Below are 113,608 nucleotides of genomic sequence, written 5' to 3' on the forward strand. Positions count from 1 at the left end.
GAAACGATTGCGATCACTTTGCACGAAGAAGCGTTTTATACGCTGGACGTACCTGCGGTGCTGGAATATGTAAGCGCGCAAAGGCGCAGACGGCATAAATATAGTCAACCAACTTAACTTTTACTACGGCGTTGCCGCCTTGTATTAAAAATGTGTTGATTGACTATAGAACAGGCATAGGTTGAACACCGAAAGGCCGTCTGAAAACATAAAGCGCGGCGGCTGTTTCTGCGCCGCCCTCTAAACAAACCGTTAAACAAGGAGAAAACCCATGAGCATCAAACTGCCTTTAGATAAAAACCAACTGCTCGAAGTGTACCGCCGCATGAAAACGATACGCGAATTTGAAGAGCGGCTGCATATCGACTTCTCGCGCGGCGACATACCCGGTTTCGTGCATCTGTATGCCGGCGAAGAGGCCACCGGCGTGGGCGTGATTTTCCACCTGAACGATAAAGACCGCATCGCCAGCACCCACCGCGGCCACGGCCACTGCATCGCCAAAGGCGTGGATGTGATCGGCATGATGAAAGAAATCTACGGCAAGCGCGACGGAGTGTGCCGCGGCAAAGGCGGCTCGATGCACATTGCCGATCTGTCGAAAGGCATGATGGGTGCCAACGGCATTGTCGGTGCCGGAGCGCCTTTGGCCTGCGGAGCCGCGTTGGCGGCCAAATACACCGGCAGCGGCGGTGTGGCCGTTACCTTTTGCGGCGACGGCGCGGCCAATCAGGGCACGGTGCTGGAAAGCCTGAACTTGGCGGCTATTTGGAATCTGCCGGTGATTTTCGTAGTGGAGAACAACGGCTACGCCGAATCCACATCGCGCGACTACGGCACCGCCGCCAACAGCTTTGCCGACCGCGGCGTCGGTTTCGGCATTCCCGGCGTAGTGGTGGACGGCAACGACTTTTTCGCCGTGTATGAAGCCACCGGAGAAGTCATCCGCCGCGCCCGCAACGGCGGTGGCCCCGCGCTGCTGGAATGCAAAACCAACCGTTTCTTCGGCCACTTTGAAGGCGACGCGCAAACCTACCGCCCCAAAGGTGAAGTGGACAACCTGCGCGCCAACCACGACTGCCTGAAAATCTTCCGCCGCCGCGTAACCGAAGCAGGCGTACTTACTGATGCCGAGCTGGATGCCGTCGATAAAGAAGTGCATGAGCTAATCGAACGTTCGGTGCAGGAAGCCAAAGCCGCACCCGCACCGAATGCGGAAGATTTGCTGACAGATGTTTATGTAAGCTATTGAAAACGATAAAAACAGGAGAAACAGATTATGTCCCGCCAATTAACCATGAAATCAGCGATTAACGAAGCTATCGACCAAGAAATGAGCCGCGACCCCGCCGTGATTATGATGGGTGAAGACATCGTCGGCGGCGCGGGTGCTAGCGGCGAACGCGACGCTTGGGGCGGCGTGCTCGGCCTATCCAAAGGGCTGTATGCCAAATACGGCGACCGCCTCATCGACACGCCGCTTTCCGAAGCCGCTTATGTCGGTGCAGCCATCGGCGCCGCTACCTGCGGCCTGCGGCCGATTGCCGAACTGATGTTTATCGACTTTATGGGCGTGTGCTTCGACCAAATTCTCAACCAAGCCGCCAAGTTCCGCTATATGTTCGGCGGCAAAGCCGAAACGCCCGTCGTGATCCGCGCCATGGTCGGCGGCGGTTTCAGCGCGGCGGCGCAGCACAGCCAGATGCTCACGCCCATCTTTACCCATGTGCCAGGTTTGAAAGTCGTGTGTCCGTCCAACCCCTATGATGCAAAAGGGCTGCTGGTGCAGTCTATCCGCGACAACGACCCCGTGATTTTCTGCGAACACAAAAGCCTGTATGCCGTCAAAGGCGACGTGCCGGAAGAGCTGTATGCCATTCCCTTCGGCCAAGCCAACATCGTGCGCGAAGGCAAAGATGTAACCTTAGTTGCTTACGGCATGATGGTTCAGCGCAGTATCGACGCCGCCAAAACGCTGGAAAAAGAAGGCATCGAGGCAGAAGTTATCGACCTGCGCACCCTTTCGCCGCTCGATATCGACACCGTGTTGAAATCGGTGGAAAAAACCGGCCGCTTAGTGGTGGTGGACGAAGCCAGCCCCCGTTGCAATATCGCCACCGACATTTCCGCCCAAGTGTGCCAGAAAATATTCGGCGCACTCAAAGCAGGCATCGAAATGGTGTCGCCGCCGCACACGCCCGTGCCGTTTTCCAACGTGCTGGAAAAACTCTACCTTCCTAGCGGCAAGCAAATCGCCGAAGCCGCCCGCAAAACCTTGGGTAAGGTTGAGGCCGTCTGAAAGCGAGCTTGCGGGTTTCGCCAAAGCGAATGCAGTAAGTCGGCCAAAACACCATCGGCAAACTGCCCCCGAACAAAAGGCGGGCAAAACCCCCGCCTTTTAAAACCATAACAGCCTTCTCTGAAACGTTTTCAGACGGCATCCACAATAAACAAAGGAGACAACCATGAGCAACATCAAACCCGTCATCATCCCCAAATGGGGGTTAACCATGGAAGAAGGCACCATCAACGAATGGCTGATTGAAGTCGGCACGTCCGTGAGCGTCGGCATGGAAATACTCAGCATCGACACCGACAAACTCACCAACGCCGTTGAAGCCGCCGATTCGGGCATACTGCGGCGTATCCTCCACGGCGCAGGCGAAACCCTGCCGGTTAAAACCCTGATCGGCATCCTCGCCGAAGCCGACACGCCCGAAGCCGACATCGATGCCTTTATCGCCAACTGGACACCGCCGTCTGCCGACGAAGTGGACGAATAAGGCTTTCAGACGGCCTGAGACCGTTTACCCACCCCGCCGGAGCTTCGCCCATGCCGCTGATTCCGCCCTGTGTGTTTTACCCCGAACACCGCTTCGATCTTTCCGCCCGCAGCTGGGCCGACAACGAACGCGCTTTGTTGGCGGCCGTCGGCGGGCCGTCTGAAAGCATGGCGCTGATACACGAAGGCGGCGACGGCATCGTTGTGCCGCGCAGTTATCAACAAGGCCGTCCGAACTTTCAGACGGCCTGTGAAATCCTGTCCGGCGAGGGCTTGGCCGTACATGTGCGCCTGTCGGGCGGCGGCGTGGTGCCGCAGGCCGCAGGGGTGATCAACCTGCATTTGGGCTACACCGCCGATACGCCCAATCCTTTACCCGCGGCTCAAGCGCATTATCAAGCTTTGTGCGGGTTGCTCTCGGAATTGCTGCGCCACTTCGGCATCACCGCCACCGCCCAAGCCGTACAGGGTTCGTTTTGCGACGGGCGTTTCAACCTTGCCGTTAACGGCCGCAAAATTGCCGGAACCGCCCAATATTGGCAGCGCGACAAAAGTGCGGAAAACCGCTACCGCGTGCTTTCGCATGCCGTTATTCTCGCCGCCGACCCGCATGTGCTCACCGAGCGCGCCAACCGTTTTGAAGCAGCCATCGGCAGCACCGTGCGCTACCGTGCCGATAAAACCGTGTCGGTTTGCGGTTTATCCGGTGCAAATGCTGCCGAAGTAGCCGACCGGTTGCGCCGTTTGCTCAGGCCGTCTGAAAACAGCCGGTGCGGTTGACCATGTTCAGGCAAATTTTGTTCTGATTTTGGAATACCCCAGCGCACACAAAAACAGTGCCGCTTGCAACAAAATAATCACCGGCCCGGTGGCGGCATCGAGATGGTAGCTCAATATCGTGCCGGCCAAACCGGTCATCACGGAGCACACTACCACGATAATCATCATGCGGTCGAAACGGTGGGTCAGCAGCGAAGCGGTAATGCCGGGAGAAATCAGCATGGCGATGACCAGCACCACGCCCGCAACCTGTATCGCGCTGATAATAGTTAACGCCAGCAGAATCAGCAGCCCGTAGTGGAGCAGCTGCGGCGGCAAACCGACAATCCGCGCCTGCACGGGGTCGAAGCAGTAGAGCATCAAATCCCTTCTCTTCAACATCACCACCGCAAAAACGAGGGCGCAGATAATCAGCGTGCGGATCAGCTCTTCATAGCTCACGCCGAGAATGTTGCCGAACAAAATATGCGTGAGGTGTTGGTCGGTTTCCACTTTGGTAAACAGCACCAAGCCGAAAGCAAACATGCCCGAAAACACGATGCCCATCACCGTATCTTCTTTCAGACGGCTGTTGTTTTTCAGATAGCCCACACCCACGGCGCAGGCCAGCCCGGAAACGAATGCGCCCGCCACCAAAGGGATGCCGGTTACAAAGGCAACGATGATGCCGGGCAATACGGCATGGGAAATGGCATCGCCCATCAGCGACCAGCCTTTCAGCACCAGATAGCACGATAAGATGCCGCACACCACCGACACAATCAGCGCGGTCAGCAGCGCGTATTGCATAAACGGAAAACTCAGCGGTTCGACAAACCAGTTGATGATGTCAGCCATGGCCGGTTTCTCCTTGCAACGCTGCAGTTTGTTTCTGTTTCAACAAGCCGTATTTGGGCGCGAAGATAAAGGCCAGCAGAAACAGCGCCGTTTGCAGGCAAACGATAATGCCGCCGGTGGCTCCGTCGAGAAAATAGCTGGCATACGCGCCGATGCCGCCGGTCAAAAAGCCCAACGCCACGGCAATACCTACGAGCTTGCTGAATTTGTCGGTAAGCAGATAGGCGGTGGCACCCGGCGTAATCACCATGGCGATTACCAACACCGCACCCACGGTTTGCAGGGCGGCCACCACGCAGGCACTGAGCAGGGTGAAAAAGAGGATTTTATAACGCAGCGGCGACAAACCCACGGCCACCGCCTGAGTTTCGTCGAAAAACACCAGCAGCAGGTTTTTCCAAAACAGCAATAAAAAAGCCAAGCACACCGCCATAATGATGCCTACTTGAAAAACGTCTTCGTCGGCAATGCCCAAAATATTGCCCAACACGATTTCCTCTACATTCACGGCAGTAGGGTTGATGGAAACGATAAACAGGCCGAGGGCGAAAAAGGTGGTGAAAATAAAGCCGATGATGGCATCTTCTTTCAATTTGCTTACCGCTTTAATCCACAAAATCGCCAATGCCGCCAAGATGCCCGAAATAAAAGCGCCCACCGAATAAGGCAGCGAGAGCGAATAAGTGATGGCCACGCCCGGCACCACCGAGTGCGACAAGGCATCGCCGATTAACGACCAGCCTTTGAGCATCAGATAAGCCGACAAAAACGCACATATCCCGCCCACGGCGGCACTGATCACAACGGCTTTCACCATATATTCGTAAGCGAGCGGCTCCAGTAACACATCCAGCATAATCAACGCTCCCCGCCGTTTTCCGTTTGCTCCTGCACGGTTTCTTCCTCACAGTTGCAGCCGCATTTTGCGATGGATGCGGGCGGGTCGATTTTGGTTTCGCCGTAAAACACCGCGGGCCGTTCGTCGTCGGTCAGCACCGTAACGGCGCGTTTGTCTTCATCGTCGTGCAAATCGCTGCCGGCCAGTTTGAAGTGGCGCAGCACGCCGCCGAATGCGACTTCGAGATTGTGCTGGTTGAACGTGGATTCGGTAGAACCGGCCGCCAATACGGTGCGGTTGATCATCACCACGCGGTCGCAAAAGTCGGGCACAACGCCCAGATTGTGTGTGGAGACCAAAATCAGACGGCCTTCCGCGCGCAACTGGCCGAGAAGATCCATAATCATGTTTTCGGTTTTCACGTCCACGCCTGTAAACGGCTCGTCCAGCAGAATCACCTTGCTGTCTTGCGCCAACGCGCGGGCGAGAAAGACGCGTTTTTTCTGGCCGCCGGAAAGCTCGCCGATTTGCCGTTCGGCAAGATGGGCGATATCGACGCGTTCCATGGCCGTCTGAACTTTCTGTTTGTCGGTTTTACTCGGAATACGCAGAAAATTCATGTAGCCGTAACGCCCCTGCATCACCACATCGTAAACCGAAACGGGAAACTGCCAGTCCACTTCTTCGCTTTGCGGCACATAAGAAACCAGATTGCTTTTCAAAGCCTGCGCGATGGGCAGCCCGCACAGGCGGATATCGCCCTTGCGCGGCTTGAGCAAACCCATCAGGCTTTTAAACAATGTGGACTTGCCGCTGCCGTTCACACCGACCAGCGCACAGGTCATGCCGCCTTCCAAATCCAGCGAAAAATCATAAATGGCCGTGTGGCCGTTGTTGTAGCGCACGGTAACATCTTCGACACGAATCGAAGCAGCAGCGGGGGACATCATTATTTTCCAAATCCTTTAACAATCGTCGATACCGTTGTATTCAGCAGGTCGGTATAAGTCGGCACCGGGCCGTTTTTGGCGGAAAGCGAATCCACATACAATACGCCGCCGTATTTGGCACCGGTTTCTTTCGCCACCTGTTTCATCGGCTTGGGCGAAATGGTGCTTTCGCTGAACACCACCGGAATTTTGTTTTGGCGCACCACGTCGATTACTTTGCGCACCTGTTGCGGCGTGCCTTGTTGTTCGGCATTAATCGGCCACAGGTAAACTTCTTTGAAGCCGTAGTCTTTCGCCAGATAGCTGAACGCACCTTCGCTGCTTACCAAGAACCGCTGGTTTTGCGGCACCTGCATCAATTTGGCACGCAAAGGCTTGTCGAGCTGTTTGATTTTGCTGCTGTATGCCGCCGCATTTTTGGTATAAACCGCCGCGTTTTTCGGGTCGTATTTCACCAGCGCGTTTTTAATGTTTTCGATGTACACCAAAGCATTGCTGGTCGACATCCACGCGTGCGGGTTGGGCATGCCTTTGTAAGGGCCTTCGTGAATCGACATCGGGGTGATGCCTTTGGTAACCACCACCGCCGGTTTGTTTTTCACATTTTGGAAGAAGCGTTCAAACCAGCGTTCGAGATTCATGCCGTTCCACAGCACCAAATCGGCCGACTGCGCTTTGGCAATATCTTGCGGTGTGGGTTGGTAATCGTGAATTTCCGCTCCCGGCTTGGTAATCGATTCCACTGTTGCCGCATCGCCGGCCACGTTTTGGGCGATGTCCTGAATCACGGTAAAAGTGGTAACCACTTTAAATTTTGAGTAAGCGGGCGATGCCGAAAAAGCGGCCAAAACCAAACATGCAGTGGTTAAAAAACGGCGCATGATACATTCTCCTGATATAGATATGACATAAATTAAAGTGAAGCGGCAGCTGTGTTTGCCGGTTGGCTATACTATCAATAATGAGAACTATTTTCAATAATAGTATAGGATATAAGGATACCCGATTGAGAAAGGCTATTGCAAGACTAATGAAGCCTTTGCAAAATTCCCGTCTGCGGCTTGCTGCTTTGAATTAAAAAAGAGCGGATTGACTGTAAGTTATATTCCCATACCGCTTGAGGCCCTTAGATTCTAATTTCAAGTGCAACACTCAGGTAGTAGTGGTTGGAACAGATTCAAGAATAAAACACTTGGCGTTTCATAGCCAAGTGTTTTTCTTGGCCGGTGGTTCAGCTCATCCTGAACCCTGCGTATTTCCCGCTCACTAATGTTGCGGAAATCCGTTTGTTTGGGGAAGTATTGGCGGATGAGTCCGTTGGTGTTTTCATTCAGCGCCTTTTCCCAAGAACGGTAAGGGCGGCAGAAATAAGTTTCCGCTGCCAATGCTTTGGCTATCCGGGTGTGGCGGTAGAATTCCTTGCCGTTATCCATGGTGATGGTGTGCACCCTGTCTTTATGCGCCCTCAGCGCCCGAATGACGGCATTGGCCGTATCTTGGGCTTTGAAGTTCTTCAATTTGCAGATAATGGTGTAGCGGGTAACCCGTTCGACCAGTGTCAATAATGCGCTTTTCTGATCTTTGCCGACGATGGTGTCGGCTTCCCAGTCGCCTATACGGGATTTTTCGTCGACGATGGCGGGTCGGTTTTCAATGCCTATGCGGTCGGGTACTTTGCCTCTGCTCCATGTGCTGCCGTAGCGTTTACGGTAGGATTTGCTGCATATTCTGAGATGCTGCCACAAAGTGCCGCCGTTGCTTTTGTCGTCGCGCAGATAGTTATAGACGGTGCTGTGGTGGAGTGTGATTTGGTGGTGTTTGTGCAAATAGGCGCACACTTGCTCGGGGCTGAGTTTGCGGCGGATGAGGGTAGCGATGTGTTGGATCAGCTGCGAATGGAGCTTATAGGGCTTTCTTTTGCGCTGCTTGGTAAGCCGGCTTTGCTGTTGGGCTTTTTTGGCACTGTATTGCTGCCCTTGCGGGCAGTGCCGTTTGATTTCGCGGCTGATGGTGCTTTTATGGCGGTTAAGCCGTTTGGCGATTTCGCTGATGCTGTGGTGGCGGGACAGGTATTGGATGTGGTATCGTTCGTCTTGGGTCAGTTGTGTGTAGCTCATATGCAATCTTTCTTGCAGGAAAGGCCGTATGCTACCGCATACTGGCCTTTTTCTGTTGTGGAAAGTTGCACTTCAAATTTGAATCCGCTGCCGTCTGAAAAACACCCGCATGCTTTTTCAGACGGCCTTAAACCTTTGAGCAGCTTCGCCGTTTTTTTATAGTGAACCCACTTCACTTTTACTGCGAACGTTGCCGTGTTTTCGCTCCAAGAGAACGCTGGTGTAAGCCGTTTGCACACTCCGCGGTTTGCTGCTTTGAATTAAAAATTAAGTGAATTAACGAGACGCAAGGTCTCTGATGGAGAACGCCCGCAACAATAAGTGCTTAAGCCGTTATTCTCCATACCGAAAAAAGCGCGCAGGGTTATAATCCTTTTATTTGAATATACAAAGGAACCCGCCATGCAATTCTCAGCCTTCGGCCAAAAATTCACCCGCAACAGCGGTATTCTGCAATTAATGGACGACTTGGGCAAAGCGCTCAACAGCGACCGCCCCGTGAATATGCTTGGCGGCGGCAATCCCGCGCGTATCGAAGCCGTTAACCAAACCTATCGGGAAATACTGCAAACGCTGGTGGATAACGACGCTGCCGTGGAGAGCGTGGGCAATTATTCCACACCGCAAGGCGATGCCAAATTGATTGATGCGTTGGTCGGCTTTTTCAACTGCGAATACGGCTGGGGCATCAGCGCAGACAATATCGTGCTGACCAACGGTTCGCAAAACGCCTTTTTCTATTTGTTCAACCTGTTCGGCGGCCGTTTTAACGACAACGGCGACGAAACCGACAAAACCATCCTGCTGCCGCTCGCACCCGAATACATCGGTTATGCCGACGCACATGTAGACGGCAAACATTTTACCGCCGTGCCGCCGCGCATCGAAGCAGTCGAACACGAGGGCGAAAGCGGATTTTTCAAATACCGCGTCGATTTCGATGCGCTGGAAAACCTGCCCGAACTGAAAGCAGGCAAAATCGGTGCCATCTGCTGCTCGCGCCCCACCAACCCCACCGGCAACGTGTTAACCGACAACGAAATGGCCCGCTTGGACGCACTGGCCCAAGCACACGGCATTCCCTTGATTATCGACAACGCCTACGGCATGCCTTTTCCCAACATTATTTACAGCAAAGCCACGCTGACTTGGCACGACAACATTATTCTCTGTTTCAGTTTATCCAAAATCGGCCTGCCCGGCGTGCGCACCGGCATCATCGTTGCCCACCCCGAAGTGGTGAAGGCCGTGAGCGCGTTGAATGCGATTGTGAACCTTGCCCCCACACGCTTCGGTGCCGCCATCGCCACGCCTCTGATTCAAGACGGCCGTCTGAAAAACCTGTCCGACAATGTCGTGCAACCGTTTTACCGCAAGCAGGCCGCCCTTGCCGTGTCGCTGCTGAAAAAAGAACTGGACGGCTATCCGATGAAAATCCACAAACCCGAAGGCGCGATTTTCTTATGGATTTGGTTTGAGGGCCTGCCCGTTTCTTCGCATGAACTCTACGAACGCCTGAAAGCCGCCGGCACGCTGATTATTCCGAGCGAACTGTTTTTCGTGGGTATGGACACCGAAAACTACCGCCACGCCCACGAATGTATCCGCATGAGCATCGCGCAAGCCGAAGAAACCCTGCGCAAAGGCATCGCCGCCATCGGCGAAACCGTGCGTGCGGTTTATGACGAAGCGCGTTGAGATTTTGCAATGCAGCTTTAACGGATATTGAGAAGCATGAATCAGGCCGTCTGAAAACCCGTTGCAAGGTTTTCAGACGGCCTGATTCATCTTCCCCAAAACCTACCAATTTACCCGCACGGAGCGTCCGCCCAACAGGGTTTCCAGCTTGTCGAAGAGTTCCGCGCTCGGCGTTACCGTCCATTTGGGCGGAATCTTCAAATCGCCGCAGGCAGCGGCGTTGGCGTAGGAAAGGCTGATGGGGATATGGCCGGTATCGGGGCGGCGGTGGGTGTTCAGCAGCTGTGCCAAAGCGGGGATGTCGTGTTCGGGTTTCAGGCTCAGGCTCAGGCTGCGGGCGTAGCGTTCGCGGGCGGTTTGCAGCGTCATCACTTGGTTGGCAACGATGCGCAAGGTGTCGCCGCCGGTGTAGTCGTCGCGGCTGACTTTGCATTCCATAATCAGCACTTGGTCGGCTTTCAGACGGCCTGCGCTTTCTTCGAGCACGTTGCCGGTAATCATCACTTCCACTTGCCCGCTTTGGTCTTCGAGGGTGGCGAAGGCGATTTTGCCGCGTTTGCCCATCATGGTGCGCACGGCGGTGGTGAAGCCGGCCACGCGCACGTTGTCTTGCGGTTTCAGACGGCTCAGGCGGGTGGGGGCGATTTGGCGCACTTCTTGGGCGTAGGGGCCGAAGGGGTGGCCGGATAGGTAGAAGCCGATAACGGTTTTTTCTTCGGCGAGCTTTTCCGATTCGCTCCATGCGGGTGCGGCTTGCAGCTCGATGGCGGCGATGGCATCTTCCATCATGTCGAATAGCCCGCCCTGATTGGCGTTGGCGGCTTTTTGGTCGGCGTTGTTCATGGCCAGGTCGATGTTGGCGAGCAACATGGCGCGGTTGGGCTCGATGCTGTCGAACGCGCCGCCGCGTATCAGGGCTTCGAGGGTGCGGCGGTTCATGTGTTCTTTGCCGACGCGTTCGCAGAAATCGAGCAGCCCGGTGAATTTGCCGCCCTGTTTGCGTGCTTCCATGATGGAGGCTACCGCGCCTTCGCCGGTGCCTTTGATGGCACCGAGGGCATAGCGGATTTGTTTGCGGTTGTTGGGGGTAAACAGGTAATCCGATTCGTTGATGTCGGGCGGCAGAAATTCGATGCCGTTGGCGCGTGCGTCGTCGTAGAAGTGTTTGAGCTGGTCGGTGTTGTCCAACTCGCTCGACATGGTGGCGGCCATGAATTCGGCGGGATAATGCGCTTTCAGCCATGCGGTTTGGTAGGAAATCAGCGCGTAGGCGGCGGCGTGCGATTTGTTGAAGCCGTAGCCGGCGAATTTTTCCATGTAGTCGAAAATTTCGTCGGCTTTTTTGCGGGAAATATTTTTTTCTTCCGCGCCTTTGGCGAAGATTTCGCGGTGTTTCACCATTTCTTCGGGTTTTTTCTTACCCATGGCGCGGCGCAGCAAGTCCGCACCGCCGAGCGAGTAGCCGCCGATCACCTGCGCGGCCTGCATCACCTGCTCTTGGTAAACCATGATGCCGTAAGTCGGCTCCAACACCGGTTCGAGCAGCGGGTGGATGTATTCGAAATCCTGCCCTTTCATGCGGGCGACGAAATCGGGAATGTTGTCCATCGGGCCGGGGCGGTAGAGCGATACGAAGGCGATCAACTCTTCAAATTTGGTGGTGTTCGCCGTTTTCAGCATTTTTTTCATGCCGGTCGATTCAAACTGGAAAACGGCGGTGGTGTTGGCATCGCGGAAAATTTTGTAGGCGGCTTGGTCGTCGAGCGGAATGGTGTTTACGTCGATTTCTTCGCCGACGGTGTTTTTAATGTTTTCCTGCGCCATTTCGATAATGGTGAGGTTGCGCAAGCCCAAGAAGTCGAATTTCACCAAGCCCACGTCTTCCACGTCGCCTTTGTCGTACATCGACACGGGCGAGGCGGATTCGTCGGCCTGATACACGGGGCTGAAGTCGGAAATTTTGCCCGGCGCAATCAACACGCCGCCTGCGTGCATGCCCAAGCCGCGCGTGAGGTCTTCCAGCTTTTGCGCCAGCGTCATCAACTCTTCCGCGCCTTCTTCTTCGATCAGCTGGCGGATTTCCGGCTCCATTTCCATCGCTTTGTCCAAGCTCACTGGGCGGTTGGCTTCGAGCGGAATCAGTTTCGACAAGCGGTCGCACAGGCCGAACGGCAGTTCCAGCACGCGGCCCACGTCGCGGATAACGGCTTTGGACGACATGGTGCCGAAGGTAACAATCTGGCTCACGGCATCGGCACCGTATTTTTCGCGCACATATTCAATCACGCGGCCGCGGTTGCTTTGGCAGAAGTCGATATCGAAGTCGGGCATGGAAACGCGCTCGGGGTTTAAGAACCGCTCGAATAGCAGTGCGTATTTCAGCGGGTCGAGGTCGGTGATTTTCAGCGCGTAGGCCACCAGCGAGCCTGCACCCGAACCGCGCCCCGGCCCCACCGGGCAGCCGTTGTTTTTCGCCCAGTTGATGAAGTCTTGTACGATGAGGAAGTAGCCCGGAAAGCCCATTTGGATGATGATGCCCAATTCAAAATCCAAGCGCGCTTGATATTCGGGCATTTTTTCGGCGCGTTCCGCTTCGTCGGGGTAAAGCTGCACCATGCGCTCTTGCAAACCTTCGTTGGAAAGTTGGGTCAGATAATCGTCGAGCGACATGCCGTCGGGCGTGGGGAACAGCGGCAAAAAGTTTTTGCCCAGCGTGAGCGTGAGGTTGCAGCGTTTGGCGATTTCCACCGTGTTTTGCAGGGCTTCGGGCAGGTCGGCGAACCGCTCGGCCATCACGTCGGGCGATACGAAAAACTGGCTCGGCGTAAATTCTTGCGGGCGTTTTTTATCTGCCAGCACCCAGCCGCCGGCAATGCACACCCGCGCTTCGTGGGCTTGGAAATCTTCACGGTTGAGAAACTGGGTCGGATGGGTGGCGACTACCGGCAGATCCAATGCCGCCGCGATTTCCAAGCTGCCGGATACGGAAGCCTCCCATTGCGGGCGTTCGGGCAGGCGTTGCAGTTCGAGGTAAAAGGCATTGGGAAACCACGCCGCGTATTTTTGCGCCGCCGCTTTGGCCGCATCGGCATGGCCGTTCATCAGGTTTGCGCCCACTTCGCCGTAGTGTGCGCCCGATAAGCAGATAAGGCCGCTGTTGTCGCCCTCGGCCAGCCATGCCTGCCGCAGCTCGGCATGATCGACGTTGCGGTCTTTGCCCACATAGGCGGCGGTAAGCAGTTCGCTCAGGCGCAGGTAGCCGCTGTCGTTTTTTACAATCAACATGGCGCGGAAAGGTTTGTCGGGCGCAGCGGGGTTTTCAATCCACACGTCCGCCGAAGCCACCGGCTTGATGCCTGCGCCGCGGCAGGCTTTATAGAATTTCACCAAGCCGAACATGTTCATCAAATCGCTCACGCCCAGCGCGGGCAGGCCGTCTGAAACGGCTTTTTTCACGGCATCTTTGATGCGTACCGTGCCGTCGGTAATCGAAAATTCGGTGTGCAGGCGCAGGGGGATGTAGATGGGGCTTGTCATGGCGGGAAAATGTGCGGCGGAAATAAAGGCGTATTGTAGCAGGGTTTGGGGCAAGAATTAGGCCGTCTGAAAAACGGCAAACGGTTTTCAGACGGCCTGTTACGCTGGTGTGAAGAGCTTAGATTACAGCAGCGGTGTTGGTGTTGTCATCGTTGTAAACGGTGGCGTTGGTGTTTGAGTACACAGCTTTTTCTGCTGTTACACCTACCGAGCCGACTGCTGTGGGCGCAGGCACAATGCTGTCGAGCGCGCTGTCTAACGAAGTGTTGGTTTCCAGTAAATCGGTTGCGTTTACATCGTTCCACAAACCCTGTGCGGCATAGGAGACGTCGGAGAAATAGAAGTAAGCAACTGATTCGCCGGCTTGAGATTGGCCTTCAATGGTCAAGGTATCGCCGGTTTCTTTGAGTGTGAGCACCCAATTGCCGTTTTCTTCTTTCAAATCGACATCTTTGAAAGCGACGCCGCCGAGCTTAACGATATTGTTGCCTTCGGTATCGCGGATAACATCGTGTCCGTAACCTTTGGTGAAGAAATAAGTATCATCACCTGCCTGGCCTCTCATCAAGTCGTTGCCGGTACCGCCGTCGATGTAATCGTTACCGATTCCGCCGAAGATGTTGTCGCGGTCGGCACCACCGTAGAGTTTGTCGTCGCCGATGCCGCCGTCGATGGTGTCTTCGCCGGCATTACCATAGATGGTGTCGTCGCCGCGGCCGCCGTTCAAGCGGTTGTAGTTGTCGTTACCGGTAATCACGTTGTCGTCGTTGTTGCCGGTGCCGTTGATGCGGGCATCGCCTACCAATGTGATGTTCTCAACATTGCGCGAAGCAGTGTAGCTTACGCTGCTGTAAATGGTATCGTTGCCTTGTCCGGCTTCTTCGATCACGGTGTCGTTTGCGTTATCGACATAGTACACGTCGTCGCCTGCTTGGCCGCGCATCACGTCTTTGCCTTCGCCGCCGTCTAGCACGTCGTTACCCGCGCCGCCGAAGATGTTGTCGCGGTCGGCACCACCGTAGAGTTTGTCGTCGCCGAGACCGCCGTCGATGGTGTCTTCACCGGCCTGGCCGTAGATGGTGTCGTTACCGCGGCCGCCGTTCAGTCGGTTGTAGTTGTCGTTACCGATAATCACGTTGTCGTCGTTGTTGCCGGTGCCGTTGATGCGGTCTTTACCGGTTAAGGTAATGTTTTCGACATTGCGCGAAGCGGTGTAGCTTACGCTGCTGTAAATAGTGTCGTTGCCTTCACCGGCAGCTTCGATTACGGTGTCGTTTACGTTGTCAACGTAGTAGATATCGTCGCCCGCTTGGCCGCGCATCACGTCTTTGCCTTCGCCGCCGTCTAGCACGTCGTTACCCGCGCCGCCGAAGATGTTGTCGCGGTCGGCACCGCCGTAGAGGAAGTCGTTACCTTCACCGCCGTCGATGGTGTCTTCGCCTGCTTGGCCGTAGATAATATCGTTGCCGCGGCCGCCGTTCAGACGGTTGTAGTTGCCGTTACCGGTAATCACGTTGTCGTCGTTGTTGCCGGTGCCGTTGATGCGGGCATCGCCTACCAACGTGATGTTTTCGACATTGCGCGGAGCGGTATAGCTGACGCTGCTGTAAATGGTGTCGTCAGTACCTTGGCCGGCTTCTTCGATTACGGTGTCGTTTACGTTGTCAACGTAGTATGTATCGTCGCCTGCTTGACCGCGCATCACGTCTTTGCCTTCGCCGCCGTCGAGCACGTCATCGCCCGCACCGCCGAAGATGTTGTCGCGGTCGGCACCGCCGTAAAGTTTGTCGTTACCTTCGCCGCCGTCGATGGTGTCTTCACCGGCCTGACCGTAGATGCTGTCGTTGCCGCGACCGCCGTTCAGACGGTTGTAGTTGTCGTTACCGGTAATCACGTTGTCTTCGTTGTTGCCGGTGCCGTTGATGCGGGCATTGCCGGTTAGGGTAAGGTTTTCGACATTGCGCGGGGTGGTGTAGCTGATGCTGCTGTAAACGGTGTCGGTGCCTTCGCCGGCTTTTTCAATCACGGTGTCGCCTGCACCTTTGATGTAGAAGCTGTCGTTGCCCTGACCGCCGTACATGGTGTCCATGCCGGACTGGCCGTGAATGGTGTCGTTACCGGCCATACCGTAAATAACGGTTTTGCCGGTGCTGCCGTACAGCACATCGTCTTTGGAAGTACCTTGTACAACCACAGTTTCACCGGCACTACGGGTTGAAGTGTTGGTGTTTTCGCTCATTTCACTCTCCTTTAATATAACACTGCGTTTAACTACGGGGGGTAAACAGTTTGTTTATATTGATGAACTTAGCTTAAAAGCGTGTTCATTTATTAATGATGTTATACCCTTTGGTAACAATAATGAATAGCTTGTATGTAAATAACCTTATAAATTGTGTGTAAAAAATCTTTAAATATTATTTATACGTGTTAATTGAAAATGATAATTTAATTTTATTTTTTATAGTTTTATGATTTTATTAAATAAATATTAATTTTTATTTTTATTTATTTTTTAAAATATACAGAATAAATATGCATGCAAATTTATTTTTTTATGTTTTTTTGTTCCGGTTTCAATTATTTTTTTACATTTGTGAAGTTGGTTTTGCTAAATAAAATATTCAAATGGTTTTAATTTCTGCTTTTTTATTTATAGTAGATATTTTTTGAGAAGAAAGTCTCGGGCCGGTTGTATAGAAAACAGGTGGAAAGAGAGGCAATGGCGGTGGTGTATATTCAATCTGAGATCTTTGCAAAACCCTTAGATGTGGATGCAGCTCAAGGCGTAGCAGCACGGCGAGAGCAAACGAGCGGGCAGCACACAACGCAGAAATGCGCTACAGATGGGGTTTTGCAAAGGTCTCAATCTGCTTATTTTTGATACGAGGCAGCCATGATGCGGCAAGTTAAGTTCGTTTGCGACAGAGATTTGCGGGAAGGGTGTAGAAATAGAGTATAGGAAGGTGCCGGTGTCTGAAAAAATTTTAGGCCGTCTGAAAAACATTTTTCAGACGGCCTCACTCGTTTTGTTATTTGTCTGCTTTGCTGAGCGTGAAACCGGTAAAGCCGAACATCAGGGTAAGCAGCAGGCACAGATAGCAGAAGAAAGCATAGGGCAGATAATCGAGAACGGGCACGCCCAAAACATTGCTGATGAATACGCCGCACACGCTCCAAGGAACGAGCGGATTGATCACGGTGCCGGCATCTTCGACCGTGCGCGCAATATTGCGCGGATGCAGGCCGAGCCGTTCGTAAACGGGCTTGAAGGTGTTTCCGGCCAGCAGCAGGCTGAGATATTGTTCGCCGATCAACACGTTTACGCCCAAAGAAGTGGCGGCCACGGAAAAGGTGGCTCTGCCGGCATTAACGAGCAAGTGGCTGATTGCCGACAGCAATGCAGGCAAGATACCTAAAGTGTTGAGCAAGCCTCCGAGGCTGAGGGCGAGAATAACGATGGTTTGGGTGAAAAACATGCTGTTGATGCCGCCGCGCGAAACCAATTTGCCCACTTCGCCCAAATCCGAGCCTTCGGCAGGCTTGTAGCCGCCGAAGAAGTAACCCCCCAGCTCGCCGATGCCGGGGCTGCTGTGGATGTAGGTAATCATGAGCGACACGATGATGGTGGTAATGATGGCGTAAATAGCGTTGACTTTTTTCAGCACCAAAGCCAGCAATACCGCGAAAGGCAGCAGGGCGTAGCCGTGAATCAGGCCGGTGTTTTCAAGGTGGGTGCGGAAGGTTTGTACGCCGGATAAGTCGGCTTGGGCGATATCGCCGGAGAGCATCCACAGAATAGCGGCGGTGAGAATCCAAGCCGGCACGGTGGTGAACATCATATTGCGGATGTGCTCGAATAAATCGATGCCGACGATAGAGGCGGCAATACTGGTGGTGTCGGAAAGCGGTGACATTTTGTCGCCGAAAAATGCGCCGGATACCACCGCACCCGCAACAATGGCGGGGTTCGCTCCGAATGCGCTGCCCATGCCGATAAAGGCAACGCCCAGCGTGGCGCAGGTGGTTAAGCTGCTGCCGATGGAAATACCGACAATCGAAGTCAGCACAAATACGGAAAGATAAAAGATGCTCGGCGAAATCAAGTCGAAGCCGTAATACATCAATGTGGGAATCGACCCCGACATCATCATGGCCGATACCAAAAGACCAATGAAGAAAAACAGATAAATGGCACCGATGCCCGACATTACGCCCGAAGCCATGCCTTCCTGCATATCTTTAAACGACAAACCTTTCCATTTGCCCATCGCCAAAAGCCCGCACAATACCAATATCACAGACAAATGCGGCACCCATTCGAAACCGATCATGGTTACGCCCATGGTGGCGATAATCAAGGCGCAGACCGGCAAGGCCTCGCGCGGGCTTATATTTAATAGAGGTTTTTTCATTCAAACTTTCTCCTGTCGGTGCTTTTTTCACATAAAAAAGCACCTTCGATCAGTATATTGCAGAAGGTTATCGGGCGGATGCAAAGCCGTTTCGGTTTTTCAGACGGCCTGCAATAAGAAGAGGGTATCGGATCAAGCCGCAATTATCTTAATCAGTTCGTTGCAAAGACACATGTGAGTTGAAATGCTTGCAGACTCACCCGCGTGCATATAGCAAAATGAACTTATTCTTGATACCCGGCGGCAAGGCCGTCGCAGACATAAAGTTTATTTGCCTATCGGTTTTGCAGCATACTGCTAACGGCACGCACCGAAATACAATCGCTTGCGCCGTAAACGCATCTGCTTGTCGGATTGGGTAACAATTTAACAAATGTGCCGAAAATAGGGAAGATGCGGGCACATTTTCTTAGCATGAACTAACCAACCGTTAGATAAGCGGCTGCAATTCAAACGCTATGGTTAATCCGTTTAACTTTGACGACGGCGTTGCCGCACCTTAGCTCAAAGAGAACGGTGGCGTAAGCCGTTAATGCGGCAACAGAATCGGTTCCGTACTGTTTGCACTGTCTGCATCTTATTGCAACTTGTATTAAAAATAAGCTGATTGACTATATCGGTTTGCCTTTAAAGCCTGAAGTGAAATCTTATGTAAAAAATGCCGTATAAATAGAATGCGGCCGGCCGATGAAACACACGAAAGCTGCTGAATATATTAAAGAAAATTAATAAAAATTTAGAAATGTGCTAATCTTCATTTTATCTGCTTCATACATCTTATCAAAAAACATCAATAAATTATGCTAAATTAAGCTCAAAACGTTTTAAACAATTAAAACAGGAAAGACAAAATGTTGAAGCCCGTTGCATTGTTTGCCGCCTTGTTGGCCGCCGCATTGCCTGTTTCCGCAGAAACACTCCACTACAATGTTGTTGAATTCTCCGAGAGTGCCAGTATCGAAGTGCTGCGCGATACGGCAATCGCCCGCTTGAGTGTGCATGAAGAAGGCAAGAATCAGGAAGAAGTCAGCGCCAATTTTATCAAAAAGCTCAATCATGTTACCCGTAAGGCAACATCGAATGAGTTCAAAACCGAATTGCTGCACCGCAGTGCTTCTCCCCGCTACGAATTTTCCGATAAGGGTAAGCAAACCCAAACAGGTTGGGAAGAGCAGGCCGTATTGCAGGTGGAAAGTAAAAATTTTGAAGCCGTTAACAAGCTGATTGCCGAAACGCGCAGCGAGGCCAATCTGGACAGCCTGACTTTCAGGGTGTCGAAACAAAGCCGTGAAGATACGGTGGACGAAGTCAGCAAGGCTGCGCTGAAGCGTTTCAGAGACCGTGCCGATTCGTTAACCAAAAATATGGGATTCCGCAATTACAAAATCGTGCGTTTGGATTTCGGACAAATCGGCAACAGCTCTGTGAGCAGCGCACCCGCGCAAGTGATGCGGGCTAAAGCCATGTCTGCCGAAGCTGCGCCGGCGGTGCCGGAGCAGACCGCACCGGGAACAGAAGAAATCAGCATTACCGTGCGCGGTACGATTCAAATGTAACGGTGTTTGTTTTTGGTTTTTTTAGGGCGTGTCGCCGTAATGCTTTCCGACGATACGCTTAAGATTCAGACGGCCTTTCCGAAAGAGTAGGAAGGCCGTCTGAAAAACAATCTCAGGTGCCATCAACACATTTAGGAGCAGGTATGAAATCAACATTTGCCTTACGCAGCGGTGCTTTGCTGTGTGCAGCCGTATTGGCCGTTTCGGGGTGTACTTCTGTGGCGGATATCGCCGGTTACGACAGCGCAACCTTAAATGAAGGTGCGGCAAAAAACTACGCCCAAGTGATGAATCAGGCGCGTAGCCAGCGTGCTTTGGATACGTCTTCCAAAACGGCCAAGCGTGTTCATGCGGTATTCAACCGCTTGAAACCCCATGCGGAACGGGCGAACCAAACCGGCGTTCCCTTCAAATGGGAAATGAGCGTGATCCGCTCCAACGAGCTGAATGCTTGGGCAATGCCGGGCGGCAAAATGGCTATGTACACCGGTTTGGTTGAGCGTTTGAAACTGAACGACGATGAAATCGCTGCCGTGGTCGGCCATGAAATGACCCATGCCTTGTTGGAACACAGCAAGAAAGCCATCGGCCAGCAGGTTTTAACCAATATTGCCGTTGGTGTGGGCGGTTCGGTGTTGGCAGCCAAAACAGGGGTAAGCAACGATACGGTTAATCTTTCCTCTGCCTTGTTGAGCGAATACGGCGTGAATATGCCGTTTTCACGCAGCCAAGAGCGTGAAGCCGATGCCGGCGGCGTGCGTTTGATGGCGGAAGCGGGCTACAACCCGCAAGCGGCGATTACGGTATGGGAAAAAATGGAAAAAGTAGGCGGCCACAGCCACGGTGCTTTGGCAACTTTGGCCTCGACCCATCCGTCTAATAAAGACCGTATGGAAGCCATCCGCAAAATGTTGCCTGAAGTGATGCCGATTTACGAGCGCAATAAACGCAGCCGCTAAGGCGCACTATCGGAACGCGTGCTTATTTAGTCAATCAACTTAAAAATAGTACATTCGTCATACTCGGGCTTGACTCAAGTATGGCGGAACGGTTGTTAAGTAAGTGATCTGATATACAAGTGAAATTTTTCTCTGTAATTTTTTCTCTGTAATGTTGCAGGGGCGGATATATCATCCGCCCCTGCGATTTTTTATTCAGCAAATAGTTTAGCCATACATAAAACCGGCAAGCCGTCTGAAAGATACTGTTCAGACGGCTTGCCGGTTTTACAGCGGGCAACTTATTTTCATCATGCGTTACCGCACGTTGCCGGAAAGATTACCAAATACGGTTGCCGACGGATTCGAGCAATGCCGAAGTTTCCGAACGCAGGCTGCGGCTGAGTAACTTTCTGAAGTTGTCTTCTTGTGTGTAATCCACCAGTACCGGTGCTTTGATCACATCGCGCGACACGCTGTATATGCTGCCGTAGTCGTCAATCAGGCCGATTTTTTTCGCTTCGTTGCCTGTGTAGATTCTGCCGCTGAATACATCGGGATTTTCTTTGTCTTTCAGACGGCTGCCCCTGCCCAGCTTCACGGCTTTGATAAATTCTTGATGGATGTCGGCCAGCATATTTTCCCAAATGCGGGTTTGCTCGGGGGTTTCAGGCGTAAAAGGATCGCCCATGCCTTTGTTGCTGCCGGCTGTTTTCAAACGGCGTTTCACACCTATTTTGTCCATCAGGCCGGTGAGGTCGAAGCCGCCCCCGATCACGCCGATACTGCCCACAATGCTGGTGGGGTCGGCATAAATTTTATCGGCCGCCGAAGCGATGTAGTAGCAGCCGGAAGCACACACATCTTCTGTTACCACATAAAGCGGAATGTTTTTGTGCTCCTCTTTCAGGCGGCGGATTTCGTTAAAGGCGATATTGGATACTACGGGCGACCCGCCGGGGCTGTTGGCCCGGATAATGATGCCTTTTACGCCCGAATTGCCATAAGCGGCTTCGAGGCTGTCTCTCAGCATGGCTACTTGGTCTTCGTCGTAATTGCCGCCGATTGCACCGTTGAGTGAAATCACGGCGGTATGTTCGCTGGATTTGGCGGCCATGAGCTGGTGTGTGCCGTCTGAATCGCTGCAAGAGTGCACGGCAACCGATAAGATCATCAATGTCCAAACAGAACGCCAGATATTGCGCCAAAAGCGGTTGCGGCGTTGTTCTTGATAAGAGGCCATTAAGGCATCACGCATCACTTTATGTTCCCAATTTGCGCCGGTTGCGGCGGGGGAGGTGTGCTCTGAGGGTGTTTGGCCTTCTTGAGGTATGCGGTATTGCATGTTGACAACTTCCTAAAATAAACCGGCTGCTATTTTAGTTTAATTGAGGCCGTCTGAAAACTTGACTTTCAGACGGCCTCAATTAAGGTATTACTTTGTCGGATATCAACTCAACTATTTCGATGTGCTGTGAATGTTGCGGATAGAAACATTGTGTAGGCCTTTTTTCTCAGGATAATGAGAAGAAGTCTTGTGGAGCGGAGAAGGAGAGGAGATTTGCAAATTTTCATATATAGGTACAGGCCAAGACAACGTAGCTTTTTCTCCGGTGTGGATACTCGGAAGAGTATTATCGAAAATTTCAGGAAAGTTAACCGTGCTGTAAAAATTACCATTAATCTGAGTGATGTTTATGTGGTACATCCGATAGGCGTGAAACAATTTCGGATCAGGTGGCGTTGGTCGTTTCCAAAATTCGGCTAGACACCCCTGAAATGTTATGCCTGGAATATCGTAATTTGCACGCCCCAACACTTTTACCGGCATATTGTGAATTAATGCGGAAATGCCGCTGGTACTATTCAGCGTGACCATGCCGATACCGTGTCGTAAAAATACGGGCAGAGGGGTATCATGAACATAAAAAACACGACCTTCCAGTTTGGGGTGTTGGCGGATAAATTGATCAATAGTTTTTCGGTAATCTGTAAACCCTCTGTCCATGGGATGATGCTTGACAATCAGATTGATATCCTTAGGTGCATGTGTTGCGAAAGAAGCTAATACATGTAACAAAAAATTGCGAACGGAAGAAAAATCGCTGTGTACGCGTACTTGACTATCGTTAAATACCTGTAGTGGCAGAATATAAAATTTTCCGTACTTTCCATCCTTGACCTCTTCGCTGAATTTACGGTCTTTGAATGCATAGGCTGCACGTTTTATACCTGAAATCATCCAAGAACGGATGTAGTTTGAAATACTGCTGCAACGGTGGTGGATGTAGTGCGGATAAAGTTTGCGTTTACTTCCCGAAGCCCAATAATAGCGAACAGCACATCTAGCCATAGGCATAAATCCGCCTTTTACAGCAGGTGGTGCCTGATAAGTTTGTTGGGTAAAACTGGCTAATTTATTCTCAAAGAAAGATGCTTCGCGAGGTAGAGTGGAAAAAGCATTAACACCGTTTTGCTCTAAGGTAACGTAGAAAGGGCGAAAATAACCTTCTTCAAAAACCCAAAAGCTAAGTCCGAACTTATCTGCTACTTGTTTGGCGGTAACATGATAAGGACGCGTGTCACCAAAGCATACTACGGCATCGATTTGATTTTCAGATATGAATCCAGCTAAAAAGTTAGGAAATGCTTGATAGGTATCCCGATAGGCAAATGTATTGTGGATATTTTGAGGGTAATAAACTTCATCACCGTGATTAAAATTGAGTTTAAACACAGTTTTATGGTGAGCCAAACGCAGCCAATCTCCAAAGTTTTTAAAGAAAGGTCCAATAGGGCCTTGCAATAATAAAATTCGCTGGTTTCGGAAAATCAAATTTTCCAAATTGCTTTTGGTGTGGATGATTCCCATAATGACAGTTTATAATTTTTATATAATAAATATAACTATAACATTTGTTTTATTTTAATAGTGAATAAATTTGCTTCAATTTTCCCCATTGCTTGCTAATAATGTGCTGGGGCAGCAAATCACTGTGTTGTAATTTTGTTTTCTGTTTAGTCAAAATGTTGATGGCCGTTGTAACGTCGGTGCGGTATTTAGTTTCGGGATTGATATAGTCAGGGTAATGTATCAATGTGCCCGCAATCAGTTCCCATAATGCTAACTTCCGCGTGCGGCGAGGAAGGTTCAGATAATCGTGAGTCAATCCCCAGCCAGCATAAAACGGTAGTCCGTAACAATGTACGGCTTTACCCCGCAATAAGGCTTCAAATCCGGACAGGGAAGTCATGGTATGCACTTCGCCGGCATACTTTAAGCAAGTGATGATGTCGCACTCGGTAACGGTTTGGTCGGCATAGCGTGATGCTTCTTCCGGCGGAATGGCGCCGACACGGTTGCCGCTCACAACATCGGGGTGGGGTTTGTAGATGATGTAGGCATCGGGATTCAGCCCGCGTACTTTTTTCAATAAACCCAAGTTAGTGCGGATTTCGGGTGAGCCGTAGCGGATGGAAGCATCGTCTTCTACCTGACCGGGAACCAGCAGCACTTTGCGGGAAGTGTCGGGAATGTTGAGCCGGCCTTTACCGACGTTATATTTGCTGATTTTAGACTCGGTTAATACACGTTGCAGATAGGAGGCCGTCTGAAAATCTTTTTGGGAAAAGGTTTGATTTTGCAGGATATGTTCCAAACGCGAAAGGGTGTTCGGGTTGAAATAGATACCCATATCGTCGGTAACCAGCGACAGGGGCGGCACGAGATTGGAGCCTAAACCGACGGAACGGACAAAGCCGTCTTCCATACGCAGCAGGGGCAGGTTGTGTTGGCGGGCGAAAGCGGTCACATCTTCATTGTCTGCACCCCATGCCAAAATTTTCGCATCGGCGGGCAATGTGAGTGATTTGAGTTTGCCGAACGATGAAATGAAATGCGGTCGGCAGGAGGGTACGTTTAAAAAGGGTTTGACTACCGCACGTTTCCAAAAAGTCATGCCGAGGCAGTAAAGATTGCCGCGGAGTTTCTCGTTTAGGCGGCGGGCCGAAGCTAGATAGTCGATAACGTCGAACAATGTACCGGTATCGCCGGTATTCGGATTGACATAGCGGCTGTACTGGAGATAGGCGGCGGCAAAAAGCCGGATCATGTTGCGGTTTGCCCGCCGGTTTTGCGCATACAGTTCGTGTACGGCGGGATGGCGGTCGTCGGAAATGCCCCAGCCTGCATACCAGGGCAGGCCGAAGGTTACGACGGGTTTTTCCATCATCATGGCTTCAAAACCCATTTGCGAAGTTACGCAATAAACTTTGTCTGCCTGCTCCAATAATGAAATGGGATTGATGTCTTCCGCCAGCACACGGACGTTGCCGGTCTGCAGGGAAATATCGGTTAAATAACCGCGCTTTTTACCGCTTAGTACGTCGGGGTGGGTTTTTACCCAGATTTCCGCATCGGGGTTTTCGGACAAGGCCGTCTGAAACATATGCTTGAAGGTGTTTTCATCGGCACTGCCGTATTTGACGGCCATATCGCCCGCGGTTTGATCAATCACCAAGACGGTCTTTTTTTCAGACGGCCTTCGGGGATTCGGATTGGCGGGATATTCTGGTGCGTGGTTGTATTTGGACAGTTTGTTGTCAAGAATAAGCTTGATGGCTTTTTCTGCATCGTCCAATATTTCAGACGGCATGGTATCTGCATTGAGAATCAGCTGTTCCAAACGCGAAGGGCGGGTGGTGTCGTAATAAATACCGGTATCGTCGAAGACTACGGAATAGGGCGGCCAGCCTTCTACGCCCAAGCCCAGTGAACGCAGAAAGCCGTCTTCCAAAGCGATAAAAGGAAGGTGGTGTTTGGCGGCGTAGTCACGGGCTTTTTTGTTGGTGGGCAGTAAGCCCCAATCCACTATGCACTCTGCCTTCGCCTTGTCTTTGGTGACGGCAAGTTCGGGCAAAAAGGCTGTAAGATAGGGCAGCTTGCGCACGCCTTGGGCGCGGATGCCTTTAGTGAAAATAAACGCTGTGTTCACTTTGCAATATCCGTTTGAAACGCTGATCAAAATTATTCATAGCCGTTGGGGTTGAGGGATTGCCAACGCCAGGCATCAGACATCATTGCGCTTAAATCGCGTTGTGCCTGCCAGCCGATTTCCCGGGTGGTATGGGAAGGGTCGGCAAAGCAGACGGCAATATCACCGGGGCGGCGGGGATTAATTTGATAAGGTACGTTTAAACCGGAAGCTTGTTCGAAAGCATGGAGAACTTCTAATACGGAATAGCCGTTACCTGTGCCCAAGTTAAAGATATGGATACCCGGGCAGTTGTTTTTAGCTTCCATAGCTTTCAGATGGCCTTCTGCTAAATCTACAACATGGATATAGTCACGTACGCCCGTGCCGTCTGAAGTTGGATAATCGTTGCCGAAAATGGATAAATAAGGCAGTTTGCCGGCAGCCACTTGGCAGATGTAAGGCAGCAGATTATTGGGGATGCCGTTGGGCTGTTCGCCGATAAGCCCGCTTTCATGAGCACCTATGGGATTGAAATAACGCAAAAGTACCATACTCCAGCGGGGATCTGATTTCTGGATATCAGAAAGAATACGCTCAACCATATATTTGGAAGTGCCGTAAGGGTTTGTGGTATCTCCGGTAGGCATATCTTCAGTAATCGGTGTGCGTAAAGGGTCGCCGTAAACAGTGGCTGAAGAGCTGAATACCATGTTGAAAATGCCTGCCGAGGCCATTTCTTCAGTAAGAATCAGGCTGCCGACGACATTGTTTTCATAATACTTGAGCGGATTTGTGTTGCTTTCGCCTACTGATTTCAGGCCGGCAAAGTGCATGACGGTATTTATGCCGTGTGCTGCAAAAATTTCACGCAGCAGTTTGCGGTCGCGGATATCTCCTTCATAAAAAGTAACGTTTTGTCCTGAAATACGTTTGAGCCGCGGTAGAATTTTTGCTGATGAATTGCACAGGTTATCCAAAATAACAACTTCGTAATGTGCTTTTAATAGTGATAAGGCTGTATGTGAGCCTATAAAGCCCGTTCCCCCTGTAATCAGTATTGTCATAATGTGTTTCCCATTTTTAGTTTGAAAATTACGAAGACCCCAACGATTTGATGGTTTTTAATATTCGGTAAGTTTGTTTTTGCAGTACAAAACATCTTCGGGGTTAACCCTTAAGCTTTGTGGTGCAGTAAATTGCCGAGCACCGCTGTATTGATGTGAAACATAAGGCATAAGCTTGTTTTTTATGCATTCCAAATGCCAGCTTCTCCATGATTCCCAATAATTCAGACGGCCTGCCGATATGCCTTGGGCGTTGTAGCCGGTATCCGGAGCGGTCATCAGCGAATCGGAGCGGTGTGCGCCGAATGTTAATGGTTTGTTGACCGACAATACGGCGCGTTTCCCGAAAGCCAGTTTGATGCGCTCTAAAAATTCACTATCCGCTCCAGTGCGCACCCAATCCCATGAACCTATGCGGGAAATGACGGCTTCTTTGCGGAAAAGCGGTGAGGCCGGATTGAGACGGGTTAAAGGGTAGATGAGTCTTGCATAATAACGGCCGTCATCCTGAATGCGTACCCAGCGGGAGGTGGTACAGACCAGATTCGGATTATCCAGCAGAGGCTGTATTTGATACTCGATTTTTCGCGGATGAGCCCAGTCGTCGGAATCTTGGCAGGTAACAAACTCGCCTTCGGCATATTGAAGGCCAATGTTTTTTGCGGCAAACGTGCCGATGTTGAGAGGCAGTTTGAGATAGCGTACACGCGAATCTTTCTGCATCCAGCCGATGATGACTTCGCTTGTCGCATCGCTGCTTGCGTCGTCAATGACAATAATTTCCAAATTCCGGTAGGTTTGTTTCAATAAGGATTCTATAGCTGCATTGATTCTTTTTTCGTTTTGGTAGGCGGTTACCAAAATGCTGACCAGCGGGCCGGTTGCCGTGTGCTGGCAGGGGCAATCCAGATTCATTACGTTTGGAGGGATGTTATCATTCTTCAGGTATACGGGCTCTAAACTGTAATGGTTCAGGTATTGGTTTGTATCGGCCAATTGTTTTTGCGTTGTTGCGGCTGTGTTGGCTGCCAGCAGATACAGCTCGGGATGATGGGCTGCTTGTCCTTCTCGAATAGCTGAGGAAGTAAATTTTTCAGCCTGCTCGTGTTTGCCGGTACGGGCAAGCAGGTACGGGTATAATTTTGATGCCGAAGGATTGCCGGCCCGCTCCAAGAGGGTCAAAGCATGGGCGGGCAGGAAAGGAGCGAAAATACCGGCATAAATATGGCTGCTTTTTGTGCCGGAATTGCTTTGGTTGATGAAAACTTGAGCCAATTCTTCCGCCTCTTTAATACGGCCGCACCCGGCCATCGAAGCAATGTAAGCGGCTTGTGCCAAACGGTTTTTAACCGGATACGGCTGTCGGGTTGCGTGTCGGTGCATACCCAGCTTGTGATGCACGTAACACAACCATTCCGGTTGGTGTTTATACCGCTCTGCGTGTGACGATATTTTCAGAAAATCTTTTGTCTGAATTAAATATCGCAAATAAATGTACAGCAAACCATTCAGCATTGCTTTTACCTTGCCAGTTTGTATGGTGCTTCAAGCATCTGTGCCCGATAAATCGCGGCTGTACACTTTATCTAAAACGTCATTCAGGTCGTCGGTGATCCGATTGGCGACAATGATATCTGCCTGTTGTTTGAATTCTGCTAAATCGTGCATGACCGGCGAATGGAAAAAATGACTCTCTTGCAGTACGGGTTCGTAAACAATGACATGGATACCTTTGGCTTTTAAACGCTTCATGATGCCTTGAATCGAAGAAGCTCGGAAATTATCGGATCCGGATTTCATTACCAAGCGGTAGATGCCAACCGTTTGAGGTTTTCTGCGCAGAATGTCTTCTGCGATAAAGTCTTTTCGAGTACTATTGGCTGAAACAATCGCTTGAATCATGTTTTGAGGTACATTTTGATAGTTGGCGAGTAACTGCTTGGTATCTTTGGGCAGGCAGTAGCCTCCGTAGCCGAAACTCGGATTGTTGTAATGTTTGCCGATACGGGAATCCAAGCATACGCCGTCAATGATTTTCTGGGTATCCAAGCCGTGTATTGCTGCGTAAGTATCTAATTCATTGAAGTAAGCAACACGCATGGCCAGGTAGGTGTTAGCAAACAATTTAATGGCCTCTGCTTCTGTGTTGTTGGTTAACAGTATGGGTGCATCCGGTTTCAATGAGGCGTCACGTAACAGTTCGGCAAATTTTTTTGCTTTTTCAGAGTGCTCGCCAACAATAATCCGGCTTGGATGAAGGTTGTCGTATAAGGCTTTGCCTTCCCTTAAGAATTCGGGTGAAAAAATAATGTTTTCTACATTCAATTCCTGTTTTAACCGCTCTGTAAATCCGACCGGTACGGTAGATTTTATGATGATGATTGCATTTTGATTGATGGAAACAGCATCGCGCACCACCGATTCTACTGACGCGGTATTGAAATAATTGCTGACAGGGTCGTAATCGGTAGGGGTGGAAATGATGATGTAATCCGCCCCGCAATAAGCTTGCTCTTTATCTGTTGTTGCACTGAAATTCAAAGGCTTTTCGGCCAAATAGTGCTCGATTTCGGCATCAACAATAGGAGATATTTTACGGTTAAGTAAGCCTACTTTTTCTTCATTGACGTCTAAGGCAACCACTTCGTTATGCTGCGCCAAAAGAACTGCATTAGATAATCCGACGTATCCCGAACCGACGATAGTTATTTTTCTCATTTTTATAGTTCTCTAAAGGTAATTAAGTTGTAAAAGCAAACCGCATGCCATTATTGATTTAATTTAAAGACATATTTTCTACTTGCATCATCCGAGTCTTGAGGGCTGTATTCATATGTATTTTGGAATTGGCGTTTCAAGGAGGCATTAACTACTTTGAAATGGTTTATTTTTTGAAGTCCCAATTTTTTAATCGAAGTATTTTCGCCATGTAAAACGCGGTTGTAGCAAATTTTATTTAAATGTTTAAATTCGCCCACTTCACTCAATTTTAGGTAGATATCGTAATCAACGGCATTGGTAATGGTTTCATCGAATCCGTCTGTTAAGTACCAAGCTCGTGCTGAAAACATCCGGAAATGATGGACAATCATAGCGGTGGTTAATTTTTCACGTGAAAATTCAGGCCAGTTATATCCTTTGGCAATCAATGTTCCGTCAGGATTTACATTGCGGTTGGTTGTATACACACAAGCTAATTTCCGGTTTTTAATAAACTCATTCAGACAAAGCTCAACGGCATCTGGTTCTAGGTAGTCATCTGAATCCAATTGCCCAATATAAAATCCCTTTGCCATTTTTACTGCGGCGTTTGATGCAGATGCGATACCTCCGTTTTTCTTGGTCATAATGCGTACGCGAGGATTTTTACCATAATGATTGTGTAAAACTTCTAAAGTATCATCAGTCGATCCATCGTCGCAAATACAAACTTCTAAATCTGTAATGGTTTGATTTAATGCGCTATCTACACAGCGAACAATATGAGTAGAGCAATTGTAGGCAGGGATGTAGATAGATACCAAAGGTACTTTATGTATCACACTCAACGTTAAAGGAGAGGGTTTACGATAAAAATAAGGTACTTTTTCTTTAACGATATTGATGGTAATTTTTTTGCCTTCTTCACGGTCTGTTTCGTTTTCTTTTCCGGGAGGTTCTTGGTGATATGCCATACCACCGTTTACGGCTTGGAAAAAACAGCCTTTTTTAAATAGACGGTAGCCGAATTCATTATCTTCTCCGCCCCAATGGGTAAATTCTTCATCAAACCAACCGGCAATATCTAGCCATTTTTTTGCAAATGCAACGTTGCCCCCGCTAAAAAAACGGAAAGGAGTATCGCAAAGGCGCAGATTGTCAGTTTTTGCAAAATGCTCTAGTCGCCAGTCGATAGAAGAAGTACCATTTTGTTTGCTACCGACTATATTATTAGTCTGAGTTTCAGGTAAATTAGATACAAGGTTTCTATCGGCTAAAAAATCCTTAGCTGATAGACCGTGTGTATCAACATACTTTCTAGGACCAATCAGAGCGATATTGTCATTCTCCAGTAAACGCTCAAGATAGGACTGCACCCATTCAGGATTGGGAGCCATGTCACAATCTAAGATGGATACATAGTCATATTTTGCAGTCCTTAGCCCCAGATTTCTCACGGCACATAATTGATAGCCGTTATCTGGCTGTCGTACATATTTAATGTCTAAAGACGTTTCGTACTTCTTAACGACATCAACTATTTGCTGATGACTTCCGTCATCGGCAACGATTACTTCAAAAGAAAATTTGGTTTTTTGGTTGACTAAACAGGCTAAGGTAATATCTAAAATCCAGTTGCGATTAAATGTAGGCACGATGACAGATAAGCCAATATTATTTTTTGTATCATGATTATTGATGTCTACACTTTGTCTTTTTTTTAACCACAGAAAATCATTTGGTCCTTCGGGCAAGGGGGCAAGTTTCAGATCTTTAGGCCAATCAGATGGAATAAGGCTTACTTTTTTATGTTCGGCATCTTCTGATTTACGTTGGGTTATTTGTTTCCATGTGTCTATCAAGTGATTACGTTGTGAATCTGAAATTGATAAAGCTCCCTGATTATTTAATAAGATGATCGTAGCAGGATCTAAGCTATCAATAGTTTGAATTTGCTGGGATTCTGCAGTTTTGATTGATTTGTCATTAATAGCTTTAGTCGAGATATTACCCTTTAATGCTTCAAGGCATTTTTTTATGTGCAAGGAGACGACTTTTTCTCCATAAATATTAGATGCTTGCCGAAATAACGGTAGGGCATCTTGAAAATTATGATTGTTGTAGCAGGAAATTGCTCGGCTTAATATTTTTTCCATGGGGAGATTCCCGTAATGCTGATTTTTATATCAAAATAAAAATATATAAAAGTAGTTTAATCAGACAGCTACTTTATTTTTATTTCTTTTAAATTGTCTCGCCGTATTCGCCAAAACGAAAGGTGTAAAAATCCATTTTAGAGGGTTACGTACACAAACTAAAAAACTTTGGCCCAGTTGGTATGAAAGGTGTTTGTGGACACGGTTAATATCTGCAGCATCGTTGTAGAAATGAACCGGTGGTAGTTCTTGAGCTTGTTCTTTTTGTCGTTTTGCGGTCAACTTAGTTGTTCTAATCAAGGCAAAAGGCATTTTGAAACAGCCGCCGATACTTTTGCTGCAATAAATCATAGTTGCGCCCAGTTGGTAAGGCAGTTCGTTTTTTACACGCTCTGCAGCACCGTAATAAACAGGTCGTGCTGCCAAACGCTGTTTTTCCAAATGTGTTTCTTCTAATTTTTCTTGCACAAGATGGAGTTGCTCGAGCAAAAGAGCGTTTTCTTCTTCCAATGTGGATTGGGTGTTTTGCAGACGGAGGATGTCTTTCTGTGCTGCGTCGGATTTTGCGGTGAACGAGTCAATTTTTTCTTTCAAATTCGATTTTTCTCTTTCTAATTGTGTTTGTTTTTCTTTCAAGCTCGATTTTTCTCTTTCTAATTGTGCTTGTGTTTGCAAGGCAGCTTCTATCTTTTGTTTATATTCAGATGTAAGCGTTTCTGCCTGTTTTAATTTTTGTTCGGTTTGTCTGTGTGATGTGCAGGCTGCTTCAAGTTGTTTCTCAGTTTGCTGTAATTGTTCTGAAAGTATTTCAAGATTGTTTTTGCCGGTTAGGTTATTAGTAATCAACTGCAGTTGCTCTTGTCGTTGATGAAGTATTGCCTGCCATGCCCATAAAATTTTTTCACGGGAGGAATTTGTGCTGTCTGATGCAGGTTTAAGTGGCAGGGTGGCATTTTGTTGCAGTTTTTCGTATAACTTCATTGCTTCACTATTTTTATCAATTAGCAGGTCTGCGAGAAATGTAGTTAAACCCTTTTGAATGTCATGGCGTGAGGCATTGCTTGAGCTTGTGCTGTTGGATTCAGTTGACTGCGTAAGCAGTTTGGCCGGTTTGTTTTTTTTGATCTGCCAAGGTGCTTCTATGTGCCGGGAAATCTGTTTTAAGTATTTTTTGGTCGTGCGCTGCGCTTGTTCGCTATGGATCAACAAGCAGCGGTCTTGGTTGCTGGTGTAAAAGTCCAAAAGGCTTTCGTTGTACTCTGACCATTCTTGTAGTTTTTTTTCCAGAGTTTGGCCGGTTAAAGTTTGCTGAGCGGGGTGTACCAAGACGCTATGGGGTGTGTCATACACTAAAATAAAATGTATAGAAGTGTCGACATCGCGCCAGTACTCCAGTAGTTCGAGTGCTTGTGGGTCAGACCAGCCCCATAAGGTCTGCTCCATATTGCTCAAAAATAAGTCTATGGCCAAAGTATTCCATATGCCGCTGATTTGACGTTGTGTGATTTTTTTTGTTGTTGATGTAATGCGTTCAGATGGCCGTGTTGATTTGGCAGACTGTAGTAGGAGTCTGTTTATTTCTATGGGAGTCAAACTGTCACGTTTGGATGGGAATGCTTGTTTCATCCCATGTTGGTGCAAAAGTGTTTCTACTGCCTGATGGTTAGAGTCAGGATGTCCAATGATGATAATTTTAGCCATTTTGCTTATCCCCTTTGGTACTGTTGTTGGTTGAATCAAAACTGGAGGAAGGTAAATTGTTAAATTCTCTTAACTTTATATAACAAATGATTTGACGATTTTGTTCTAATTTTTTATTGGCTGATTTTTAATGTATTTTCCTGATTTAAAAATCAGCCAATATGATAAATGTATGAGTAAAGTGCATTTTGCATACATATATTAACCTTATTTTTCTTTCCCTTGATGTTTTTTTTTCGATATTATATAAAAAAAATCTTTTTTGGTATAGTATCTGAAAATATTATTTTAAAAAATTAATATTGTTAAATTTTTAATTTTTAAATAGATTTTCATTATAGTTTTATTCAATTAGTTGATTTATAGGAAAAATATTGAATCTTTTCGGATTTTGAATGGCATTTTTATGATAAATAGAAGTATTTTTTCGCTTTTTTTATTAAGTGGCTGCGTTGTTGCTCTGCTTACTTCATGTGCTGCGCTGCCGGCTTCGGGGCCGGCCTACCGTAATACCATCTCCTTAAAAGAAACTGCAGCCAGTCACTCTGTTCCTGCGGTTGAGTGGGTAGATGTGTCTGAGTCAATTATTGGTAGTTTGAATAACTCTGCAGAAAAGCAATCATTTAGGAGTTTATTGCAACACTTAGACAGGCCTGCCGGAGCGGTAGGTGAAGGGGACATCTTGGATATCGCTATTTGGGAGGCGCCACCGGCACTGTTGTTCGGCGGCGTATTGACTTCGCAAGGCTCGGGAAATGCACACGTGATGAAATTGCCTGAACAGATGGTGGGATCAGACGGCAAAATCAGCGTACCTTTTTTAGGTTTAGTGTATGTAAAGGGGAAAACACCGGCAGTTATTCAATCTGAGATTTCAGGCCGTCTGAAAAAAATGGCTAACCAGCCTCAGGTTATGGTGCGGTTGGTTAAGAATAATTCGACTAATGTGTTGGTTGTGAAAGCAGGCAATACTATCCGTATGCCGTTGACTGCTCATGGTGAGCGCGTTTTGGATGCTGTAGCGGCGGCCGGTGGCGTGGCTGATAATGTGCGGGACGTGTCTGTACAACTGACTCGAAAAGGGGTAGTGAAAACGCTGGCATTCGAGACATTGATCGAAAAGCCTTCGGAAAATGTGTTACTGGAAACAGGGGATGTTGTGACCTTGCATTCAAACCCTCTCAGTTTTACCGCATTGGGAGCGGTAGGGAAAGTGCAGCAATTCCGGTTTGCTGCAAAGGGTTTGAGCTTAGCTGAAGCTTTGGGGCTGGTGGGTGGAACTTCAGACCGTAGAGCTGCTGCACAAGGTGTGTTTGTGTTCCGTTATCAGCCTTTATCGCTGTTGAAGCCATCAGAGCAAGATAAATGGATCGCAAAAGGATATAAATCGGAATCGGATATACCGGTTGTGTACCGCATAGACTTATCAGATGCCCGATCATTGTTTTGGATTCAGAAGTTCCCTATGCAAGACAAAGATATTTTGTATGTGGCAAATTCACCGTTGGCGGAAATGCAGAAGTTTTTGCAATTTGTGTTTTCACCGGTAGTTAGTGGTGTTGGCAGTATCAATAATTTAGGTAATTAACCGGGGAACATGCAAAATGCTTGAACAAGAAAAAACGGATATATTGAAAAGTGGTCAATCGGAAGTTGTGAAATCACAAGTGGTACAACAACCGGCTGAGAAAGTGAATAAACCAAAGAAGAAGCGATGGTTGAAAAAAAAGTTCAGTAAACTTTTTTGGGCTATTGTTATTTTACCGACGATATGTGCCACAGTATATTTTTCTATTTGGGCTTCGGACAGATACGTTTCGGAATCCAGTTTTGTAGTGCGCGCGGCACATAATCAACCTTCTGTATCCGGTATCGGAGCATTGTTGCAAGGAGCCGGTTTTAGTCGTTCCCAAGACGATACTTATACAGTAAGAGAGTATATGGGATCACGTTCAGCTTTGGATGAGTTAGGTAGAACTATTTCTGTTCGAGCATATTACGAAAAGAAAGGGGATATTTTCAGTCGTTTCAATGGATTTGGCTTATGGGGAGAAAGTGAAGCCTTTTATCAATATTTTAAAGATAAAATCAACATTGATTTTGATCCCATTTCAGGTATTTCCGTATTAAGTGTTGAATCTTTTGATGCCCAAGAATCACGGCAGATTAACGCTGCTTTGTTAAGTAAAGGAGAAGAGTTAATTAACAAACTTAATACACGTGCGCGTAAAGATACCATTGAGCAGGCACAGCAAAATGTAGCAATAGCGGAAGAGCGGGTAAAAAAAGCAGCAGAGGAAATCGCGGTTTACCGTATTGAAAACGGGATTTTCGATTTGAAAACACAATCTGAAGCACAAATGAGTTTGGTATCGAAACTTCAGGATGAATTGATCGTCATTCAAACGCAATTGGATCAAGTTAAGGCCATTACACCGGAAAACCCTCAAATCTCAGGTTTACAGGCGCGTGAAAAAAGCCTGAAGCGGGAAATCAAGCAGCAGATGCAGACGATTTTAGGTAGCTCCGATACTTCTATTGCCGCCAAAGCGGCGGCCTATCAGCGTTTGTTTCTTGAAAATGAGTTGGCTGAAAAGCAGCTGGCAGCCGCGATTGTTTCTCTGGAAAATGCTAAAGCCGAGGCTGATCGGAAGCAGTTATATTTAGAAATTGTTTCCCAACCAAGTCAGCCGGATATGGCGGAAAGGCCGCGCCGGTTTTATAACATCATTGCAACATTTTTTATCGGTTTGATACTTTACGGGATTATCAGCTTGCTTGCTGCAGGCGTGAGGGAGCATAAAAACTGATGAAAGCACTACACGAAACGTCATTTCGAGAATCGTTAGTGATTCAACTTAGGGTGATCGGTGCACTATTGATGCGCGAGATTATTACACGTTACGGGCGGAATAACATTGGCTTTTTATGGTTGTTTGTAGAACCTTTACTGATGACTCTTTTGATCGTAATTGCATGGAAGTTTTTAAAAGCTGATCATCTTTCGTCTTTAAATATTGTGGCTTTCGTGCTGACTGGATACCCTATGGCAATGATGTGGCGTAATGCTTCCAGCCGTTCGATCGGTGCTATTTCAGCCAATGCAACATTGCTTTATCACCGTAACGTAAAGATATTGGATACGATATTTGCTCGTGTGTTGTTGGAGGTAGCAGGTGCTACCGTTGCACAGATTGCTATCATGGTAGTGTTAGTTACACTGAGATGGGTAGCTGTTCCAAATGATATTTTTTATATGTTTTTGGCATGGGTGCTTATGGGTTTATTCGCACTCAGCTTGGGTTTGATAGTGTGTTCAATAGCGTTTAAATTTGAAGTTTTTGGTAAACTTTGGAGTACTTTGAGTTTGATTATGTTGCCTATTTCAGGTGCTTTCTTCTTCCTATCTTCTTTGCCTTATCAAATTCAGTCTTATTTTAAGTGGATTCCGATGGTACACGGTACGGAAATGTTCCGGCAGGGTTATTTCGGCAGTGCGGCAAATACGTTGGAAAACCCGTGGTATTTGTTATTGTGCAATTTGGTCATGTTGTGGATAGGATTGGCAATGGTGGCTAAATTCAGCAAGGGGGTGGAACCCCAATGATTTCTGTTGAACATGTGTATAAAAAATATCAGACACGATTGGGCTGGCGGACGGTGTTGGAGGATATCAATTTTCAGCTCGAAAAAGGCGAAAAAATCGGTATCCTAGGCCGGAACGGGGCGGGCAAATCCACACTGATACGCTTGATCAGCGGTGTGGAACCGCCCACCGAGGGCGAGATTAAACGCACGATGAGCATTTCTTGGCCGTTGGCGTTCAGCGGGGCGTTTCAAGGCAGCCTTACCGGTATGGATAATTTGCGCTTTATCTGTCGGATTTATAATGTTGATATCGATTATGTGAAGGCGTTTACGGAAGAGTTTTCCGAGCTGGGGCAATATCTGTATGAGCCGGTAAAACGCTATTCTTCTGGTATGAAGGCACGGCTGGCATTTGCATTATCGCTGGCGGTGGAGTTCGACTGTTATCTGATTGACGAAGTGATTGCGGTGGGCGACTCGCGTTTTTCGGAAAAATGCCGCTACGAGCTGTTTGAGAAGCGTAAAGACCGCTCGATTATTCTGGTGTCGCACAGCCCGAGTGCGATGAAGCAATATTGCGACAATGCCATGGTGTTGGAAGCGGGCAGGCTGCATCAGTTCGATAATATGGATGATGCTTACCAATACTACAATACTCATATTTGAGTTTATATCTGTTTTATAAAGATGCCGTCTGAAATCTTTTCAGACGGCATCTTTATATTTATAAATAAAAAACAGTTATGCCTTTTCGGGGACGGAGCCTTGCAAGAGATATTGAATTGTTTCGCGCACGCTCTTGATGGCGTTTCCGAAGGGTAAAGGGTCTTTGCCTCTGAAGAATAAGCCTTTATCGACTTCACCGCGCCAAGCGGCGGCCAGTTGGATGTCGATACAGAATTGACCCACTTTATCTAAGCCGTCGCGCAGGCCGCATACGGAAAGGCAGTTGAGACCTTGCGTGCAGCGGCGTGAATCGGCTTTGGCATTGGCTTGCAGCTTTGCTTCGCGTTTGATGTAGCTTTCTAGAAATTTAGTGCGCACGCCGCGGGCGGGCAGGCCGGCAACCGACATAAATTCGACGACTTGCTCAAGCGGTGCGCCGGCCAAAGTTTTTTTGAAATTTAAGTGTGCATCGCCTTCTTCGGTTACGGCGAACGCGGTGCCGATTTGTACGGCAGAAGCTCCCCATGCTTTTAAGGCGGTGGTGATTTTGTCGAAATTGGCCATGCCGCCGGCAAGAATCAAAGGTATTTTTTCGCTTTCCAGCCCCAGTTTTTTAAAAACTTCGCAGGTTTCCTCAATAACGCGTTTGAACTCGAATTTTTCATCGTTCACGCCGTCTACGGTCATTGCGCCGAGATGGCCTGCGGCATGTGCGGGGTGTTCGATCACAATCGCATCGGGCAGTATGCCTTTTTTCATCCAGCGTTTGAGCACAATATTGATGCCGCGCGATTCGGAAAGAATGGGCAGCAAGGCAATATCTTTATGGTAGCCTTCAGTCATTTCGGGCAGGTCAAGCGGCAGGCCCGCGCCCATCACAATCGCATCTGCGCCCGATTCGCATGCCTGGCGCACTAACGCTTGGTGGTCTTTAACGGCTTTCATCACGTTTACGGCAATGATGCCTTTGCCTTCGGCATCTGCTTTCGCTTTGCGGATTTCTCTGTCAAGAGCAATATGGTTGAGTTTGCAGTATTTTTCTTCGGAAGGGTTGATTTTCGACTCGGCCAGCAAGTCTTCATGCAAATGGCGCAAATCTACGCTGGCAATCGTGCCGACGCCGTTTTCGCGGGCCACTGCGCTGGAAAGTTTGGAAGCGGATACGCCTACGCCCATTCCGCCCTGCACAATCGGAATCAGTGATTTGCCGCGAATAAACAAGGGATCGAAGCTGTGTTGCATGAATAGGTTTCCTTTATAGTTAAATGCGGATTTTATGATTGACTATGGAGCGGCTGTGGCAGGTGATGAAGCACCAAGCCGTAGGGTATTTTTAGATTAGGCATTATACTCTAATTTAAATCTAAATTAGAGTAGAACTATAGTTATTTTTTTGGAGAGTGTGTAAATTTGCTTTACCGCCATGAAGCCGGATATTTCATGGCGGTAAAAATTGAGAAAAATACTCTGAAATTCAATTGTTTGGTTTTCTTTGAGGGTGGTAGGTTCAGGCGTGTGAGGCCGTCTGAAAAAAGTGATGTGCCGTTTCAAGGCGCAGATGCCGATTGGGAGGGGGCATTCAACCATTGCCACTGCTCGCGCAGGGTTTCCGCTAAAGCGCGTTGTTTTTCTTGTGGTGTTTCCAAGCCTGAAGTGAGCTTGTTGTAGTCTAACGTAACGGAGGGATTGTCCACCGGGCCGTTGATTTTGATAGGTATGGGCTTGGCTTGGCTGTTTTTTACATTGCGTATCAACATGTTTTCCGACATGGTTTGGGCGTTGAAATCGGTTTGCCCGCTGCTGGTGATATTGAAAATGTCGGAGGTAAGCTCGGCATTTTCATGGGTGCCGACGCCGTTGCGGATTTCGCTGGTAAGCGAAAAATGGCGGAAGGGCGTTTGCATGTCGCGGTTTTTATTATTAACGGCAGTATTGTTGCCCAAACTTTGCAAAACATTGGAGATATCCAAGCCCAGCCATGCGCCTTGGCTGACGTTAAGCTGCAAAGTGCCGTTGAGTGTTTTGGTAAGGCTTTCGCGGTTATGGCCTTTTGCCGTGAGATCGATTACTGCATCACCTATGCCGCCGATGCGGTGGTAGCCGAGCAAGTCTTGCACAAGCGGGCGGATTTGTACGCCGCGTGCGTTTTGCTGCAAATGGTAGGCCGGCGGATCGGTGTTGGCGATACTGATGCCGCCTTCGGTTTGGCCGCCGTAAAGCCCGGCACGGAAATTCGTGAGCGTGATGCGTTGGTTGTCGGCATAAAGCACGGTTTGCAAATCGTCCATTTGCAGGCCGGGCATATTCAGGCTGCCGATGCGGATATCGGCATGAACTTGCGGCATGGCCGTTTGATTTAAAAATGCGGGGAAAAGATTGCCGCTTTTGGCTTGGAAATCGCTCCAATAAGGAAGCAGCGACAGTTTCTGCATGCCGACCGTGGCACGGAGTGTGGCGGGCGTGTCTGTTCCGGCGGCGGTATAGCGGGCGGAAACTTCTGTGTTTTGCCGGTCAAACAGGCCTTTTAAATCAAGCGTCCAATTTTTGTTGTTATGCAAGGCGAAACGGCCTTCCATTTGGCTGACTAGGCGCGAACGCGGGGCAGCTTTCAGGCTGTCTTGGTGGGTGCTTAATCTGAAGTTTTCCGATTCCAACAAGGTGTCTTTTTGCCAGATAAGCGGCCCGGAAAGATTAAAAGTGGTTTGCTTCGTTTGGTTTTTATGGCTGCCGTTGAATTCAAATTCGCTGATGGTGGCCACGGTTGGGCGCAGGCTGATGCGGGAGAGTGCCAGAGAGCCGTCCCAACTGCTTTCGGGCGACGAACGGGCAGTAAACACCGCGCTGATTTCGCTCACGCTGATGTGTTTTTTCTTCCAAAGCAGGGCTGGGCTTTGCGCGGTAAGGTGCAGTTTGTGAAAAGAGCTGTCGGCACGCAGGCGCAGGTTGCGGGCTTGCAAGGTGTGGTTTTTCGGCTGCCAAGTAAGGTCGGCATCGGCGGCAAACGAAGTGGTTTCATTGCCTGCAGGCAGGGTGGCATCTACATGAACGGCAGGGAAAAGCCATTCGCTGCCGTTGATATTCAGACGGCCTGTGCTGTGCCAGCTGAAAGGTTGATGTTTATTATGGTGTGTTGTTCCGTTTAAGGTAAACGTGCGCGAAGATTCAGATTCGCCGCTTAAGTTTAAATTGAAATTTCGGGTGTCGTAATGCGCGTCGGGCGTGCCTATGTTCAGACGGCTGTTTTCAATGACCACCCTGTTTATTTGTGCCGCGCGGCCGGACGTTTTCCATAAATCCTGAAAGCTCCACACGCCGTCGGGCTGCTGATTGGCTTGCGCATCCGCTTCTTTTACCACCCATTTTTCAATAACCGCCTTGTCGCTCCAAAGATTGCTCCATGCCAACCCGATGCGCATTTCTTTGGCGTGCAGAGCCGATGCCGTGCTGTTGGGCTTGCTCACTGCCACATCATACAGCGTAACGGTAGGGCGGGGCAGCCACGAACGGCCGATCTCACTGCTGAAACGCACCGTGCGGCCGCTGCCCCGCACCGCTTCATCTGCCCAAGCCTGAATGTGCCGGCTGTCGAACAGATAATGCAGAAAACCTTGGGCGATAAGCACGGAAGAGGCCAGCGCAATCATGCCGTATACAGAAAAACGCAGCCAAAATTTTCCGGAGCGGAAGAGTTTAACCATGATAAAAGAATAAAAAGAGATGCTTGAAGTATAGCATATAGGCCGTCTGAAACATCGTTTGGTAGCGGATAAAGCCGAATATTGCTACTATTCGGCACGAACGGCAGCGAATGGCGAAACGGCACCGCTTCGCCGCCACGGTTGGAAAATTTCACTAACAGCCGCAACCGCTCATCGTGCCATACATCCTATATACATATATATAAGAGTGACGCACGCGGCCTTTAATATTCGGAGCGTATGATGATTATTGTGATGCAGAAACAGGCTGCGCCCGAAGCAGTCGAAAGCGTAATCCAATTTATCCGCAGCAGAGGTTTGCAGGAACACGTTTCGCGCGGAGAAGAGCGCACCATTATCGGCGCGGTCGGCGACGAGCGCGTGTTTCACCCCAACGAATTGGAACGCCTAAACGGAGTCGAACGAGCCATCCGCGTGCTCAACGAATGGAAAATCATCAGCCGCGAAACCAGCCCTGAAAACACCGTGATTACCGTGCGCGGCGTATCCATCGGCGGCGGCAAAATGCTAGATATTACCGCCAACCCGCAACAATCCGGCAAAGCCGATATGGCATTTGCCGACCCCTTCTACCTGCCCGCCCGCCCCTATACCGATGCCGTTGCCCATAACGAACACGAGCAAATCCGCGCCATGCAGGCCGAAGTGGCCAAACACCATGCGGCAGGCAAACCCGTTATCGTGCGCATCCGAGACGTGCGTCAGCTCGCCCCCACACTGGATGCCGAAGCCGACATCCTCTATCTCGGCGGCGAACTCATGAGCAACCGCGCCCTTCAAGACGAAGTAGGCCGTCTGAATACCCCCGTTGTATTATGTAAAGACAAACACCACCGCGCCGACGAATGGCTGGTTGCCGCCGAACACATCGCCTTGCGCGGCAACCACCATATCATTCTCGGCGAAGCAGGCACCCTCAGCTTCGAGCCGGAACACACCTACCGCCTAGACGTAGATGCCATCGTGCGCGTGCGCCGCGTAAGCCATCTGCCCGTTATCGCCAACATCACCCGCCTGTGGCACGGCGATATGCCCCAAGAAATTTTATACAAACTCGCCCAAGCCGCAGGCGCCGACGGCATCGTAAACAGCTTATAAGGTTGGCGTTTTTCTCAATACATTTCCCTCAATCCGCATACGGGCGGATATACAATCCGCCCCTACGAATCAAACATGGCCGTCTGAAAAAAACGGTTTCCTTTGTAGGTCGGATTCTCGAATCCGATGTTTATGCATTATCACGATGATTAAACATTTCCGTGATAACAACCGTTTTGTCGGATACCAGTATCCGACCTACGCTTGTTCCCCGACCATGCCGCGTTACATCCCGACAAAAAACGTCACATGACAAAATAATAAACCCTGCCTTGCGCTTTGGGGCAAATAAACGACAAAAAACGGCAGGTTGATTTTTAAAAATTATTCAAAAAACATAATGATTAAATCATAAAATGCTCAACACATAAAATTAAAATATATAAATATCAATAATATAAAATTTAATTTTCAAAAATTACCAAACTTGGCACAAACTTTGCTTAATACATAACATCTGCAAACGGCAGTGCCGCAGCAGAAAACGTATCCTTCTTATTTCGTAGTGGCAGCAAAGCAGTAACACGGCGAACACACCGTGCCAAACACATTACGGTTACATAACTATATATAACACGTTACTCATTTTTTAATTTTTCAAACTGGAGTTTTAAACATGAAAGCAATGCAAAAAGGTTTTACTTTGATCGAGTTGATGATCGTTGTAGCGATTATCGGTATTTTGGCAGCGATTGCTCTGCCGATGTACGGCGACTACACTGCCCGCGCACAAGCAACCGAGGGTTATGATTTGTTGGGCGGTATGAAAACGCCTTTGATTGAAGCGGTTGCTTCTACAAGTATGGGAGTCGCTTGCCCAACGTCCGCAATTGATTCATCAGCTAACAAGAATACTGATCCGGCTTGGTTTACTGCCGCAGTAAAATCTGGAAAATATGTAGAAAAAGTTGCAGCAAGTTCATCAGGTCAAGTTTGCACTTTGGTAGCAACATTTAAAGCAGCAGGTTCTGGCGTCAACGATAAGGTAGCAGGTGAAACAATTACTATGAAATTTACTGCTAACACAGGTGCATGGGAGTGTGAAACCTCTTTGGATAAAAACATCGCTCCTGCAGCTTGTCAGCCAAAAAGCTAAACCATAATAGTTTCGATATGGAACTTAAAAGCCCGCTGTATGCGGGCTTTTTATTAATATCTCAAGGGAAAACAAGTGATAAGCAAAAAAAGCATAAAAGGTTTCACTTTGGTTGAGTTAATGACAGTACTCGGTATTGTCGGTATTTTGGCTGCCATCGCCCTGCCACTGTACGGTCATTACACGGCTCGTGCGCAAAGTGCCGAAGGGGTGTCGCTGCTCAAAGGTTTGAAAACGCCTTTAGTTGAGGCGGTATCCACCGGCAGCATTGCGCAATGCAACAATCAGGCGGCTTGGTTTTTGGGGGAAGTAAGGGAAGGGGCTTATGTGGAAAAAATCGAAGTGTCGTCCGATGCGGCCAATAAACGCTGCTTGCTCAAGCTTACATTCAAATCAGACAACAGCATCAACGACAATATCAAAGGCCGCCATATCAGCGTGCGTTATTCAATGAATACGGGAACGTGGGAATGCGGATCGGATTTAAACGAAAACCTGATTGCATCGGCATGCAGCAACGGAATGCTGACTTTGGATTAATGGCCATTAGGGAAAGGCCGAGACCTTTGCAAAACCCTCAGATGCGGATGCAGTTCAAGGCGTAGCAGCACAGCGAGTGCAGACATATCATACAGATAGGCAAACGAGCGAGCAGCGCACAACGCAGAAATGCGCCGCAGATGGGGGTTTTGCAAAGGTCTCAGGCCGTCTGAAAAAATCATTCACAACCACCATTCGTAGGGGCGGATTGCATATCCGCCCGTGCGTGGTTACCGGCAATGCTTGGGGAAAATCGGAAATGTTGGGGGATGATACGCGTGTGTTGAAGGTTCAAGATTCAGGCACGGTTGGTTTAAAGAAGATTTCCGTAACGCCAAACGGCGGGCGGATATATAATCCGCCCCTACGGGCAGGCCGTCTGAAAAAACAATTACAATTCCTTGAGCATAGATGATGCCGTCTGAAAGAATAACCGCACTTTTGTAGGGGCGGATTGCATATCCGCCCGTGTATGATTTGCGGCAATGCGTGGGAAAATCAGAAATGTTTTGAGGATGATATGCGTGTGTTGATGGTTCAAGATTCAGGCACGGTTGGTTTAAAGAAGGTTTCCGTAATGCCAAACGGCGGGCGGATATATAATCCGCCCCTACGGGCAGGCCGTCTGAAAAAACAAGGGGCTGACGTAGATTAGCAGTCATGATAGGCTGCCAAAATGAAGATAACCCACTGTAAGTTAAAGAAGAGTCTGCAAAGAAAACTGCTTGAATATTTTGTATTGGAAGTAACCGCACGTTCTGCTGCCGATATCTTGGGTATTCAGCCCAATACGGCTATTCTCTTCTACCGTAAAATCCGTCTTGTTATCAGCCGTCATTTGGCTTTGGAAGCAGATCAGGTTTTTGAGGGCGCTATAGAATTGGATGAGAGCTATTTCGGCGGTAAGCGTAAAGGAAAGCGCGGTAGGGGAGCAGCAGGTAAAGTGGTGGTTTTCGGTATCCTTAAACGTGGAGGTAAGGTTTATACGGTTGTAGTGAATAATGCCCGAAAGGAAAGTTTATTTCCTGTTATTACAAGGAAAATTACACCTGATAGCGTAGTTTATACGGACTGCCTGAGCAGTTACGACGTGTTGGATGTCAGCGGTTTTCACCATCACAGGATTAATCACAGCAAAAAGTTTGCCGACCGACACAACCATATCAACGGCATTGAGAATTTTTGGAATCAGGCGAAACGTGTCTTGCGCAAATACAACGGAATTGACCGAAAATCTTTTCCTCTGTTCTTGAAAGAATGTGAGTTTCGTTTTAACTTCGGGACACCAAAGCAGCAGTTAAAAACTTTGCGGCTTTGGTGTGGTGTTTAGGGCTAATCTACTTCAGCCCCAAAAACAATTACAATTCCTTGAGCATAGATGATGCCGTCTGAAAGAATAACCGCACTTTTGTAGGGGACGGATTATATATCCGCCCGTGTATGGTTCGCGGCAATGCGCGGAGAAAATCAGAAATGTTGGGGGATAATACGCGTGTGTTGAAGGTTCAAGATTCAGGCACGGTTGGTTTAAAGAAGGTTTCCGTAACGCCAAACGGCGGGCGGATATGCAATCCGCCCCTACGGGCAGGCCGTCTGAAAAAACAATTACAATTCCTTGAGCATAGATGATGCCGTCTGAAAGAATAACCGCACTTTTGTAGGGGCGACACACATCCGCCCGTGTATGGTTTACGGCAATGCGCGGAGAAAATCAGAAATGTTTTGGGGATGATATGCCTGTGTTGAAGGTTCGGACAGCGTAGACATGTTTATCAATCAAAAGGGGAATTACATATGGCAGAGCTTTGGCCGGCCAGACGCGGAATGCGCTTGCCTAATTATGATTACGCTGCGGTAGGCGGTTATTTTGTAACGCTGTGTATTCACGGCCGCCATAATGTTTTCGGTAGGGTGGAAGATGGTGTGATGCTACTTAACCGCGCAGGTGAAATGGTACGGGATGTTTTGTGCGAATTGAGCGGGCATTTTGAAGGTGGGTATTTGGATAAATATGTGGTTATGCCTAACCATATCCATTTTATTTGGGTAAACCGCTGTGGTGGCGTGGGTTTGTCTGAAGTTGTGCAATGGATGAAAATAGTCAGCACCAACCGTTACATACGGGGAGTAAAAGAAAGTGGATGGCCTGCGTTTGAAGGTAAACTTTGGCAACGTGGTTTTTATGATCATGTAATCCGAAACGAAACGGACTATTTCCGTATTGCCGAATACATTGCAAATAATCCGCTGCAATGGCATTTGGATACGTTATATCGCGAAAATTGATTAACCGAGCATCTATGCTAAGATGCGCGCCATCTTTATCTTTGCGCACATTAAATCTCCAATCATGATAGACCTCCATTGCCATTCTCATATTTCAGACGGCCTGTTAAGCCCGGCCGAGGTTACGCGTTTGGCGCATGCCAACGGCTGCACTATGTTGGCGTTGACCGACCACGACCATACCGGCGGGCTTGCCGAAGCGCGTGCCGAAGCGGAAAAGCTCGGCATGCGTTTTATCAATGGGGTGGAGGTTTCGGTAACGTGGCGCAAGCGCACGATACATATCGTCGGGCTGGATTTCGATGAACACAACGAGGCGTTGCAAAATCTGTTGGCCAAAGTGCGCACAGGCCGTCTGAAACGCTTGGAAGCGATTGCTGCGAAGTTGGAAAAGAAGGGCATAAGCGGTGCGTATGAAGGGGCGTTGGCTTTGGCGGCGAACCCTGAAATGGTCAGCCGCACTCATGTTGCGGAATTTCTGATTAACGAAGGCCATGTGCGCAACAAGCAGCAGGCGTTTACCAAATATTTGGGCGACGGCAAACCTGCTTCGGTGCCGCACGAATGGGCTGCGTTGGAGGAATGTGTGGCGGCCATTAACGGCGCGGGCGGTATGGCGGTGATTGCCCATCCGATGCGCTATGGTTTTTCGGCAACGGCCAAGCGCAATCTTTTTGAAGAGTTTAAAGCTTTGGGCGGGCAGGGCATTGAAGTGCATAGCGGCAATTGCGATAAAAACGACCGTTTGAATTATGCTTTGCTGGCGCAACGCTACGGCTTGCTGGCAAGTGCAGGCAGCGATTTTCACCGTTTAAACGATTACAGCGGCGGGATATTGGGTGCCTGCCCCGAACTGCCGGATATCTGCCGGCCGGTATGGGAAGAGTTTAGGGCGGTTTAATAAGCGGTAAGAGTTGCTGTTTATGCAAGGCCGCCTGGCCGGAAACGGTGTGAAAATGGTGCGGAAATGTGGCGGTGATGCCGGTGTGCAACAGCAAAAACGGCTTATTATTCGTGCAAATATTTAAATAAATTTATATATATCAATGGGTTGATTTTGTCTTACTCAAAATTACATTTGGCTGTCTTTTCATAAAACCGAACAAACCTATAATCCGCCGCATGCATTCGCTGCCCCGTTGCCGGGAATATGCAGAGTATGCCGAATATCTTAATTTTGATGAAAGAAAAGCATATGAAAATCTTATCTACTGCGTTATTGGTAGCGGCTACATTGGTTGCCGGTGTTGCTCATGCGGATGCCGGTCAGGCCGTACGCAAATCTTCTGTGAGCTATACTTGCCAACAAGGTAAAAAAGTAAAAGTAACTTACGGTTTCAACAAGCAAAACCTGCCTGTTTACGCTTCTGCCTACATGAACGGCAAAACCCGCTATATGCCGATTAACCTGAATGCTTCAGACAATGTTGATACTGTGTTCGGCGATGAAAACAACTTCAAGTTGAGCACCGGTTATTTGGATCGTTCCAACCACCGCCGTAATTCGATCATGATTACTTCGCCCGGTCAGGACATTCTTTTCAAGAGCTGTAAACCGCGCCGCCGTTAATACCGGTTGATGGATTAGGGAGGCCGTCTGAATAGGTTCAGACGGCCTTATTCATTATATAATTCTGTTTCTAAAACATTTGATACCGATAAATAAGCAAGGAACGCAATATGGCACAATTTTTCGCGATCCACCCCGATAATCCGCAAGAGCGTTTGATTAAACAGGCGGTGGAGATTATTAGAAAAGGCGGGGTTATCGCTTATCCTACCGATTCCTGTTATGCGCTGGGCTGCCATTTGGGTGATAAAGAAGCAATGGAGCGGGTGTTGAATATCCGTAAAATCGATCAGAAACACCACCTTACTTTGATGTGTGCCGACTTAAGCGAACTGGGCACTTATGCCAAAGTTGATAACAGCCAGTTCCGCCAGTTGAAAGCGGCCACGCCGGGCAGTTATACCTTTATTTTGCAGGCCACCAAAGAAGTGCCTAACCGCACGCTGCACCCCAAGCGTAAAACCATCGGCTTACGCGTGCCCGACAACAAAATTGCTTTGGCGTTGCTGGCCGAATTGGGCGAGCCGTTATTAAGTTGTACCCTGATGTTGCCGGAAGACGACGAACCGCTAACCGACCCGTATGAAATCCGCGACCGTTTGGAACACACGGTGGATTTGGTGATCGACGGCGGTTGGTGCGGTACCGATCCGACTACGGTAATCGACATGACCGATGGCGTGGAGCTGATTCGGGAAGGCAAAGGCGATAAGGCTTTGTTTGGTTTGTAAGAGCCTGTTAAATGCGTTGTTATAACGGTGGCTTGGGTCGAAATGCCAGAAGTTTTGCCTTGAAAACGTTAAGGCCGTCTGAAAATAAATGGCATTGCCTGCCAGCCTGAAAGCATATTGAGAGGGGCATGATGAAACTGTTTTTAACTGCTTATTTTGCGCAAACCGCATCGTTGTTACCGCCGTTTCTCGGCGAGCCGATGCAGGGCAGAAGTGTGGGTTTTATCGCTACTGCGGCGGATGTGGAAGCCGTAGATTTTTATGTTGAAGAGGCACGCCGCATTTGGCATTCGTGGGGTGTGGAAATCGATATGGTTGATGTGGCGGCGTTGAGTGCCGAAGAAATCGCCCGCAAACTTCACCGTAGCGACTATATTTATGTGAGTGGCGGCAATACTTTTTATTTGCTGGCACAATTGCGGCAAAAGCAGGCAGATAAGGTATTGGCGGAGGAAATCGCTTCCGGTAAACCGTATATCGGCGAATCGGCGGGCAGCATGATTGTGGCCGAAAATCTGTCTTATGTGCATGAAATGGATGAAGTCGGCAGGGCGGAATACGATACTCGGCAAGGGTTGGGTGTGTTGGATGTCTGCATCGTGCCTCATGACGGCGAAGAGCCTTTTGTAGAAGCCACGCAAGCCATCAGAGAGAAGTATGCACATCTGCCGCTTTATCCGCTCAACAATTCACAGGTGTTGTTGGCAGAAGGTGGCCAACCGCCGGCCGTAACCGTTCGGGCCGTCTGAAAATAAGATTCGGCAAAGGTGTAAGGCTGAGGGTTTTCAGACGGCATCACACACAAAAAGGAAAATTAAAAATCATGTTTCAAAATTTCGATTTAAGTATCTTTTTACTTGCCTTGTTGCCGGTGCTGCTGGCAATTACCGTGCACGAAGCCGCACATGCTTATGCTGCACGCTATTGGGGAGACCGAACGGCGGAACAGCTGGGCAGGCTTACACTCAATCCGGTGGCGCATATCGACCCTGTCGGCACAATCGTGGTGCCTTTGCTGATGTTTATGTTTACCCCGTTTTTATTCGGCTGGGCCAAGCCGGTTCCCATTGTGCCGCGTAATTTCCGCAACATGCGCATGGGTTTGCGGATGGTGGCGATTGCCGGGCCGCTGTCTAATTTGGTGATGGCTTTCGGCTGGGGGCTGGCGATGGTGTTGGCGCCGCATGTGCCTGAGTCGTTTCAGTATCCTTTGGGCGAAATGGCCAAATACGGCGTGATGATCAATGCCGTTCTGTTTGTGCTGAATATGATTCCGATTCTGCCGCTGGATGGCGGACGCTTTGTCGACAGCTTCCTGCCTGCCCGAGCTTCGATGCAGTTTCATAAAATCGAACCTTACGGTACATGGATTATTTTGATTCTGTTGATGACGGGGCTGCTGGGTAAAATCATGATGCCTTTTGTGGGCGGAATTATCGTATTGGTTACTTCGGCTGTTGGTGTGTTTATGTAAGCCGTATTGTGTAAGAAAGCCGGAGGCCGTCTGAAAAATATTCAGACGGCCTCCGGCTTTCTGTTCCGGTTTGGAAAGAAGTTATACAAAATTTTGCGCTTTTATCCAGCTGATGATTTCGGCCTGAACATCTTCCGCGCTGTCGGCGCTGTCAATACGCACACCTTCTTCATCGGCTTGCAGATCTTCCAAAATTTCAAGTTGAGAGGCCAGCATATCTGCTTTCATATAATGGCCTTTACGCGCCATCATGCGCTCCAAGTTGACATCGTGGGGCGGAGCCAGATGAATAAACACCACTTTACCTTCGGCTTCACGCAGGATGTCGCGGTATTCACGCTTTAACGCCGAGCATGTGACTACGCTTACTGCTTCGCCGCTTTGCGCTTGGCTGCTCATCCAATCGCGCAGGCTGCGCAACCACGGGTAACGGTCTTCATCGGTTAGCGGAATGCCCGAACCCATTTTGTCGCGGTTGGCTTGCGAATGGAAATCGTCGCCTTCGGCATAAGGGCATCGATAATGTTGTTGCAGGGCAACCGCAGCGGTGGTTTTGCCGCAGCCGCTTACGCCCATCACCACAAAATGCACGGTAGGTTTGCTCATCTCGACACTCCTTTATTATTACAACACGCTGAATGCCAAAGCCGACAAAGCAAAGCCGATAATGGCAATCAGGGTTTGATTGACCGTCCACGTTTTCAGCGTAGTGGGAACATCCATATCCAGCAGGCGGCCCACCAGCCAAAAGCCGGAATCGTTGAAGTGGCTCACGCCCACCGAACCGGCGGCAGTAGCCAATACGATCGCGGCAAGCTGCCAATCGCTGAATCCGGCTGCGGCAACCGCCGGTGCCATCAGCGCGGCGGCAGTGGTTAAAGCCACGGTTGCCGAACCTTGCGCGATACGCAGAGCCAAGGCCACCAAGAAGCAGCCCAGCAATACGGGAATACCCAGTTGCCCCATGCTGTCGGCCAAAGCCTGACCAATGCCGGAAGCACGCAGCACGCCGCCGAACATACCGCCCGCACCGGTAATCAGAATCACCGAGCAAACGGGGCCGAGTGCGCCGTCGATGGTTTTTTCGAGTGCCGACGCTTTTTCGCCGCGTTTACGCCCCAGCACGAACATCGCAACCAATACCGAAATCAGCAGCGCAACCGGTGTCGAACCGATCATACGCAGGGTTTTTACCCATTCGGCGTTGCCGTCGACCATTTTTTCGGCAATCAGCGTGGCTAAGCCGGTGTTGAGGAAAATCAGCAACATCGGAATCAGCATAATCCCGATAACCGTGCCGGCTTTGGCAGGTGTTTTAGGCTCGTCGTCATCCTGTTTGCCGCCGCTGAGCAAGTCCGGCACCGGCACATGAATGCGGCGGCCAAGAAACTGACCCAACAGATAACCGCTGAAATACCAAGTGATGAAGGCCAGCGGCAAACCGAGCAGCAGCACGTGGCCGATGCTGGCACCGTAAAATTCGGACGCGGCAATCGGCCCCGGATGCGGCGGCAGAAACACGTGCATTACCGAAAATGCGCCGATGGAAGCCAAGCCGTAAGGCAGAACCGGTGCGTTCATGCGGCGGGCGGTGGCAAACACAATCGGCAGCATCACCACCAAACCGGCATCAAAAAAAATCGGAAAACCGAAAATCAAGGAAGCCACGCCTAAGGCAAAAGGCGCACGTTTCTCACCGAACGCCCTCACCAAAGCATCGGCCAACGATTGCGCTCCGCCCGATGTTTCCACCAAACGGCCGAGCATCGCGCCCAGGCCCACCAGCAAAGCCACATTTCCGAGTGTGCCGCCGAAACTTTTCACCAATACATCGCCTACGATACTGCCCATCGGCAGGCCGGTGGCAATTGCAGTAAGTAGGCTGACGATCATTAAAGTCAGCAGGGCGTGCACGCGGAATTTGATGATCAGCACCAAAATCAGCAGAATCGCCCCGGCCGCAATGCCGAGCAATTCGCCCGTGCCTAAAGTTTGGGTCCAATTTTCCATATATAAATCCTTGTATTTAAGAGTTTGGAAGATAAGAAATTTGTTGATTTGAAGTTTCGTTTAATTTGTTTTTGTAAAATTTGTCTCAAAGTATTCTAAGGGTGTTTGAATAGCAGATTGCTGATTTAAGTCAACATGGATTGAGGTGTGGGTTCTTAGTGTTCAAGCCGCCGGAAATCTCATAAGCGTAATGGTTTTGTTTTAAATTTTTTGCATGTGTTGATTCCATGCATTGTCAAACATCGTTGTCACATGCTTAGTTGAAAAAAGCCTTGGTAAGTTCGCGTGAATACTTCGTTTGAATAGTTTTGAACAGTTTGAGTGTGTCGAATAAACATAAGTATTTACGCTTAAATAAATTTTCCTTGAAATTTCTAAACACGTCATGGTATAGTGCGATGCTTGGCATTTTGCCAAGTATGTATTTTGTGCAATGGCTAATCAATCGTAATTAGCCCCTTTAAATTAAAAAGGAAAATAATCATGACGTTAGGTCTGGTTGGGCGCAAAGTGGGTATGACACGCGTGTTTAATGAGCAGGGTGCATCTGTTCCTGTAACCGTGTTGGATATGTCTGCTAACCGCGTCACTCAAGTAAAATCCAAAGATGCCGACGGCTACACTGCCGTACAGGTTACCTTTGGTCAGAAAAAAGCCAATCGTACCAATAAAGCCGAAGCCGGCCACTTTGCCAAAGCAGGTGTGGAAGCAGGTCGAGGTTTGATTGAGTTTGCTTTGTCTGAAGAAAAATTAGGCGAGCTGAAAGCCGGCGATCAAATCACTGTTGATATGTTTCAAGCAGGTCAGCTGGTTGATGTAACCGGTACCTCAAAAGGTAAAGGCTTCTCAGGTACCATCAAGCGCCACAATTTTGGAGCGCAGCGTACTTCTCACGGTAACTCCCGTTCGCACCGTGTTCCCGGTTCTATTGGTATGGCTCAAGACCCCGGTCGAGTGTTCCCCGGTAAGCGTATGGCCGGTCAATACGGCAATACGAAATCTACCGTTCAAAACTTGGAAGTAGTCCGTGTGGATGTGGAGCGTCAGCTGTTGCTGGTTAAGGGTGCTGTTCCTGGTGCGGTAAACAGTGATGTTGTTGTACGTCCCAGCGTGAAAGTAGGTGCGTAATGGAATTAAAAGTAATTGATGCTAAAGGGCAGGTTGCAGGCAGCTTGGCTGTTTCTGATGCTCTGTTTGCCCGTGAGTACAATGAGTCATTGGTGCATCAGCTTGTTACTGCTTTTTTGGCGAATGCCCGCTCTGGTAACCGTGCTCAAAAAACTCGTGCCGAGGTTAGTCACTCAACTAAAAAGCCTTGGCGTCAAAAAGGTACCGGTCGTGCACGTTCAGGCATGACTTCTTCTCCTTTGTGGAGAAAAGGTGGCCGCGCATTCCCTAATAAACCGAATGAGAATTTTACTAAAAAAGTAAACCGCAAAATGTACCGTGCCGGTATGGCAACCATTTTGTCTCAATTGGTTCGGGACGAGCGTTTGTTTGTTATTGAGTCGCTCAATGCCCAAACACCTAAAACCAAAGAGTTTGCCGAGCAAGTGAAAAACTTGGGTTTGGAACAGGTTTTATTTGTAACTAAGCAGCTGGATGAAAATGTTTATTTAGCTTCACGTAACCTGCCTAATGTGCTGGTTTTGGAAGCTCAGCAAATTGATCCTTATAGCTTGCTGCGTTATAAAAAAGTAGTGATTACTAAAGAAGCAATAGCGCAGTTAGAGGAGCAATGGGTATGAATCAACAACGTTTAACACAAGTGATTTTGGCTCCTGTTGTTTCTGAAAAAAGCAATCTGCTGGCAGAAAAGCGTAATCAGATGACTTTTAAAGTGTTGCCGAATGCAACTAAACAGGAAATTAAAGCCGCTGTGGAGTTTTTGTTTGGTGTGGAAGTTGCTTCTGTGACTACCGTTACCACTAAAGGTAAAACCAAGCGCTTTGGCCGCACCTTGGGTCGCCGCAGCGATGTTAAAAAAGCTTATGTAAGCTTGGCTGCCGGGCAGGAATTGGATTTGGAAGCCGCTGCTGCAGCTGCAGATAAGGAATAAGTAACATGGCTATTGTAAAAATGAAGCCAACCTCTGCTGGTCGCCGCGGCATGGTTCGTGTAACCACTGAAGGTTTGCATAAAGGTGCTCCGTACGCTGCACTGCTTGAAAAGAAAAACTCTACAGCCGGTCGTAACAATAATGGTCATATTACCACTCGCCATAAAGGTGGTGGACATAAACACCATTACCGTATTGTAGATTTCAAACGTAATAAAGACGGCATTCCTGCTAAGGTTGAGCGTATTGAATACGATCCGAACCGCACTGCACATATTGCATTGTTGTGCTATGCAGACGGTGAACGTCGCTACATTATTGCTCCTCGAGGTATTAAAGCCGGTGCGGTATTGGTATCTGGTGCGGAGTCTGCAATCAAGGTAGGTAATACTTTGCCGATCCGTAATATTCCTGTGGGTACCACAATTCACTGCATTGAAATGAAGCCCGGTAAAGGCGCACAGATTGCCCGCTCTGCCGGTGCATCTGCTGTGTTGTTGGCTAAAGAAGGAATTTATGCTCAAGTACGTTTGCGTTCAGGCGAGGTTCGCAAGATTCATGTAGATTGTCGTGCTACCATTGGTGAAGTCGGTAATGAAGAGCAAAGTCTGAAGAAAATCGGTAAGGCTGGTGCCAATCGTTGGCGCGGTATTCGTCCGACAGTTCGCGGTGTGGTAATGAACCCTGTAGATCACCCGCATGGTGGTGGTGAGGGACGTACCGGTGAAGCTCGTGAACCTGTGAGTCCATGGGGTACACCTTCTAAAGGCTACCGTACTCGTAACAATAAACGCACGGACAATATGATTGTTCGCCGCCGTTACTCAAATAAAGGTTAATTAATATGGCTCGTTCATTGAAAAAAGGTCCATATGTAGACCTGCATTTGCTGAAAAAAGTAGATGCGGCTCGTGCAAGTAATGATAAGCGTCCGATCAAGACTTGGTCGCGTCGTTCTACTATTTTGCCTGATTTTATCGGTTTAACTATCGCTGTTCATAACGGACGTACTCATGTTCCTGTTTTCATCAGTGACAATATGGTTGGTCATAAATTAGGTGAGTTCTCATTGACCCGTACCTTTAAAGGCCATTTGGCTGATAAAAAGGCTAAAAAGAAATAAGGTGAATCATGAGAGTAAGTGCACAACATAAAAATGCCCGCATTTCTGCACAAAAGGCTCGTTTAGTTGCAGATTTGATTCGTGGTAAAGACGTTGCCCAAGCTTTAAATATCTTGGCATTTAGCCCTAAAAAAGGTGCTGAACTTGTTAAGAAAGTACTGGAATCTGCAATTGCAAATGCAGAACACAATGAAGGTGCTGATATTGACGAGTTAAAAGTGGTAACCATTTTTGTTGACAAAGGTCCTAGCTTGAAACGTTTTCAAGCACGTGCCAAAGGTCGTGGTAACCGCATTGAAAAACAAACTTGTCACATCAATGTGACAGTAGGTAATTAAGGAAAAGCTATGGGACAAAAGATTAATCCTACCGGCTTTCGCTTGGCGGTAACTAAAGACTGGTCTTCAAAATGGTTTGCTAAAAGTAGTGATTTTCCTACTGTTTTAAAACAAGATATCGATGTTCGCGAGTATTTGCGTAAGCGCTTGGCAAATGCTTCGGTAGGTCGCGTTGTAATTGAGCGTCCTGCAAAATCTGCCCGTATTACTATTCACTCAGCTCGTCCTGGTGTTGTAATTGGTAGAAAAGGCGAAGATATCGAAGTTCTGAAACGTGATTTGCAAAAATTAATGGGTGTGCCCGTTCATGTAAATATCGAAGAAATTCGTAAACCTGAATTGGATGCTCAAATTATTGCTGATGGTATCGCACAACAGCTTGAAAAGCGTGTTCAGTTCCGCCGTGCTATGAAACGTGCAATGCAAAATGCAATGCGTGTTGGAGCTAAAGGTATCAAAATTATGACATCTGGCCGCTTGAATGGTGCTGATATTGCTCGTAGTGAATGGTATCGTGAAGGTCGAGTGCCTTTGCATACTTTGCGTGCAAATGTTGATTATGCGACCAGTGAAGCTCATACAACCTATGGTGTTTTAGGTTTGAAAGTTTGGGTTTATACAGGCGAAGGTAACGAAAAAGTTTCCCAAGCGAAACCTGAGCAAGAAAAAAGACAAAGAAAGGTAGGAGGCCGTCATGCTGCAGCCAACTAGACTTAAATATCGAAAACAGCATAAAGGTCGTAACACCGGTATTGCTACTCGAGGAAATAAAGTAAGCTTCGGTGAGTTTGGCTTAAAAGCGGTTGGTCGTGGTCGTTTGACTGCCCGCCAAATTGAGGCTGCACGTCGTACAATGACCCGTCACATTAAACGTGGTGGTCGCATTTGGATTCGAGTGTTTCCTGATAAACCGATTACATCTAAGCCTGCAGAAGTTCGTATGGGTGGCGGTAAAGGTTCTCCTGAGTACTACGTTGCCGAAATTCAACCAGGTAAAATGTTGTACGAAATGGATGGTGTTCCTGAGGCTTTGGCTCGTGAAGCATTTGAGTTGGCCTCTGCTAAACTGCCGATTCCGACAGTATTCGTAGTAAGACAGGTAGGTCAATAATGAAAGCGAATGAACTAAAAGACAAATCGGTTGAGCAATTAAACGCAGATTTGCTTGGTTTGCTAAAAACCCAGTTTGGCCTGCGCATGCAAAATGCTACTGGTCAATTAGGTAAGCCGAGTGAATTAAAAAGAGTACGTCGCGAAATTGCCCGTATTAAAACCATTTTAACTGAAAAAGGTGCTAAGTAATGAGCGAATCAAAAAATGTTCGTACTTTGCAAGGCAAAGTGGTTAGCGACAAAATGGACAAAACAGTAACCGTTTTGGTGGAGCGAAAAGTAAAGCACCCCTTATATGGTAAAATTATCCGCCGTTCTACCAAGATTCATGCTCATGACGAGCAAAATCAATATGGCATTGGAGATGTGGTTGTGATTGAAGAAAGTCGTCCTCTGTCAAAAACTAAATCTTGGGTTGTTAAAGAGTTGTTGGAAAAAGCGCGCTCTGTTTAAAATTTTAAACAGTAATGCTTTAAAATGGAAACGAAGTCTTGCATCAATAGCAATTTGCATGTAAACTTCGTTTCTTCTCTTCAGTTTCTCTTTGAGAACTTTCTCCCTTCGGGATCCAAGACTGGTTTGCTAGAACCTAATATAGGTTTCAGTTAAGTATTGTAAATTTCATGTTGCAAAACTAGCTGAAAAAGGTAAATTAAGTTGGTTTTTTAAAAGGTAATAAAATGATTCAAATGCAGACCATTTTAGATGTGGCTGATAACTCTGGTGCGCGCCGTGTAATGTGCATCAAAGTGTTAGGTGGATCTAAGCGTCGTTATGCTTCGGTTGGCGACATTATTAAAGTTGCAGTTAAGGATGCGGCTCCGCGTGGTCGTGTGAAAAAGGGTGATGTATTTAATGCTGTTGTAGTTCGCACTGCAAAAGGTGTGCGTCGTCCTGATGGTGCACTGATTAAATTTGATAATAATGCGGCTGTTTTATTGAATAATAAGCTTGAGCCTTTAGGTACTCGTATTTTTGGCCCGGTTACTCGTGAGCTGCGTACGGAGCGCTTTATGAAAATTGTTTCATTGGCACCTGAGGTATTATAAGGAAGGAATAACGGCGATGAACAAAATTATTAAAGGCGACCAAGTAATTGTGATTGCTGGTAAAGATAAAGGTAAACAAGGTCAAGTGGTAAAGGTTTTAGGCGACAAGGTTATTGTTGAAGGTATTAATGTTGTTAATCGTCATCAGAAGCCAAATCCTATGCGCGGTATTGAGGGCGGTATTGTTGTGAAAAACATGCCTTTAGCTATTTCTAATATTGCTATTCTTAATCCTGAAACAAATAAAGCTGACCGTGTTGGTATCAAGTTGGTTGAGAGTGATGGCAAAGTAAAGCGTGTCCGCTTCTTCAAATCTAATGGCTCTATCATTGGGGCATAAGGAGATAATATGGCTCGTTTGAGAGAGTTTTATAGCAGTACTGTGGTGCCGGAATTGATGAAGCAATTTGGTTATAAGTCAATTATGGAAGTGCCTCGTATTGAGAAAATTACATTGAATATGGGTGTTGGTGAAGCTGTTGCTGATAAGAAAGTTATGGAGCATGCTGTTGCCGATTTGGAAAAAATTGCTGGTCAAAAACCAGTAGTGACTGTTGCTCGTAAATCAATTGCGGGTTTTAAGATTCGTGATAACTATCCGGTAGGTTGTAAAGTTACTTTGCGTCGTGACCAGATGTTTGAATTTTTGGATCGCTTGGTTACTATTGCCTTGCCTCGTGTACGTGATTTCCGTGGAGTTAGCGGTAAATCTTTTGATGGTAGTGGTAACTATAATATGGGTGTGCGTGAGCAAATCATTTTCCCGGAAATTGAATATGACAAAATTGATGCTTTGCGTGGTTTGAACATTACTATTACAACAACTGCTAAGACTGATGAAGAAGCAAAAGCTTTGTTATCATTGTTTAAGTTTCCGTTTAAAGGATAATTCATGGCTAAAAAAGCACTTATCAATCGCGAATTAAAACGCGTTGCTCTGGCGAAAAAATATGCCGCTAAGCGTGAGGCTATTTTTGCTATTATTAATGATTCAAATGCTTCGGATGAAGAACGTTTTGAAGCTCGTTTGAAACTTCAAGCCATTCCTCGTAATGCTGCACCTGTACGTCAGCGTCGTCGCTGTGCTCTTACAGGGCGCCCTCGTGGTACCTTCCGTAAGTTTGGTTTGGGTCGTATTAAAATCCGTGAAATTGCTATGCGTGGCGAGATTCCGGGTGTTGTTAAAGCTAGCTGGTAATAGGAGTAATAATTATATGAGTATGCATGATCCTATTTCCGATATGTTGACTCGTATCCGAAATGCACAGCGTGCAAACAAAGTTGCCGTTTCTATGCCTTCTTCTAAATTGAAATGCGCCATTGCTAAAGTATTGAAAGAAGAGGGTTACATTGAAGATTTTTCAGTTTCGAATGACTTGAAACCTGTTTTGGAAATTCAATTGAAATATTATGCAGGTCGCCCTGTTATTGAGCAGATTAAACGTGTATCACGTCCTGGTTTGCGTATTTATAAAGCCTCTAATGAAATTCCGAATGTAATGAATGGCTTGGGTGTGGCTATTGTAAGCACTTCTAAGGGTATAATGACAGATCGTAAAGCTCGCTCGGAAGGTGTCGGTGGTGAGTTATTGTGTATTGTTGCCTAGGTGGGAGATTTTAAGATGTCACGTGTAGCTAAAAATCCAGTGACTGTTCCTGCTGGGGTTGAAGTAAAGTTTGGAACAGATTCCATTGTAGTTAAAGGTAAAAACGGTGAGTTATCTTTACCTTTATCTGCTGATGTTTCAATTGAATTAAACGAAGGTGAATTAACTTTTACCGCAAAGAACAATACTAAGCAGGCAAATGCTATGTCTGGTACCGTTCGTGCTTTAGTCAATAATATGGTTAAAGGTGTTTCTGAAGGCTTTGAGAAGAAATTGCAACTTATTGGCGTGGGCTATCGAGCCCAAGCTCAAGGTAATGTGTTGAATCTTTCTTTAGGTTTTTCTCATCCTGTTGTTCATGAAATGCCTGAGGGTGTTTCAGTGCAAACGCCAAGTCAAACAGAGATTGTTTTGACTGGTGCGGATAAACAAGTTGTTGGTCAAGTTGCTGCGGAAATTCGCTCATATCGTTCACCTGAACCTTATAAAGGTAAAGGCGTTCGCTATGTTGGGGAAGTAGTAGTAATGAAAGAAGCCAAGAAAAAATAATTGAGGTTTTCCTAATGAATAAACATGTAACCCGACTGCGTCGTGCTCGTAAAACTCGTGCTCGTATTGCAGATTTAAAAATGGTTAGATTGTGCGTATTTCGTTCAAACAGCCATATTTATGCACAAGTTATTAGTGCCGAAGGTAATAAAGTTTTGGCTCAAGCTTCAACTTTGGAGGCTGAAGTACGTAATAATCTAAAGTCAGGTGGTAATATTGAGGCAGCTGCGATTGTAGGTAAGCGAATTGCTGAAAAGGCTAAAGCTGTTGGTGTTGATAAAGTTGCTTTTGATCGTTCTGGTTTTCAATATCATGGTCGCGTGAAGGCTTTGGCTGAGGCTGCGCGTGAAAATGGCTTAAGCTTCTAAAAGATTTGGAGATTTCAAATGGCAAAACATGAAATTGAAGAGCGCGGTGACGGCTTAATTGAGAAAATGGTAGCTGTAAATCGTGTAACAAAAGTAGTTAAAGGCGGACGCATTATGGCTTTTTCGGCTTTAACAGTGGTTGGTGACGGAGATGGCCGTATCGGCATGGGTAAAGGGAAATCAAAAGAAGTTCCCGTAGCCGTGCAAAAAGCGATGGATCAAGCTCGTCGTTCGATGATTAAGATACCATTAAAAAATGGTACAATTCATCATGAAGTAATCGGTAAACACGGCGCAACTCGTGTATTTATGCAACCTGCTAAAGAAGGTAGTGGTGTTAAGGCTGGTGGTCCGATGCGTTTAGTATTCGATGCGATGGGTATTCATAACATTTCTGCAAAAGTGCACGGTTCTACAAATCCTTATAATATTGTGCGTGCTACTTTAGATGGCTTATCGAAGTTATACACTCCTGCTGATATTGCTGCTAAACGTGGATTGACTGTTGAAGATATTTTAGGAGTCAATGGTAATGACTGAGCAAAAAAAAATTAGAGTAACTTTGGCAAAAAGTTTAATCGGTACTATCCAGTCTCATCGTGCTTGTGCGCGCGGATTAGGCTTGCGGCATCGCGAACATACTGTTGAGGTTTTGGATACTCCTGAAAATCGTGGCATGATTAATAAGATCAGCTATCTATTAAAAGTGGAGTCTTAATAATGTTTTTAAATACTATTCAACCTGCTGAAGGCTCAACTCATTCTAAGCGGCGTGTTGGCCGTGGTATTGGTAGTGGTTTAGGAAAAACTGGTGGGCGTGGCCATAAAGGTCAAAAAAGCCGTTCTGGCGGTTTCCATAAAGTAGGCTTTGAAGGTGGACAAATGCCTTTGCAGCGACGTCTGCCTAAGCGTGGCTTTAAGTCTTCATCAACGGCTAAAAATGCAGAAATTACTTTGAATGAGTTATCGTTAATTGCAGTTGATGTAATTGATTTGTTAACTTTAAAACAAGTTCGCTTGGTTGATTCGCGTGCTCAAAGCGTTAAAGTGATTGCTTCCGGTGAGATTCAAAAAGCAATTGTTTTAAAAGGTGTTAAAGCTACAGCAGGTGCGAAAGCAGCAATTGAGGCTGCTGGTGGAAAAATTGAAGAATAAGGCTTAGATTTAAGTGGCTAATCAACTATCTTCATTAGTACTAAAAAAGTACGGTGATCTTAAGCAGCGATTATTATTTTTGCTTGGGGCATTAATTGTATTTCGTATTGGTGCTCATATACCCGTGCCAGGTGTTGATGCAGTTGCTTTAGCTAAGTTATATGAAAGCGCAAGCAGCGGCATCTTGGGCATGTTAAATGTGTTCTCAGGAGGCTCGCTGGAGCGCTTTAGTATTTTTGCTATCGGGATCATGCCTTATATTTCTGCGTCAATTATTGTTCAATTGGCATCAGAAATTCTTCCAACTCTCAAAGCGTTAAAAAAAGAAGGAGAGGCAGGAAGAAAAACCATTACTAAGTATACTCGTTATGGCACCGTTGTCTTGGCTCTTCTGCAAAGTTTTGGTGTTGCAACCTTTGTTTATCAGCAAGATGTGGTAGTAGTTTCTCAAATTGAATTTTATATTTCAACTGTCATATGCTTAGTAACGGGAACAATGTTCTTGATGTGGTTAGGGGAGCAGATGACTGAAAGAGGAATTGGTAATGGTATATCTTTAATAATTACCGCTGGTATTGTTTCGGGAATGCCATCGGCAATTTCTCAGCTATTAACTTTAACTAGTCAAGGTTCAATGAGTATATTAATGGCAATAGCCATTGCACTAGGCTCATTATTATTGGTTTATATTGTTGTATACTTTGAAAGTGCTCAGCGTAAAATACCGATTCAGTATGCTAAACGTCAAATAGGTAATAGAATCTTTCAAGGACAAACTACTCATATGCCATTTAAGTTGAATATGGCAGGAGTTATTCCTCCTATTTTTGCATCGAGTATCATACTGTTTCCTTCAACATTGGTGGGTTGGTTTGGTTCTGTTGGTTCGAGTGGTTGGTTAAGTAAATTAGCAGCATTGTTACAACATGGGCAACCGATTTATATTTTGTTATTTGCTAGTACAATTATATTCTTTTGCTATTTTTATACAGCTTTAGTATTTAGTCCTAAAGAAATGGCTGATAATCTGAAAAAAAGTGGTGCATTTGTTCCAGGCATTAGACCTGGTGAACAAACATCTAAATATTTGGAAAAAATTGTATTACGTTTGACTTTTTTTGGTGCTTTATACATTACTGTTATTTGTTTAATTCCTGAATTTTTAACAACAGCTTTAAATGTGCCTTTCTATTTGGGTGGAACTTCATTGCTGATTCTTGTAGTCGTTACGATGGATTTTTATACCCAAATTGCATCATATAGGATGACTCACCAATATGAGCATTTAATTAAGAATACTGATATGAAATCATTATCAAGTAATTGAAAATTATGAATTATGGCTAAAGAAGACACTATACAAATGCAAGGTGAAATCCTAGAAACTTTACCTAATGCGACTTTCAAAGTAAAACTAGAGAATGATCATGTTGTTCTAGGACATATCTCTGGAAAAATGCGAATGCATTATATTCGTATTTCTCCTGGTGATAAAGTTACTGTTGAGCTTACTCCATATGATTTGACTCGTGCACGTATAGTGTTTCGAGCTAGATAAAGAAAGGAAATAAAATGCGTGTACAACCTTCTGTAAAGAAAATTTGCCGTAACTGCAAAATTATTCGTCGTAATCGTGTAGTGCGTGTAATTTGTACTGATCCCCGTCACAAACAACGTCAAGGTTGAGTATTTTTTACTTGAAAATGATTTTGTGGTATAGTGATAAAATTTTGCCCTTAAAGGAAATGATATGGCTCGTATTGCAGGGGTGAACATCCCTAACCATGCTCATATCGTAATTGGCCTTCAGGCTATTTACGGTATAGGCTCTACTCGTGCTAAATTAATTTGCGAAGCTGCTAATATTACACCTAGCACCAAAGTGAAAGATTTGGATGAGTCACAATTAGAAGCATTGCGTGAGCAAGTTTCTAAGTTTGAGGTAGAAGGCGATTTGCGTCGTGAAGTGACAATGAGTATCAAGCGCTTGATGGATATGGGCTGCTACCGTGGCTTCAGACATCGTCGTGGTTTGCCTTGTCGTGGGCAGCGTACTCGTACAAATGCCCGTACCCGTAAAGGTCCGCGTAAAGCAATTGCCGGTAAAAAATAATTTTTGAGGATTTTAATTAATGGCTAAAGCAAACACAGCTTCACGTGTACGTAAAAAAATACGTAAAACCGTAAGTGAAGGTATTGTGCATGTACATGCATCTTTTAACAATACCATCATTACTATTACCGATCGCCAAGGAAATGCGTTATCTTGGGCTACCTCTGGCGGAGCTGGTTTTAAAGGTTCACGTAAAAGTACACCTTTTGCTGCTCAAGTAGCAGCAGAGGCCGCTGGTAAAGTTGCCCAAGAGTATGGCGTTAAAAATTTAGAGGTTCGCATTAAAGGTCCTGGTCCAGGTCGTGAATCTTCAGTTCGTGCGCTCAACGCTCTTGGTTTTAAAATTACCAGTATTACTGACGTTACCCCGTTGCCTCATAACGGTTGCCGTCCGCCTAAAAAACGTCGTATTTAAGATTATTGGAGTGATTGATATATGGCACGTTATATTGGCCCTAAATGTAAATTGGCGCGTAGAGAAGGAACCGATTTATTCCTGAAAAGCGCAAGACGTTCTTTAGAATCTAAATGTAAAATGGATTCTGCTCCTGGTCAGCATGGTGCAAAAAAGCCCCGCTTATCAGATTATGGTTTGCAATTACGTGAAAAACAAAAAATTCGTCGAATCTATGGGGTTTTGGAACGTCAATTCCGACGTTATTTTGCAGAAGCCGCGCGACGCAAAGGTTCTACAGGTGAATTGCTTTTGCAACTTTTAGAATCTCGCTTGGATAATGTTGTATATAGAATGGGTTTTGGCTCTACTCGTGCAGAAGCCCGTCAACTTGTTTCACACAAAGCGATTGTAGTTAATGGTCAGGTTGCCAATATCCCATCTTATCAAGTTAAAGCTGGTGATGTTGTTAGCGTTCGCGAAAAAGCTAAAAAGCAAGTTCGTATTCAAGAAGCTTTGGGTTTGGCTACTCAGATTGGATTGCCAAGCTGGGTTTCAGTTGATGTGAATAAAATGGAAGGTGTATTTAAGAATATGCCTGATCGCTCAGAATTAACTGGCGATATTAATGAACAGCTGGTGGTAGAATTCTATTCTAAATAATGCTAGCTCAGTGAGGGACAGTTAAATGCAAAATGGCACTTCCGAATTTTTGAAACCTCGTCAAATTGATGTGGATACTTTATCTGCGACTCGCGCTAAAGTATCTATGCAGCCATTTGAGCGTGGTTTCGGTCACACTCTTGGTAATGCTTTGCGTCGTATCTTACTGTCATCCATGAATGGTTTTGCACCTACTGAAGTAATTATTTCTGGTGTATTGCATGAGTATTCTACTGTTGATGGGGTTCAAGAAGATGTAGTCGATATTCTGTTGAATCTCAAAGGTGTAATATTTAAATTACACGGTAGAAACTCTGTTCAATTATCCTTGAAGAAATCTGGAGCAGGTTTAGTGTTGGCAAGGGATATTGACTTGCCACATGATGTTGAAATCATTAATCCTGAACATGTAATTTGTCATTTGTCTGATAACGGTCAGATTGAAATGGAAATTAAAGTAGAACAGGGGCGTGGTTATCAATCTGTATCTGGACGTCGTATTTTGCGCGATGAAAGTAAACAAATTGGTGCAATTCAATTGGATGCGAGCTTTTCGCCCATCAGTCGTGTTAGCTTTGAAGTTGAACCTGCTCGAGTAGAACAACGCACAGATTTAGATCGTTTGGTTCTAGATATTGAAACGGACGGTTCTATTGATCCTGAAGAAGCTGTGCGTAGTGCGGCACGTATTTTAATTGATCAGATGTCTATTTTTGCAGATTTGCAAGGTACACCGATAGAGGAGGTTGAGGAAAAAGCACCTCCTATTGATCCTGTATTATTGCGTCCTGTAGATGATCTAGAATTAACTGTTCGCTCAGCTAACTGCCTGAAAGCTGAAGATATTTATTATATTGGTGATTTGATTCAGCGTACTGAAACCGAGCTTCTTAAAACACCTAATTTAGGCCGTAAATCTTTGAATGAGATTAAAGAAGTATTAGCCTCTAAAGGTTTGACTTTAGGTTCCAAATTAGAAGCTTGGCCCCCGGTGGGTTTGGAAAAGCCGTAAGTTTGAATATTAAAGGATTATGACATGCGTCATCGTAATGGCAACCGTAAATTAAATCGCACTAGCAGCCATCGTGCTGCAATGTTGCGCAATATGGCAAACTCTTTATTAAGCCATGAAACTATCGTAACTACTTTACCTAAAGCGAAAGAATTGCGTCGTGTGGTAGAACCGTTAATTACTTTGGGGAAAAAACCCTCATTGGCTAATCGACGTTTGGCCTTCAATCGAACTCGCGATCGTGATATCGTTGTTAAATTATTCGAAGATTTAGGACCTCGTTTTGCTAGTCGTAATGGTGGTTACGTACGCATTTTGAAGTATGGTTTTCGAAAAGGCGATAATGCACCTTTAGCTTTAGTTGAGCTGGTTGAAAAAACTGAAGGTGAAGCAGAGTAATAGCCTAGGGAAATACTTTTACCCCAATTTAAACTATTGCAATATTCCTAAATCTGTATAGATTCGTTATTAATGAAGGTATATTGACAAAATAAGATAGTTTAATTTTATTTTTAAGATCTGTATCCTACATTAAAGGATATAGATCTTTTTTATTATCGCTGCGTTATATCTATATATTCAATCAACTTATTTTTGAAACAAGGCAGCAACGCTGTAGTAAAAGTTAAGTTGATTGAATATATATAATTGGCAGGGACACGATAAGACTAATGCTGTGGATGCGCTACATGGCAACGGGTTCTTTGCTGAGTCTTTTACAAAATTCCCCCAAATCCCCTAAATTCCCTCCTAAGACATTTAGGGGATTTCTCATGAGCACCTTCTTTCAGCATACCGCCCAAACTATGATTGCCAAACGCATCGACCGCTTCCCCCTGTTGAAGCTGGAGCAGGTGATTGATTGGTAACCGATCGAGCATTACCTCAACCGTCAAAGAACCCGCTACCTTCGAGAACACCGCGGCCGTCCCGCCTATCCCCGCTATCCATGTTCAAAGCCGTTCTACTCGGCCAATAGCACAGCCTTTCCGATCCCGAACTCGAACACAGCCTTATTACCCGCATCGATTTCCATCTGTTTTGCCGTTTTGACGAACTGAGCATACCCGATCACACCACCTTATGCCGTTACCGCAACTGGCTGGCGCAAGACAACATCTTGGCCGAATTATTGGATCTGATTAACCGCCAACTGACTGACAAGGGCTTAAAAGTAGAGAAAGTATCCGCCGCCATCGTTGACGCCACCATTATTCAGACGGCCGGCGGCAAACAGCGTCAGGCCATAGAAGTGGATGACGAAGGGCAAGTCAACAGCCAAACCACACCGAGTAAAGACAGCGATGCCCGTTGGATGAAGAAAGACGGCCGATACAGGCTGGGTTACAAGCAACATACCCGTACCGATGCCCGAACGCTATAGCCAATCAACTTAACTTTTACTACGGCGTTGCTGCGCCTTGCCGTACTATCTGTACTGTCTTCGGCTTGCTGCCTTGTATTAAAAATTAATTTGATTGACTATATATCGAGAAACTGCACATCACTGCCGCCAATGCCTATGAGTGCAAACACCTACTACTAAAGGCTATGACAGCATGGAAAACCGGCAACATCTGGAAGAACGTCAGCTGCGGGACGGCATCATGTGCAAATCCCACCGCAACCGCCCGTTGACGGAAGCGCAAACTAAGCGTAACCGACACTTATCGAAAACCCGTTATGTGGTCGAGCAAAGCTTTGGTACGCTGCACCGCAAATTCGGCTATGGCCGGGCAGCCTATTTGGGTTTGAGCAAAGTGAGTGCGCAAAGCCACCTGAAGGCGATGTGTTTGAATCTGTTGAAAGCAGCCAACAGGCTGCGTGCGCCTGTTGCCGTCTGAAAGGCGGTTCAGATGCCCGATTATCGGGTATCTGAGGAGAATAAAGGTATTTAGGATGAAAAACAGCCGAAATCCTGTGTTTAGGTTTCGGCTGATGGGTAAAATGGACTATTTCGCAAAGGTCTCTACTTATTTATATTGCTTACATTTCAGTCCAGCTGACCCAGCCCATTTTCCAAGTCAATAAAATCAAGCCACCAAAAATGATGCGGTAGTAAGCAAATGGCACATAATTTTTTGTTGCAACAAATTTTAATAAAGCTTTAACAGCTAGCAAGCCTGCGGCAAAGGCTGAGATGAAGCCTATTGCGATTAAGCCTATATCTTGTGCATTAAATAACTTGTAATGTTTCAAAACATCATAAGTTGTGGCCGCGATCATGACTGGAACGGCGAGAAAAAACGAAAATTCTGTTGCTACTTTGCGCTCTAGCCCCCATAACATGCCTCCCATGATTGTACTGCCGGAGCGAGAAGTTCCTGGTACAAGCGCGCAGATTTGCGCCAAACCTACCACTAAGGCATCACGGATACGCATCTCGTCAACATTATTTACTTTAGGCTTAACTGCCGTTTGCCGACGTTCTATCCATAATATGATGAAGCCGCCGACAACTAAAGCCGTTGCTACGGTAATCGGATTAAATAGAAATGTTTTGATGTGTTTGCTGAAAATCAATCCTACTACTGCTGCCGGAATGAATGCAATGCCTAAATTGATAACAAATCGGTTAACAGTTTTATCGCGTCCGACATGCGTAATAACATGAGAGAAACGCTGGCGGTATTCAAAGATCACAGCCAAAACAGCTCCGAGCTGAATGGCAATTTCAAAAACTTTTCCATTACTGTGGAAATTAATCAAATCTCCTACTACGATCAGGTGACCGGTGCTGGAGATAGGTAGAAATTCCGTAAGCCCTTCAATAATGCCCAAGATGAGGGCTTTTAACAGTAATAAAATATCCATAATATATTCAGACGGCCTTTTAAATAGTTAAGGCAGCCCGTTTAGAGCTGCCCGGATTGTGATGTTCTTCACTTATTTATTTGCAGCCTTGGCGATCATTGCGCCCTTGCTTTTTAAAGCAGGGGCATTAAGGGCTGTTGGTTTGGCTTTCGAGGGTGCTTTCATGCCCCGCTCGCTGCGAACTTTAGCAATAAGCTCATCGATGGTTTTCATGCCGGCATTCCAATCTCCGGTAAATTTAACTTGGTATTTACCGCCGACAATAACGGTGGGTGTGCCGCTGATTTGATAGGTGTTTGTCAGCTCTTCCATTTTTTTAGCTTGTGCAGGATTGCTAAATGAATCATAAGCTGCAATCAATTTTTTACCATCAAACCCTTTTTGATTTTCTGCCCATTGTTTAAAAGTGTTGGTGTCGGCCAAATTGATGCGTTGTTCGTAAACAGCTTTAAATACTTCCGGATTGGCTTGGTATTTTAAACCGGAACTGTTAACGGCAGCGGCGACCCGTGCAAAGCCTAAATGTTCCGGTTGCCATACGACATGTTCGTTTCGCAGATAGGTGTCGGCAGGAAAGGTTTTGCTGTGTTTCAACAGAATAGGGTCGAGATGGTAGCAATGTACGCAGAAATAGCCGAAAAATTCCAAAACTTCGATTTTGTCGGGTTGTATTTGGGGAATGGGTTGGGGCAATACTGTATAGTCCGTTCCTTCGGTTGCCGAATAAGCGTTCGCAGCCAATGCTAATGAAGCCAGAGCAGTCAGTAATGTGGTTTTAAGTTTCATGTGCTTTCCTAAAATTTTATTTTACAGTACGGGCAAAACTATCTACGCCGTGTTGTTTCAAGGTTTGTTGGGTGCGGCTGGCAGTTTCTTTGTTCATTTTACCGCTTTGGACACGGTAAACACGTTTGCCGTTTGCTTCGCTTTCTACCACGCTGCTTGAAACCCCCATCATGGCAAGCTTGGCGCGGTGAGTTTCAGCACTTTCACGATTATTGAAAGAACCCATTTGCAGTACGGTGCGACCGGTTTCTGCACGGTCGGATTGGCGTGTTTCTGATTTTTTACCGGCATCTTTTTTCGCTGCTTCGGCGCGTGCTTTTTCACGTGCTTTTTCGATACTGCCGCTTTCCAGAATTTGTTCAGGAGAAGGTTTGGTAATTTTTTGAGGTTGTTCTTTTTTCTCCGGTTGTTTTATATCCGCTTTTTTCTGTTCGTGTTTTTTAGGTTCTTGAACAGGCTTAGGTTCGGCTTTTGGTTTAGCTGGTGTTACTGCCGCGGTTTGAGATTTCTGCTCTTCTTTAATTTCGGTTTTTATCTCAGGTTGCGAAGAGGCGGGTGCGGAGACTTCTTTTGCTTCAGGATGCAAAACTTCTTGAGATGCTGCCGTATCAACAGGCTCGGAGCTTTGCATTACGGGCTCGCTTACCGAATGAGCAGGGGAAACGGCAGTATCACTGCTTTTAGGCGTGAGAATTTCCGGTTTGGGCAACTCTTTGGGTGTTTCTTGTTTAAAAGCTTTCTCATTGCCTTTATTGATAAAGAATACAATGGCAGCAATAATTACTGTTGCCAACAGCAAACCCAACATAAAACCTGAGAGGCCTTTACCATATGGTTTTTTTATATTCATAAAACACCTAAATACCTTATCTTTATTCTATTCATGAGGCCGTCTGAAAAAGAACCGAGACCTGTTTTCAGACGGCGCATTTTAGCAACATAATTATATTTAAAGCAAAAAGCTTACAAAGCGCGACGAAAACTTACTGCGCGTAACACATGTTGTTTGGTTACGGTTTCGTTGCTGTTTAAGTCTGCCAATGTTCGCGCTACCCGCATAATGCGGTGGTAACTGCGGGCAGAGAGTGACAGCTTTTCCAATAAACTGCCTAAAGTTTCCGCGGCCTCCTTAGAGACCATTGCTGCGTTATCCAGTTCCGTAACGCTCAACGCTGCGTTAATCTTGCCTTGCCGTTGATATTGGCGTTCTCTTGCGGCTTGCACCCGTTGTCGAACTTCTGCACTGCTTTCGCCCGGTTCCTGCTGCATCAGTTCGGCGGAAGAAAGTGCCGGTACTTCAATGGTTAAATCAATGCGATCCAGCAAAGGTCCTGAGATTTTTCCACGGTAACGCGCAATACTTTCCGGCGTGCAGCGGCACGGTTTGACCGGATGGCCGAGATAGCCGCACGGACATGGGTTCATTGCGGCAACCAGTTGGAATTTGGCGGGATACACTGCTTTATGAGAAGCTCGGGAAATATGGATTTCGCCATTCTCAAGAGGCTCCCGTAAAACTTCTAAAACTTTACGGTCAAACTCGGGAAGCTCGTCTAAAAATAAAATTCCCCGATGGGCTAAGGAAATTTCTCCGGGGCCCGAATTTCCGCCTACTATGGCCACTTGGCTGGAAGTATGATGAGGAGCCTGTACGGGCACGCCGTAGCCTAATTCCTGTCTGTGATTGGGCAGGAGAGAGCGCAACGACCATACTTCGATCAATTCTTCGTCAGTTAGCGGCGGCAAAATACCCGGCAGGCGTTGTGCCAGCATGGATTTGCCGGTGCCGGGCGGCCCCATCATTAACAGGCTGTGTCCGCCTGCTGCGGCAATTTCCAAAGCCAAACGGGCGGTATGTTGGCCTTTGACGTCTTTCAAGTCCGGCAGATTGTGATATTCAGACGGCCTGTTAGTTATATCGTAAACTGTTTGGGCAAGCGGCTCAACAGCGTTGAGATGGGCGGCCACCTTGCAGAGATTGTCGGCACCGTAAACGGTAATGTCTTTCATTACTGCGGCTTGCTTGGCGTTTTCAGACGGCAGCACAAATGCTCTTCCGGCCTGCATTCCCTGCCATGCCATTGCTAAAGCACCGCGCACGGGGCGTAAAGTGCCGGAAAGCGCCAATTCTCCCGCAAATTCGTAGCGGTGCAGCTGTTCGGCGGAAATTTGGCCGGAAGCGGCAAGAATGCCCAGAGCGATGGGTAAATCGAAGCGCCCTGATTCTTTGGGTAGATCGGCCGGAGCAAGGTTGACGGTGATTTTTTTGGCGGGAAAGTCAAATCCGCTTTGTATGATGGCGGCGCGAACACGGTCGCGGCTTTCTTTGACTTCGGTGTCGGGCAGGCCGACGATATTAAAAGCGGGTAAACCGTTGGCAAGGTGGGCTTCCACCTCAACCAACGGTGCATTCATGCCGTTTAGTGCACGGCTGTAAACAAGGGCAAGCGACATCTGTTTCAGACGGCCTTATTCAACTTGTTCAGGCACTTCGCCGGTGGTTTCGACTTGTTGGAGCGGTTGCTCGCCTTCAAGCTTGGCCAAACGTGCTTCCAGTTCGGCCAGTTTGGTGCGGGTTTTAATCAAAACTTGCTGTTGGATATCGAATTCTTCCCGCGTAACCAAGTCCATGCGGTTGAATGCGCTGCCTAAAAGTGCTTTCACGTTTTTTTCAACGTCTTTGGCCGGGCTGTTGGCGATGGTTTCGCTCAATTTGGCAGACACTTCTTCAAACAGTTTCTTACCGATCATTTTGCTGCTCCTTAAAGTATGGGGTTACGTTCATTGTATAGTGAATCAGGCCGTCTGAAAACTGCTGCGGGCAGTGTTTCAGACGGCCTGTTCCGTATTGGAGCCTGGTTAACCGTTAATGGGCATCTTGGCTCAAGTCTACTTCTTTCAAGGGTACTTTGCGGGTTTTATAGCGCAGCTTGTGGTAGAAATAGAAGCCTAAAAATACCGGCAGTCCCATATAGGTAATGATGATGCGGTCCCAATCCAAGCTGCCTTTGAGAACCAGTTCGGTATCTTGGCCGATAATCACCAACACGCACAATGCCAAAGCAAGCAAGGGGCCGAAAGGGAACCATTTGGCGCGGTATACCAGTGCGTTCAAATCTTTGCCTTGAGCCACATAGGCGCGGCGGAAGCGGTAATGGCTCACGGCAATGCCCAGCCATGCGATAAAACCGGTTAGCCCTGAAGCGGCAAGAATGTATTGGTATGTTTTGTCGCTGGTTAACTGCAACATAAAGACGAGCAAAACCACCGCTCCGGTAGCCAGCAGCGATAAAACCGGTACGCCGCTGATGTTGGTGCGGGCAAAAGCTTTATAGGCCAAGCCGTCTTTGGCCATGGCATACAGCATGCGGGTGGAAGCATACATGCCTGAATTGCCTGCCGACAAAATCGAAGTCAGAATCACCGCGTTCATGACGGCGGCGGCAAAAGCCAAGCCTGCGCGTTCGAATACAAGCGTAAACGGCGATTTGGCGATTTCGTTCACGTCCGCGCCCAATAATTGCGGACTGGTGTAGGGAATCAGCAGGCCGATAACCAAAATAGCTAAAATGTAGAAAATCAGGATGCGCCAAAACACTTGTTTGACAGCTTTGGGAATGCTTTCTTCGGGGTTTTCGGATTCACCGGCGGTAATGCCGATCAATTCGGTGCCTTGAAATGAGAAGCCCGCAATCAGGAATACGCCGAGCATGGTCAGAAATTGTCCGGCTACGCCGTCGCCTAAAAACGGCGCATCGCCTACGGTCATATTGCTCAGGCCGACAAATTCTCCGCTGAGAATGCCGAGAATGGTGAGCAAACCAACGGCCAGAAACACGATAACGGTGACGACTTTAATCAGCGCAAACCAATATTCCGATTCGCCGTATGCGCGGACGGAAAGCGTGTTGAGCAGGAAAATCACCGCAAAAAACAGCAGGCTCCACGCCCACGGCTCCATAAACCGCATCGGTTCCCAATAGGTAATCACAACCGCAGCAATCACCACGTCGGCGGCAACGGTAATGACCCAGTTAAACCAGTAGTTCCAACCCAATGCAAAGCCCAAAGAGGGGTCGACAAAGCGGGTGGCGTAGGTGCTGAAAGAGCCGGAGGTAGGCAGATAGGTTGCCATTTCGCCCAGCGACGTCATTAAGAAATAAACCATTAGGCCGATGGCTGCATAGGCCAACAGTGCGCCGCCGGGGCCTGCGGAACTGATGGCGGTGCCGCTGGCCATAAACAGCCCCGTACCGATACAGCCACCGATGGCGATCATCGATAAATGCCGCGTTTTCAGACGGCGTTTTACCTGAGTATTGTGTTGAATGTCTGACATAATGTTAATCCGGTTTATAAAGCCGCAACAAAAAGTAAAAAAACGGTAAAAATCGCATCATACAGAAAAACCGTTTTTCCGTGTGCGGATTGTTGCCATTCTGTTTGGAATTTGCCCATTGCTGTTTTGTTATATAGTCAATCAGCTCATTTGTAATACAAGGCATGGCAAAGTCGTAGTCGAAATTAAGTTGATTGACTATACACGTTTATCAGCACGTTACATATACAATAAAACACCCGCACGATGAGCGTCGTTTGGGTGTTTGGATACTGCAATGAAAAGCTTAATCGAGCTGCGTAACAGATACCGGCAGATTACGCACGGCGGCCAACGTAGCAGAATGGGTTTCCTGCTGTTTGCGGAACTCAGCCATATTGGTCGGCGTTAACTTAGGCGTGGGCAAAGCAATTGCCGTCGGGTTCATATGCTGGCCGTTTTTACGCACTTCATAGTGCAGATGCGGGCCGGTTGAACGTCCGGTGCTGCCTACATAGCCGATGACTTCGCCTGCCTTCACTTTGCCTTGTGCGGGAGAGAACGCGCTCATATGGGCATACAGAGTTTCAATGCCGTTGCTGTGCGTCAGCACCACCGTATTGCCATAGCCGCCTTTCCAGCCTTTGAAAGTCAGCGTACCGTCGGCAGTTGCGCGGATGGGTGTGCCGGTGGCGGCGGCATAGTCGATGCCGGTGTGCATTTTTACGGTGTGCAAAACAGGGTGGACACGCATGCCGTATGGCGAAGAAATCCGCGTATATTCCACCGGTTTTACATTAAAACCGTCGGTCAGATGCAGCGCTTTGCCGTGCTGATCGTAGTAGCTGCCGCTTTCTTCATCGCCTTTGCCTTGGCTATAGTAATAAGCCTGATAGGTTTTGCCGTCTTTTACCACTTCGGCCGCCAAAATATCGCCGGTGGCCATTTCCTGACCACGGAAATACATGCTATTGTACAGCAGGCGGATGGAATCGCCTTCGCCCAACTCTTCAACATTCACAACATCGTTGAAAATTTCGCTGAGCGATTCGCGAATCTCTACCGGCACGCCGGCTTGGGCAAGCGCACCGCGGGCGGAAGTCCGCACCTGCACCGAACGTAGAGTAGGCATGGTTTCCATATCAATGGCGGAAGTAGAAGTACCCCATTTGCCGTTCACTTTTTCAATCGCCACCAAATCGCGGAAACCGTTGTCGTCGTCGTTGAAGAACTGCACATCGGTTACGTCACCCGACGCATCAAAGCGCACGTTAACCGACTGGCCGGCACGGAGTTGGATTAAATCGCGGTCGATGGAGCTGTGTACCAACACTTGGCGGATATTTTCTTCCGATACGCCGATTCGGAACAGTACGTCGGTAAGCGAATCGCCGGGCTGAACGGCTTCTTGCGCCCAGTAGCTGCCGTTTACTACGCCGCTTTCCACATAAACGGGCGGTAACTCTTCCATCACACGTTCGGCACGATACAACTCTTTTTCAGGTTGGGGTTCGTTTACCGCATAAGCGGCAACCATGCCCGATACGGGCAGCAATACGCCCAAAATCGACCAGCGGACAGGTTTGTTTTGCCAAAAGCGTCCTGCCGCCGCCACAGCAGGCAATGCGGGAAGGGCGGATACGGCGGCGCGTATCGGTTTGACCGCGGACTTAAACGCCGACATTTTTCCTTTTGCAGGTGGCGCGGCAATAGATGCGTCCACGGGTGCAACGGATTCGGGTGCAGATTCGGTTTGTGCGGTTGCCGGTGTGTCAGGCAGTTCCGCAGCAACAGCCTGTTGTGCCGATTTTTGCTCTGCCGCGTTGTTGGCCGCGTTTGCGGAAACAGCGGAAACGTCGGATGATGCTGAGGCAACAGTGATGTTTTCAGACGGCCTTTCGGCAGCAATGACCGGCGATAACGGCTGTTGGGTCTTTTGTTCAACCGTTTCTGCGGCAGGCAATTCGTTGCGAACAACAGCCGTTGTGTTGTCGGCAGGCTGTTGCTGTTTGATAAATGCAGAAGGTTTGACATTGATTGCCGGTTTGAAACCCATTGCCAGTGATTTGGCCGCGGCTACTCTGGCGGTGGCCACTAATTGGGGTACTTCTGAAGATTCGGCAGCAGGCGTTTGCTGAATGTTTCCGGCAGTTTCTTCAACAGCTTCTGCCGTCTGAATGTTTTCAGAAGACGATGCCGGTGGAGCCGTATCGAATTGGAGCTGCTCCGGCCTTACCATCACCGGCTCAACCGGCACGGATTTCACTTCGAGCGGAGTCGTCATCATCGGTTCGGCAGAAAGCACCGCTGAATCCAGTGCAATACGTTCGGTTTCCGTGTGTACGATGCTGCTGTCGGCGGTGTTTGCTTCGCTTTCGGGGGTAACGACCGATAAAGTGCCGTGGTCGTTATTTTGGGCGGGTGCCTTTAAAAAATTACTCAAGGGCTTTGTCATATTCGGCCTCTTAAATGCTTATCTGTATGCGGATAAATCCGTTTTTTGTGCTATTGCTTTGATTTTCACAAGGATTTTATACGCTTCTTTTCATGTTGAAGTTTACCATAAAACCTGTGCGCCTGCTTTAAGCAGGTGTTTTGCTGCGTGAAAAATACGCACAATAGCGTAAAATATGCGCGGTTTGATTACCTGAACATATTTACTCCCATGTATTTAACCTTAGCCCTCCCTGCTTTAAATTTAAACACTTCGGAAAACATTCCGCCAATGTATTTGCCTTCACTCAATAAAATGCTGCGTTTCGGTCGTTATATTGCAACACCGTCGAGGCCGTCTGAATTTTATGCACGCTATCTGTGGAACGGCAGTCTGCTCGATGCGGCCAAGCAATATTTGAATATTCCGCAACATCAGGCCGCCGTGTTCGCCAGCCCTGTGTGGCAGCAGATGGGCATGCACCAAATGGATATGCTCGGCGGTGCCGACATTCAAATCCGGGCGGAAGAGGCCGCTGAATGGTGTGCCGGCCTGAATGATTTTTTAGAGCAAGACGGCTGGTGTTTTCATGTGGTGCGCCCCGATTTATGGCTGCTTACCTTGCCTTCTTCTCCGCGTTGGCAGGCTGCGCCTGTGTTCGATGTGCTCGGGCAGGTAGACGGCACGGTGCGGGCGGAAGGGCCGGACAGTGGTATCTGGCTGCAAAAACAAACCGAAATCCAGATGTGGCTGTACAGCCATCCGCTCAACGCCGTGCGTAATGCTGCAAAAGCCCCCAATGTTAATGGCTTATGGCTGTGGCACGACGTGGCCGGCAGCCAAACGTCTTTGCCGCTGTTGGCGTGCGACAGCCCGTGGGCGCAGTTTTATGCGGGGGAAAAAGCGGATGCTCCGTATGATTTTGCGGCTTGGCAAAATGTGGTGCAGGAACATGGGCGTTCCTTTTCAGACGGCTTGATATTTTTAGACGATTTGGTTGTAACCCGACACACTTCCGATGTATGGGCTTATAAAGACATTTTGGAGAAATGGGAAAACAATTGGTTTGCCCCGTTATGGAGGGCACTTGAAACAGGCCGTCTGAAAGGCTTGAGCATCGTTACCGATGGCGACAACGGGGGCTGTTTGAATATCAAACCCAAAGCAGGCCGCGCGTTTTGGAAGAGAAGGAAAGAATTTGCGGGCAGACTCGTTTAGCTTGCTTGCGCATGATTGGATTTTAGGCGGAGTGCGGTACACAAACAGCCTCAGGCACCGGATGGCCTGAGGCTGTTTTCCAAATGGGGCTTAATGTTGCGGCAGTTTGATGAATGTGTCGCGGTAATAACGCATTTCTTCAATACTTTCCAGAATATCGTCCAAAGCCTGATGCGAGCCTTTTTTCACTATGCCTTTATAAACGGGCGGATTCCAGCGGCGCGCCAGTTCTTTCAGGGTAGATACATCTAAATTGCGGTAATGGAAATAGGCTTCCAGTTTGGGCATATAACGCACCATAAAACGGCGGTCTTGATGAATGGTGTTGCCGCACATCGGTGTGGTTTTTTCGGGAATCCAACCGGCCATAAAGTCCAACAGTTTTTGTTCCACTTCGGCCTCGGTATATGTCGATTCGCGAACCCGCTGTGTTAAGCCGGTGCGGGCATGGGTGGCGGTATTCCATTCGTCCATATTGTTCAAAATATCGTCGCTTTGGTGGATGGCATACACTTCCGATTGCGCCAGCACGTTCAAATCTTGGTCGGTAATAATCATCGCCACTTCGATGATTTTGTCGGTATCCGGGTTCAACCCGGTCATTTCCATATCGAGCCAGCACAGATGGTTTGCATTTTGGGTCATGTTTTCAGACGGCCTTTGCTACTTAGAGTTTGTTTGAAAAAAAAAAAGAGATTATAAAGGATTTTCAACCGGCACGTCTTTTGAGGGGGCGGGGCGGGCTTTGGGGTATTGCGCGGCCGGAAAGATGATTTCTACAAATCAAAATCGTTGGCAAAGTATTTCGGCATTTCCACTACGTTGATTTTGTAACCTTTCAGAGTGGTGTGGTTGAAAAATACAAATTCGTGGTTGTTGCAGATTTTTTCGCCCATGATATAAACATCGCTGCTGCTGGCCAAAATATAGTACGGCTTATTTTCATACATCATTTTGTCGTAGGTGGTGCGGAAATAAGGCCGGGTGTATCCGATGGAGAAAGCAAGCACCGTAAAATAGAGAAAAATAAATACCGTAAAAAACGGCGAGTAATGCTCTTTGTGCCGAATCAGCGACATATCTATGCGGATACGGTTGCCTATGCGGTGGAAAACCGCAGAGAACATTAAAGATACGCCTAAGTAAACCCATAAAACCTTTATCGGCATGTAACCGGCAAACAGATAAAAACCGATAACGATAGGAAAGAATAATACACTCAACAATATGAAAATTCTGAGAAAACCGATATTTTCAAACCAACGGCTTTGCTTGACTACGCGGAGCAGCACATAGCCTAGGCCGTAACCGGTGGCCAAAATAATCGAAGTGATGCACACATAAAACAAACTGCGGGCCACATTGTCCGGCCCTTTTGACACATGCCACCACGGGTAGCCGTAAAAAAGTGCCTGACCCCAACCGTAACAATACGCTGTTGCCCAACTGGTGATGCCCAAGAATGCCATTGAAACCGATGATTGGATGATTTTATTTAGGGGCTGAAGTAGATTAGCCCTAAACACCACACCAAAGCCGCAAAGTTTTTAACTGCTGCTTTGGTGTCCCGAAGTTAAAACGAAACTCACATTCTTTCAAGAACAGAGGAAAAGATTTTCGGTCAATTCCGTTGTATTTGCGCAAGACACGTTTCGCCTGATTCCAAAAATTCTCAATGCCGTTGATATGGTTGTGTCGGTCGGCAAACTTTTTGCTGTGATTAATCCTGTGATGGTGAAAACCGCTGACATCCAACACGTCGTAACTGCTCAGGCAGTCCGTATAAACTACGCTATCAGGTGTAATTTTCCTTGTAATAACAGGAAATAAACTTTCCTTTCGGGCATTATTCACTACAACCGTATAAACCTTACCTCCACGTTTAAGGATACCGAAAACCACCACTTTACCTGCTGCTCCCCTACCGCGCTTTCCTTTACGCTTACCGCCGAAATAGCTCTCATCCAATTCTATAGTGCCCTCAAAAACCTGATCTGCTTCCAAAGCCAAATGATGGCTGATAACAAGACGGATTTTACGGTAGAAGAGAATAGCCGTATTGGGCTGAATACCCAAGATATCGGCAGCAGAACGTGCGGTTACCTCCAATACAAAATATTCAAGCAGTTTTCTTTGCAGACTCTTCTTTAACTTACAGTGGGTTATCTTCATTTTGGCAGCCTATCATGACTGCTAATCTACGTCAGCCCCTTTATTTAAGCTGCGAATCATTATTACAACGAAAGTTAAATTTTAAACAATTTTCTGAAATATTATTACATGGAGGGTATGGGATGCAATTTCCAACCATGCTTTTTGAATATAATTTGATATAAATCTAATTTGCAAAATATGAGAATCCAAACGATTGGTAATTAAATTATTTTAAAAACAATTATTTGAATATGAGTGAACACAATCGGCAGCATACCCAATAGTATGCTGCCGATTTTTGATAGGATGTTTCAGGTGGCCTTCAGTTTGCGTGGCAATACATTTTAAATGTTTTCGCCGTCAAATCAGCCGTTACTTTCTCGAACCGCCTATGCCGATTTCACCGCCGGAATGGTAAATCATGCCGCCGATTTCTTCCGCGTTGGGGCCGAAGAAGGTGAGGGTGTAATCGCCGTGGCCTTTTTTCTCGGTTTGTACCGAACCTTCAATACCTTTGCCAACCGCACGGTCGCCCAAAGTGTTGAGCTGAACCACATTTTTAATGTCGGCTTCTTTCAAAGTAATCTTACCGGTTTCCTCAATGCCGGTTACGCTGCCGCTGCCTTTGCCTGAGTTGAAGTCAACCTGATAATTCAGACGGCCTGTACCCGAATCGCTGAATGCTTGGCCGGTGTAAGTGTATTTACCGGTTTCAGGCAGGGTTTGGGTGATATTGCCGGTAACCAAGCCGATCCGCATCGGGTCTTGCAGGATAATGTCTTTGCCGTTGTCATCTTTGGCAATTTTGCGTTTCGGGCCTAAGTAACCGGCAATGATGGAATGCTTTTGGCGGTAGGCTCTGATGCTTCCGCCGTTTGCAGTCGGAACGCTGTTCAATGCAGACAGGGCAAAATCGTCCAACACGATTTTTTTGCCTCCCGCATGGGTGTGGCCGTTGATGGTTACGGTGTAGGGTTTCAACGGGGCAGGGGCGGCAGAGCGGAACGCGCCGTTGTTTTGGGCGGCCTTACTGCCTGCATTATTGGCACTCACGGCAATCGGTTGTGCATCAACGGCCGTTCGGGTAACAGAGCTTGTAGTAGTGGTAACAGTAGATTGGGTTGAAGGTTGACCGCTGCCGCCACCGCCACATGCGGATAATGCCAGCATTACCAAACCTGAAAGTGCAATAGTTGAGTTATTGTTGTTTTTTCCTCTAGATGTGAAGCTTGCCATAATACATAAAATCCTTTCTTGAGATGATAAGGATTCTCATCATATCGGCTAAAATTGAGCTTATCAACCGCTTATATAAAAAAACAACCGAATATCTTTAAGTTTTGTTTAGTTGCATATCATAAAATCATGCTTTCCGATAGTCTCCGATTCTTCTGAAAAGCCTATTAAAACAGAGATTATCACTTATTTAACCATTTTTGATGTTGTATTGCATTCCTTAAAAATAGAAACTCATTTCTTGCCAAAAATACCACACTTAATATATAACAAACATCCCACCTACGTTTTCAGACGGCCCATCATGAAAAAAGACCACCTCAATACTCCCGATTTCGATTTGTGGCAGGCTATCCGCCTTGAAACCGAAGAAGCCGTTGCTGCCGAACCGCTGCTGGCCAGCTTTCTCCATCAAACCGTGTTGCGCCACGCTTCGCTCGATTCTGTGTTGGCTTACCATTTATCAAGTAAACTTTCCAGCCCGATTATGGATGCCCGCGCGCTGTTTGAGATGTATCAACAGGCTTTATGCTGCGATACCGATATTATCGAAGCGGTAAAGCTCGACCTATTGGCCTGCTACGAACGCGACCCCGCCTGCGACGAATATTCGCTGCCCCTGCTTTATTTCAAAGGTTTTCATGCAATACAGGCGCACCGCATCAACCATTGGCTGTATGAACACGGACGCAAAACGTTGGCTTATTTTCTGCAGAACCGTTCGTCTGAAGTGTTCGGAGTCGATATACACCCTGCCGCCCGTTTCGGCCACGGTTTGATGCTCGACCATGCAACAGGTTTTGTTGCCGGCGAAACGGCGGTGCTGGGCAACAATATTTCTATTCTGCACGGCGTAACGCTCGGCGGTTCGGGCAAAGAAAGCGGAGACCGCCATCCGAAAGTGGGCGACGGCGTGATGATCGGTGCCAATGCTTCTATTTTGGGCAATATCCGCATCGGGGAAAGTGCCAAAATCGGTGCCGGCAGCGTGGTGGTGGCAGATGTGGCAGCGCACACCACCGTAGTGGGCGTTCCGGCCAAACCTACCGGCAAAGCAGTTAATAATCCGGCGGGCGAAATGGATCAAAGTATGGGCTTTATGATCTGATGTGCCGGTAGGCTTTGCTTTTACCGCTCAACTCAAACCGATACCCTATATAAGTAAACAGGTATCCGCACACATCCTACCGGATGGGCTGACAGGCCGCTCTGCCTGTATCTGCCCATCCGGTTTTGTCAACATACCCGCGTTCAAACGCCGTGTTTCTCATTCTGCTCTTTTTAAAATTAACGCAAATTAACAATATAACCCTGTATTCTTTACCCAAAGGCCGTCTGAAAAGGCCTGTACAACAACACAAACCGAAACCCGCCAAGCCGTCTCAAACAATACAGCAAGCCGTTCGATGTCATACTGCGGCCTTGCCGTATCTGTGTGTGAAAGTAACGATTCTGCAAGCCTTTAAAAGCTGAAAATCAACTTTTACCGGTATGGTTCGGCCGGTGTTTCAAACCATCAAACCACTCCAAAGGAACACTCTTCATGGCCATCATCAAACAAGAAGACTTCATTCAAAGCATTGCCGATGCTTTCCAATTCATCAGCTACTACCACCCCGTCGATTACATCCAAGCCTTATACAAAGCGTGGCAGAAAGAAGAAAACCCTGCCGCTAAAGACGCGATGACGCAGATTTTGGTCAACAGCCGCATGTGCGCCGAAGGCCACCGCCCCATCTGCCAAGATACCGGCATCGCCACCGTATTCCTGAAAATCGGCATGAACGTGCAATGGGATGCGCAAATGAGCGTGCAAGACATGGTGAACGAAGGCGTGCGCCGTGCTTATACTCATCCCGACAACACTTTACGCGCTTCGGTTTTGGCCGATCCTGCGGGCAAACGCCAAAACACCAAAGACAACACGCCGGCGGTCATCCACATGGAAGTGGTTGCAGGCGACAAAATCGAAGTAACCTGCGCGGCCAAAGGCGGCGGTTCGGAAAACAAATCCAAGCTCGCCATGCTTAACCCTTCTGATTCGATTGTCGATTGGGTGCTGAAAACCATCCCCACTATGGGCGCGGGCTGGTGTCCGCCCGGCATCCTGGGTATCGGCATCGGCGGTACACCCGAAAAGGCTACTTTGCTGGCCAAAGAATCGTTGATGAGCCACGTCGATATTCACGAATTACAGGAAAAAGCCGCTTCGGGTGCGGAACTCTCCACCACCGAAGCCCTGCGTTTGGAGTTGTTTGAAAAAGTGAACGCGCTGGGCATCGGCGCACAAGGCTTGGGCGGCCTGACCACCGTTCTCGACGTAAAAATCTTGGATTACCCCACCCACGCCGCGTCCAAACCCGTAGCCATGATTCCGAACTGCGCCGCCACCCGCCATGTGGAATTTGAATTGGACGGCTCCGGCCCCGCCGTACTGACCCCGCCTTCGCTCGATGATTGGCCGGACATCACATACAGCCCCGACAACGGCAAGCGCGTGGACGTAAACAATCTCACCAAAGAAGAAGTGGCCACTTGGAAAATGGGCGATGTGCTTTTGCTCAACGGCAAAATCTACACCGGCCGCGATGCTGCCCACAAACGCATGGTCGATATGCTCAACAAAGGCGAAAAACTGCCGGTCGATTTCACCAACAAACTGATTTACTACGTCGGCCCGGTTGACCCCGTGCGCGACGAAGTAGTCGGCCCCGCCGGCCCCACCACCGCCACCCGCATGGATAAATTCACCCGCCAAATGCTGGAGCAAACCGGCTTGCTCGGCATGATCGGCAAATCCGAACGCGGCGCAGCGGCCTGCGAAGCCATTGCCGACAACCAAGCCGTTTATCTGATGGCCGTGGGCGGTTCGGCCTACTTGGTGGCCAAAGCTATTAAAGAAGCCAAAGTCGTGGCCTTTGAAGACTTGGGCATGGAAGCGATTTACGAGTTTGAAGTGAAAGACATGCCCGTAACCGTGGCGGTGGACAGCAGCGGAAAATCCGTACACGCCATCGCGCCGAAACAATGGCAGGCAAAAATCGGCATTATTCCGGTTGAAGCCTAATACTGATTTTGTTTAAATAAGGCCGTCTGAAAGTATTTTTTTCAGACGGCCTAAACTATTATGAGCAATACCAGATAGCGTTGTCGGCCGAGATTGCGGCGGTATATTTTGTTCAGAACCCGTATCGGCAGCGAGCCGTGCCTGCAAACGGGTTAATCTTGCTGACTGCGAACAAGCAAAGGAGAAAATCATGCCGATTACAAAAGGATTCAAAACGCTGGTTAACGAAGCCATGAGCCAAATCACCACGCACAGCGTTGAAGAAGCGCGCCGCCGTGCCGAATCGGGAAAAGCCACCTTAATCGACATCCGCGACATCCGCGAACTCGAACACAGCGGCAGAGTACCCAATGCCTTTCATGCGCCGCGCGGGATGCTCGAATTTTGGGTTGACCCCGAATCGCCCTACCACAAACCGATATTTGCCAACGAAGATACCGAGTTTATTTTGTTTTGCGGTGCCGGCTGGCGCAGCGCCTTAGCCACCAAAACCCTGCAAGATATGGGCATGAACAACGTTTCCCACATCGACGGCGGCTTTGCGGCGTGGAAAGAACAAAACGCGCCTATCGAGAAAAACGCTTGATTATCAAGATGCTTTAAAAACCATGAGGCCGTCTGAAAAAAATTCAGACGGCCTCGATAGTGAATCGGCTACATTTTGCCGTGTCTCACATGTTTTTACGCTTAGCGCGGCGCCACCATATCTTCCGGTTTCACCAGCTCGTCAAACTCTTCTCCGCTGAGCAAGCCCAGCTCGATTGCCGTTTCACGCAAAGATTTGTCGTTTTTATAAGCCGTTTTCGCCACTTTCGCCGCATTTTCATAACCGATTTTGCGGTTCAGCGCCGTTACCAACATCAGAGAGTGGTGTAGGAAGTAGTCGATTTTTTCCGGCACAGGCTCGATGCCGACGGCGCAATGTTCGTTGAAACTGTTGCAGGCATCGCCGAGCAGTCGCACCGATTGCAGCAGATTGTAACCGATCACGGGCATATAAACATTCAATTCAAAATTACCCGACGCGCCCGCCATGCCGACCGCCACATCGTTGCCGAACACTTGGCAGCACACCATAGTCATGGCTTCGGCTTGGGTCGGGTTGACTTTACCCGGCATAATCGAAGAACCCGGCTCGTTTTCGGGGATTTTGATTTCACCCAAACCGCAGCGCGGGCCGGAAGCCAGCCAGCGAATATCGTTGGCGATTTTGTTCAGGCTGGCGGCAAGGGTTTTGAGTGCGCCCGAAGCGTACACGCACGCATCGCGGCCGGCGAGTGCTTCAAACTTGTTCGGCGCGGTAACAAACGGCAAGCCGGAAAGTTCGGCCAGCTTTTCCGCCGCTTTTACCGCATAATCGGGGTGGCTGTTCAACCCCGTGCCCACCGCCGTGCCGCCCAACGGCAGTTCGTACAAACCCTTCAAAGCATCGTTCAGACGGCCTAATCCGTGGTCGAGCTGGCTCACATAGCCCGAAAACTCCTGCCCCAAAGTTAACGGCGTGGCATCCTGCAAGTGGGTTCTGCCGATTTTCACAATCGGTGCAAACGCTTTGGCTTTTGCATCTAAGGTATCGCGCAACGCTTTCACGGCCGGAATCAGCAGTCGGTTGATTTCAATCGCTGCGGCAACGTGAATCGCGGTAGGAAATGAATCGTTGGTGGATTGGGCGTGGTTCACATGATCGTTGGGGTGAACGGGTTGGTATGCCGCCAAGCCCGTTCCGGCAATTTCGTTGGCACGGTTGGCAATCACTTCATTCATGTTCATGTTGGATTGCGTGCCGGAACCGGTTTGCCACACCACCAAAGGAAACTGTCCTGCCAACTTGCCTGCCAACACATCATCGGCAGCTTTCACAATCAAATCGGCCTGCGTCTGTTCGATGCGGCCGAGAGAAGCATTGGTATGGGCGGCTGCTTTTTTTACCAAAGCCATGGCGTTGATTAAAGGTTCGGGCAAGGTTTCGCCGCCGATTTTAAAATTATCTCGGCTGCGCTGTGTTTGCGCCCCCCAATAGGCCTCGGCAGGCACTTGCACATCGCCCATGGTGTCGTGTTCGGTGCGGGTATTCATCACTTTGCTCCTTTGTTTGCTCTGTTCGCGGTTGAAAGAAAGAAGGGATTATTGCATACAAAATAAAAAATGATAATCACAATCAAATTATTCAATCAAGCAGATGAAAAAGCTTAGGCCGTCTGAAACGGCTTTCAGACGGCCTAACCAGCCTGTTTGTTGAATTGGCTGTAACCGGAAACGGATTTCAACTATCTCTTTTAAAAGCAGGTTTTACGGTGCGTTGTGTATGCTGCCGCCCGCTTGGGCTTGTTGGATATGACTGCCTCGCTGTGCTGCTGTGCCTTGAACCGGCATCACGTTTGGAGGTTCCGCACAGGTGTATCCCGTTATCCGCGTCGCCAAGTCGTACCGCCCGCGCCGTCTTCCAAAATAATGTTTTCGGCGTTGAGCAAATCGCGGATGCGGTCGGATTCGGCCCAGTTTTTCTCGGCACGCGCTTGTTTGCGCTGTTCGATCAGGTTTTCGATTTCTTCGTTGGAGAGGCCGTCTGAAACGCTGCCGCCCTGCAAAAATTCCTGCGGATCACGTTGCAGCAAACCGATGATGCCGCCGAGTGCTTTCAGGCAGCCTGCGAGCTCGGAGCTGTTGGTTTTGTTGACTTCGTTGGCCAATTCAAACAACACGGCTATCGCTTCTACGGTGCCGAAGTCGTCGTTCATAGCGGCGAAGAAACGGTGGGTGTAGTCGTTGGCGTTTTCGCTTACGGCAAACTCGGCAGGCGGCGTGTTTTTCAAAGCGGTGTACAGGCGGGTGAGCGCGCCTTTGGCATCGTTCAAATGGGCATCGGAATAATTCAACGGGCTGCGGTAGTGTGCGCGTAAAATAAAGAAACGCACCACTTCGGCATCGTATTTTTCCAACACTTCGCGGATGGTAAAGAAGTTACCCAGCGATTTGGACATTTTTTCGTTATCTACGCGGATAAAGCCGTTGTGTAGCCAATATTTCACATGGCTTTCAATCGCTTTGCCGCCCGAATGGTTGTGGCCGCAACTGCCGCCGTGTGCGCCGCAGCTTTGGGCGATTTCGTTTTCATGATGCGGAAACTGCAAATCTGCACCGCCGCCGTGAATATCGAAAGTGTCGCCGAACAACTCTTCGCTCATGGCCGAGCATTCGATATGCCAACCGGGGCGGCCCTGCCCCCACGGGCTTTCCCACGCCGGTTCGCCGGGCTTGGCGGCTTTCCACAAAACGAAGTCCAACGGGTCGCGTTTGAAACCGTCCACTTCCACGCGCTCGCCCGCGCGCAAATCGTCCAGCGACTTGCCGGAAAGCTGGCCGTATGCGGCAAATTCGCGCACGGCGTAGTAAACGTCGCCGTTGTCGGCGGCATAAGCCTTGCCGTTGTCGATCAGGCGTTGGATCATGCCCAACATCTGTTGCACATGCTCGGTGGCTTTCGGTTCTACATCGGGGCGGATCACGCCCAAAGCCGCCGCATCTTCATTCATGGCTCGGATAAAACGTTCGGTCAGCTCGCCGATGGTTTCGCCGTTTTCCGCGGCGCGGGCAATGATTTTATCGTCGATGTCGGTGATGTTACGCACATAAGTCAACGGATAGCCTTGCGCGCGCAACCAACGGGCAATCATGTCGAACACCACCATCACGCGGGCGTGCCCCAAGTGGCAGTAGTCGTAAACAGTCATGCCGCAGACGTACATGCGCACGTTTTTAGGGTCGATGGGGATAAATTCTTCTTTTTGGCGGGTGAGGGTGTTGTAAACGGTTAGCATGATTTGTTCTTTACACTGGGTTTGTTGATATAAAAATCCGCATTACCTGATCGGTTAAGGTAATGGCACAGCTGCCTGTAACACTATGGCCGATGCTGCTCCGCGCTATTGGTGCTGCGGTTGGCGGCAAATAAAGCGCTTATTTTACCTGAGAGCGCGTATTCCAGTTGTGGTTAAAACGGAAAAAGTCTTACCAAACCGTGTTTTCAGACGGCCTAATACTGTGTAGGCCGTCTGAAAACACAGTTTCACATTATCGCACAAGCTTCCATTGAGTATCTCTCCGCAGCAATCGGATTTTACCATCGGGTGAAACATAACCGCCTTTTACTGCTTCAAGAATCGTGCCTGCGGGCATATCGTCGGCAAACATTTCCACATGTGAACGGTCTTGAGAGAAAACCGCATATGCAGGCGCATGGCCACCCAAGCGGTTGATTGTAATGTCTGCCGCGGCCGCAGGAATCACACATGCCTGTTTCAGCTCCGACCACGCCAGTTGGGGTGGATTGCAGGCGTCACTTTTTTCAAAATGCCGTTTTAGCGCACAGCCGCTCAAAGTATAAGCCAACAATGCGGCCGATATGCCTAACCGCCAAGCAACTTCAACCGTTTTTTTAACAACCATGCCTGCTCCTGAGTATGTGAATTGAGTTGGTTGGTGTCGCTGGGCGCGACGTTCAATATATTTTTATGGCAACGGTGTCAGCATGTCGGTGCCGTGCGCCAATCTTTTTGCATGTATGGAAAATTCCATTGTTTACAAAGCGATTTCATTGATAAGATTAATGTATGGCACATAAACTTATTTCTGCCACACCGTTGCTGCGCCTTATCCATCCATTCAAGAGGAAAAAACATGAATACTACGCTACCTTGGGAAGCTCAACTGGTATTGGCTGCTTTGGCAGGGCTTGTTTGCGGTTTGCTCATTATGTGGCTGATTCTTCGGTCTAAAGTGAACCAAAACAGGCAAGACAGAGAAACGCTGATGCAAGAATTCGGACAATACCGCCAAAAAGTAGACGAGCATTTCATTGAAACTGCTGCTGCCGTTGATGATTTAAACCGGAGTTATCAAAAATTGATTCAGCATTTCAGCAAAAACGCGCACAGCCTGATGGATAAGAAAACCCTGCAAGAACAGTTAAATAAACGCAGCGGTGCAGCCGTAACTTTAGCCTATCTCAGCCACTCGGATCATCAAGACAGCGGCACGCCGGATTTTGCCGTTCCTCCCCCTTCGGTGATGGGTGAAATAGAGGGGGCAGGCAAAAATAACGATGCCGATATTGCGTTGGAAGAACAAACCCCTGTCAGCGACATTCCCGTTATTGATCCCCCGGCCTTAGCTCAAGAATCATGGCCGCAAAAAGGGGATGAAGTGAGCCAAGATGCGGAGGGGCAGGAAAATATTAAATAGAGACCTCTGCAAACCCCTATCTGCGGTGCATTTCTGCGTTGGGCGCAGCTCACTCGCGCCGCCTGACATCTATGATTATGTCTGTATCGGTTGCGCTGCTACGCTTTAAACTGCATCCGCGTTCGGGGCGCAAAGGCTCCGGCCTCTGAGGTATTGATGTCCGATTTATCCGGTAAGCTGCTGGGTAATCAGTTTTTTAAGCGGTGGCAGATTGTTGCTGACGCGAAGCACCAATCCGCGTAACAGTTTGGCAGGCGGAGTTTCGTTGGTAAACAGTTTCAGCAGCATATTGGTGCCGTAATAGAGCGGGCGGGCGTGAAGAGAATGTTTGCTGTCGTAGCGGGCAAGCAGCGAAGAAGAGGCAAAATCGCGCCCTTGCTGCACGGCCTCGTTGATTAAGGCGGACAAAATATCGGCACTGGATAAACCTAAATTAAAGCCGTGCGCCGTAACAGGGTGCATACCGACCGCCGCATCGCCTATCAATGCACTGCGTGTGCCGTAAAAACGTTCTGCCAACATGCCTACCAGCGGGTAAGAATGAATGGAGCTCACCAATTCCATGTCGCCCAAACGACCGCCAAGCTGTTGTTTGACGCTGGCAGCCAATGCTTCGGGAGACAGATTTTGAATCGAGGAAACGCGGTCGCTATCTACGGTAATCACAGTGTTGGTCAGGTGTTCTTCCAGCGGAAGCAGGGCGATGGTTCGGCCGTAGTGGAAGCACTCAAAGGCTGTATGCCGGTTGGAAAGAGTATGTTTCATACGGCATAGAAACATGGTGCGGCCGTAATCGTGCATATCGGATGCAATACCCAACTGTCGGCGGGTTTGCGAAAACCGGCTGTCGGCGGCAATCAGCAGTTTGGCGGTTAACACGCTACCGTTCTCTAAAGTAACTTCTGCCTGCTCTGTTGACGTTCTCACTTCCTTTACGCCCATGCCGCAGATAAATTCAACATTATCCGCTTCCGCCACGGCTTCATAAGATGCTTTGCGGATGTTGTGATTGGAAATCAAATAACCGAGACGGTCGGTAGGTTCGCCTCTGGCGTGCGACGGTTGGGGGAAGTGAAGTTGGTATTCTGAATGCCCGTTCAATACTTTGGCATCGCGTAAAGGGTAGATTTCGTTCTCAGGAATACGCTGCCATGTGCCCAAACGCTGCATGATTTCTCTGGATAAATGGGTCAGCGCGATTTCACGGCCGTCATAAGGCGGGTTTTGCAGGGTTTCGAGCGTGCTTTTTTCGATAAGGGTAATACTCAATCCGCTATCGGCAAGCGCACGGGCGAAACTCAGTCCGGCAGGCCCGGCGCCGACAATGATAATATCGCAGTTGGTGGTCATGGCTGTTCCTTTGGCATTAAAGCAGTCAATAAAACGGAGCTAAGGGTGGTTGAAAAATGCAAAGCGGTCGGTATAAGCCGTTGCAGCAGATATCGAAAACGTATGTTTGCCGGTTGTAAGGATGCTGTATGCAGTCAATCAGCATTCAGCATATTGTTAATACAAGTTGCAGCAATGTCGTAGTATAAAGTTAAGTTGATTGGCTTATAGTTGTTTTCAGACGGCCTTAGACGAATTATAACGGATAAACCGAATCTGATTGCAGTATTCAGGCCGGTCGGGTTAAAGCATAGTGTCGGATAGCGTGGAAGCCGAGTTTTCGATTCAAAATCTGTTCTTGATCCATCATTTTTTAGGTTGTGCCGTGAAGAAGGCTTATTATAAGGCTAAAAAAACCGCTTCACTTGACAAGCCTTTTGGCGGCACGCATGAGAATGTTTGTTGTGTGAAAGGAATATGTATAGCCAATCAACTTAACTTTTACTATGGCGTTGCTGTACCTTGAGTTCAAAGAGAGATGTGTAAGCCGCTGAAGCGGTAATGGAAACGCTTCCGTAATGCTGTATTGTCGGCGGCTTGCTGCCTTGTATTAAAAACAAGTTGATAGACTATATATCCGGAAATGAATATCCGGAAATGAAAAACCGCACACCGAGAAAAACAAATTCTCTTTGTGCGGTTTAACTTAATCAATTAAGTTGCGCCAGCTTATTCGTCAGCACCGGTGTAAGGGCGAACGCTAACGGTTTTGCGGTTCAACGCGCCTTTGGTTTTGAATTCTACATAACCATCGACTTTGGCGAACAAGGTATGGTCTTTACCCATACCTACGTTTTCTCCGGCGTGGAATTTGGTGCCGCGTTGACGCACAATGATAGAACCGGCAGGAATCAGTTCATTGCCGTAAGCTTTTACACCCAGGCGTTTGGCTTCTGAATCGCGACCGTTTTTAGAGCTACCACCAGCTTTTTTGGTTGCCATTTTCTTTACTCCTGATTAATTAAGCAATTGCCACGATTTCGATTTGGGTGAAATTTTGGCGATGACCTTGGCGTTTTTGGTAGTGTTTGCGACGGCGCATTTTGAAAATACGCACTTTTTCGCCACGACCGTGAGCAACCACTTTGGCTGTCACTTTTGCACCTTCGATGAAGGGTGCGCCCACTTTTACAGATTCGCCGTCAGCAATCATCAAAACTTCGTTCAGTTCGATTTGGCTGTCGAGTTCGGCAGGTATCTGTTCTACTTTCAATTTTTGGCCAACGGTAACTTTGTATTGTTTACCGCCGGTTTTTACGACCGCGTACATACTCAACTCCATAAGGGTTTATTAAACTTCCGCGCACCATGCGCGAAATTCGCCATGTTAATGATATTTTGCTGTTTTGTCAAAGTTTATTTGTTTGGAAAAAGTAAGCGGAGCCAGGGCAGGGCCGAATGTCGGTGCAGCGGGCGTGCTTTGCTGCTATAATCGCGCGTCGTAAATATTTCTCAGCTTGTTTCCAAGTTTTATACTGAAGCCATTTCATCATGTTAAATAATCTGCCGTATTTCCAACGCCATCTGAACGACGATCTTGAGAAGGTAAACGTAGTTGTTAACCGGGCTGTGCAGTCTGAAGTTGCGTTAATTTCGCAAATAGGTACTTATATTATCAGCGCGGGCGGAAAGCGTTTGAGACCGATTATTACCATTTTGGCAGGGAAGGCGTTGGGATATGACGACCCCAAGCTGTATTCGTTGGCTGCGATGGTTGAGTTTATCCATACGTCGACATTGCTGCATGATGACGTTGTGGATGAAAGCGAGTTGCGCAGAGGTCGGGAAACGGCCAATAATCTGTTCGGCAACGCGGCGGCTGTTTTGGTTGGCGACTTTCTTTATACCCGTGCATTTCAGCTGATGGTCGGTTCGGGCAGTATGAGAATTTTAGAAGTGATGGCGGATGCAACCAACATCATCGCAGAAGGTGAAGTCATGCAGCTGATGAATATCGGCAACACCGATATCACCGAAGCCGAATATGTTCAAGTTATCCAATATAAAACGGCCAAACTGTTTGAAGCGGCGGCCCAAGTGGGGGCGATATTGGCCGGTGCTACTCCTGAGCAGGAAAAGGCACTCAAAGATTACGGTATGTATGTCGGCACGGCATTTCAAATCATTGATGATGTGTTGGATTATTCGGGTAACGCCGATGAGATCGGCAAGAATGTAGGCGATGATTTGGCGGAGGGCAAGCCGACGTTGCCGTTAATTTATCTGATGAGGCAGGGCAGCGAGCAAGTGGCGCAGGATGTGAGAGAGGCTTTGCAACATGCCGACAGGGGTTCTTTCGATAAAATTTACCGTCATGTAATGGATTCCCAAGCGTTGTCTTATGCTGCCGGTGAGGCTGAGAAAGCGGTAAAAAGTGCCGTAGCATGTTTGGATGTGTTGCCCGACAATGAAGTTACCCGAGCAATGAGAGCGCTGGCCGAACAGTCGTTGGCAAGGGTATCTTGATTGTTTTGATAAAAGCTCGCCGTAGTTCAACGGATAGAACGTATGCCTCCTAAGCGTAAAATACAGGTTCGATTCCTGTCGGCGAGGCCATATCTGTCAGAGGCCGTCTGAATGTTTTCAGACGGCCTCGCACGCCGCCCGCAGGCTTTCCGGCAGGCGGCTTATTTTTTGGGTGGTGTAATCGAAACATACCATGCCTGTTTGTACCGCGGCGATCTCCTGCCGGTCGGACGTGCGGGAAATGCTATATAGCAAAGTAAAACCGCTTCGGCTTATGCCGGTGATGTCCATAACGATATCCAACATGTCGCCGTGCCGTGCCTGAGCAAGATAGCGCACGGCGGCATCCGTCATAATCAATCCCATTCCGCCTGCGTCCAGCTCGGTAAAACCGTGTCGCGCCAGCCAGCGGATACGGCATTCTTGGCAGATACGCAGCACCGCATCGTTGGCAAGATGGTTGCCGTAATTGATGTCGCCGATGTGTACCGCAACCGATGTGCGGAAAAGGGTTTTTTCAGGGTGGGGAATACTGATGCGGGGCATAGCGGCTCCATTTCGGGAGGTTTCAACAGGTTCAGGCATTGTATAGTTAATCAACTTAATATTAATGCAAGACAGCAAGCCGCAGGAAGTATGGGTATTATGAAACGGGTTCTGTTACCGCTTTAGCGGCTTACATAACCGTTTTTTTTGAGCTAAGGTTTAGCAACACCGTAGTAAGCCGTAGTAAAAGTTAAGTTGATTGGCTGGGGCCGATTTGTCGGCAGGGCCAGTAGCATGGCCGGCTATGCTCAAACGGGCGGTTTATTTATGTTGTCGCGTGTAGTTTTAATGGTGAAGCTGATATAATTGCATCTTAAGTTATCCATTGATTTTTATTTTGAACCCGGAGGATTTTCTATGGCTCTCGTATCCATGCGCCAACTGCTCGATCATGCTGCCGAAAACAGCTACGGTTTGCCAGCTTTCAACGTGAATAATCTCGAACAAATGCGTGCCATTATGGAAGCCGCCGACCAAGTAAATGCGCCTGTGATCGTGCAGGCCAGTGCCGGTGCGCGCAAATATGCAGGCGCGCCTTTTTTACGCCATCTGATTCTGGCGGCGGTTGAAGAGTTTCCGCATATTCCTGTGGTGATGCACCAAGACCACGGTGCGTCGCCCGACGTGTGCCAGCGCTCGATCCAACTCGGTTTTTCATCGGTGATGATGGACGGCTCGCTGTTGGAAGACGGTAAAACGCCGTCAAGCTACGAATACAATGTGGAAGTTACCCGTAAAGTAGTTGAATTTTCCCATGCTTGCGGTGTTTCTGTGGAAGGCGAAATCGGCGTACTGGGTAATTTGGAAACCGGCGAAGCGGGTGAGGAAGACGGTGTGGGTGCGGTCGGCAAACTGAGCCACGACCAAATGCTCACCAGCGTGGAAGATGCTACCCGTTTCGTGCGCGATACCGGTGTGGATGCTTTGGCGATTGCCATCGGCACCAGCCACGGTGCGTACAAATTTACCCGTCCACCCACAGGTGATGTTCTGCGTATCGACCGCATTAAAGAAATTCACGAAGCGTTGCCCAATACCCACATTGTGATGCACGGCTCCAGCTCGGTGCCGCAAGAATGGCTGAAAATCATCAACGAGCACGGCGGTGCCATCGGTGAAACCTACGGCGTGCCGGTGGAGGAAATCGTGGAGGGCATCAAACACGGTGTGCGTAAAGTGAATATCGACACCGATTTGCGCTTGGCTTCTACCGGAGCCATCCGCAAGTTTATGGCGGAAAATCCTGCCGAATTCGACCCGCGCAAATATCTGGCCAAAACCGTTGAAGCCATGAAGCAAATCTGTATCGACCGCTATGTGGCGTTCGGTTGCGAAGGTCAGGCTTCTAAAATCAAACCGGTTTCGCTGGAAAAAATGGCCGCCCGTTATGCCAAAGGTGAGCTTGATCAAATCGTGAGATAAAACACCGGCCGGGTAGTTTGCAGTATATTGAATAAAGCCGTCTGAAAACTGTTCAGACGGCTTTATTTGTTTGGGTGGACGATAAACGAGCGATTAAGAGGGAACTGCTGTTTTGTGCAGGGTGGTGCAATGTTCGAGCGTACCGAATATGGTTGCGGCAAAGCGCGGGCCGATGGTTTGCAAGTCGAGAAGTTCGGGATTGACCAGCCACTGATAGAGCAAACCGTCGATAGCGGCTTTCAAATAAATCACGGCCGTCTGAATATCGAGGTTTTCGGGTAACGATTTTTGCTTGATACATTGTGCCAAAACCGCACTAAGCAGCTCGTTCCACATGCTTTGGTATTTATGGATGATGGCGACAATGGTTTGGTTTTGTTCGGTATGTTCGCATTTGAGAAACAAAATATTGCAAAATTTGTGGTGCACCGGATCGTTTTGCATGCGCTGAAACATATTCAGCAGGCTGGCGTGCATGCTTTCGCGCATATTGGCGGCATCGTTGTTCAAATCGTTTTCGAGATGCGTGCGCGCCTCATCGAACAAACGCTGAAACAGCGCGTCGAATAAGTCTTCTTTGTTTTTGAAATGCCAATACAGAGCACCGCGGGTTACACCGGCGTTTTGGGCGATTTCGTTTAAAGAAGCGCGGGAAACACCTTTTTGGTAAAACGTGTCTAAAGCCGCCAACATCAAGTGTTCGCGTGTTTTCAGTGCTTCGGTTTTGGTTTTTCTCATGGTAGTGAATAGGGTTAGTTTTTGTAAAATTCTTTGTGATTATAAGAAACAACTTTTTAACATGCAACAGTGTATGTATAATTTCTGCGTTTTATTAATATGCTGATATTGTGCCTTTTTCTGTTCAGGAAAAGGGATGCGCAGAAAGCTAGGTTGTTCATTTTGCTGCGCGGTTCGGCAATCATCTTTTTGACTAAAGCGTCATGTACAGCAAATAAACTTAATTTTTGATACAAGGCAGCAGGCTGCAGACGGTAGAGGTTTTACGGAGCCGATTCTGTTGCCGCTTCGCTCTCTTTGAGCGAAGGCTACCAAGGCCGCGGCAGAAATAAAGTGTATTTGCTATATGGCAGCGGAAAGACAGGATCTTATGGCTTATTACCCTTATACAATAAAAACAATACGGCTGGCTGCGTTGGCTGCGGCCACGGCTTTGGCTTTAACCGCGTGTGGAAAAGGTAAAGAGGAGAAGGCGGCGGCCGGCAAACCTGCGGCACAGCGGCAGGCTCCGGTTCCGGTTGTCGGCGTGGTAACGGTTCAGCCTCAAAATGTAACGCTTGCAACGGAGTTGCCGGGTCGTTTGGAATCACACCGTTCTGCGGAAATTATGCCTCAGGTGGGCGGTATTATTAAAAAGCGGTTGTTTCAGGAGGGCAGTTATGTGCGCGCCGGGCAGCCGCTTTATCAGTTGGACGATGCGGTATATGCCGCTTCTTTGGAAAGTGCGCGGGCACAGTTGGCTACTGCACAGGCATCTTTGGCCAAAGCCAGTGCCGACATCACGCGCTATAAGCCTTTGGTTCAAGCCGATGCCATCAGTAAGCAGGAATACGACGCGGCCGTAGCGGCCAAGCGTTCTGCTGAAGCCGGTGTGAAAGCGGCCAATGCCGCCATCCGTTCCGCACAGATCAATGTGAATTATTCGCGCATTACCGCACCTATCTCCGGCTTTATCGGCCAATCGTTTGTTTCGGAGGGAACTTTGGTCAGCCCCGGCGCAGGGGTGAAATTGGCTACCATCCGCCAAACCAATCCGATGTATGTGAACGTAACCCAATCTGCCGCCGATATGATGCAGTTGCGTCAGAATATCGCCGCAGGAAACATGAAAGCGGTTAACGGTGCCGTGGCCGTAGATATTAAATTGGAAAACGGTCAGGTATATGGTCATAAGGGTCGGCTGCTGTTTGCCGATCCGACTGTGAATGAAAGCACCGGCCAAGTTACCCTGCGTGCCGAAGTGCCGAATCCGGACAATATTTTGCTGTCGGGGCTGTATGTGCGGGTGAGCCTGCCGCTTGCCGATATGGAAAATGTGTTTGTTGTTCCCCAGCAGGCAGTAACGCGCGGCAAACAGGATACGGTGATGATTGTGAATGCCCAAGGCGGTATGGAACCGCGCATGGTGAAAGTGGAACAGCAGCAGGGCAGCAACTGGATTATTTCAGACGGCCTTCAAGCCGGAGACAAAGTGATTGTGGACGGTTTGACGATTGCGGCCATGCAGCGTGCACCTAAGGTTACGCCGAAAGAATGGGTTGCGCCTGCCGAACAAGCCGCCCATCCGTCTGCACAAGCAGCGGCATCCGCTCCGGGCGTTCAGACGGCCTCCCAGCCCAAAGCGGCTTCTGCGGCAAAATAAGGAGCGCAAATGGCTAAGTTTTTTATTGACCGTCCGATTTTCGCTTGGGTAATCGCGATATTTGTGATTATTGCCGGTGTGATCGGTATCAGAAGCCTGCCGGTTTCCCAATACCCTTCTGTGGGCGCACCGAAGATTACGCTCACGGCTACTTATCCCGGCGCATCCGCACAAGTGCTGGAAGACAGTGTTTTGGCTGTTATCGAGCGTAACATGAACGGTGTGGAAGGTTTGGACTACATGACCACCAACGCCACTTCGAGCGGCGGCGGTTCGGTAACTTTGGTATTTACGCCCGAAACCGATGAAGATTTGGCGCAGGTGGAAGTGCAAAACAAACTTTCGGAAGTAACGGCATTATTGCCTGCCGCCGTGCAGCAAAACGGTATTACCGTATCGAAGTCGCAGTCTAACTTCCTGATGGTGTTGATGATGTCTTCCAGCACGATGAATACGGAAGAAATCGCCGATTATGTGGAACGCAACATCAAGCCTGAAATCCAACGTGTGGAAGGCGTGGGCGAGGCCCGTTTGTTCGGCTCGCAACGTGCCATGCGTGTGTGGGTGGACCCGAAAAAACTGCAAAATTTCAATTTGTCTTTTGCCGATGTGTCGTCTGCCATCAGCAGCCAAAACGCGCAACTTTCAGTCGGCACGATGGGGGCTTTGCCCGCTCCGCAGGGGCAGACCATCACGGCCACGATCACGGCGCAAGGGCAGCTCAGCACGCCTGAAGAATTCAGCAATATCATTTTGCGCTCGACAACCGGCGGTGCCAACGTATATCTGAAAGATGTGGCGCGTATCGAGCTGGGCAGCCAAAGCTACGGCACGTCCACCCGTTTGAACGGCCAGCCTGCCGTCGGTATGGCGGTGATGTTGTCCAACAGCGGTAACGCTATGGCAACCGCCGAGGCCGTGCGCACCAAAATGGAGCAGCTGCAGCGTTTCTTTCCCGGCGACATGAAATGGTCGGCACCTTACGATACTTCCAAATTCGTGGGTATCTCTATCAAGAAAGTGGTGCATACGCTTTTGGAAGCGATGGTGCTGGTGTTTGTGGTGATGTTCCTGTTTCTGCAAAATATCCGCTATACCTTGATACCGACGATTGTGGTGCCGATTTCGCTGTTGGGTGCGTTCGCTTCGATTTGGTATTTGGGCATGTCGATTAACGTATTGACGATGTTTGCCATGGTGCTGGTTATCGGTATTGTGGTCGATGATGCCATTGTGGTGGTGGAAAACGTCGAGCGGATTATGGCCGAAGAAGGTCTGCCGCCGCTGCAAGCCACCAGAAAAGCGATGAGTCAGATTTCGGGTGCGGTAATCGGTATTACGGCGGTATTGGTGTCGGTGTTTATTCCGTTGGCGATGTTCAGCGGCGCAACCGGTAATATTTACCGCCAATTTGCGATTACGATGGCGATTGCGATTGCGTTTTCCGCATTTTTCGCCTTAACGCTCACGCCGGCTTTGTGTGCCACTTTGCTCAAACAGATTCCGAAGGGTCATCATGCCGAGAAAAAAGGCTTCTTCGGCTGGTTTAACCGCAAGTTTTCAGACGGCACCCACCGCTATGAAAGCTGGGTGGCCAAATTGTTGCGTAAGTCTGTGCGCATGATGGCGGTGTATGTGATGCTGGCAGGCGTGGCCGTTTTGCTGTTTACACGCATTCCAACCTCGTTTCTGCCGTCTGAAGACCAAGGCAGCCTGATGATGATGGTGCAGCTGCCTTCGGGTGCGACGGCGGAGCGTACCGACGCAACATTGGCCGTTGCCAACCAAGTGATTATGTCGATGCCGGAAGTAGAAAGTTTTATCGGAGTATCCGGGTTCAGCTTTGCCGGTTCGGGGCAGAATATGGGTTTCGGTTTTATTACTTTGAAAGACTGGCAAGAGCGCAGCAAACCGGGCAGCGATGCCGCTTCGGTGGCAGGCAAAATTACCGGCGCGCTGATGGGCAGCGTGCGCGACGGCTTTGCTTTGGTGATGAATCCGCCCGCCATTATGGAATTGGGTACCAGCTCCGGTTTTGAAATGTATCTGCAAGACCGTAACAACGCCGGTCATGACGCACTGTTGGCGAAACGTAACGAACTGATCGACAAAATGCGTAAAAACCCTATGTTTGATGCCGGTAATATCCGTGCTTCGGGCTTGGAAGACGCGCCGCAACTGCATATCGAAATCGACCGTCAGGCCGCTGCCGCCCAAGGCATTAACTTTTCATCGATACGTTCGGTATTGGCCACCGCCATCGGTTCTTCTTATGTGAACGATTTTCCCAACAACGGTCGTCTGCAACGTGTGATCGTGCAGGCCGATGCTTCGGCCCGTATGCAGCCTTCGGATATTCTGGCGTTAACCGTGCCGAACGCTCAGGGCGTGGCGGTGCCGCTTTCTACCGTTGCGCGTGTTTACTGGCAAAACGGTATGGAGCAGAGCGTGCGCTTTAACGGCTATCCTGCCATGAAAATCAGCGGTGCGGCGGCCAGAGGTTATTCGTCTGGCGAGGTGATGGCCGAAGTGCAGCGCATGGTTGACGACATGCAGGGTTACAGCTTGGAATGGGAAGGCCAGTCGCGCGAGGAAGCCAAAGGCAGCACGCAAACCATGATGCTGTATGCTTTTGCAATTGTTGCCGTATTCTTGGTATTGGCGGCTCTGTATGAGAGTTGGTCGATTCCGCTGGCGGTGATTTTGGTTGTGCCGTTGGGTTTCTTGGGCGTGGTGCTGGGTGTGAGCGGGCGCAATTTGTTCGGTGCTTTGTTCGGCATGCCGCCATCTTATCTCAACGACATTTATTTCCAAGTCGGTTTGATTACCGTAATTGGCTTGAGTGCCAAAAACGCCATTCTGATTATTGAGTTTGCCAAAGATTTGCAGGCACAGGGAAAAAGTGCGATGGAAGCGGCATTGGCTGCGGCCCACTTGCGTTTCCGCCCGATTATCATGACTTCGTTTGCCTTTATTTTCGGTGTGGTGCCGCTGTTTTTCGCCTCCGGTGCCAGCTCTGCCAGCCAGCGCGCAATCGGTACCACCGTTTTATGGGGCATGTTGATCGGGACGATATTGTCGGTGTTTTTTGTGCCTTTGTTCTTTGTGGTGGTGCGCAAGCTGTTTAAAGACAGCCCCCGCCAATTGGAGCGGGCCAAACTGCACGCCGCAGGTGCGGGTATGACGCCCGAGCTGGTAGATAAATATGTGGCCGATGCCGAAGCCGGTGCGGAACTCACCGAAGAAGAAAAACGCATCCTGCACAACGACAAGGATTAAACATGAACATATTGGATTTCAAACCTGCTTTGAGTGCGGCGGCCGTCGCTTTGGCATTGTCGGCCTGTACCATGATACCCAAATACGAGCAGCCGCAAGTGAGCGTGCCGGAAAACTTCACGCACGACCGGCAACCTGAAACCGGTATTCAGGCGGCCTCGTTGGGTTGGCAGGATTATTTTGCCGACCCGCGCCTGCACCGTTTGATTGAAATCGCACTCGAACGCAACACCGATCTGCGCGAGGCCGCACTCAATGCCGAAGCCGTGCGCAAACAGTATATGATCGCCCGTGCCGATTTGCTTCCCGGCATCAATGCTTCCGGCAACGGCTCGCGTGCGCGTATTGCCGAGGATTTAAGCCCAACCGGCCGTTCAACCGTTGCATCGTCTTATACGGTAGGTTTGGGTATTACCGCCTATGAAATCGATTTGTTCGGCAAAGTGCGCAGCACGGCAGAAGCGGCTAAGCAGAGTTACTTCAATACCGCCGCCGCACGGGATTCGGCACATCTGAGCCTGATTGCCTCGGTTGCCAAAGCCTATTTCAACGAACGCTATGCCGAAGAAAGCATGAAGCTGGCACAAAATGTGTTGAAAACGCGCGAGCAAACCTACAAGCTTGCCCGTCTCAAACACAATGCAGGGGTGATTTCCGCCGTGGATGTGCGCCAGCAGGAAGCATTGATTGCCGCAGCACAAGCCGATTATGAAGCGGCCGTGCAAAGCAGGGAGCAGGCGCGTAATGCTTTGGCTGTGTTGCTCAACCGCCCAATCCCCGACGATTTGCCCGCCGGCCTGCCTTTGAGTAAACAATATAAAATCAGCAGGCTGCCGGCTGGTTTGACTGCCGACGTGTTGCTGAACCGTCCCGATATCCGCGCCGCCGAGCATTCGCTCAAGCGGGCCAACGCCAATATCGGTGCGGCGCGTGCGGCATTTTTCCCGAGTATCAGGCTGACCGGCACCATCGGCACGGGTTCGACAGAGCTGAACGGTCTGTTTCAGGGCGGCAACAGCACTTGGGCTTTTGCGCCCAGCATCAATCTGCCGATTTTCAACTGGGGCAGTAACAAAGCCAATTTGGATGCCGCCAAAATCCGCCAACAGATTCAAGTGGTGAATTACGAAGCAGCCGTTCAAAATGCCTTCCGCGACGTTTCCGATGCGCTGGTTGCCCGTGAGCAGCTTGATAAACGCTACGCCGCAGCAGCCAAGCAGGGTAAGTCATACGCCGATTACCTGCGCTTGGTGCGCCTGCGCTACAAGCACGGCGTTTCCAGCGCACTCGACCTGCTGGATGCCGAGCGCAGCAGTTACGGTGCCGACATGGCTTTGCTCGGTATCGAAAGAACCCGCTTGGAAAACCTTGCCGATCTGTATAAAGCATTGGGCGGAGGGTTGAAACGCCATACGGATAACGGATCTCAATATTGAGATACTGATATTTCCATACTGCTTGAGGCCGTCTGAAAAACACCAATATGTTTTTTTCAGACGGCCTCAAACGTTTGAGCAGCTCTGTATTCAATTCATGCCTACTCATTTTGCGAATATGCTTTTGTTTTTTAGATTTACCCGAATTTAAGTTTAAAACTTAATTTGTTTTGTTAAAAATCAACGGCTTGATTTAAATGTGCAATGAAATTGATATAAGCATGTAAGAAACCCGCAACCGCAGCGTCTATTTGAGCATGATTCACAGATTAACCATTCCAAGTAAAACATGATGAGTAAAACAAACTGTTTAAACCACTTTTCGGAAACATGGGGCAAAGATATCGCTTTATTGGGCTTGCGCCTGTTTATCGCTTATGAATTTTGGGAGGCAGGTATCGGCAAATGGCGTGGCGAAAACTGGTTTGCCACCATCCAGCAAGATTTCCCGTTCCCCTTCAATTTACTGCCCGCCGATGTGAACTGGGCTGCCGCTATGGGTGCAGAGCTGATTGTGCCGGTGTTGCTGGTGTTGGGTCTGTTCGGCCGCTGGGGAGCATTGGTGTTGGTGGCCGTAACCATTGTGGCCTGGGCTGCGGTACATGGCGGAAACGGCTACAACGTTTGCGACAACGGCTACAAAATGGCATTGATTTATCTCGTGGCTCTGCTGCCGCTGGTATTCCAAGGTATGGGCCGTTTATCGTTGGATTATGTGTTGTTTAAAAAAGCAAACAAAAACATTCCGGTATAGTCCGTCTGATACAGACAGACGGTGTATTTCACTTAAAGCGTTTATTTTTAATATTTAATTTCAGGAGTATAAAAACATGAAAACCACTTCTTCTCTGATTGCTTTGGCGGGTTTGTTGGCTTTGGCCGGTTGCCAAGATAAAAACCAACAACCTGCGCCCACCGCAGCCGCAGCAAGCGCGGCCGCACCTAAGGCCGAAGAAGGCAAATGCGGCGAAGGTAAATGCGGCGCGGCTTCACATGCGGAAAGCAAAGCCGAAGAAGGCAAGTGCGGCGAGGGTAAATGCGGTGCCGCTTCTCACGCACACAGCAAAGCCGAAGAAGGTAAATGCGGTGAAGGTAAATGCGGCGCGGCTACCAAAGCCGGCAGCAAAGCTGAAGAAGGTAAATGCGGCGAAGGCAAATGTGGCGCCGGCAGCAAAGCCGATGCTAAATCTGCCGAAGGCAAATGCGGCGAAGGTAAGTGCGGCAGCAAATAAGCACCTGATGCCGTGGCCGTCTGAAACCATTTTGCCGACTACTTTTTTCAGACGGCCCATTCTGTTTAAACCATTTAAATGTCGGTTTCAACCCCTATTTCATTAAGGAGTGTCAACATGAAGAAAACCTCATCTTTGATTGCATTGGCCGGTACTTTGGCTCTGTTAGGCAGCCAAGCCGCCGTTGCACACGGTAAAACCCCTGTAAAAGCCCCCGTATCCGCCGAAAAAGCACACGAAGGTGCTTGCGGCGAAGGTAAGTGTGGTGCTTCTAAAGCCGGTGAAGGCAAATGCGGCGAAGGTAAATGTGGTGCACACGCCAAGAAAAAATCCGCCAAAGCCGGTGAGGGCAAATGCGGCGAAGGCAAGTGCGGCGCACACGGCAAGAAAAAATCTGCCAAAGCCGGTGAAGGCAAATGCGGCGAAGGCAAGTGCGGAAGCTAATCATCTGATGTGTTAATCCTTTTAAATACCTTAAATTGACGGAAGGCCGTCTTATCCTTTCAGACGGCCTTTCCTTTTTTCCGGTATCTTTCTATCAGCATGTTTGTATGCGCTTGAAGCATTCTGATACAAATATACCCATTTAACCGAGGAAGACAAAATGAACACTCTGTATGGTGCGGGTTTAGGCTACAAACGCAGCCTTGCCGATGATTTTTTGAATCTGGATCGTGAAAACAGCCCCATCCGTTTTATTGAGATCGCGCCGGAAAACTGGTTGAAGATGGGCGGTGCGGCGCGTAAAAAATTCGATGCCGTTGCCGAGCGTTTTCCCGTTGCCTGCCACGGCCTGTCGCTTTCATTGGGCGGCCAAGACCCGTTGCAGGTTGACTTTCTCAAACAAATCAAAACATTCCTGCGCCAATATCATATCGGCTTCTTTTCTGAGCATTTGAGCTATTGCAGCCATTTCGGCCATGTTTACGACTTGCTGCCCCTGCCGTTTACCGAAGAATCGGTACGCCATACCGCAGCCCGTATCTGCCAAGTTCAAGATATACTCGAACAACGCATTGCGGTCGAAAACACCTCTTATTACGCACACAGCCCGATTGCCGAAATGGACGAAGTTGAGTTTCTCAACGCGGTAGTGCGCGAGGCGGATTGCGATATCCATCTCGATGTGAACAATGTATATGTGAATGCCGTTAACCACGGTATCGTGCAGCCGCAAGACTACATCAAGCGCGTGGACGTAGCCCGCGTAACCTACATGCACATGGCGGGGCACGACGAAGAAAGCGAAAATCTGCTGATCGACACGCACGGCCAGCCCGTTTGTGCCGACGTGTGGGATTTGTATGACTACACTTGCCGCATTCTGCCGCACAGCGTACCTACTTTGCTCGAGCGCGACAGCAATTTCCCGCCGTTTGCCGAGTTGGAAGCCGAAGTAGGCCGCATCGCCGCGATTCAGCAACAAGCCGAGGAAACCCGTCATGCCGCATAATCCTGCTGCCGTGACCAGTGCCGAATTTCAAGCGCAGCTGGCAGACTATGTCCGCGACCCTTCCAAACCCGCACCGGAAGGCGTACCGCCCGAACGCCTTGCCGTTTATACACGCTTGGTACGCAACAACCTGCGCAGCTTTTTAGATTTGTGTTTCAGCGACAGCAGCAACTTTGCCGATGCCGGTTTATGGCAGGAACTGCAACACCGTTTTTTGATAGAGGCACGCCCCGAATCCCCTTTTTTCAACGATATTCCCGCCCAATTTCTCGCCTATGCGCGCAGTAAGGAAGGTGCGGAACGCCTGCCGGAAAACGTGTTGGAAATGATGGATTTCGAAACGGCGCTGCTGCATGCCGAAACCGCCGTCCAACCCGTTTCAGACGGCCAGTGGAACGATACTTCCACAATCTATTGGGCACCGGCGGCCAAATTGGCACACTACAACTGTAATTTTGTCGGCAGCGGTTTGGAAACCATCGAAGACGAACCCAGCATCGTGCTCACTTGGCGCAACCGCAATAACGAAGTATATTACCGCTTGGTGGAAGGCCCCGACCTGTTTCTGCTCGAACACTTCAGCCAGCAGCCGGATACTTTTGAAAACGTGCTCGAAAGCCTCAACAGCATTTTGGCCGGGCAAGATATTGAAAACTGGCTGCGCGAGAATCTCGGCGGCTGGGTGGATGCGGGTGTGCTGTTAGTAGAAAAAACTGTTCAAAAACAGTAAAAAAGCAGTGTTTGGCCGTATTGTCAGGATTTTGTGCTAAAAATAAGCTGAATTTTAGCTCTAAAAGTTTTACAATATGCGTCTTTCATCACTGCGACCCGATATGGAAAATTTTAAAAAAGTTTTGGCGTCGCTCAGACCGGATATTCTACGTTTTGCCAAAATCCAGCTGCGCGACGAATACCTTGCCGAAGACATTGTGCAAGAAACGTTGGCAACCGCTATCGACAAACACAGTCAGTTTCGCGGTGATGCGGGAGTAAAAACTTGGGTGATGACCATACTTAAAAACAAAATCACCGATTATTTCCGCAGTGCCAAACATACTGTCAGCCTTGATGCCCTTCAGGAAGAAAATGCCGCCATCGACAACGGCTACGAAGACTGCTTTAACGACAGCGGCCATTGGCTGCTTTCGGCAAGCCCGCGCCAATGGAGTGCGGCTCCTGAAGATGCCGAATGCCAAAAAGCTTTTTTCCGCACGCTGGAAAACTGCTTGAAAGGTTTGCCCGAAGATACGGCCAGAATATTTTATCTGCGGGAAATTATGGGCATGGATATTGAAGAAATATGCAGCAGCTTCAATATTACCAAAGACAATTGCTATGTTATCCTGCACCGCGCCCGCAACGGCTTGAGAAACTGCTTGCAGCACCGGTGGTTTGATTTGAATTGAACGGTTGAAGAAATAGAGAAGAAAACATCATTATGTTGAATTGCAAACAAGCTTGTGCACTGTATTCGGAAAGCCTTGACCGAAAATTAACCATAAGCGAGCGCGGTAATTTATATCTGCATCTCGCCTTATGCGGACACTGTCGGCGTTACCGCAAGCAGTTGCTGTTTATCCGTAAAAATATCGGAAATTGGCAACACAGTAGAGATAAAGAGTAAACCCAACCGGAATCTTAAAAAAGGCTCCGGTTTTGTTTTAAGTGTTGATTGACTATATATACTTCGAGATGTATCAATATTCGGTGTTTGTAAAAGATTCAGGCCGTCTGAAAAGGTTTTTAGACGGCCTTTTCTGTATAAGATGCCCGATTATTGTGTTGAATCGTTTTCGCGTTTAGGCGGCATGGGAGCAAACCAGCCTACCAGCAGGAGCAGCAGTCCGACCACGATGAACGACACAATTCGTGCGATGCCGCCGCTGTTGCCAAGTTCCACCAAAAAGAGTTTGGCAACAACCAGCCCCATTAATGCGGCTCCGATAAACCAGCGCGTGCGGCGGTGTTTTTGATGGCCGTTAACCATCAGTGTGATTGCTGCTGCCGACCAAACGATGGAGAGGCTGGCTTGCAGGCCGAATGAAGCGGTAAGGGTTGCGAAATCCCACGCTACATGGTCGAAGAAGTGCCATGCACGCATCACGCCGGCGCTCAGCGAGACAAAGGCCAGCAGCACGGGTGCCGCCAAAATTTGGCGTTTGGCTTCAGCAGACCATTCCTGCGGTACCCATGTGTACGGTTGGCGCAGGTATTGCCAGATTAAAGCGATGATGGAAAGCTCCAGCGGATTGATGACAGGCAAGTAGGGCAGGGGCGCAGGAGCGTGAGGCGCAGAGAAGTTTACCCACAGCAGCCAGCCGGCGGCGTAAAGCGCACAGATTTGGCTGCCGAAATGCCGGTAAATATCAGGATAACGCTTAACCGGCCCGATGGCTTTGGACGACTGGAAATACAGCCATGCGGCCAGCGGTACGACCAGCCATGAAAGCTGCGCCCACACGCCGTTGAAATGGAGAAAGACGCTGCTGCTGACCAGCCATGTCCAACATGCGCCGAAGATCAACAAGCCTATACGTTGATAGATCGCATTGATAGACGGATGCAGGGTTTGCATGTTGAGAATATAAACATACAAAGCCGTGCCGACCAACAATAAGAGGCCGTCTGAAAGCGGTTGGTGTAAGTGGAAGAAAAAGTCTGAAAGCGTGTACAGGCCGAAGATGATACCGAACGCCAATGAAGCGGTTTTTGCCTGCCGCCAATCCAGTTTGCGGGCGGTAAAGGCAAACGGGGCAAACAGGATAACCGGTATCCAGCGCATCGACATCCACAAATCGTAGTCCAGCAAAAACATGCCTTCAGAGAGACCGTGCCAGCCCAGCCACAATGAAACGGCCATCATTGCCCAGCCGCCGAGAGAGTGGGCATCGCGCAAAGATGAATGGGCAGCTTGGTATTTAGGTTTATGCAGGCCGTAAGCCGCCGTGCCGAGCAGCAAGGCGCAGAGAATGAGCCACGGTGCCGAAGCAGAGTGTTCGTCTTGAATCAGAGTGGTGCTGACTGCAAGAACATACGCGCCGTACAGCAATGTATAAGCGGTGAGAATGATTTGCGGGTGTTTGCGTTGAATGTGCGAGCAGGCTGTCGTTAATACGGCGAAGGCGATCATGCTGCCGGTTTTGCCCCATATCAGCAAAGGCAGCAGGGAAGCGTGCAGCAAAGCTAAGGTCAAAACCGCTTTTTGGGCATTGTTCTCCCAAGCTGCCGCTGGGTTTGGCCGCTTCAAATGCTGGAAATACATCCAGCCGCCGCCCGCCGCAACCAGAAGCGTACCGAGCAGCGGGCCTGACAGCATGGTTTCTGCGCCCGCGCGGTAGGTGGAAAGCTGCGTCAGCGCGGCCAATATATACACGCCGACGGCGCCGAGGCGGGCGGCAGGTTGCTGCTGGCGGATGCCGAAGGTATAAACCAGTGCCGCTTCAAGCGTCCATGCTGCTGCCGTCCATTGTTGGTCGAAGGCCAGCGGTACGGCTAAGGTGGCAAACAGGAAAGCCAGCAAAGTGAAGGCTTGTTTCATTACTCGCATGTCCGTACCCATGCGGGCAAAGCGCAAAGCAAACAGTGCGTAAACGGCGGCGAAGCCCAATGCCGACCATGCGGCCGCGTTTTCCCATGTTGCCACCATTCGGTATTGCAGGCCGTAAGCCAAAAAAGCCGTGCCAAACAGCAAGGCGCTGTCCAACATATTGATATGTGCGCGGTGGACGGTGATGTTTTTGAAGATGTGTTCCAACGAAGCATTGTCGGCGGCTGATTCGGCGGTTTGTCCGTGGCGTTTTTCCTGCAACACTTTGCGGGCAAACAAACAGGCAATCAGCGTGTACAGCAGCCAGTGGTAAATCAGGAACGGCTCGGTGGTGGCAAAGTGTTGCGGCGTGTAAGCCTGTGCGCCCCAGAAGGCTCCGATGGCAAACGTGCCGATAAAACCGGTTAAGTTGAGCGAACGCCAAGCCTTAAACCACGCGATGCCTGCCACGCCGGTGTTGAGTAAGGCAAGATAAGAAAACAGTATCAGATAACGCCCGCTGCCGTCTGAAACCAGCAAAGGCGCAGCCATACCGCCGATTAAAGCGACTTGCGCCAACACCAAAGCGTTTTGCCGCACGGCCAACGCCGCCATCAACACCACCAGCGCCACCATTACCGCAAAGACTGCCGGTGCGGGCAGCAAAGGATGCAGTTTCAAAGCGGCCAGCGAGGTCAAATACATCACCGCTACGCCGAAGCCCTGCAGAATCAAACCGTAATCACGCTTACGCTTTTGCAGTTTCCAGCCGGCCAACGTAGCAACCAAACCGGCCGCGCCTACGGCTGCATAACGCGCGCCGATGGGAATATAGATATATTCGGAAGCCAGCCGCAGCAGAAAGGCCAGTCCGAGAAACAGCACGATGACACCGGCTTTCAGCAATGGGTTGCCGCGCATAAACCATGCCTGTATCGGATGCTCTTTAGCCGGTTTTTGGGGTGCGGGTTTTTCGGATGCTTCGACTGCCGTTGTTTTCTGAGCAGACATTTCAGGCGCAACCGGAGAGCTTGGTTCGGTTGCCGCTTTATGCCGGAAGGTTGCGGTAGGCTGCACGCTTGCCGGTTTGGCCGTTTCTTCCGGCACATGCACGACGGCGGGTTTGTCGTGCCGGATGGTTTGAACGGCAGGAAAGGCCGTCTGAAAAGTATTTTGAGCAGGTAGCGCTGTTTGGGCCATTGCGCCGTTTGGAGTAGGAACAGCCGTTTCAGACGGCCTCAACGACGGAGCAGGCCGGGGCTTGGCCTCGGATAAAACACCACCGCCTTCAGCCTGAGGCAGTTGCTGTTTCAGAGCTTCCAAATCGTTTTCCAGTCGGGCGAGCCGTGATTCCCAGTTTTCCCGCAACTGCTTTTCGGCATTATCTTTGACCACATTCACAACAAGCCAAAATATCGAGCCAAGCACAATGCCTTGCCAAATATTGCCGAATAAAAAAGCGAGGGTAATCGGTATCACTAAACCTAAATACTGCAGCATGGTTCAACCTTTATGAATATGTTGATGACATTATAAAGACAGCAGCTGTTTAACTTGTTGATTAGATATTAATCGGTGTGTTTTTAAATTAATCGTTATGCTTGGAAATGTTTCGGCACGTTTGATCAACGGTGTAATAAAGGCCGCAGTTTTGAGAAAAGGCCGTTTGATTTTTTCAGACGGCCCCGTTTCGCTTGATGAGGGCAGATACTTTTACAAAAAGCACTGCAACAAATCATTTAAAAACCGCCGCCCCAGTTCAGACGGCCTGAAAAACAGCGGGTCGTTGTCCAGCAGACCTTGCTGCTGCGCGGTGCGGATTTGCGCGGCGATGTGTGCGGGCGAGATGCCGGTGCGCTCTTGCAGCCACGCAGCGGGCACGCCGTCGGTGAGGCGCAGGGCGTTCATCATGAATTCAAACGGCAAATCTTCGGCGGCCACGGTTTTGCGTTCGATGGCATCGGTCGGGTTGCCCTTCATGGCGGCGAGATAATCGTTGGGGTGGCGTTTGCGGGTGGTGCGCTCGATGCGGGTAGGGTAGGAAATCTTGCCGTGCGCGCCCGCACCGATGCCGATGTAGTCGCCGAACTGCCAGTAATTGAGGTTGTGGCGGCATTGTTGCCCGGGGCGGGCGAATGCGGATGTTTCGTAATGCTCGAAACCTGCGCTCAAAAGCTCGGCGTGAACGGCATCTTCGATATCTTGCGCCGTTTCGTCTTGCGGCAGGCCTTTGGGCGGTGTGTGGCCGAAGGGTGTGTTTGGTTCCATCGTCAAATGGTAGGCACTGATGTGGCTTGCGCCGGTGGCGATGGCGGTTTGGATGTCGGATAAGGCCGTCTGAACGGTTTGGTTCGGCAGTGCATACATGATATCGACGTTGACTTTGTCGAACAGGCCGAGAGCGGTTTCGATGGCATTCAGGGCTTCGCTGCGGTTGTGGATGCGCCCCAATGCGCCGAGTGCGGCATCGTTGAAACTCTGTACGCCGATAGAAAGCCGCGTGATGCCTGCGTCTTTAAACCCCTGAAATTTTTCTTTTTCAAACGTGCCGGGGTTAGCTTCGAGCGTGATTTCGGCTTGCGGTTGCAGCCTGACAAGCGAACGGATGCCGCCGAGCAGACGGTCTATCGAGGCCGCCTGAAACAGGCTGGGGGTGCCACCGCCGATAAAAACCGTTTCGACGGGCCGCCCCCACACATTGGGCAGCTCGGTTTGCAGGTCGGCCAGCAGCGCATCAATATAGGTTTGTTCGGCCAAATCGCTTTTGGCTTGATGCGAGTTGAAGTCGCAATACGGACACTTGCGCACGCACCACGGGATGTGGATGTAGAGCGATAAGGGGGGCAGGGCTGTAAGGTAGCCGGGTTGGGAAAAAGTGATTTGAGACATGAATATTTACAAAGCTTTTTGAATCAAGCGGTTGATTTGGGGTGCGCGGAAAACCAATATGAGGCCGATAACGAGTTCTGCCGCAGTCATGATAATGGCCGAAGATTGGTCGGCGGTAAGCATCTTCCATACATCTGTTTGATAAGTATTGGTAAACGCTTGGTAAAGGCTGAACCAATAAATGCCGTCTCTTAATGCGTTAGACAAGGTCCAAATGCCGATTAGGATAATGCCTGTCGTCAGCCACGGGGCAGGGTGTTTGGGTATGGTCTGTTGTTCCTGTTGGACTTGGGGCAGCAGAATATTGGCAATCGTGGCCGGAAAAAACCACAGCACCAGCCAGCAGATTGCATAAACCAGATAAAGCGGAGCCATTTGCAGGGGCGAGATGTTTTCATCAAAAGCATACGCGCCGACAAACCCTGAATTAAGGGTATGGATACACCATACGATCACGAAAAGACGTATGGCAACAATCAATATTTGTTTGGGAGACATAGCAAATTTTCTGAATATTTATGTGAAAAATGAGTAAGTGATTGAGGTCGTCTGAAAAGTAAATAGGTGGTTTTCAGACGGCCTTATCAAAAATATTAAGAAGCCACTTTTCGAATGAGGCCGCTAAACAAAGTCGGTTTTATGCATAAGGCCAGCCCGAAAATCATGGTTATGCCGTTATATATAATAGCCCGTGAAGAAACGATGCTTGTGCCGATTGGATCCGTAGCCGCAAAAGCATAGTAGAAATCGATGCTCAAATTGGCTAGAGCCGGCACTGCCATCCATATCCCCATCAAAACCAAACCGGTGTTTAACCACAGTGCAGCGCTCTGAGGCATGTTTACTTTCTCTTCGCTGTGCACGGGCAAAACTTTTTCAGCAATGCGCGGTGCGAATTTCCACAATAGTCCCCATACGGCAAACCAAACAAAGAAAAGCACTATTTCCAGCAAGAGCAGATAAACGGCATCTTCCTCACGTAAAATGATTTCTATATGTGCCAATATTGAAGAAAAAGAAACGCCCACAAAGCGCAAAAACGCATAAAAAAATCAGTAAACGGATAACGATAGCGGTAATTTGTTTCGGAGTCATAATAAGTTTTCAGACGGTCTGTTTTTATGGTTTTTATGGCTTATCGGGATACAGCAAATCAATTTTTTTCTTTAATTCTTCTAATGCCAACCCGCGGTGGCTGATGCGGTTTTTGGTATCGGGGTCAAGTTCGGCGGCGGTGCAGCCCAACTCGGGCAGGTAAAAATGCGGGTCGTAGCCGAAGCCGTTTTCCCCCGCCGCCTGCTGCTGCCAAACGCCGCGCCAGATGCCTTCGGCGATAATCGGCTGCGGATCGTTTTCATGGCGCACCAAAACCAGCACGCAAACGTAATAGCAGCTTTGATCGGCCTTGTCGGCCAGTTCGGCGGACAATTTGGCATTGTTGGCAACATCGGATTTCGGGTTTTCACCGGCGAAACGTGCCGAATAAATGCCGGGTGCGCGACCCAAAGCAGGTGCGCAGATGCCGCTGTCGTCGGCCAATGCCGGTTTGCCGCTGTGTTTGCTGGCATGGCGGGCTTTGGCGATGGCGTTTTCAATAAAGGTAACGTGCGGTTCGGGGCATTCGGGCACATTGAACGCCGATTGCGGCAGCACTTCGATATGCCGGCCTGCAAACCAGCGGGAGAACTCTTTGAGTTTGCCGGCATTACCGCTGGCCAAAACGATTTGCTTAAACATGTTTGTTTTCCTGCTGTTCCGCCTGTATCCGCGCAGCTTGAACGGCTTTATTCCGTGCCACTTGGCGGATATAGAGGGCGAGACAGGCAATCTGGCCGAACACGGCTGCAAAGGCGAATAAGAAAGCAGCTACGGCAAATTGTTTGCTTTCGATGGAAAGCAGCCAACTTCCGAGCAATACTAAAGTCATGAATAAAAGCGTAAAAAAGGCAATGCCGAGCAGATAGGTTTTGCGGGCGTTCATACAGTGCTTGCGGGGATAAAAGAAAGGCATTATAGCGGAGAATCAAGGTGCAAGGGCAGGCGGGTTTGTATAGTTAATCAACTTAGACTTTGCTACGGCGTTGCTGCGTCTTAGCTCAAGGAAAATGATTGTGTAAGCCGCTAAAGCGGCAACAGAATCGGTGCTGTGCTGCCTGCGGCTTGCTGTTTTGTATTAAAAATAAGCTGATTGACTATGAGATAGAGAGAATAGAGATAAGGCGTTTAAGCAGAAGGAAAATCTACTTCGGCATGAAGTTTTATGTGCCAATAAAAATAAAAAACAAAGCAAAAAAACAAACAGCACAGAAAAATCTGTGCTGTTTTGTTAAATATTTGGCGGAGTGGACGTCTGCCATATATAGTGCCGTATTGTTATTTGCCATTTCAATAGTAATTTTCAATTCATATAGTTATAAATTTACCAGTACCAGATAGACCTATATTGTGCCATGATATCACTTTAAAAATGGTACACAAAATGGTACATATAATGGAAGAGGTGCATGATGGGTAAAATTTTAAAAAACTCTGATATTTTAAAAATCAAAGCCGGAGAGAAGGCGATTGCCCAAGGCAGCGTACAGGGTCTTCAATACCGTCCTTCTGCAACGACGAATGGGCATGGCCAATGGATTTTCAGATATGTGAATCCCGAAGACGGTAGAAGAAAACAGATCAGCCTGGGTGTATTTCCTGATGTAGATGTCAATGCAGCTGTCAAATTGGCTTCCGAATATCGTTCCAAGCTGTCACAGGAAATTGATCCTCACAAAGAAAAGAAGCTGGAAAAGCACAATCAAAGCATTCCCACTTTTCACGAAGCTGCAATCAAACTTCATTCGATCTTGGAACCTAAATGGAAAAACCCAAAGCATAGCCGGCAATGGATTAATACTTTAAAACAATATGCTTTTCCGGTTATTGGGCACTGTCGAATGAATGAGATTAAGGCCGCT

The 113,608-nt window shown here is 48.5% G+C and carries 116 protein-coding genes, 1 tRNA gene and 3 pseudogenes (2 of these 120 only partly in view); 71 read left to right on the plus strand and 49 right to left on the minus strand.

Annotation, left to right across the window (positions count from 1 at the left end; all coding sequences use genetic code 11):
- The 5 genes from LVJ88_RS01510 to LVJ88_RS01530 form a co-directional block, all read left to right on the plus strand.
- Positions 1-117, plus strand: partial view of an NAD(+)/NADH kinase gene (locus LVJ88_RS01510; protein WP_085418749.1) — the 3' portion only. 957 nt of this gene lie to the left of the window's left edge; the window shows 117 of its 1,074 coding nt (coding positions 958-1,074); the start codon falls outside the window, past its left edge; the stop codon is at positions 115-117.
- Between the two features lie 154 nt (positions 118-271).
- Positions 272-1,252, plus strand: a complete 981-nt coding sequence (locus LVJ88_RS01515; protein WP_085418750.1) for a thiamine pyrophosphate-dependent dehydrogenase E1 component subunit alpha — start codon at positions 272-274, stop codon at positions 1,250-1,252.
- A gap of 27 nt (positions 1,253-1,279) precedes the next feature.
- The gene (locus LVJ88_RS01520; protein ID WP_085418751.1) at positions 1,280-2,299 is read left to right on the plus strand and encodes an alpha-ketoacid dehydrogenase subunit beta; all 1,020 of its coding nucleotides are present in this window, start codon (positions 1,280-1,282) and stop codon (positions 2,297-2,299) included.
- A 166-nt stretch (positions 2,300-2,465) separates the two neighbouring features.
- On the plus strand, positions 2,466-2,783 hold the full coding sequence (locus tag LVJ88_RS01525; RefSeq protein WP_085418752.1) for a biotin/lipoyl-containing protein: 318 nt from the start codon (positions 2,466-2,468) through the stop codon (positions 2,781-2,783).
- Positions 2,784-2,833: 50 nt separating this feature from the next.
- Positions 2,834-3,562: a lipoyl protein ligase domain-containing protein gene (locus tag LVJ88_RS01530; RefSeq protein WP_085418753.1), complete on the plus strand. Its 729-nt coding sequence runs from the start codon at positions 2,834-2,836 to the stop codon at positions 3,560-3,562.
- Between the two features lie 6 nt (positions 3,563-3,568).
- On the opposite strand, the gene LVJ88_RS01535 is transcribed toward LVJ88_RS01530, so the two are convergent.
- The 6 genes from LVJ88_RS01535 to LVJ88_RS01560 form a co-directional block, all read right to left on the minus strand.
- The gene (locus LVJ88_RS01535; protein ID WP_085418754.1) at positions 3,569-4,399 is read right to left on the minus strand and encodes a metal ABC transporter permease; all 831 of its coding nucleotides are present in this window, start codon (positions 4,397-4,399) and stop codon (positions 3,569-3,571) included.
- Positions 4,392-5,255, minus strand: coding sequence for a metal ABC transporter permease (locus LVJ88_RS01540; protein WP_064130798.1), 864 nt, complete (start codon positions 5,253-5,255; stop codon positions 4,392-4,394). The genes LVJ88_RS01535 and LVJ88_RS01540 overlap by 8 nt, the downstream gene beginning before the upstream one ends.
- A 2-nt stretch (positions 5,256-5,257) precedes the next feature.
- A complete protein-coding gene (locus LVJ88_RS01545; protein WP_269844508.1) occupies positions 5,258-6,187 on the minus strand; it encodes an ATP-binding cassette domain-containing protein in 930 nt (309 codons plus the stop codon).
- Complete coding sequence (locus tag LVJ88_RS01550) at positions 6,187-7,068, minus strand: metal ABC transporter substrate-binding protein (RefSeq protein WP_085418755.1); 882 nt, start codon at positions 7,066-7,068, stop codon at positions 6,187-6,189. Before LVJ88_RS01550 ends, LVJ88_RS01545 begins: the two co-directional genes overlap by 1 nt.
- 258 nt (positions 7,069-7,326) lie before the next feature.
- Positions 7,327-8,304: an IS30 family transposase gene (locus LVJ88_RS01555; RefSeq protein WP_244694145.1), complete on the minus strand. Its 978-nt coding sequence runs from the start codon at positions 8,302-8,304 to the stop codon at positions 7,327-7,329.
- Complete coding sequence (locus tag LVJ88_RS01560; RefSeq protein WP_198941596.1) at positions 8,301-8,480, minus strand: hypothetical protein; 180 nt, start codon at positions 8,478-8,480, stop codon at positions 8,301-8,303. The genes LVJ88_RS01555 and LVJ88_RS01560 overlap by 4 nt, the downstream gene beginning before the upstream one ends.
- A gap of 226 nt (positions 8,481-8,706) precedes the next feature.
- Here LVJ88_RS01560 and LVJ88_RS01565 point away from each other — a divergent pair, with 226 nt between their 5' ends.
- Entirely contained in the window at positions 8,707-10,002 is a 1,296-nt protein-coding gene (locus LVJ88_RS01565; RefSeq protein ID WP_085419010.1) for a valine--pyruvate transaminase, read from the plus strand.
- Between the two features lie 102 nt (positions 10,003-10,104).
- Here the strand turns inward: LVJ88_RS01565 and dnaE are convergent, their stop codons facing one another.
- From dnaE to nhaC, 4 genes and pseudogenes are all read right to left on the minus strand, one after another.
- Positions 10,105-13,539, minus strand: coding sequence for a DNA polymerase III subunit alpha (dnaE, locus tag LVJ88_RS01570; RefSeq protein WP_085419011.1), 3,435 nt, complete (start codon positions 13,537-13,539; stop codon positions 10,105-10,107).
- Between the two features lie 118 nt (positions 13,540-13,657).
- Positions 13,658-15,778: a calcium-binding protein gene (locus tag LVJ88_RS01575; protein WP_085419009.1), complete on the minus strand. Its 2,121-nt coding sequence runs from the start codon at positions 15,776-15,778 to the stop codon at positions 13,658-13,660.
- A 505-nt stretch (positions 15,779-16,283) separates the two neighbouring features.
- Positions 16,284-16,376: pseudogene (locus LVJ88_RS01580) on the minus strand (lipoprotein signal peptidase); the annotation flags it as partial.
- 195 nt (positions 16,377-16,571) lie between these two features.
- Positions 16,572-17,954 (minus strand): Na+/H+ antiporter NhaC, encoded by a 1,383-nt coding sequence (gene nhaC / locus LVJ88_RS01585; protein ID WP_085359802.1) that lies wholly within the window; start codon positions 17,952-17,954, stop codon positions 16,572-16,574.
- Positions 17,955-18,805: 851 nt separating this feature from the next.
- Between nhaC and LVJ88_RS01590 the strand changes: the two genes are divergently transcribed.
- Positions 18,806-19,510, plus strand: coding sequence for an SIMPL domain-containing protein (locus LVJ88_RS01590; protein ID WP_085418931.1), 705 nt, complete (start codon positions 18,806-18,808; stop codon positions 19,508-19,510).
- 21 nt (positions 19,511-19,531) lie between these two features.
- On the opposite strand, the gene LVJ88_RS12525 is transcribed toward LVJ88_RS01590, so the two are convergent.
- A complete protein-coding gene (locus tag LVJ88_RS12525) occupies positions 19,532-19,666 on the minus strand; it encodes a hypothetical protein (protein WP_269844518.1) in 135 nt (44 codons plus the stop codon).
- Here LVJ88_RS12525 and LVJ88_RS01595 point away from each other — a divergent pair.
- Positions 19,654-20,469: a M48 family metallopeptidase gene (locus tag LVJ88_RS01595; RefSeq protein ID WP_085359798.1), complete on the plus strand. Its 816-nt coding sequence runs from the start codon at positions 19,654-19,656 to the stop codon at positions 20,467-20,469. The genes LVJ88_RS12525 and LVJ88_RS01595 overlap by 13 nt on opposite strands.
- A gap of 319 nt (positions 20,470-20,788) precedes the next feature.
- On the opposite strand, the gene LVJ88_RS01600 is transcribed toward LVJ88_RS01595, so the two are convergent.
- From LVJ88_RS01600 to LVJ88_RS01635, 8 genes are all read right to left on the minus strand, one after another.
- Entirely contained in the window at positions 20,789-21,793 is a 1,005-nt protein-coding gene (locus LVJ88_RS01600) for a S49 family peptidase (protein WP_085359796.1), read from the minus strand.
- A 114-nt stretch (positions 21,794-21,907) separates the two neighbouring features.
- Positions 21,908-23,320: a capsule biosynthesis protein gene (locus LVJ88_RS01605; RefSeq protein WP_085359794.1), complete on the minus strand. Its 1,413-nt coding sequence runs from the start codon at positions 23,318-23,320 to the stop codon at positions 21,908-21,910.
- A gap of 49 nt (positions 23,321-23,369) precedes the next feature.
- The gene (locus LVJ88_RS01610) at positions 23,370-25,442 is read right to left on the minus strand and encodes a capsular polysaccharide biosynthesis protein (RefSeq protein ID WP_198941591.1); all 2,073 of its coding nucleotides are present in this window, start codon (positions 25,440-25,442) and stop codon (positions 23,370-23,372) included.
- A 32-nt stretch (positions 25,443-25,474) separates the two neighbouring features.
- On the minus strand, positions 25,475-26,488 hold the full coding sequence (gene galE / locus LVJ88_RS01615) for a UDP-glucose 4-epimerase GalE (RefSeq protein ID WP_085418930.1): 1,014 nt from the start codon (positions 26,486-26,488) through the stop codon (positions 25,475-25,477).
- Between the two features lie 57 nt (positions 26,489-26,545).
- Complete coding sequence (locus LVJ88_RS01620; RefSeq protein WP_158087949.1) at positions 26,546-27,871, minus strand: glycosyltransferase family 2 protein; 1,326 nt, start codon at positions 27,869-27,871, stop codon at positions 26,546-26,548.
- Positions 27,872-28,033: 162 nt separating this feature from the next.
- Positions 28,034-29,206, minus strand: coding sequence for a nucleotide sugar dehydrogenase (locus LVJ88_RS01625; RefSeq protein ID WP_085355988.1), 1,173 nt, complete (start codon positions 29,204-29,206; stop codon positions 28,034-28,036).
- A 50-nt stretch (positions 29,207-29,256) separates the two neighbouring features.
- Positions 29,257-31,344: a glycosyltransferase family 2 protein gene (locus LVJ88_RS01630; protein WP_085359788.1), complete on the minus strand. Its 2,088-nt coding sequence runs from the start codon at positions 31,342-31,344 to the stop codon at positions 29,257-29,259.
- 60 nt (positions 31,345-31,404) lie between these two features.
- Positions 31,405-33,045, minus strand: a complete 1,641-nt coding sequence (locus LVJ88_RS01635) for a hypothetical protein (RefSeq protein WP_143773683.1) — start codon at positions 33,043-33,045, stop codon at positions 31,405-31,407.
- A 406-nt stretch (positions 33,046-33,451) separates the two neighbouring features.
- Between LVJ88_RS01635 and LVJ88_RS01640 the strand changes: the two genes are divergently transcribed.
- From LVJ88_RS01640 to LVJ88_RS01655, 4 genes are read left to right on the plus strand one after another with little or no spacing between them, the layout of a single operon-like run.
- On the plus strand, positions 33,452-34,633 hold the full coding sequence (locus tag LVJ88_RS01640; RefSeq protein ID WP_085359784.1) for a polysaccharide biosynthesis/export family protein: 1,182 nt from the start codon (positions 33,452-33,454) through the stop codon (positions 34,631-34,633).
- A gap of 16 nt (positions 34,634-34,649) precedes the next feature.
- A complete protein-coding gene (locus tag LVJ88_RS01645) occupies positions 34,650-35,855 on the plus strand; it encodes a capsule biosynthesis protein (RefSeq protein WP_085359782.1) in 1,206 nt (401 codons plus the stop codon).
- The gene (locus tag LVJ88_RS01650) at positions 35,855-36,652 is read left to right on the plus strand and encodes an ABC transporter permease (RefSeq protein WP_085418995.1); all 798 of its coding nucleotides are present in this window, start codon (positions 35,855-35,857) and stop codon (positions 36,650-36,652) included. The genes LVJ88_RS01645 and LVJ88_RS01650 overlap by 1 nt, the downstream gene beginning before the upstream one ends.
- Positions 36,649-37,299 carry an ABC transporter ATP-binding protein gene (locus tag LVJ88_RS01655; RefSeq protein ID WP_085418994.1) on the plus strand — a complete coding sequence of 217 codons (651 nt, stop codon included), beginning with the start codon at positions 36,649-36,651 and terminating at the stop codon, positions 37,297-37,299. Before LVJ88_RS01650 ends, LVJ88_RS01655 begins: the two co-directional genes overlap by 4 nt.
- A 75-nt stretch (positions 37,300-37,374) precedes the next feature.
- On the opposite strand, the gene LVJ88_RS01660 is transcribed toward LVJ88_RS01655, so the two are convergent.
- Together LVJ88_RS01660 and LVJ88_RS01665 are read right to left on the minus strand one after the other, a co-directional pair.
- Positions 37,375-38,541, minus strand: coding sequence for an NAD(P)H-dependent flavin oxidoreductase (locus LVJ88_RS01660; RefSeq protein WP_085355995.1), 1,167 nt, complete (start codon positions 38,539-38,541; stop codon positions 37,375-37,377).
- 305 nt (positions 38,542-38,846) lie between these two features.
- Entirely contained in the window at positions 38,847-40,997 is a 2,151-nt protein-coding gene (locus LVJ88_RS01665) for an AsmA family protein (protein ID WP_085418993.1), read from the minus strand.
- A 243-nt stretch (positions 40,998-41,240) separates the two neighbouring features.
- On the opposite strand from LVJ88_RS01665, the gene LVJ88_RS01670 reads away from it, so the two are divergent.
- The 3 genes from LVJ88_RS01670 (at position 41,241) to LVJ88_RS01685 (ending at position 43,752) form a co-directional block, all read left to right on the plus strand.
- Positions 41,241-42,116 (plus strand): chorismate mutase, encoded by an 876-nt coding sequence (locus tag LVJ88_RS01670; protein WP_085418992.1) that lies wholly within the window; start codon positions 41,241-41,243, stop codon positions 42,114-42,116.
- Between the two features lie 616 nt (positions 42,117-42,732).
- Entirely contained in the window at positions 42,733-43,212 is a 480-nt protein-coding gene (locus tag LVJ88_RS01675) for a pilin (RefSeq protein ID WP_085418991.1), read from the plus strand.
- Between the two features lie 75 nt (positions 43,213-43,287).
- Positions 43,288-43,752 carry a pilin gene (locus LVJ88_RS01685; protein ID WP_269844521.1) on the plus strand — a complete coding sequence of 155 codons (465 nt, stop codon included), beginning with the start codon at positions 43,288-43,290 and terminating at the stop codon, positions 43,750-43,752.
- Here LVJ88_RS01685 and LVJ88_RS01690 read toward each other — a convergent pair.
- Positions 43,749-43,934, minus strand: coding sequence for a signal peptidase (locus LVJ88_RS01690; protein WP_085418989.1), 186 nt, complete (start codon positions 43,932-43,934; stop codon positions 43,749-43,751). The two genes, LVJ88_RS01685 and LVJ88_RS01690, sit on opposite strands and share 4 nt — an antisense overlap.
- 494 nt (positions 43,935-44,428) lie before the next feature.
- Between LVJ88_RS01690 and LVJ88_RS01695 the strand changes: the two genes are divergently transcribed.
- The 7 genes from LVJ88_RS01695 (at position 44,429) to LVJ88_RS01725 (ending at position 49,813) form a co-directional block, all read left to right on the plus strand.
- On the plus strand, positions 44,429-45,082 hold the full coding sequence (locus LVJ88_RS01695; RefSeq protein WP_244694126.1) for an IS1595 family transposase: 654 nt from the start codon (positions 44,429-44,431) through the stop codon (positions 45,080-45,082).
- Positions 45,083-45,546: 464 nt separating this feature from the next.
- On the plus strand, positions 45,547-46,038 hold the full coding sequence (locus LVJ88_RS01700) for a transposase (protein WP_085418787.1): 492 nt from the start codon (positions 45,547-45,549) through the stop codon (positions 46,036-46,038).
- Between the two features lie 64 nt (positions 46,039-46,102).
- The gene (locus tag LVJ88_RS01705; RefSeq protein WP_085418800.1) at positions 46,103-46,939 is read left to right on the plus strand and encodes a PHP domain-containing protein; all 837 of its coding nucleotides are present in this window, start codon (positions 46,103-46,105) and stop codon (positions 46,937-46,939) included.
- A gap of 294 nt (positions 46,940-47,233) precedes the next feature.
- A complete protein-coding gene (locus LVJ88_RS01710) occupies positions 47,234-47,608 on the plus strand; it encodes an ACP-like domain-containing protein (protein ID WP_085363567.1) in 375 nt (124 codons plus the stop codon).
- A gap of 110 nt (positions 47,609-47,718) precedes the next feature.
- Positions 47,719-48,339 carry an L-threonylcarbamoyladenylate synthase gene (locus tag LVJ88_RS01715; protein ID WP_054599871.1) on the plus strand — a complete coding sequence of 207 codons (621 nt, stop codon included), beginning with the start codon at positions 47,719-47,721 and terminating at the stop codon, positions 48,337-48,339.
- A 128-nt stretch (positions 48,340-48,467) separates the two neighbouring features.
- Positions 48,468-49,088: a Type 1 glutamine amidotransferase-like domain-containing protein gene (locus LVJ88_RS01720; protein WP_233127625.1), complete on the plus strand. Its 621-nt coding sequence runs from the start codon at positions 48,468-48,470 to the stop codon at positions 49,086-49,088.
- Positions 49,089-49,162: 74 nt separating this feature from the next.
- Positions 49,163-49,813 carry a site-2 protease family protein gene (locus tag LVJ88_RS01725; RefSeq protein ID WP_054599872.1) on the plus strand — a complete coding sequence of 217 codons (651 nt, stop codon included), beginning with the start codon at positions 49,163-49,165 and terminating at the stop codon, positions 49,811-49,813.
- An 81-nt stretch (positions 49,814-49,894) separates the two neighbouring features.
- Here LVJ88_RS01725 and LVJ88_RS01730 read toward each other — a convergent pair whose 3' ends face one another.
- Both LVJ88_RS01730 and LVJ88_RS01735 read right to left on the minus strand, forming a co-directional pair.
- Positions 49,895-50,419 (minus strand): gluconokinase, encoded by a 525-nt coding sequence (locus LVJ88_RS01730; RefSeq protein ID WP_085418788.1) that lies wholly within the window; start codon positions 50,417-50,419, stop codon positions 49,895-49,897.
- Between the two features lie 18 nt (positions 50,420-50,437).
- Complete coding sequence (locus LVJ88_RS01735) at positions 50,438-51,823, minus strand: GntP family permease (protein ID WP_085418789.1); 1,386 nt, start codon at positions 51,821-51,823, stop codon at positions 50,438-50,440.
- Positions 51,824-52,306: 483 nt separating this feature from the next.
- Between LVJ88_RS01735 and rplC the strand changes: the two genes are divergently transcribed.
- From rplC to LVJ88_RS01885, 30 genes and pseudogenes are all read left to right on the plus strand, one after another.
- On the plus strand, positions 52,307-52,951 hold the full coding sequence (gene rplC / locus LVJ88_RS01740; protein WP_054599875.1) for a 50S ribosomal protein L3: 645 nt from the start codon (positions 52,307-52,309) through the stop codon (positions 52,949-52,951).
- On the plus strand, positions 52,951-53,571 hold the full coding sequence (gene rplD, locus LVJ88_RS01745) for a 50S ribosomal protein L4 (RefSeq protein WP_085418790.1): 621 nt from the start codon (positions 52,951-52,953) through the stop codon (positions 53,569-53,571). The genes rplC and rplD overlap by 1 nt, the downstream gene beginning before the upstream one ends.
- Positions 53,568-53,882 carry a 50S ribosomal protein L23 gene (gene rplW, locus LVJ88_RS01750; RefSeq protein WP_180384144.1) on the plus strand — a complete coding sequence of 105 codons (315 nt, stop codon included), beginning with the start codon at positions 53,568-53,570 and terminating at the stop codon, positions 53,880-53,882. Before rplD ends, rplW begins: the two co-directional genes overlap by 4 nt.
- 5 nt (positions 53,883-53,887) lie before the next feature.
- Positions 53,888-54,721 carry a 50S ribosomal protein L2 gene (rplB, locus tag LVJ88_RS01755; RefSeq protein ID WP_085356006.1) on the plus strand — a complete coding sequence of 278 codons (834 nt, stop codon included), beginning with the start codon at positions 53,888-53,890 and terminating at the stop codon, positions 54,719-54,721.
- 5 nt (positions 54,722-54,726) lie between these two features.
- A complete protein-coding gene (gene rpsS / locus LVJ88_RS01760) occupies positions 54,727-55,005 on the plus strand; it encodes a 30S ribosomal protein S19 (RefSeq protein WP_002215422.1) in 279 nt (92 codons plus the stop codon).
- Positions 55,006-55,013: 8 nt separating this feature from the next.
- On the plus strand, positions 55,014-55,343 hold the full coding sequence (gene rplV, locus LVJ88_RS01765; protein ID WP_054599879.1) for a 50S ribosomal protein L22: 330 nt from the start codon (positions 55,014-55,016) through the stop codon (positions 55,341-55,343).
- A 9-nt stretch (positions 55,344-55,352) separates the two neighbouring features.
- Complete coding sequence (gene rpsC / locus LVJ88_RS01770) at positions 55,353-56,054, plus strand: 30S ribosomal protein S3 (protein ID WP_054599880.1); 702 nt, start codon at positions 55,353-55,355, stop codon at positions 56,052-56,054.
- Entirely contained in the window at positions 56,038-56,454 is a 417-nt protein-coding gene (gene rplP / locus LVJ88_RS01775) for a 50S ribosomal protein L16 (protein WP_054599881.1), read from the plus strand. Before rpsC ends, rplP begins: the two co-directional genes overlap by 17 nt.
- Complete coding sequence (gene rpmC / locus LVJ88_RS01780) at positions 56,454-56,645, plus strand: 50S ribosomal protein L29 (RefSeq protein WP_054599882.1); 192 nt, start codon at positions 56,454-56,456, stop codon at positions 56,643-56,645. The genes rplP and rpmC overlap by 1 nt, the downstream gene beginning before the upstream one ends.
- On the plus strand, positions 56,645-56,908 hold the full coding sequence (gene rpsQ / locus LVJ88_RS01785; RefSeq protein ID WP_054599883.1) for a 30S ribosomal protein S17: 264 nt from the start codon (positions 56,645-56,647) through the stop codon (positions 56,906-56,908). Before rpmC ends, rpsQ begins: the two co-directional genes overlap by 1 nt.
- Before the next feature lie 227 nt (positions 56,909-57,135).
- Positions 57,136-57,504, plus strand: a complete 369-nt coding sequence (gene rplN / locus LVJ88_RS01790) for a 50S ribosomal protein L14 (protein ID WP_054599884.1) — start codon at positions 57,136-57,138, stop codon at positions 57,502-57,504.
- A 16-nt stretch (positions 57,505-57,520) separates the two neighbouring features.
- Positions 57,521-57,844 (plus strand): 50S ribosomal protein L24, encoded by a 324-nt coding sequence (gene rplX, locus LVJ88_RS01795; RefSeq protein ID WP_085418791.1) that lies wholly within the window; start codon positions 57,521-57,523, stop codon positions 57,842-57,844.
- 9 nt (positions 57,845-57,853) lie between these two features.
- Positions 57,854-58,393, plus strand: a complete 540-nt coding sequence (gene rplE / locus LVJ88_RS01800; RefSeq protein WP_054599886.1) for a 50S ribosomal protein L5 — start codon at positions 57,854-57,856, stop codon at positions 58,391-58,393.
- Positions 58,394-58,396: 3 nt separating this feature from the next.
- Positions 58,397-58,702 (plus strand): 30S ribosomal protein S14, encoded by a 306-nt coding sequence (gene rpsN / locus LVJ88_RS01805; protein ID WP_054599887.1) that lies wholly within the window; start codon positions 58,397-58,399, stop codon positions 58,700-58,702.
- Between the two features lie 16 nt (positions 58,703-58,718).
- Entirely contained in the window at positions 58,719-59,111 is a 393-nt protein-coding gene (gene rpsH, locus LVJ88_RS01810; protein WP_054599888.1) for a 30S ribosomal protein S8, read from the plus strand.
- Between the two features lie 15 nt (positions 59,112-59,126).
- Positions 59,127-59,660 (plus strand): 50S ribosomal protein L6, encoded by a 534-nt coding sequence (rplF, locus tag LVJ88_RS01815; protein ID WP_085356023.1) that lies wholly within the window; start codon positions 59,127-59,129, stop codon positions 59,658-59,660.
- A 14-nt stretch (positions 59,661-59,674) separates the two neighbouring features.
- On the plus strand, positions 59,675-60,028 hold the full coding sequence (gene rplR / locus LVJ88_RS01820) for a 50S ribosomal protein L18 (RefSeq protein WP_085418792.1): 354 nt from the start codon (positions 59,675-59,677) through the stop codon (positions 60,026-60,028).
- Between the two features lie 18 nt (positions 60,029-60,046).
- The gene (gene rpsE / locus LVJ88_RS01825) at positions 60,047-60,568 is read left to right on the plus strand and encodes a 30S ribosomal protein S5 (protein ID WP_054599890.1); all 522 of its coding nucleotides are present in this window, start codon (positions 60,047-60,049) and stop codon (positions 60,566-60,568) included.
- The gene (rpmD, locus tag LVJ88_RS01830; RefSeq protein WP_085356007.1) at positions 60,561-60,746 is read left to right on the plus strand and encodes a 50S ribosomal protein L30; all 186 of its coding nucleotides are present in this window, start codon (positions 60,561-60,563) and stop codon (positions 60,744-60,746) included. The genes rpsE and rpmD overlap by 8 nt, the downstream gene beginning before the upstream one ends.
- Positions 60,747-60,748: 2 nt before the next feature.
- Positions 60,749-61,183, plus strand: coding sequence for a 50S ribosomal protein L15 (gene rplO / locus LVJ88_RS01835; protein ID WP_085418793.1), 435 nt, complete (start codon positions 60,749-60,751; stop codon positions 61,181-61,183).
- A 13-nt stretch (positions 61,184-61,196) separates the two neighbouring features.
- Positions 61,197-62,510, plus strand: a complete 1,314-nt coding sequence (gene secY, locus LVJ88_RS01840) for a preprotein translocase subunit SecY (protein ID WP_085418794.1) — start codon at positions 61,197-61,199, stop codon at positions 62,508-62,510.
- A 12-nt stretch (positions 62,511-62,522) separates the two neighbouring features.
- Positions 62,523-62,741 carry a translation initiation factor IF-1 gene (gene infA / locus LVJ88_RS01845; protein ID WP_003684714.1) on the plus strand — a complete coding sequence of 73 codons (219 nt, stop codon included), beginning with the start codon at positions 62,523-62,525 and terminating at the stop codon, positions 62,739-62,741.
- A 14-nt stretch (positions 62,742-62,755) separates the two neighbouring features.
- Positions 62,756-62,869 carry a 50S ribosomal protein L36 gene (gene rpmJ, locus LVJ88_RS01850; RefSeq protein WP_003697674.1) on the plus strand — a complete coding sequence of 38 codons (114 nt, stop codon included), beginning with the start codon at positions 62,756-62,758 and terminating at the stop codon, positions 62,867-62,869.
- Positions 62,870-62,933: 64 nt separating this feature from the next.
- Positions 62,934-63,296 (plus strand): 30S ribosomal protein S13, encoded by a 363-nt coding sequence (gene rpsM / locus LVJ88_RS01855; RefSeq protein WP_054599894.1) that lies wholly within the window; start codon positions 62,934-62,936, stop codon positions 63,294-63,296.
- A gap of 19 nt (positions 63,297-63,315) precedes the next feature.
- Positions 63,316-63,711: a 30S ribosomal protein S11 gene (gene rpsK, locus LVJ88_RS01860; protein ID WP_054599895.1), complete on the plus strand. Its 396-nt coding sequence runs from the start codon at positions 63,316-63,318 to the stop codon at positions 63,709-63,711.
- A gap of 21 nt (positions 63,712-63,732) precedes the next feature.
- On the plus strand, positions 63,733-64,353 hold the full coding sequence (gene rpsD, locus LVJ88_RS01865; protein ID WP_085418795.1) for a 30S ribosomal protein S4: 621 nt from the start codon (positions 63,733-63,735) through the stop codon (positions 64,351-64,353).
- A 25-nt stretch (positions 64,354-64,378) separates the two neighbouring features.
- Complete coding sequence (locus LVJ88_RS01870; protein WP_054599897.1) at positions 64,379-65,365, plus strand: DNA-directed RNA polymerase subunit alpha; 987 nt, start codon at positions 64,379-64,381, stop codon at positions 65,363-65,365.
- Between the two features lie 24 nt (positions 65,366-65,389).
- A complete protein-coding gene (gene rplQ / locus LVJ88_RS01875; protein WP_054599898.1) occupies positions 65,390-65,764 on the plus strand; it encodes a 50S ribosomal protein L17 in 375 nt (124 codons plus the stop codon).
- A 374-nt stretch (positions 65,765-66,138) separates the two neighbouring features.
- A pseudogene (locus LVJ88_RS01880) lies at positions 66,139-66,737 on the plus strand (transposase); the annotation flags it as partial.
- A gap of 108 nt (positions 66,738-66,845) precedes the next feature.
- Positions 66,846-67,209, plus strand: a pseudogene (locus tag LVJ88_RS01885) (transposase); the annotation flags it as partial.
- 142 nt (positions 67,210-67,351) lie between these two features.
- On the opposite strand, the gene LVJ88_RS01890 reads toward LVJ88_RS01885, so the two are convergent.
- From LVJ88_RS01890 to LVJ88_RS01920, 7 genes are all read right to left on the minus strand, one after another.
- Positions 67,352-68,179, minus strand: coding sequence for an undecaprenyl-diphosphate phosphatase (locus tag LVJ88_RS01890; protein ID WP_085359933.1), 828 nt, complete (start codon positions 68,177-68,179; stop codon positions 67,352-67,354).
- A 72-nt stretch (positions 68,180-68,251) separates the two neighbouring features.
- Positions 68,252-68,965, minus strand: coding sequence for a thiol:disulfide interchange protein DsbA/DsbL (locus tag LVJ88_RS01895; RefSeq protein ID WP_085359935.1), 714 nt, complete (start codon positions 68,963-68,965; stop codon positions 68,252-68,254).
- A gap of 16 nt (positions 68,966-68,981) precedes the next feature.
- Positions 68,982-69,815 carry an SPOR domain-containing protein gene (locus LVJ88_RS01900; RefSeq protein WP_085418796.1) on the minus strand — a complete coding sequence of 278 codons (834 nt, stop codon included), beginning with the start codon at positions 69,813-69,815 and terminating at the stop codon, positions 68,982-68,984.
- Between the two features lie 113 nt (positions 69,816-69,928).
- Positions 69,929-71,419, minus strand: coding sequence for a YifB family Mg chelatase-like AAA ATPase (locus tag LVJ88_RS01905; protein ID WP_085418797.1), 1,491 nt, complete (start codon positions 71,417-71,419; stop codon positions 69,929-69,931).
- Positions 71,420-71,434: 15 nt separating this feature from the next.
- Entirely contained in the window at positions 71,435-71,716 is a 282-nt protein-coding gene (locus tag LVJ88_RS01910) for an accessory factor UbiK family protein (protein WP_054599906.1), read from the minus strand.
- A 115-nt stretch (positions 71,717-71,831) separates the two neighbouring features.
- Positions 71,832-73,304, minus strand: coding sequence for an amino acid permease (locus LVJ88_RS01915; RefSeq protein ID WP_085418798.1), 1,473 nt, complete (start codon positions 73,302-73,304; stop codon positions 71,832-71,834).
- 286 nt (positions 73,305-73,590) lie between these two features.
- Positions 73,591-74,907 (minus strand): M23 family metallopeptidase, encoded by a 1,317-nt coding sequence (locus LVJ88_RS01920; RefSeq protein WP_054599926.1) that lies wholly within the window; start codon positions 74,905-74,907, stop codon positions 73,591-73,593.
- Between the two features lie 1,101 nt (positions 74,908-76,008).
- Here LVJ88_RS01920 and LVJ88_RS01925 point away from each other — a divergent pair.
- The gene (locus LVJ88_RS01925) at positions 76,009-76,935 is read left to right on the plus strand and encodes a hypothetical protein (protein ID WP_342346019.1); all 927 of its coding nucleotides are present in this window, start codon (positions 76,009-76,011) and stop codon (positions 76,933-76,935) included.
- 90 nt (positions 76,936-77,025) lie between these two features.
- Here LVJ88_RS01925 and orn read toward each other — a convergent pair whose 3' ends face one another.
- From orn to LVJ88_RS01945, 4 genes are all read right to left on the minus strand, one after another.
- Positions 77,026-77,580, minus strand: coding sequence for an oligoribonuclease (gene orn, locus LVJ88_RS01930; RefSeq protein ID WP_054599908.1), 555 nt, complete (start codon positions 77,578-77,580; stop codon positions 77,026-77,028).
- A 131-nt stretch (positions 77,581-77,711) separates the two neighbouring features.
- Positions 77,712-78,404: a hypothetical protein gene (locus LVJ88_RS01935; protein ID WP_085419065.1), complete on the minus strand. Its 693-nt coding sequence runs from the start codon at positions 78,402-78,404 to the stop codon at positions 77,712-77,714.
- Positions 78,405-78,453: 49 nt separating this feature from the next.
- Entirely contained in the window at positions 78,454-79,107 is a 654-nt protein-coding gene (locus LVJ88_RS01940) for an IS1595 family transposase (RefSeq protein WP_085417784.1), read from the minus strand.
- Positions 79,108-79,461: 354 nt separating this feature from the next.
- Positions 79,462-80,325 carry a Slam-dependent surface lipoprotein gene (locus LVJ88_RS01945; protein ID WP_085418516.1) on the minus strand — a complete coding sequence of 288 codons (864 nt, stop codon included), beginning with the start codon at positions 80,323-80,325 and terminating at the stop codon, positions 79,462-79,464.
- Positions 80,326-80,629: 304 nt separating this feature from the next.
- Here LVJ88_RS01945 and cysE point away from each other — a divergent pair, with 304 nt between their 5' ends.
- The 3 genes from cysE to LVJ88_RS01960 all read left to right on the plus strand — a co-directional run bounded on the left by cysE (position 80,630) and on the right by LVJ88_RS01960 (position 83,978).
- A complete protein-coding gene (cysE, locus tag LVJ88_RS01950; protein ID WP_085418515.1) occupies positions 80,630-81,433 on the plus strand; it encodes a serine O-acetyltransferase in 804 nt (267 codons plus the stop codon).
- Between the two features lie 435 nt (positions 81,434-81,868).
- Positions 81,869-83,392, plus strand: coding sequence for a fumarate hydratase (locus tag LVJ88_RS01955; RefSeq protein ID WP_085418514.1), 1,524 nt, complete (start codon positions 81,869-81,871; stop codon positions 83,390-83,392).
- A 190-nt stretch (positions 83,393-83,582) separates the two neighbouring features.
- The gene (locus tag LVJ88_RS01960) at positions 83,583-83,978 is read left to right on the plus strand and encodes a rhodanese-like domain-containing protein (RefSeq protein WP_085418513.1); all 396 of its coding nucleotides are present in this window, start codon (positions 83,583-83,585) and stop codon (positions 83,976-83,978) included.
- Positions 83,979-84,079: 101 nt separating this feature from the next.
- On the opposite strand, the gene fumC is transcribed toward LVJ88_RS01960, so the two are convergent.
- The 3 genes from fumC to LVJ88_RS01975 all read right to left on the minus strand — a co-directional run bounded on the left by fumC (position 84,080) and on the right by LVJ88_RS01975 (position 87,838).
- Positions 84,080-85,468, minus strand: a complete 1,389-nt coding sequence (gene fumC, locus LVJ88_RS01965) for a class II fumarate hydratase (RefSeq protein ID WP_085418512.1) — start codon at positions 85,466-85,468, stop codon at positions 84,080-84,082.
- A 329-nt stretch (positions 85,469-85,797) separates the two neighbouring features.
- Positions 85,798-87,210: a cysteine--tRNA ligase gene (gene cysS / locus LVJ88_RS01970; protein WP_085418511.1), complete on the minus strand. Its 1,413-nt coding sequence runs from the start codon at positions 87,208-87,210 to the stop codon at positions 85,798-85,800.
- Between the two features lie 253 nt (positions 87,211-87,463).
- Positions 87,464-87,838, minus strand: a complete 375-nt coding sequence (locus LVJ88_RS01975; protein ID WP_054599917.1) for a hypothetical protein — start codon at positions 87,836-87,838, stop codon at positions 87,464-87,466.
- A gap of 21 nt (positions 87,839-87,859) precedes the next feature.
- Between LVJ88_RS01975 and LVJ88_RS01980 the strand changes: the two genes are divergently transcribed.
- Complete coding sequence (locus LVJ88_RS01980; RefSeq protein WP_143773666.1) at positions 87,860-88,633, plus strand: Z-ring associated ZapG family protein; 774 nt, start codon at positions 87,860-87,862, stop codon at positions 88,631-88,633.
- Between the two features lie 165 nt (positions 88,634-88,798).
- Here LVJ88_RS01980 and ubiM read toward each other — a convergent pair whose 3' ends face one another.
- The 3 genes from ubiM to rplU form a co-directional block, all read right to left on the minus strand.
- Positions 88,799-89,983 (minus strand): 5-demethoxyubiquinol-8 5-hydroxylase UbiM, encoded by a 1,185-nt coding sequence (ubiM, locus tag LVJ88_RS01985; RefSeq protein ID WP_085358302.1) that lies wholly within the window; start codon positions 89,981-89,983, stop codon positions 88,799-88,801.
- A 708-nt stretch (positions 89,984-90,691) separates the two neighbouring features.
- Positions 90,692-90,964 carry a 50S ribosomal protein L27 gene (gene rpmA / locus LVJ88_RS01990; RefSeq protein ID WP_004284028.1) on the minus strand — a complete coding sequence of 91 codons (273 nt, stop codon included), beginning with the start codon at positions 90,962-90,964 and terminating at the stop codon, positions 90,692-90,694.
- A 19-nt stretch (positions 90,965-90,983) separates the two neighbouring features.
- On the minus strand, positions 90,984-91,292 hold the full coding sequence (rplU, locus tag LVJ88_RS01995; RefSeq protein ID WP_095197892.1) for a 50S ribosomal protein L21: 309 nt from the start codon (positions 91,290-91,292) through the stop codon (positions 90,984-90,986).
- Between the two features lie 221 nt (positions 91,293-91,513).
- On the opposite strand from rplU, the gene LVJ88_RS02000 reads away from it, so the two are divergent.
- Entirely contained in the window at positions 91,514-92,488 is a 975-nt protein-coding gene (locus LVJ88_RS02000; protein ID WP_085418509.1) for a polyprenyl synthetase family protein, read from the plus strand.
- 15 nt (positions 92,489-92,503) lie between these two features.
- Positions 92,504-92,578: transfer RNA gene (locus tag LVJ88_RS02005), tRNA-Arg, on the plus strand.
- Between the two features lie 27 nt (positions 92,579-92,605).
- Here LVJ88_RS02005 and LVJ88_RS02010 read toward each other — a convergent pair.
- Positions 92,606-93,034 (minus strand): acyl-CoA thioesterase, encoded by a 429-nt coding sequence (locus LVJ88_RS02010; protein ID WP_085418508.1) that lies wholly within the window; start codon positions 93,032-93,034, stop codon positions 92,606-92,608.
- Between the two features lie 357 nt (positions 93,035-93,391).
- Between LVJ88_RS02010 and fba the strand changes: the two genes are divergently transcribed.
- A complete protein-coding gene (fba, locus tag LVJ88_RS02015) occupies positions 93,392-94,456 on the plus strand; it encodes a class II fructose-bisphosphate aldolase (RefSeq protein WP_085355727.1) in 1,065 nt (354 codons plus the stop codon).
- A 93-nt stretch (positions 94,457-94,549) separates the two neighbouring features.
- On the opposite strand, the gene mtrR is transcribed toward fba, so the two are convergent.
- Positions 94,550-95,194 carry a multidrug efflux system transcriptional repressor MtrR gene (gene mtrR, locus LVJ88_RS02020; RefSeq protein ID WP_085355728.1) on the minus strand — a complete coding sequence of 215 codons (645 nt, stop codon included), beginning with the start codon at positions 95,192-95,194 and terminating at the stop codon, positions 94,550-94,552.
- 370 nt (positions 95,195-95,564) lie between these two features.
- Between mtrR and LVJ88_RS02025 the strand changes: the two genes are divergently transcribed.
- From LVJ88_RS02025 to LVJ88_RS12680, 10 genes are all read left to right on the plus strand, one after another.
- Positions 95,565-96,836: an efflux RND transporter periplasmic adaptor subunit gene (locus tag LVJ88_RS02025; RefSeq protein ID WP_085418507.1), complete on the plus strand. Its 1,272-nt coding sequence runs from the start codon at positions 95,565-95,567 to the stop codon at positions 96,834-96,836.
- A gap of 9 nt (positions 96,837-96,845) precedes the next feature.
- A complete protein-coding gene (locus LVJ88_RS02030) occupies positions 96,846-100,115 on the plus strand; it encodes an efflux RND transporter permease subunit (RefSeq protein WP_085418506.1) in 3,270 nt (1,089 codons plus the stop codon).
- Positions 100,116-100,117: 2 nt separating this feature from the next.
- Positions 100,118-101,551 (plus strand): efflux transporter outer membrane subunit, encoded by a 1,434-nt coding sequence (locus LVJ88_RS02035; protein ID WP_085358312.1) that lies wholly within the window; start codon positions 100,118-100,120, stop codon positions 101,549-101,551.
- Between the two features lie 292 nt (positions 101,552-101,843).
- Positions 101,844-102,305 (plus strand): HvfX family Cu-binding RiPP maturation protein, encoded by a 462-nt coding sequence (locus tag LVJ88_RS02040; RefSeq protein WP_085358455.1) that lies wholly within the window; start codon positions 101,844-101,846, stop codon positions 102,303-102,305.
- Between the two features lie 76 nt (positions 102,306-102,381).
- Positions 102,382-102,783 carry an HvfA family oxazolone/thioamide-modified RiPP metallophore gene (locus tag LVJ88_RS02045; protein ID WP_085418505.1) on the plus strand — a complete coding sequence of 134 codons (402 nt, stop codon included), beginning with the start codon at positions 102,382-102,384 and terminating at the stop codon, positions 102,781-102,783.
- 117 nt (positions 102,784-102,900) lie between these two features.
- Positions 102,901-103,227, plus strand: coding sequence for an HvfA family oxazolone/thioamide-modified RiPP metallophore (locus LVJ88_RS02050; RefSeq protein ID WP_054599585.1), 327 nt, complete (start codon positions 102,901-102,903; stop codon positions 103,225-103,227).
- A 160-nt stretch (positions 103,228-103,387) separates the two neighbouring features.
- Positions 103,388-104,236 (plus strand): HvfB family MNIO-type RiPP peptide maturase, encoded by an 849-nt coding sequence (locus tag LVJ88_RS02055; protein WP_085418504.1) that lies wholly within the window; start codon positions 103,388-103,390, stop codon positions 104,234-104,236.
- On the plus strand, positions 104,226-104,966 hold the full coding sequence (locus LVJ88_RS02060; protein WP_085418503.1) for an HvfC family RiPP maturation protein: 741 nt from the start codon (positions 104,226-104,228) through the stop codon (positions 104,964-104,966). Before LVJ88_RS02055 ends, LVJ88_RS02060 begins: the two co-directional genes overlap by 11 nt.
- 103 nt (positions 104,967-105,069) lie before the next feature.
- Positions 105,070-105,642: a sigma-70 family RNA polymerase sigma factor gene (locus LVJ88_RS02065; protein ID WP_054599588.1), complete on the plus strand. Its 573-nt coding sequence runs from the start codon at positions 105,070-105,072 to the stop codon at positions 105,640-105,642.
- 32 nt (positions 105,643-105,674) lie between these two features.
- Positions 105,675-105,860 carry a zf-HC2 domain-containing protein gene (locus tag LVJ88_RS12680; protein ID WP_082402994.1) on the plus strand — a complete coding sequence of 62 codons (186 nt, stop codon included), beginning with the start codon at positions 105,675-105,677 and terminating at the stop codon, positions 105,858-105,860.
- A gap of 150 nt (positions 105,861-106,010) precedes the next feature.
- Here the strand turns inward: LVJ88_RS12680 and LVJ88_RS02070 are convergent, their stop codons facing one another.
- From LVJ88_RS02070 to LVJ88_RS02095, 6 genes are all read right to left on the minus strand, one after another.
- Positions 106,011-109,262, minus strand: coding sequence for a DUF2339 domain-containing protein (locus LVJ88_RS02070; RefSeq protein ID WP_085418502.1), 3,252 nt, complete (start codon positions 109,260-109,262; stop codon positions 106,011-106,013).
- Between the two features lie 213 nt (positions 109,263-109,475).
- Complete coding sequence (hemW, locus tag LVJ88_RS02075; RefSeq protein ID WP_085418501.1) at positions 109,476-110,651, minus strand: radical SAM family heme chaperone HemW; 1,176 nt, start codon at positions 110,649-110,651, stop codon at positions 109,476-109,478.
- A gap of 6 nt (positions 110,652-110,657) precedes the next feature.
- Complete coding sequence (locus LVJ88_RS02080) at positions 110,658-111,149, minus strand: hypothetical protein (RefSeq protein WP_085418500.1); 492 nt, start codon at positions 111,147-111,149, stop codon at positions 110,658-110,660.
- A 95-nt stretch (positions 111,150-111,244) separates the two neighbouring features.
- Positions 111,245-111,679, minus strand: coding sequence for a hypothetical protein (locus LVJ88_RS02085; protein ID WP_143773665.1), 435 nt, complete (start codon positions 111,677-111,679; stop codon positions 111,245-111,247).
- Positions 111,680-111,779: 100 nt separating this feature from the next.
- Positions 111,780-112,388 carry an RdgB/HAM1 family non-canonical purine NTP pyrophosphatase gene (gene rdgB, locus LVJ88_RS02090; protein WP_085418498.1) on the minus strand — a complete coding sequence of 203 codons (609 nt, stop codon included), beginning with the start codon at positions 112,386-112,388 and terminating at the stop codon, positions 111,780-111,782.
- Positions 112,381-112,632: an NGO_0222 family membrane protein gene (locus LVJ88_RS02095; protein WP_085418497.1), complete on the minus strand. Its 252-nt coding sequence runs from the start codon at positions 112,630-112,632 to the stop codon at positions 112,381-112,383. Before LVJ88_RS02095 ends, rdgB begins: the two co-directional genes overlap by 8 nt.
- 523 nt (positions 112,633-113,155) lie before the next feature.
- Between LVJ88_RS02095 and LVJ88_RS02100 the strand changes: the two genes are divergently transcribed.
- Positions 113,156-113,608 carry the start of a tyrosine-type recombinase/integrase gene (locus tag LVJ88_RS02100; RefSeq protein ID WP_198941578.1) on the plus strand. 762 nt of this gene lie beyond the right edge of the window, so 453 of the gene's 1,215 nt are visible here — the first part of the coding sequence; the start codon lies at positions 113,156-113,158; its stop codon lies off the right edge, out of view.

The organism is Neisseria dumasiana (assembly GCF_022870885.1).
In the GTDB taxonomy this organism is placed as follows: Bacteria; Pseudomonadota; Gammaproteobacteria; order Burkholderiales; family Neisseriaceae; genus Neisseria; species Neisseria dumasiana.

Coding starts and splice junctions, on each gene's coding strand:
- LVJ88_RS01975 (WP_054599917.1), bottom strand. CDS start 87,838: ATGGTTGTTAAAAAAACGGTTGAAGTTGCTTGGCGGTTAGGCATATCG.
- LVJ88_RS01695 (WP_244694126.1), top strand. CDS start 44,429: ATGAAGATAACCCACTGTAAGTTAAAGAAGAGTCTGCAAAGAAAACTG.
- LVJ88_RS01895 (WP_085359935.1), bottom strand. CDS start 68,965: ATGAAACTTAAAACCACATTACTGACTGCTCTGGCTTCATTAGCATTG.
- LVJ88_RS01910 (WP_054599906.1), bottom strand. CDS start 71,716: ATGATCGGTAAGAAACTGTTTGAAGAAGTGTCTGCCAAATTGAGCGAA.
- LVJ88_RS01530 (WP_085418753.1), top strand. CDS start 2,834: ATGCCGCTGATTCCGCCCTGTGTGTTTTACCCCGAACACCGCTTCGAT.
- LVJ88_RS02050 (WP_054599585.1), top strand. CDS start 102,901: ATGAAGAAAACCTCATCTTTGATTGCATTGGCCGGTACTTTGGCTCTG.
- rplC (WP_054599875.1), top strand. CDS start 52,307: ATGACGTTAGGTCTGGTTGGGCGCAAAGTGGGTATGACACGCGTGTTT.
- mtrR (WP_085355728.1), bottom strand. CDS start 95,194: ATGAGAAAAACCAAAACCGAAGCACTGAAAACACGCGAACACTTGATG.
- LVJ88_RS01665 (WP_085418993.1), bottom strand. CDS start 40,997: ATGGTTAAACTCTTCCGCTCCGGAAAATTTTGGCTGCGTTTTTCTGTA.
- rplE (WP_054599886.1), top strand. CDS start 57,854: ATGGCTCGTTTGAGAGAGTTTTATAGCAGTACTGTGGTGCCGGAATTG.
- LVJ88_RS02045 (WP_085418505.1), top strand. CDS start 102,382: ATGAAAACCACTTCTTCTCTGATTGCTTTGGCGGGTTTGTTGGCTTTG.
- LVJ88_RS01915 (WP_085418798.1), bottom strand. CDS start 73,304: ATGTCAGACATTCAACACAATACTCAGGTAAAACGCCGTCTGAAAACG.
- LVJ88_RS02010 (WP_085418508.1), bottom strand. CDS start 93,034: ATGCCCCGCATCAGTATTCCCCACCCTGAAAAAACCCTTTTCCGCACA.
- rpsQ (WP_054599883.1), top strand. CDS start 56,645: ATGAGCGAATCAAAAAATGTTCGTACTTTGCAAGGCAAAGTGGTTAGC.
- rplU (WP_095197892.1), bottom strand. CDS start 91,292: ATGTACGCGGTCGTAAAAACCGGCGGTAAACAATACAAAGTTACCGTT.
- LVJ88_RS01945 (WP_085418516.1), bottom strand. CDS start 80,325: ATGGCAAGCTTCACATCTAGAGGAAAAAACAACAATAACTCAACTATT.
- dnaE (WP_085419011.1), bottom strand. CDS start 13,539: ATGACAAGCCCCATCTACATCCCCCTGCGCCTGCACACCGAATTTTCG.
- LVJ88_RS01620 (WP_158087949.1), bottom strand. CDS start 27,871: ATGCACCGACACGCAACCCGACAGCCGTATCCGGTTAAAAACCGTTTG.
- LVJ88_RS01640 (WP_085359784.1), top strand. CDS start 33,452: ATGATAAATAGAAGTATTTTTTCGCTTTTTTTATTAAGTGGCTGCGTT.
- LVJ88_RS01655 (WP_085418994.1), top strand. CDS start 36,649: ATGATTTCTGTTGAACATGTGTATAAAAAATATCAGACACGATTGGGC.
- rplQ (WP_054599898.1), top strand. CDS start 65,390: ATGCGTCATCGTAATGGCAACCGTAAATTAAATCGCACTAGCAGCCAT.
- ubiM (WP_085358302.1), bottom strand. CDS start 89,983: ATGACCACCAACTGCGATATTATCATTGTCGGCGCCGGGCCTGCCGGA.
- rpmC (WP_054599882.1), top strand. CDS start 56,454: ATGAAAGCGAATGAACTAAAAGACAAATCGGTTGAGCAATTAAACGCA.
- cysE (WP_085418515.1), top strand. CDS start 80,630: ATGAAAAAAGACCACCTCAATACTCCCGATTTCGATTTGTGGCAGGCT.
- orn (WP_054599908.1), bottom strand. CDS start 77,580: ATGACCCAAAATGCAAACCATCTGTGCTGGCTCGATATGGAAATGACC.
- LVJ88_RS02065 (WP_054599588.1), top strand. CDS start 105,070: ATGGAAAATTTTAAAAAAGTTTTGGCGTCGCTCAGACCGGATATTCTA.
- LVJ88_RS01520 (WP_085418751.1), top strand. CDS start 1,280: ATGTCCCGCCAATTAACCATGAAATCAGCGATTAACGAAGCTATCGAC.
- LVJ88_RS01555 (WP_244694145.1), bottom strand. CDS start 8,304: ATGAGCTACACACAACTGACCCAAGACGAACGATACCACATCCAATAC.
- LVJ88_RS01940 (WP_085417784.1), bottom strand. CDS start 79,107: ATGAAGATAACCCACTGTAAGTTAAAGAAGAGTCTGCAAAGAAAACTG.
- LVJ88_RS01590 (WP_085418931.1), top strand. CDS start 18,806: ATGTTGAAGCCCGTTGCATTGTTTGCCGCCTTGTTGGCCGCCGCATTG.
- LVJ88_RS01670 (WP_085418992.1), top strand. CDS start 41,241: ATGATTATTGTGATGCAGAAACAGGCTGCGCCCGAAGCAGTCGAAAGC.
- rplO (WP_085418793.1), top strand. CDS start 60,749: ATGTTTTTAAATACTATTCAACCTGCTGAAGGCTCAACTCATTCTAAG.
- LVJ88_RS01540 (WP_064130798.1), bottom strand. CDS start 5,255: ATGCTGGATGTGTTACTGGAGCCGCTCGCTTACGAATATATGGTGAAA.
- LVJ88_RS01565 (WP_085419010.1), top strand. CDS start 8,707: ATGCAATTCTCAGCCTTCGGCCAAAAATTCACCCGCAACAGCGGTATT.
- LVJ88_RS01725 (WP_054599872.1), top strand. CDS start 49,163: ATGTTTCAAAATTTCGATTTAAGTATCTTTTTACTTGCCTTGTTGCCG.
- LVJ88_RS01545 (WP_269844508.1), bottom strand. CDS start 6,187: ATGATGTCCCCCGCTGCTGCTTCGATTCGTGTCGAAGATGTTACCGTG.
- LVJ88_RS01630 (WP_085359788.1), bottom strand. CDS start 31,344: ATGGAAAAAATATTAAGCCGAGCAATTTCCTGCTACAACAATCATAAT.
- rplP (WP_054599881.1), top strand. CDS start 56,038: ATGCTGCAGCCAACTAGACTTAAATATCGAAAACAGCATAAAGGTCGT.
- LVJ88_RS02055 (WP_085418504.1), top strand. CDS start 103,388: ATGAACACTCTGTATGGTGCGGGTTTAGGCTACAAACGCAGCCTTGCC.
- LVJ88_RS01905 (WP_085418797.1), bottom strand. CDS start 71,419: ATGTCGCTTGCCCTTGTTTACAGCCGTGCACTAAACGGCATGAATGCA.
- LVJ88_RS12525 (WP_269844518.1), bottom strand. CDS start 19,666: ATGTTGATTTCATACCTGCTCCTAAATGTGTTGATGGCACCTGAGATT.
- hemW (WP_085418501.1), bottom strand. CDS start 110,651: ATGTCTCAAATCACTTTTTCCCAACCCGGCTACCTTACAGCCCTGCCC.
- rplF (WP_085356023.1), top strand. CDS start 59,127: ATGTCACGTGTAGCTAAAAATCCAGTGACTGTTCCTGCTGGGGTTGAA.
- LVJ88_RS01900 (WP_085418796.1), bottom strand. CDS start 69,815: ATGAATATAAAAAAACCATATGGTAAAGGCCTCTCAGGTTTTATGTTG.
- LVJ88_RS01890 (WP_085359933.1), bottom strand. CDS start 68,179: ATGGATATTTTATTACTGTTAAAAGCCCTCATCTTGGGCATTATTGAA.
- galE (WP_085418930.1), bottom strand. CDS start 26,488: ATGACAATACTGATTACAGGGGGAACGGGCTTTATAGGCTCACATACA.
- LVJ88_RS01735 (WP_085418789.1), bottom strand. CDS start 51,823: ATGGAAAATTGGACCCAAACTTTAGGCACGGGCGAATTGCTCGGCATT.
- LVJ88_RS02080 (WP_085418500.1), bottom strand. CDS start 111,149: ATGTCTCCCAAACAAATATTGATTGTTGCCATACGTCTTTTCGTGATC.
- rpsE (WP_054599890.1), top strand. CDS start 60,047: ATGGCAAAACATGAAATTGAAGAGCGCGGTGACGGCTTAATTGAGAAA.
- LVJ88_RS01660 (WP_085355995.1), bottom strand. CDS start 38,541: ATGCAACACAGCTTCGATCCCTTGTTTATTCGCGGCAAATCACTGATT.
- rpsM (WP_054599894.1), top strand. CDS start 62,934: ATGGCTCGTATTGCAGGGGTGAACATCCCTAACCATGCTCATATCGTA.
- LVJ88_RS01635 (WP_143773683.1), bottom strand. CDS start 33,045: ATGGCTAAAATTATCATCATTGGACATCCTGACTCTAACCATCAGGCA.
- LVJ88_RS01955 (WP_085418514.1), top strand. CDS start 81,869: ATGGCCATCATCAAACAAGAAGACTTCATTCAAAGCATTGCCGATGCT.
- LVJ88_RS01715 (WP_054599871.1), top strand. CDS start 47,719: ATGGCACAATTTTTCGCGATCCACCCCGATAATCCGCAAGAGCGTTTG.
- rplN (WP_054599884.1), top strand. CDS start 57,136: ATGATTCAAATGCAGACCATTTTAGATGTGGCTGATAACTCTGGTGCG.
- LVJ88_RS02000 (WP_085418509.1), top strand. CDS start 91,514: ATGTTAAATAATCTGCCGTATTTCCAACGCCATCTGAACGACGATCTT.
- rpmA (WP_004284028.1), bottom strand. CDS start 90,964: ATGGCAACCAAAAAAGCTGGTGGTAGCTCTAAAAACGGTCGCGATTCA.
- LVJ88_RS01525 (WP_085418752.1), top strand. CDS start 2,466: ATGAGCAACATCAAACCCGTCATCATCCCCAAATGGGGGTTAACCATG.
- LVJ88_RS01960 (WP_085418513.1), top strand. CDS start 83,583: ATGCCGATTACAAAAGGATTCAAAACGCTGGTTAACGAAGCCATGAGC.
- rpsH (WP_054599888.1), top strand. CDS start 58,719: ATGAGTATGCATGATCCTATTTCCGATATGTTGACTCGTATCCGAAAT.
- LVJ88_RS01575 (WP_085419009.1), bottom strand. CDS start 15,778: ATGAGCGAAAACACCAACACTTCAACCCGTAGTGCCGGTGAAACTGTG.
- rplX (WP_085418791.1), top strand. CDS start 57,521: ATGAACAAAATTATTAAAGGCGACCAAGTAATTGTGATTGCTGGTAAA.
- LVJ88_RS01710 (WP_085363567.1), top strand. CDS start 47,234: ATGAAAATCTTATCTACTGCGTTATTGGTAGCGGCTACATTGGTTGCC.
- LVJ88_RS01625 (WP_085355988.1), bottom strand. CDS start 29,206: ATGAGAAAAATAACTATCGTCGGTTCGGGATACGTCGGATTATCTAAT.
- rplW (WP_180384144.1), top strand. CDS start 53,568: ATGAATCAACAACGTTTAACACAAGTGATTTTGGCTCCTGTTGTTTCT.
- LVJ88_RS02035 (WP_085358312.1), top strand. CDS start 100,118: ATGAACATATTGGATTTCAAACCTGCTTTGAGTGCGGCGGCCGTCGCT.
- rplR (WP_085418792.1), top strand. CDS start 59,675: ATGAATAAACATGTAACCCGACTGCGTCGTGCTCGTAAAACTCGTGCT.
- rplV (WP_054599879.1), top strand. CDS start 55,014: ATGAGAGTAAGTGCACAACATAAAAATGCCCGCATTTCTGCACAAAAG.
- LVJ88_RS01605 (WP_085359794.1), bottom strand. CDS start 23,320: ATGGGAATCATCCACACCAAAAGCAATTTGGAAAATTTGATTTTCCGA.
- LVJ88_RS01730 (WP_085418788.1), bottom strand. CDS start 50,419: ATGAGCAAACCTACCGTGCATTTTGTGGTGATGGGCGTAAGCGGCTGC.
- LVJ88_RS01925 (WP_342346019.1), top strand. CDS start 76,009: ATGTATTTGCCTTCACTCAATAAAATGCTGCGTTTCGGTCGTTATATT.
- rplB (WP_085356006.1), top strand. CDS start 53,888: ATGGCTATTGTAAAAATGAAGCCAACCTCTGCTGGTCGCCGCGGCATG.
- LVJ88_RS12680 (WP_082402994.1), top strand. CDS start 105,675: ATGTTGAATTGCAAACAAGCTTGTGCACTGTATTCGGAAAGCCTTGAC.
- rpsC (WP_054599880.1), top strand. CDS start 55,353: ATGGGACAAAAGATTAATCCTACCGGCTTTCGCTTGGCGGTAACTAAA.
- rpsS (WP_002215422.1), top strand. CDS start 54,727: ATGGCTCGTTCATTGAAAAAAGGTCCATATGTAGACCTGCATTTGCTG.
- LVJ88_RS02060 (WP_085418503.1), top strand. CDS start 104,226: ATGCCGCATAATCCTGCTGCCGTGACCAGTGCCGAATTTCAAGCGCAG.
- LVJ88_RS01550 (WP_085418755.1), bottom strand. CDS start 7,068: ATGCGCCGTTTTTTAACCACTGCATGTTTGGTTTTGGCCGCTTTTTCG.
- rpmD (WP_085356007.1), top strand. CDS start 60,561: ATGACTGAGCAAAAAAAAATTAGAGTAACTTTGGCAAAAAGTTTAATC.
- LVJ88_RS01690 (WP_085418989.1), bottom strand. CDS start 43,934: ATGATTTTTTCAGACGGCCTGAGACCTTTGCAAAACCCCCATCTGCGG.
- LVJ88_RS01705 (WP_085418800.1), top strand. CDS start 46,103: ATGATAGACCTCCATTGCCATTCTCATATTTCAGACGGCCTGTTAAGC.
- LVJ88_RS01595 (WP_085359798.1), top strand. CDS start 19,654: ATGAAATCAACATTTGCCTTACGCAGCGGTGCTTTGCTGTGTGCAGCC.
- rplD (WP_085418790.1), top strand. CDS start 52,951: ATGGAATTAAAAGTAATTGATGCTAAAGGGCAGGTTGCAGGCAGCTTG.
- LVJ88_RS02070 (WP_085418502.1), bottom strand. CDS start 109,262: ATGCTGCAGTATTTAGGTTTAGTGATACCGATTACCCTCGCTTTTTTA.
- LVJ88_RS01720 (WP_233127625.1), top strand. CDS start 48,468: ATGATGAAACTGTTTTTAACTGCTTATTTTGCGCAAACCGCATCGTTG.
- nhaC (WP_085359802.1), bottom strand. CDS start 17,954: ATGAAAAAACCTCTATTAAATATAAGCCCGCGCGAGGCCTTGCCGGTC.
- LVJ88_RS01600 (WP_085359796.1), bottom strand. CDS start 21,793: ATGCAATACCGCATACCTCAAGAAGGCCAAACACCCTCAGAGCACACC.
- LVJ88_RS02025 (WP_085418507.1), top strand. CDS start 95,565: ATGGCTTATTACCCTTATACAATAAAAACAATACGGCTGGCTGCGTTG.
- LVJ88_RS02095 (WP_085418497.1), bottom strand. CDS start 112,632: ATGAACGCCCGCAAAACCTATCTGCTCGGCATTGCCTTTTTTACGCTT.
- rpsK (WP_054599895.1), top strand. CDS start 63,316: ATGGCTAAAGCAAACACAGCTTCACGTGTACGTAAAAAAATACGTAAA.
- rpmJ (WP_003697674.1), top strand. CDS start 62,756: ATGCGTGTACAACCTTCTGTAAAGAAAATTTGCCGTAACTGCAAAATT.
- rdgB (WP_085418498.1), bottom strand. CDS start 112,388: ATGTTTAAGCAAATCGTTTTGGCCAGCGGTAATGCCGGCAAACTCAAA.
- fumC (WP_085418512.1), bottom strand. CDS start 85,468: ATGAATACCCGCACCGAACACGACACCATGGGCGATGTGCAAGTGCCT.
- LVJ88_RS02040 (WP_085358455.1), top strand. CDS start 101,844: ATGAGTAAAACAAACTGTTTAAACCACTTTTCGGAAACATGGGGCAAA.
- LVJ88_RS01535 (WP_085418754.1), bottom strand. CDS start 4,399: ATGGCTGACATCATCAACTGGTTTGTCGAACCGCTGAGTTTTCCGTTT.
- infA (WP_003684714.1), top strand. CDS start 62,523: ATGGCTAAAGAAGACACTATACAAATGCAAGGTGAAATCCTAGAAACT.
- LVJ88_RS01645 (WP_085359782.1), top strand. CDS start 34,650: ATGCTTGAACAAGAAAAAACGGATATATTGAAAAGTGGTCAATCGGAA.
- LVJ88_RS01650 (WP_085418995.1), top strand. CDS start 35,855: ATGAAAGCACTACACGAAACGTCATTTCGAGAATCGTTAGTGATTCAA.
- LVJ88_RS01935 (WP_085419065.1), bottom strand. CDS start 78,404: ATGGCATTCTTGGGCATCACCAGTTGGGCAACAGCGTATTGTTACGGT.
- LVJ88_RS02030 (WP_085418506.1), top strand. CDS start 96,846: ATGGCTAAGTTTTTTATTGACCGTCCGATTTTCGCTTGGGTAATCGCG.
- rpsD (WP_085418795.1), top strand. CDS start 63,733: ATGGCACGTTATATTGGCCCTAAATGTAAATTGGCGCGTAGAGAAGGA.
- LVJ88_RS01515 (WP_085418750.1), top strand. CDS start 272: ATGAGCATCAAACTGCCTTTAGATAAAAACCAACTGCTCGAAGTGTAC.
- LVJ88_RS01700 (WP_085418787.1), top strand. CDS start 45,547: ATGGCAGAGCTTTGGCCGGCCAGACGCGGAATGCGCTTGCCTAATTAT.
- LVJ88_RS01870 (WP_054599897.1), top strand. CDS start 64,379: ATGCAAAATGGCACTTCCGAATTTTTGAAACCTCGTCAAATTGATGTG.
- cysS (WP_085418511.1), bottom strand. CDS start 87,210: ATGCTAACCGTTTACAACACCCTCACCCGCCAAAAAGAAGAATTTATC.
- LVJ88_RS01675 (WP_085418991.1), top strand. CDS start 42,733: ATGAAAGCAATGCAAAAAGGTTTTACTTTGATCGAGTTGATGATCGTT.
- rpsN (WP_054599887.1), top strand. CDS start 58,397: ATGGCTAAAAAAGCACTTATCAATCGCGAATTAAAACGCGTTGCTCTG.
- fba (WP_085355727.1), top strand. CDS start 93,392: ATGGCTCTCGTATCCATGCGCCAACTGCTCGATCATGCTGCCGAAAAC.